Here is a 111,430-nt window from a genome sequence, read left to right on the forward strand (position 1 = left end):
CAGCTGTGCGAGGGATCAAAGTTATAGGGTCAAGTGAATAAGAGCATGTGGTGGATGCCTTGGCGATGATAGGCGACGAAGGACGTGATAGCCTGCGATAAGCTTCGGGGAGCTGGCAAATTAGCTTTGATCCGGAGATTTCCGAATGGGGAAACCCACCGAAAGGTATCGTTATCTGAATACATAGGGTAACGAGGCGAACCGGGTGAACTGAAACATCTCAGTAGCTCGAGGAAAAGACATCAACCGAGATTCCGAAAGTAGTGGCGAGCGAAATCGGAGAAGCCTGCAAGTGATAGCACAAGACTTAACGGAACGCTCTGGAAAGGGTGGCCATAGCGGGTGATAGCCCCGTACGTGAAAAGACCTGTGTGGTACTGAGCTTGCGAAAAGTAGGGCGGGACACGAGAAATCCTGTCTGAAGATGGGGGGACCATCCTCCAAGGCTAAATACTCATCATCGACCGATAGTGAACAAGTACCGTGAGGGAAAGGCGAAAAGAACCCCGGGAGGGGAGTGAAATAGATCCTGAAACCGCATGCTTACAAAAAGTCGGAGCCCGCAAGGGTGACGGCGTACCTTTTGTATAATGGGTCAGCGACTTACATTCAGTGGCAAGCTTAACCGAATAGGGAAGGCGTAGGGAAACCGAGTCCGAACAGGGCGATTCAGTCGCTGGGTGTAGACCCGAAACCAAGTGATCTATCCATGGCCAGGATGAAGGTGCCGTAACAGGTACTGGAGGTCCGAACCGACTAGTGTTGCAAAACTAGCGGATGAGCTGTGGATAGGGGTGAAAGGCTAAACAAACTTGGAAATAGCTGGTTCTCTCCGAAAACTATTTAGGTAGTGCCTCAAGTATTACCGTCGGGGGTAGAGCACTGTTTTGGCTAGGGGGTCATGGCGACTTACCAAACCAAGGCAAACTCCGAATACCGACGAGTACAGCTTGGGAGACAGAGCACCGGGTGCTAACGTCCGGACTCAAGAGGGAAACAACCCAGACCGCCAGCTAAGGTCCCTAAAATTGGCTAAGTGGGAAACGAAGTGGGAAGGCTAAAACAGTCAGGATGTTGGCTTAGAAGCAGCCATCATTTAAAGAAAGCGTAATAGCTCACTGATCGAGTCGTCCTGCGCGGAAGATGTAACGGGGCTAAGCCAGTTACCGAAGCTGCGGATGCACAGCAATGTGCGTGGTAGGAGAGCGTTCTGTAAGCCTGTGAAGGTGTCTTGTAAAGGATGCTGGAGGTATCAGAAGTGCGAATGCTGACATGAGTAGCGTTAAAGGGGGTGAAAAGCCCCCTCGCCGTAAGCGCAAGGTTTCCTACGCAACGTTCATCGGCGTAGGGTGAGTCGGCCCCTAAGGCGAGGCAGAGATGCGTAGCTGATGGGAAACAGGTCAATATTCCTGTACCGATTACAAGTGCGATGTGGGGACGGATCTTAATAGGTTATCCGGGTGTTGGATGTCCCGGTTTAGGCAGAAGTAGGCGATGGGTAGGCAAATCCGCCCGTCATATACCGAGGCTGCCGATCGAGCGAGCTTGCTCGCGAAGTAACTGAACGAGGTCCCAGGAAAAGCCACTAAGCTTCAGCTTGTAATTGACCGTACCGCAAACCGACACTGGTGCGCGAGATGAGTATTCTAAGGCGCTTGAGAGAACTCAGGAGAAGGAACTCGGCAAATTGACACCGTAACTTCGGAAGAAGGTGTGCCCTATTAGCGTGTAGTGAACAACGAAGCGTGAATGGGTTGCAAAAAATAGGTGGCTGCGACTGTTTATTAAAAACACAGCACTCTGCAAACACGAAAGTGGACGTATAGGGTGTGACGCCTGCCCGGTGCTGGAAGATTAATTGATGGGGTGCAAGCTCTTGATCGAAGTCCCAGTAAACGGCGGCCGTAACTATAACGGTCCTAAGGTAGCGAAATTCCTTGTCGGGTAAGTTCCGACCTGCACGAATGGCGTAACGATGGCCACACTGTCTCCTCCTGAGACTCAGCGAAGTTGAAATGTTTGTGATGATGCAATCTCCCCGCGGAAAGACGGAAAGACCCCATGAACCTTTACTGTAGCTTTGTATTGGACTTTGAACAGATCTGTGTAGGATAGGTGGGAGGCTTTGAAGCCCGGTCGCTAGATCGGGTGGAGCCGACGTTGAAATACCACCCTGGTGTGTTTGAGGTTCTAACCTAGGTCCATCATCTGGATCGGGGACAGTGCATGGTAGGCAGTTTGACTGGGGCGGTCTCCTCCCAAAGTGTAACGGAGGAGTTCGAAGGTACGCTAGGTACGGTCGGACATCGTGCTAATAGTGCAATGGCATAAGCGTGCTTAACTGCGAGACTGACAAGTCGAGCAGATGCGAAAGCAGGACATAGTGATCCGGTGGTTCTGTATGGAAGGGCCATCGCTCAACGGATAAAAGGTACTCTGGGGATAACAGGCTGATACCGCCCAAGAGTTCATATCGACGGCGGTGTTTGGCACCTCGATGTCGGCTCATCTCATCCTGGGGCTGTAGCCGGTCCCAAGGGTATGGCTGTTCGCCATTTAAAGAGGTACGTGAGCTGGGTTTAAAACGTCGTGAGACAGTTTGGTCCCTATCTTCCGTGGGCGCTGCAGATTTGAGGAAGCCTGCTCCTAGTACGAGAGGACCGGAGTGGACGCACCTCTGGTGTACCGGTTGTCACGCCAGTGGCATTGCCGGGTAGCTAAGTGCGGAAGAGATAACCGCTGAAAGCATCTAAGCGGGAAACTCGTTCCAAGATGAGATCTGCCGGGGCCTTGAGCCCCCTAAAGAGTCGTTCAAGACCAGGACGTTGATAGGTCGGGTGTGGAAGCGCAGCAATGCGTTAAGCTAACCGATACTAATTGCTCGTGCGGCTTGACCCTATAACTTTGATTCAATATCAAAGTGTCCCAAGTGACATGCAAATGCAACATGTGAACAACACATGCATATGCCACTCGTGGATGCAATCAAAATACACGCTGATCGACACTGCCAAACACAGTGTCAGACTCTATGAATTCGCCCGGCTGCGGTGTCGCAGCCAGGCAACCCTTTATGCCTGACGACCATAGCGAGGTGGTACCACTCCTTCCCATCCCGAACAGGACAGTGAAACGCCTTTGCGCCGATGATAGTGCGGATTCCCGTGTGAAAGTAGGTCATCGTCAGGCTACTAATAGCCCAACAATCCCCCGCCTTCCTCAAAAAGGGCGGGGGATTTGTTTTTGTGGCTCCGATTTATTGGGGGTCTGTTTCTCAAAGGTTGATCACAAGGTCTCCCGATCGCGCCGCTGCGTTCACCACAACGAGTTTGTCGACCAGCGTGTGAAGTGACAGATCCAGGGCCGGGTATCGGCTTTTGACGACGCCGAAGTAGGGCGTCGTTTCATACCACGCGCTCAACGACTGGAGCGGGACCGTCTGGTGCTCCAGCAGGTGGAACTTGACCAGCACCTTTGCAGCGTACTCCGCATGTTTGTCGGGCTTGGTGACGAATTGAGCCAGTCGCTGTTCGGCGCGGTGCAACGCGGCGGTCACGTCGGTGAACGGCCTTCCATGGCCCGGGATGACCCATCTCGGTTCCAGCGACCGGATGACAGCCAGCGTGGCCTGAACCTCGGCGAAGGCATCCACCCCCTCCAGCTCAGGAAAGACGACCCCAAAGCCGTTTTCCCACAGCGCGTCGCCAGCGATGAGAACACGGGCGTCGGGTTGGTACAGCAGTACTGCGTGCGGGTCGTGTCCGGGTGCAGCCAGTACATCCCAGGTGGCGGGGCCAAGCCGAACGGTGGTGCCTGGTTTCAGTACCTGCGTGTATTCGAATGGCGGGCACCGTTGTCCCGTCGGTTCGTAGGTCAGCGCCACGGGATCCCACGGGATGACACTGCCGGCTTGGCCCGGAGGAATCAGGATCTCCATTTCCGGGTACCTTCGGGCGAGTTCTGCGTTGCCACCGCAATGGTCGCTGTGGAGGTGCGTGTTGATGACCCCCGTCAGTGCTTGATCCCCGAGCACCTGCTCGATCAGGCCTGCGGTCTGTTCGGCATGGATGCAATAGCCGGTGTCCACCACCCAGGCATGTTGCTCGTCACGGATGACGGTGCAGTTGGACGAAAGCCAGCCGCGTTCAAGAACCGTGATGCCCAGGGCATCGAGGGCAGATGGATGCAAAGTGTCCATGGCGGAAAACTAAGGGTGGCCTCAAGTGCGACGCGCCGTCCATATCCGATCCAGCTCGGCTGCGGTTCCAGCGTCTGCGGTGGAGTAAAGCCTGTTCAGCCAGTCGGATTCCCTGGCGTGGATGGCTTCCATGAGCACCCGTGGCCGGGCCATGGAAGCGAAGGCGTCGAATCCCGCCTCCAGAAACTGTTGCAGCGCATCGAGTCCGGCTGCTCTGGCGGGTCCCCGCATGAGGCGCAGCGCCGTGCGCAGGCTCTTCTTTCGGGTCAGATGCTCCAGTTCGGTCCCCATGGCACTCACGACCATGAGTTGCCGATCCCGATCCTCGCGTGATCCGGCCGCATGCCAGGACGCCACATAGCGCTGCCCCTGCGTCAGATCCGGCGACAAGCCATTCCAGGCCACCGCCATGTCGTGATCGAGGTGCTCGGTCAAGGCGTGCAATTCCACCAGATCGACCGCCAGTTCGGCCACCGCCGCAGGAAACAGGCGCTCAAGGCCCCCCGCAATGCGGGCGAACTGCTGGTCCCGCTGGCTGAAGTCACGCACACCGTAGAGTTCGCCCAAAAAGAAACGGGCAGCGGCCGCATACTCGGCGTGGACGAGGAAGTCGGCGTAGGTGTGTTCGAACCGGGCCGCCTGCAGCCGCTTGATCGTCTGCACCGCCGACACCGTCCCGGCGCTGGCAGCCGTCGACCGCAAGGCCTCGACGCCGCGCAGATGCCGTCGAATGCGTTCAGCAGGACTGGATGGGTTCGGCACAGACATGAACGATTCCTTCAAGCCAGGGAGCATAACGACATGAGCCGTGTCGCGTGGATGGAGCGTGTCACCGTGGTGGTGACCGTGGGGCTGAGCGCCGGTCTGGCACTGTGGTGGATGTCGACACATCCGACGCTGGCCTGGGCCGCCGCGTTCGCCTGGGCCTGGTTGCCCGCCGTGGTGATGGCACTGGGTTCCTGGACGGCCGCGCACGTCATTGCGCGGCGGTCGCCAGCGGACACGGCGTCGTGGAAGGAGTGGCTGGTGGCATGGTGGCGCGAATGGCGCTCATACCTCGCGGTGTTCATGTGGCGTCAGCCGTTTCGCTGGCGGGCTGACCCCGACCCGATGCCGCCACCGGACAGGCCGGTGGTGGTGCTGGTCCACGGCTATGTCTGCAACCGGGGGCTGTGGCTGCCCTGGATGAAGGCATTGCGCGACCGTGGATGGACCTGGCGTTCGGTCAACCTTGAACCGGTGTTCGGGAGCATCGACGACATGGTGGCGGTGTTCGACCCGGTCATGCAGCAGGCCCTGGCCACCGGGCAGCCGGTGATGGTGGTGGCCCACAGCATGGGCGGTCTGGTGACCCGCCGCTGGCTCGCACGGCAGCAGCGCTGGCCAGAAGGCCTCAAGGGCTGCGTCACCATCGGATCCCCGCATCACGGCACCTGGGTGGCACGCTGGGCCAACAGCCTGGCCGGGCGGCAGATGCGCGAGGACAGCGAGTGGCTGCAGGCCCTGCGCTCGCGGGAACGGACCGAGGACGCGACGCGCTTCCTGTGCTGGCGATCGCTCACCGATCACGTCGTGTTTCCGCCGGCCAATGCGATGCTGGCCGGCGCAGACAACCGCCTGCTGCGCTCGGCCGGTCATGTGGACCTGGCGTTTCAGCCGGTGGTGATGAGCGAATCGCTGGCCTGGATGGCGTCGGCGCTCAGCTCACCGGCAGAACGCACCCGTTCGTAGATCGGCGCAAAGTCGGCTGCGGTCATGTCGAACAGTTGCTCGAAGCTGTCGATCACGAAATACGTGGCCTGAAAATCGTCGATCTTGTAGCGGGTGCGCATGCAGCGCTCCAGGTCCAGGGCGATCCGGCGCGGCTGTGGGCTTCGCACGCTGTGCACCAGTTCGCCGGCCGAGCTCAGGATGCCGGCGCCATAGGCCCTCAGGCCGTCGGTTTGCCGGATCAGGCCGAACTCGATGGTGTACCAGTACAGCCGGGACAGCAGCTCGCCCGCGCCCAGCGCATGGGCCCGCAGACCGCCCTGGCCATAGCGCTGCACATAGTCGGCAAACACCGGGTCGAACAGCAGCGGCACGTGGCCGAACAGGTCGTGGAACACGTCGGGCTCGACGATGTAATCGAACTCCTCGGGCCGACGGATCCAGTCGGTCACCGGGAAGCGGCGGTGGGCCAGCAGCTCGAAGAATGCCTTTTCCGGGATGAGGCCGGGCACGGCGACGATTTCCCAGCCGGTGGCCACCCGCAGCCGGCGGTTGACGTCGTCGAAACGCGGGATGCCTTGGTCGGCGCCGAGCGCCGGCAGCGCTTCGATGAAGGCGTGTGCCGCATGGCCGGGCAGCAGGGCGCACTGGCGCGCCAGCAGGCGCCGGAAGGTGTCGTGGTCCTGCGCGGTGTACTGCGACCAGTCCTGTTCGCAGGTGTAGTCGTCCCGGGCGCGGCGGTAGTCGCCGCGCGGCGGGCGGGTGCTGGCGCCATACACCACAGGTTCGACGGCCATGGTGACGCCCTCAGGTGGTCAGCACGCCGCGGCGCATCTGGTCGAGCTCCATGGTCTCGAACAGGGCCTTGAAGTTGCCCTCGCCGAAACCCTGGTTGCCCTTGCGCTGGATGAACTCGAAGAAGATCGGGCCGAGCTGGTTCTCGCTGAAGATCTGCAGCAGCAGCTCGTCCGGGCGGCCATCGACCAGGATGTTGCGCTGCTTGAGCGCCTCGATGTCCTCCTGCAGGCCGGGGATGCGCTTGGGCAGCAGCTCGTAGTAGGTCTCGCTGGTGTTCAGCAGCTTCACGCCCGCCATCTGCAGGGCATCGACCGTCTCATACAGGTTGGTCGAGCCCATGGCGATGTGCTGGATGCCCTCGCCCTGGTAGCGGTCCAGGTATTCCTGGATCTGGCCGGCCTTCTCGTTGCCTTCTTCGTTGATGGGAATGCGGATCTTGCCGCAGGGGCTGGTCATGGCCTTGCTCTTCACGCCGGTGGCCTGGCCCTCGATGTCGAAGTAACGCACCTCGCGGAAGTTGAACAGCCGCTCGTAGAAGCCGGCCCATTCGGCCATGCGGCCGCGGTGCACGTTGTGGGTGAGGTGGTCGATGTAGGTCAGGCCATGACCGACCGGGTTGAGCTGCTCGCCCGAACCCGGCTGCAGCGGCTCGAAGTCGACGTCGAAGAAACCGATGTTGCCGATGTCGCCGGTGCGTGCACCGTTCTTGCCGCGCCAGCGGTCGATGAAATAGATGATGGAGTCGCCGATGCCCTTGATGGCCGGGATGTTGAGTTCACCCGGGCCCGCCTGACCGGCATAGCCCCAGGCGCCCAGCGAGATGGCGCGCTCGTAGGCCGCCTTGGCGTCCGCCACCCGGAAGGCGATGGCGCACACGCTGGGGCCGTGCAGGCGGGCAAAGCGCTGTGCAAAGCTGTCCGGCTCGGCGTTGATGATGAAGTTGATCTCGCCCTGGCGGTACAGCGTCACCGCCTTGTGACGGTGGCGGGCGATGGCCTTGAAGCCCATGCGTTCGAACAGGGCGCCCATGGCGGCCGGATCGGGTGCCGCGTATTCGATGAATTCAAAACCGTCGGTGCCCATGGGGTTGTCCCAAGGGTGGGCCAGGGTGCTGGTGTCGGGGCGTGCGTTCATGGTGTCTCCATGGGGTGGTGGCCGCACTGTAGAGGCCGGACGGCACACGAATCCGGCGTTCTCTGCCATCATTCGCCGATTCAACGCATGAAAGCTGCAATCTGATGAGTACAGGCGCACTCGACAAGCTGGATCGGGGCATCCTGCGCATGCTGCAGCAGGATGGCCGCGCCACCTACGACCAGATCGCCGACACCGTGGGCCTCTCGCCCAGCGCGGTGCTGCGGCGGGTGCGGCGGCTGGAAGAATCGGGGGTGATCGCGCGGTATGTGGCCCTGGTGCAACCCGAAGCCGTCGGCCTGGGCCTGACCGCCTATGTGAACGTGCGGCTCGAAAAACACGCCGGTGGCGCCAAGCGCAACCCCATGGACGAATTCCGCGCCAGCGTGCTGGCCTGGCCCGAGGTGGTGGAGTGCGCCGCGCTCACCGGCGAGATGGACTTCCAGCTCCGGCTGGTGGTGGCCGACATGGCGGCCTATGCGCGCTTCATGATGGACACCCTGCTCAAGCACCCCAGCGTGCAGGACTGCAAGACCAGTTTCGTGATGGAGCGGGTCAAGAGCACGACCGCGCTGCCGCTGTGACCACGGCGCTGTGCAATGCCACACGGCTGTGAGACAGTGGGACCGATCGTCGGCACGCCTCCCTACTTTGAATCAGGGTTAACCCGTACATTTGCCCCATGACTTCCAGCAACCGTGCCCCCAGGACCTCGTCGGTGGTGCCCATCCGCTCGCTTGGCCGCGACCACCTGGGCGACATCGAGTCGCACCTGCTGGCCCTGGAGCCGCATGACCGTTACCTGCGCTTCGGCTACGCCGCCAACGACGAGCAGATCCGCCGTTATGTAGCCCAGCTCAACTTCGAGCGCGACGAGCTCTTCGGCATCTTCAACCGCAAGCTGCAGCTCATCGCCATGGCGCACCTGGCCTTCTCGGTCGATCCCCAGCTGACCACCTGTGCCGAGTTCGGCGTGTCGGTGTCCAAGGCGGCGCGGGGCCGCGGATACGGCGGGCGGCTGTTCGAGCGCGCGGCCATCAAGGCGCGCAACGAGGGTGTGAGCCAGCTGTTCATCCACGCGCTGTCGGAAAACACCGCCATGCTCAAGATCGCGCGCAAGGCCGGCGCCGTGATCGAGCGGGCCGGCTCCGAGTCCGAAGCCCACCTGTGGCTGCCCCCGGCCGATTTCGATTCCCGGGTCACCGAGCTGGTCGACGAGCAGGTGGCCCTGACCGATTACCACCTCAAGTCCCAGGCGCGCCAGTTCTGGAGCGTGCTCTCGGTGCTGCAGGATATCCGCCAGGGCGTGCGCGAAGCCCGCGAACGGGCCCGCTCCTGATCCGGCGACCCCGCCGGTGAATGCGGTGGCGGCCACCCCTGGCCATGGCCGCATGGGGTATTCTTGCTCCCTGTATCAACCACCCGATCCCTTCAGTGGCCGACCAACCCCCCAGTAGCGGGCCGCAGCGAAGCCTGCGGCACGTGGACAAGCGAGGTTTCCTGCAGAAACTCGCCGAGTTCATCCACCCCGGACCCGACTCCAAGGATGAACTGATCGAAACCCTCGCCGACGCCGAGGACAACGACATCATCAATGCCGAATCGCGGGTCATGCTCGAAGGCGTGATCCGCATCGCCGACATGACCGCGGGCGACGTCATGGTGGCAGCGCCCCGCATGGACGTGCTCGACATCGACGCCCCCTTCGACGAGCTGCTGCACCTGGTCATCGACACCGGCCACTCGCGCTTTCCGGTGTTCGACGGCGAGCGCGAGAACATCATCGGCATCCTGCTGGCCAAGGACCTGCTCAAGCTGCAGCGCGCGCCCGAGCTCAACATCCGCGCCTTGCTCCGCCCGGCCACCTTCGTGCCCGAGAGCAAGGGCCTGAACGACCTGCTGCGCGAGTTCCGGGGCAACCGCAACCACCTGGCCATCGTCATCGACGAGTTCGGTCGGGTGGCCGGCCTCATCACCATCGAGGACGTGCTGGAAGAGATCGTCGGCGAGATCGAGGACGAGTTCGATGTGGCCGAGGACGACGGCGACATCTTTGCCCTGGCCGACAGCACCTGGCGGGTCAGCGGCGACACGCCGATCGAGCGCATCAACGAGTCCTTCGGTCTGCAGCTGCCCGAGGACGATTTCGACACCATCGGCGGGCTGATCGCCCACACCATGGGCCACGTGCCCAAGCGCGGCGAGCAGCACGAGCTGCACGGACTGCGCTTCGTCGTGCTGCACACCAAGGGCGGCGCGGTGAAATGGTTCAAGGTCATGCCGATCCCGACCGAACCCTGATCCTCCCTGTCACGCCGCATGCGCAGCCTCTTCGATTCCCTGCACACGCCATCGAGCTTCAATCCGATGAGCCGCAGACCGCCGGGGCGGGGCGGACGCAGCGGCGGCAGCCTGTGGTTCCTGGTCTGCGTGGCGGCCGGTCTGCTGCAGGCGTTCTCGATCGCATGGCCCTGGGCCGACTGGACGTTGCCGGGCACCACGCCCGGACAGCCCGCCGGGGTGTGGCAGATCGTGTCGCTGGCACTGCTGGTGCTGGCCCTGCAGTTCTCGGGTCGGGTGGGCCAGTCGGTCTGGCGCGGCTGGGTGTTTGGCACCGCGTGGCTGTGCGGCACCTTCTGGTGGCTCTTCGTTTCCATGAACACCTACGGCGGCATGCCGGCCTGGATGGCGGTGCTGGCGGTCGGTGCCCTGGGGGGGGCGCTGGCCCTGTACTACGCGGTGGCCGCCGGTGTGCTGGCCGCCCTGGCGCCGGTCTCGCGGGCCGGGCAGGCCTTCATGTTTGCGGCGCTGTGGACCCTGGCCGAGCTGGCCCGGGGCAAGCTGTTCACCGGTTTCCCGTGGGGCGCCGGCGGCTATGCCCATGTCGATCTGATGCCGTTCTGGGCACCGCTGGTGGGCGTGTACGGCATGGGCTTCGTGGCCGCCTTGCTGGCCTATGTGCTGGCGTCGGTGGTGTCGGGTGCGTGGCGCACCCTGGCGGCCTGGCTGCTGTCGCCGGTGAGCCGGCCGCCGCGCACCGGCGCGCCGGGCTCCCGCATCCCCCAGCCGGCCGCCCGGGTGCAGCCGCGCTGGCCCTGGCTGGGCGCCACCTGGGCCGACGGCATCCGCAACGGGCTGCTGGTGCTGCTGGTGGCGGGGTTGCTGTCCACCCTGGGTCCCAGCCCGGCCTGGCGCCCGCCGGCGACCGGCACCACCGCTGCCGGCGAGCTGCAGGTCTGGCTGCTGCAAGGCAACATCCCGCAGGACCAGAAGTTCCAGCCCGGCACCGGCCTGGCGCAGGCCCTGTCGTGGTACCCGCAGCAGATCACCCAGGCGGCGGCCCGGCGCGCCGATCAGCCCTTGCTGGTGGTCGCGCCGGAGACGGCGCTGCCCTTGCTGCCGTCCCAGCTGGGGGACGGCTTCTGGTCGCCGCTGATGGCCGCGCTGGGCGCGCAACCAGGTGCCGGCGCCGCCGCCGCGCTGGTGGGACTGCCACTGGGGGATGCCCAGGGCTACACCAACTCGGCCTGGGGCATCAGCCCTGCAGCCGCCCGTGCCGCCGGCGGCCGACCCGCCGATGCCGGCCCCTTGCTCTACCGCTACGACAAGCACCACCTGGTGCCCTTCGGCGAATTCGTGCCGCCCCTGTTCCGCTGGTTCACCGACCTCATGAACATCCCGCTGGGCGACTTCCTGCGGGGGCCGTTGCCGCAGGTGCCGTGGTCCTGGGCCGGGCAGCGGCTGGCGGCCAACATCTGCTACGAGGACCTGTTCGGCGAGGAGATCGCCGCCGGCTTCCGCGACCCGGCCACTGCGCCCACGGTGCTGGTCAACCTCAGCAACATCGCCTGGTTCGGCGATACGGTGGCCATCGACCAGCACCTGCAGATCTCGCGCCTGCGGGCCCTGGAGCTGGGCCGGCCCGTGCTGCGGGCCACCAACACCGGCGCCACGGCGGTCATCGACCACACCGGCGCGGTGACGGCCCTGCTGCCCCGGCTGGAGCGCGGCCGGCTGGAGGCCACGGTGCAGGGGCGTGAAGGCCTGACTCCGTTTGCGCGCTGGGCCGGCACCTGGGGTCTGATGCCCCTGGGCATGCTGTGCGGCGCGCTGGTGCTGGTGCTGGGAGCGTTGCGCCACCTGGGGCGACGCGGTGGCCGCACCCGCCGCCGCTGAGCGGGCCCCCGGCCCGTAAAATCGGGCGTTTGTGCGGCGCACGGCCGCGCTCCCCCGATTCCACCCAGCAGCGCGGCACAGACCGCGTGCCCGCCATGTTGACCTTCCAGCAAATCATCCTGAAGTTGCAGTCCTACTGGGACGCCCAGGGCTGCGCCCTGCTCCAGCCCTACGACATGGAAGTGGGCGCCGGCACCAGCCACACCGCCACCTTCCTGCGCGCCATCGGCCCGGAGCCCTGGAAGGCCGCGTACGTGCAGCCCAGCCGCCGCCCCAAGGACGGCCGTTACGGCGAGAACCCGAACCGGCTGCAGCACTACTACCAGTACCAGGTGGTGCTCAAGCCGGCGCCGGCCAACATCCTCGAGCTCTACCTGGGCAGCCTGGAGGCCCTGGGCTTCGACCTGAAGAAGAACGACATCCGCTTCGTGGAAGACGACTGGGAGAACCCCACGCTGGGCGCCTGGGGTCTGGGCTGGGAGGTCTGGCTCAACGGCATGGAGGTGACCCAGTTCACCTACTTCCAGCAGGTCGGCGGCATCGACTGCAAGCCCGCCACCGGCGAGATCACCTACGGCCTGGAGCGCCTGGCCATGTACCTGCAGGGCGTGGACAACGTCTACAACCTCAAGTGGACCGACACCATGAGCTACGGCGACGTCTACCTGCAGAACGAGAAGGAGCAGTCGGCCTACAACTTCGAGCACTCCGACGCCGACTTCCTGTTCACCGCCTTCGGTGCCCACGAGAAGCAGGCAAAGTACCTGATGGAGCAGCAGCTCGCGCTGCCGGCCTACGAGCAGGTGCTCAAGTGCGCCCACAGCTTCAACCTGCTGGATGCACGCGGCGCCATCAGCGTGACCGAGCGCGCCGCCTACATCGGCCGCATCCGCAACCTGGCCCGCAGCGTGGCCCAGAGCTACTACGAGAGCCGCGAGCGCCTGGGCTTCCCCATGGCCCCGCGCGAGTGGGTCGAGCAGATGCCGAAAAAAGCCGCCTGAAAAAGAAGAACAACGATGACCGCACAGAACCTGCTCGTCGAGCTGTTTGTCGAAGAACTCCCGCCCAAGGCCCTGAAGAAGCTGGGCGATGCCTTTGCCCAGGTGCTGGCCCAGCGGCTGGTGTCCCAGGGCCTGGCCCCGCAGGACGCGGTGGTCACGCCGTTTGCGTCGCCGCGCCGGCTGGCCGCGCACATCACCGGCGTGCTGGCCAGGGCCGCCGACCGCGCCGTGTCGCAAAAGCTCATGCCGGTGGCCGTGGGCCTGGACGCCTCGGGTCAGCCCACGCCCGCCCTGCTCAAGCGCCTGGGCGCGCTGGGCGCCGATGCGTCGGCCGTGGCCGGCCTGCGCCGCGCGCCCGACGGCAAGGCCGAGGCCCTGTTCTTCGACAGCGTGGCCCCGGGCGTCGATCTGGCCGCGGGCCTGCAGTCTGCGCTGGACGACGCACTCGCCCAGCTGCCCATTCCCAAGGTCATGACCTACCAGCTCGAATCGGGCTGCGATCTGCCGGGCTGGACCAGCGTGCAGTTCGTGCGCCCGGCCCATGGCCTGGTGGCCCTGCACGGCAGCAGCGTGGTGCCGGTGAAGGCCCTGGGCCTGCAGGCCGGCAACGCCACCCACGGCCACCGCTTTGAAGCGCGCATCGACCCGGTGCCGCTGCCGTCCGCCGACGCCTATGCCGACACGCTGGCGGCCGACGGCGCGGTGATTGCCTCCTTTGCCGAGCGCCGCGCCGAGATCCAGCGCCAGCTGGCCGCCGCCGCCGAGCGTGTGGGCGGGGGCTGCCGCCCGATCGAGGACGACGCCCTGCTGGACGAGGTGACCGCCCTGGTCGAGCGCCCCAACGTGCTGGTGTGCGAGTTCGAGCGCCAGTTCCTGGAGGTGCCGCAGGAGTGCCTGATCCTCACCATGAAGGCCAACCAGAAGTACTTCCCGCTGCTGGATGCGCAGGGCCGGCTGACGCACCGCTTCCTGGTGGTGAGCAACATCCGCCCGGACGATGCCAGCGCAGTCGTCGGCGGCAACGAGCGCGTGGTGCGCCCGCGCCTGGCCGACGCCAAGTTCTTCTTCGACCAGGACCGCAAGAAGACGCTGCAAAGCCGCGTCGAGGGCCTGGGCAAGGTGGTCTATCACAACAAGCTGGGCACGCAGGGCGAGCGCATGGAACGCGTGCGCGCCATTGCGCGCAGCATCGGCCAGCAGCTGGGGGGTGACCTCCTGGCCAAGCAGGCCGACACCGCCGCCCAGCTCGCCAAGACCGACCTGCTCACCGACATGGTGGGCGAGTTCCCCGAGCTGCAGGGCATCATGGGCGGCTACTACGCGCGCCACGACGGCCTGACCGAAGACATCGCCTTCGCCATCGAAGACCACTACCGCCCGCGCTTTGCCGGCGACGAGCTGCCGCGCAACCCGGTGGGCCTGGTGGTGGCCCTGGCCGACAAGCTGGAAACGCTGGTCGGCATGTTCGGCATCGGCAACCTGCCCACCGGCGACAAGGACCCGTTCGCCCTGCGCCGCCACGCCCTGGGCGTGATCCGCATGCTCACCGAGCGCGATCTGCCGCTGGACCTGACCGGTCTCGTCCGCGCCGCCGTGCCGGCCTTCGGCAGCCTGATCACCGACCCCACGGAAGCCCTGACCGACTTCATGTTCGACCGCCTGGCCGGCAGCCTGCGTGAACAGGCCTACAGCGCCCAGGAAGTGGACGCCGTGCTGGCCCTGCGCCCCGCGCGCCTGGGCGATGTGGCCCGGCGCCTGCAGGCGGTGCGCAGCTTTGCCGCGCTGCCCGAGGCCGCTGCCCTGGCGGCGGCCAACAAGCGCATCGGCAACATCCTCAAGAAGTCCGACGGCGTGGGGGCCTCTGTGAATGCTGCCCTGCTGGCCGAGCCGGCCGAGCAGGCGCTGGCGGCCGCCATCGGTGCCACGGTGCCCGGTGCCGACGCCCGCTTCGAGCAGGGCGACTACACCGCCAGCCTGCAGGCCCTGGCGGCGCTGCGTGCGCCGGTGGACGCCTTCTTCGACGGCGTGATGGTCAATGCCGACGACCCGGCCCTCAAGGCCAACCGGCTGGCCTTGCTGCAGCAGCTGCACACCGCCATGAACCGCGTGGCCGATCTGGCCCGACTGGCCGCATGACATGAAGCTGCTCATCCTCGACCGCGACGGCACGCTCAACCGCAGCCGCGACGACAAGGTGGCGTCGCCGGACGAGTGGGAGCCCATGCCCGGCGCGCTCGAGGCGGTGGCCCGGCTCAACCACGGCGGCTGGCGCGTGGTGCTGGCCACCAACCAGTCCGGCATCGGCCGCGGCCTGTTCGACATGGCCTCGCTCAATGCGGTGCATGCCCGCATGCAGCGCGAGCTCTCGGCGGTGGGCGGGCGTGTGGAGGCGGTGTTCCTCTGTCCGCATGCGCCAGAGGACAACTGCGACTGCCGCAAGCCGCGCCCCGGCCTGTTCCGCCAGATCGGTCGCCGCTTCGGCGTGCCGCTGGCCGAGGTGCCGGCCGCCGGCAACACGCTGCGGCACGTGACGGCTGCGGCCGCTGCGGGCTGCCCGGCCCACCTGCTGCTCACTGGCCCCCTGGCGGGGCTGGCGAGTGCCGAGGTGCAGGCCCTGCCCGACCTGCCGCCGGGCACCCGGGTGCATGCCGACCTGGCCGCCTTTGCCGACTGGCTGCTGTCCCAACCCACCGTTTCCAAGACCCCCGCATGATCCTGTTCCACGCCCTCCGCTCGGTCCTGCACCTGCTGTTCATGGCCGTGACCGTGGTGCCGTGGGCGCTGGCGGTGCTGATCGCCGCGCCCTTCCTCAACAGCACGCAGATCTACTGGATGTGTGTGGGCTGGCTGCGCCTGGCGGTGCGCAGCGGCGAGCTGATGCTGGGCATCCGCAACCGCATCAGCGGTTTCGAGAACCTGCCGGTGGGCAGCACGGCGCCGGCCATCCTGCTGCTCAAGCACCAGTCGACCTGGGAAACCTTCTGCATGCCCACGCTCATGCCGCACCCGCTGGCCTATGTGTTCAAGAAGGAGCTGCTGTACGTGCCCTTCTTCGGCTGGGCCATGGCGAAGATGGACATGATCCACATCGACCGCAGCAAGCGCGCCCAGGCCTTCAACAAGGTGGTGCAGCAAGGGCAGCGGCTGCTCGACCAGGGCACCTGGGTGATCATGTTCCCCGAGGGCACGCGCATACCCCGTGGCGAGCAGGGCACTTACAAGACCGGCGGCACCCGGCTGGCCGTGGCCACCGGCGCGCCGGTGATCCCGATCGCCGTCACCTCGGCCAGGTGCTGGCCGCGCAAGGCGCTCATCAAACGGCCGGGCGTGGTGGACTTCTCGATCGGCAAGCCCATTCCCAGCGAGGGCCGCGAAGCCGACGAGCTGATGCGCGAGGTGGAGGCCTGGATCGAGGCCGAGATGCGCCGCCTCGACCCCGAGGCCTACGCCGGGCGTTGAGCGGCAGGACGCAGATCGCCATGCAGCGCTTCCTCCAGCTGGCGCTCGATTTCCTCGGCGGGCCCGACCCGCTGCCACCGCCGGCGCGACCGCTGCCCGCGGCCGACGCACCGCCGGCCGTGCCGATGGACGAGGTGTTCCAGCCCGCCACCTGGCACCACCCGCGGGCCAACCGCCAGATCCGCCTGCGCCAGTGCCAGGTGGCCTACGAGTTCAAGCGCGCCAAGCGCCGCACCATCGGCCTGAGCGTCGGCCCGGACGGGCTGACCGTGAGCGCGCCGCGCTGGACCCCGGTGGCCGAGGTCGAGGCCCTGCTGCACGACCGCGCCGGCTGGGTGCTGGAGAAGCTGCAGGCCGCGCGCGAGCGCCGCAGCACGCTCGACCAGGCCCGCATCGGCTGGGCCGACGGCGCCGGGTTCGAGGTGCTGGGCCAGCCGGTGCGCCTGCTGCTCGATCCCACCCATGCCTATGGCAGCCGGGGCTCGCGCCACGCGCAGTTCGAGCCCTCGGCCGTGCCGGGTGAACCGGCGGTGCTGCGCCTGGGGCTGCCGCACCAAGCCACCGAGGCCCAGATCCGCGATGCTGCCCAGGCCTGGCTGATGCGCCGGGCCGAGGCGGTGTTCACCGAGCGGCTGCAGCACTTTGCGCCGCAGCTCGGCGTGCAGTGGAGCCGCCTGCGCCTGTCGAGTGCCGGCACGCGCTGGGGCAGCGCCACCGCCGACGGCACCATCCGCCTGAACTGGCGGCTGATCTTCCTGTCGATGGAGATGGTGGACTATGTGGTGGTGCACGAGCTCAGCCACCTGCGCCACATGGACCACAGCCCGCGCTTCTGGGACGTGGTGGCCAGCGTCATGCCCGACCACCGCGAACGGCGTCAGGCGCTGCGTCAGGTGGCCGTGCCGCCGGACGCCTGAGCCTTTTCGGTTGCGTCCACGGTGGCATCCACCGCAGCGAACCGCCACACCCCGTCGTCGCCCCGCTGCCGTTGCAGCTGTCCGCCGTGCCACAGCCGGTTCAGGTGGGCCACGGCCTCGCCCATGGCAAAGGTGGTCTGGTGCAGGTCGAGCGTGCGCGGGAACAGCACCGGCAGGATGTCGGCCGCGCTGTGCGGCCGGGTGCGGCAGGCGTCCAGCACCTCCTGCAGGCGGTCGCGGTGGTGGTCGTGCAGCTGGTGGATGCGTTCGTGCAGGCCGGTGAAAGGCCGACCGTGCGAGGGCAGCACCAGCGCCTTAGTCGGCAGCGCCCGGAACTTGTCGATGGAGTGCAGGAAGAGCTTGAGCGCATCGGCCTCGGGCTCCTGGTCGTACACGCTCACATTGGTGGAGATGCGCGGCAGCACCATGTCGCCGCTGATGAGCACGCCCAGTGCCTCGCACCACAGCGCCATGTGTTCCGGTGCATGGCCGTAGCCGCTGATGCAGCGCCAGGCATGGCCACCGATGGTGACTTCCAGCCCGTCCATGAGGCGCGCAAAGCTGGCCGGCACCGCCGGCACCAGGCCCGGGAAATAGCTGGAGCGCTGGCGGATCTTCGCCTGCGCCTCGGGGTCGGTCAGGCCGTGCGAACCGAAGAAGACCGCAGCGGCCTCCGCACCGAAACCCCCGATGCCGCCCGAGCCGATGCGGGCCACGGCGTGGTCGGTGGCCGAAATCCACAGCCGGCACTCGTGCTGCGGTGTGGACCAGCGCTCGCACAGCCAGTGGGCCAGGCCGATGTGGTCCGGGTGCATGTGGGTCACCACCACCCGCAGCACCGGCAGGCCCTGCAGCTCGTGCTCGAACACCGACATCCATTGCGCGCGCGACTCGGGCCTGTCGATGCAGCAGTCCACCACGGTCCAGCCGTCGATGCCGTCCAGCTGGTCGCGCAGCAGCCACAGGTTGATGTGGTCCAGCGCAAACGGCAGGGCCATGCGCACCCAGCGCACGCCGGGGGCCACCTCCAGCGAGCGCCCGGGCTCGGGCAGGGCGTCGCCCAGGGGGTAGTGCAGGCGGGCTTCCAGCGCGTTGCGTGACGGGTTCATGGCGTGGGTATTGGATTAAGATGCGGCCGGTCTGACGTTGACGTAAACGTCAATCGGCCGCCGCATTCTAGGCACCGCCCCATCCCGCGACTGTCTGCAACCCGACACCCACCCCGGACCATGGCCACCAACCCGACCTTCACCATCAGCGATCTGGCGCGCGAGTTCGACCTCACCACGCGCGCCATCCGCTTCTACGAGGACATGGGGCTGCTGCAGCCGCAGCGTGAAGGGCCGGGTGGCCGCAACCGGGTCTACAGCGCGCGCGACCGCACCCGCCTCAAGCTCACGCTGCGGGCCAAGCGCCTGGGCCTGTCGCTGACCGAGGCGCGCGAGATCATCGACATGTACGACAGCCCGCGCGACACCGGGCCGCAGCTGCGCAAGTTCCTGGCGGTGCTGGCCGACCACCGCCGCCAGCTCGAGGAGCAGCTGGCCGACCTCATGGCCAACCTGGACGAGGTGAAGGTGCACGAGAAGGAAGCCCGGGCGCTGCTGGCCAAGGTCGAGAAAAAAACCGCCTGATCAGGCGCCTTCGCCATCCGGCCGGTGCCACACCGCCTGGCCCTGGCTGGCATCGTTGATGCGGGTCACCAGTGCCGCCGCCGCGGCCTGCGGCACCGAAAAATCCAGCGTCACCGCCTGCCCGTGCGCCACCTCGCCCAGCGTGGCGCCCTGTGCCGCCAGTTCGCGCCGCAGCCAGCCCTCCAGTGCGTAGGGCACGGTGCAGCACAGGCCCTGGAACACGGTGCGCGGCACCTTCTCGGCTTTCAGCAGGGCCTGGGCCACGCTGTCGGTGTAGGCCCGCACCAGCCCGCCGGCGCCCAGCAGGATGCCGCCGTAGTAGCGCACCACGGTGGCCAGCACGCCGTCCAGGTCCTGGTGGCGCAGCACTTCCAGCATGGGCCGGCCAGCGGTGCCGCCGGGCTCGCCGTCGTCGTTGGCCGCCGAATGCCCGCCGGCCATGAGGGCCCAGCACACATGGGTGGCGGTCGGGTGCTCGGCCCGCACGGCGGCCACCCGCTGCAGCGCCTGCACCCGGTCCGCCACCGGCTCCACGCAGCCCAGGAAACGGCTCTTGCGGATGAGCAGCTCGCTGGTGACGGGGGCGGACAGGCTGTAGGGCATGGGGCGGGCGGGCAGGGGGCTGCAGCATACCCAAGGGCGGGATGGTCCCGGGGGCTTCTTCATTGACGTTTACGTAAACGTCAAACTAGAATCCGGCGGTTCTTTCAGCCCTCCCACTCCCCTCCAGCGCCATGCCCCCTACCGACTTTGTCGTGCGCTCGCGCGACTTCGAGCGCCGTGTGCGCGACAGCTTTGCCCGCCAGGGCGTCATGGGCACGCTGGGCGCCACGCTGCAGCGGGTGGAGCCGGGCGAGGTGGAGATCGCGCTCGACTGGGCGCCCGGCCTCACGCAGCAGCATGGCTTCCTGCATGCCGGCGTGGTGTCCACCGTGCTGGATTCGGCCTGCGGCTATGCCGGCTTCACGCTGATGGAGCCCGAGGCGGCGGTGCTGACCATCGAGTTCAAGGTGAATCTGCTGGCGCCGGCACGCGGTCAGCGTTTCCGCATGGTCGGGCGGGTGCTCAAGCCCGGCCGCACCATCACCGTGACCGAAGGCCAGGCCTTTGCCATCGACCAGGGCCGCGAGAAACTCGTGGCCACCATGAACGCCACGCTCATGGCCATCACCGGCCGTGACGACGTGCAGGGCTGACGCCCCATCCCTTTTTCCTTCGGAGACTGTTCCCATGACCCAGCTGCCCGGCCTCAACTTCATGCTCGGCGACGACATCGACGCACTGCGCGACGCGGTGCGCGACTTTGCCCAGGCCGAGATCGCGCCCCGTGCGGCCGAGATCGACCGCACCGACCAGTTCCCCATGGACCTGTGGCGCAAGATGGGCGAGCTCGGCGTGCTGGGCATCACCGTGCCCGAGCAGTACGGCGGTGCCAACATGGGCTACCTGGCCCACATGATCGCCATGGAAGAGATCAGCCGCGCCTCGGCCTCGGTGGGCCTGAGCTACGGCGCGCACAGCAACCTGTGCGTCAACCAGATCAAGCGCAACGGCACCGACGCGCAGCGCCAGAAGTACCTGCCCAAGCTCATCACCGGCGAGCACGTGGGTGCCCTGGCCATGAGCGAGCCGGGCGCCGGCAGCGACGTCATCAGCATGAAGCTGCGCGCCGACGACAAGGGCGGCTACTACGTGCTCAACGGCAGCAAGATGTGGATCACCAACGGCCCGGATGCCGACACCCTGGTGGTCTATGCCAAGACCGAACCCGAGATGGGCGCCCGTGGCGTGACCGCCTTCCTGATCGAGAAGGGCATGAAGGGCTTCTCGGTGGCACAGAAGCTCGACAAGCTGGGCATGCGCGGCAGCCACACCGGCGAGCTGGTGTTCCAGAACGTCGAGGTGCCGGCCGAGAACATCCTGGGCGGCCTCAACAACGGCGCCAAGGTGCTCATGAGCGGCCTGGACTACGAGCGCGCCGTGCTGGCCGCCGGCCCCATCGGCATCATGCAGGCGGTCATGGACAACGTGATCCCCTACATCCACGACCGCAAGCAGTTCGGCCAGAGCATCGGCGAGTTCCAGCTCATCCAGGGCAAGGTGGCCGACATGTACACCGTGCTGCAGGCCGCGCGCGCCTTCTGCTACCAGATCGGCAAGAACCTCGATGCGCTGGGTGCCGAGCATGTGCGCCAGGTGCGCAAGGACTGCGCCAGCGTCATCCTGTGGTGTGCCGAAGAGGCCACGAAGATGGCCGGCAACGGCGTGCAGATCTTCGGTGGCAACGGCTACATCAACGAGTACCCGCTGGGCCGCCTGTGGCGCGACGCCAAGCTGTACGAGATCGGTGCCGGCACCAGCGAGATCCGCCGCATGCTGATCGGCCGCGAGCTGTTCAACGAGACGATGTGAGTCAGGTCGGACGAAGACCGCTCGACGACAATCGCCGCATGGACACCCACCTTCAAGACCTGTTCGACCACAACCGCGCCTGGGCGGCGCAGATGGTCGCGGAGAAGCCCAACTTCTTCACCGACCTGCTGGCCCAGCAGAGCCCGCGTTACATGTGGATCGGGTGCTCCGACAGCCGCGTGCCCGCCAACCAGATCACTGGCCTGGCCCCGGGCGAGGTGTTCGTGCACCGCAACGTGGCCAACGTGGTGGTGCCGACCGACCTGAACTGCCTCTCGACCATCCAGTACGCGGTGGACATGCTCAAGGTCGAGCACCTGATGGTGGTGGGCCACTACGGCTGCGGTGGCGTGCAGGCCGCGCTGCACGATTCGCGCGTGGGCCTGGCCGACAACTGGCTGCGCCACATCAAGGACGTGCGCGACCGCCACGCCCCGCTGCTGGAGCGCCTGCCCGCCGAGGTACGGCACGACGCCCTGTGCGAGCTCAACGTGATCGAGCAGGTCATGAACGTGGTGCAGACCACGGTGCTGCAGGACGCCTGGACGCGGGGCCAGAAGATCACGCTGCACGGCTGGGTGTACGGCCTGCGCGACGGCCTGCTGCACGACCTGCTGCTCACCGTCAACGGCACCGCCGGGCTGGAGGCCGCCTACCGCGCGGCCGTGGCCGCCGTGGCCAGCCGCCGCGGCCTCTGACCCTCGACAGGAGACCGGCCATGTTCCCGCAGCAACTCGATTCCCGGCTCGCCTACGACATTGCCAAGGCCATGATGGACGGTTTCAACCGCCATTACCGGCTGTTCCGCACCGAGTCGGCCCGGGCCAAGCACCGCTTCGAGACGCGCGACTGGCGCGGCCAGCAGCGCGCCCAGCGCGAACGCATCGAGTTCTACGACCTGCGGGTCATGGAATGCGTGCGCCGGCTGATCAAGGAGTTCGATGCCGGCGACCAGCCCATGGACGTGTGGGAGCAGGTCAAGCTGCACTACATCGGGCTGCTGGTGAACCACCACCAGCCCGAGCTGGCCGAGACCTTCTTCAACTCGGTCACCACCAAGATCCTGCAGCGGGCCTACTTCCAGAACGATTTCATCTTCGTGCGGCCGGCGGTCTCCACCGAGTACATCGAGAACGAGGAACCGACCGCCCGCCCCACCTACCGCTGCTACTACCCCACGGCCGAGACCATGGAAGCCGAGGTGCTGCGGCTGATCCAGGACTTCGGCCTGACGGTGCCCTTCGACGACATCGAGCGCGACGCCCGCCTGGTGCTCACCGCCATGAAGCGGCACTTCGACCATGTGAAGCTGCGCGCCAACTTCCAGTTCCAGGTGCTCTCCGGCCTGTTCTTCCGCAACAAGGGCGCCTACATCGTCGGCAAGATCATCAACGGCTTCCAGGAAGTGCCGTTCGCGCTGCCGGTGCTGCACAACCGCGACGACAAGCTGGTGATCGACGCCGCCCTGTTCGGCGAGGACGACCTGCTGATCCTGTTCAGCTTTGCGCGGGCCTACTTCATGGTCGACATGGAGATCCCCAGCGCCTATGTGCAGTTTTTGCGCAGCATGATGCCGCGCAAGCCGCGCGCCGAGTTCTACAACGCGCTCGGTCTGGCCAAGCAGGGCAAGACGCTGTTCTACCGCGACTTCCTCTTCCACATGCGGCACAGCACCGACAAGTTCCGCATTGCGCCCGGCATCAAGGGCATGGTGATGCTGGTGTTCGACCTGCCGAGCTTTCCGTTCGTGTTCAAGGTCATCAAGGACTACTACCCGCCGCAGAAGGACACCACGCGCGAGCAGATCCGCGACAAGTACCTGCTGGTCAAGCAGCACGACCGCGTGGGCCGCATGGCCGACACGCTGGAGTTCTCCGAGGTGGGTTTCCCGCGCGACCGCTTCACCGACGAGCTGATCGCCGAGATCCAGAAGTTCGCGCCCAGCCAGATCGAGATCTCCGACCGCGACGGCGACGGCACCATCGAGGTCATCCTCAAGCACGTCTACATCGAGCGGCGCATGATCCCGCTCAACATCTACCTGCAGGAAGCCTTCGATGCGCTGCAGGCCAACCCGGACGACACCCACGCCCGCAGCCAGCTGGAGCGCGCCGTGCTGGAGTACGGCAACGCCATCAAGGACCTGGTGGCGGCCAACATCTTCCCCGGTGACATGCTGTGGAAGAACTTCGGCATCACCCGCCACGGCAAGGTGGTGTTCTACGACTACGACGAGATCGAGTACATCACCGACTGCAACTTCCGCCGCGTGCCCGCGCCCCGCAACGAGGACGACGAGATGTCCGGCGAGGTCTGGTATTCGGTTGCGAAGAACGATGTCTTCCCCGAGACCTTCGGACCCTTCCTGCTGGGCAACCCGGCCGTGCGCGAGGTGTTCATGCGGCACCACGGCGACCTGCTGGACGTGACCTTCTGGCAGTCGCACAAGGAACGCATCCAGGCGGGCCATGTGCACGACGTCTTTCCCTACGAGCGCGACCGCAGATTGCGCGCGCTCTGATCCCTTCAACTGTTTCGCAAGGAGTTCTTCATGTCCGATCCCGTCGTCATCCTCGGTGCCGCCCGCACGCCCATGGGCGCTTTCCAGGGCGATTTCAGCCCGCTGGCCGCGCACGACCTGGGCGGTGCCGCCATCAAGGCCGCGGTGGAGCGCGCCGGTGTGGCGCCGGCCGAGGTGAACGAAGTGCTGTTCGGCAACTGCCTGATGGCGGGCCAGGGCCAGGCACCGGCACGCCAGGCCGCGCTCAAGGGCGGTCTGCCGCTGTCGGCCGGTGCGGTCACGCTGTCCAAGATGTGCGGCTCGGGCATGAAGGCCGCCATGCTGGCCCACGACATGCTCATGGCCGGCAGCGCCCGCGTGATGGTGGCCGGTGGCATGGAGAGCATGACCAACGCCCCCTACCTCATGCTCAAGGGCCGTGGCGGCTACCGCATGGGCCACGACCGCATCTTCGACCACATGATGCTCGACGGCCTGGAAGACGCCTACGAACCCGGCCGCAGCATGGGCACCTTCGGTGAAGACTGCGCCGCCAAATACCAGTTCACCCGCGAGCAGCAGGACGCGTTCGCCATCGCCTCGGTGCAGCGCGCCAAGGCCGCCACCGAGAGCGGTGCCTTCGCGGCCGAGATCACCCCGGTCACCGTGAAGGACCGCAGCGGCGAGCGCGTGGTGTCCATCGACGAAGGCCCGGGCAAGGTCAAGCTCGACAAGATTCCGGCGCTCAAGCCCGCCTTCAAGAAGGACGGCACCATCACCGCCGCCAGCAGCTCGTCCATCAACGACGGCGCCGCTGCCCTGGTGCTGGCCCGCGCCTCCACCGCGCAGGCGCTGGGTGCCAAGCCGCTGGCCCGCATCGTCGGCCACGCCACCCACGCGCAGGAGCCGAACTGGTTCACCACCGCCCCGGTGTTCGCCACCCAGAAGCTGCTGCAGGCCACCGGCTGGTCGGTGGCCGACGTGGACCTGTGGGAAGTGAACGAGGCCTTTGCCGTGGTGCCCATGGCCCTCATGGCCGACCTCAAGGTGCCGCACGAGCGCGTCAACGTGAACGGCGGCGCCTGTGCCCTGGGCCACCCCATCGGCGCCAGCGGTGCGCGCATCCTGGTCACGCTGATCCATGCCCTGCAGGCCCGTGGCGGCCAGCGCGGCGTGGCCACGCTGTGCATCGGCGGCGGCGAAGCCACCGCCATGGCCATCGAACTGCTCTGAACCGGACCCGCGCCATGCTGCTGACCGACGACCAGATCATGATCCGCGACGCGGTGCGCGCCTTTGCCCAGGAGCAGCTGTGGCCGAACGCCGCGAAGTGGGATCGTGAGCACCACTTTCCGGTGGAAGCCCACCGCGGCCTGGCCGAGCTGGGGGCGTATGGCATCTGCGTGCCCGAAGAGCTGGGCGGCGCCGGCCTGAACTACGTCACCCTGGCCGTGGTGCTGGAAGAGATCGCGGCCGGCGACGGCGGCACCAGCACCGCCATCAGCGTGACCAACTGCCCGGTCAATGCCATCCTCATGCGCTACGGCAATGCGCAGCAGCAGGAACAGTGGCTGCGCCCGCTGGCCCAGGGCCGGCTGCTCGGCGCCTTCTGCCTGACCGAGCCGCATGTGGGCTCCGACGCCTCGGCCCTGCGCACCACCGCCACCCGCGACGGCGACAGCTATGTCATCAACGGGGTGAAGCAGTTCATCACCAGCGGCCGGCATGGGCAGGTGGCCATCGTGATCGCGGTCACCGACAAGGCCGCCGGCAAGCGCGGCATGAGCGCCTTCATCGTGCCCACCGACACCCCCGGCTACCAGGTGGCCCGGCTGGAAGAGAAGGTGGGCCAGCACAGCAGCGACACGGCGCAGATCAACTTCGAGAACTGCCGCATCCCGGCCGAGAACCGGATCGGTGCCGAGGGCGAGGGCTACAAGATCGCGCTCTCGGCCCTGGAAGGCGGGCGCATCGGCATTGCGGCCCAGAGCATCGGCATGGCGCGCAGCGCCTTCGAGTGCGCCGTGACCTACGCCAAGCAGCGCGAGAGCTTCGGCCAGCCCATCTTCAACCACCAGGCGGTGGGTTTCCGGCTGGCCGAGATGGCCACGCAGATCGAGGCGGCGCGCTCGCTCACCCTGCACGCCGCCGCCCTGCGCGACGCCGGCCAGCCCTGCCTGAAGGAGGCCGCCATGGCCAAGCTGTTCGCCAGCGAGATGGCCGAGCGCGTGTGCAGCGATGCCATCCAGGTGCACGGCGGCTATGGGTATGTGAGCGACTTCCCGGTCGAGCGCATCTGGCGCGACGTGCGGGTCTGCCAGATCTACGAAGGCACCTCGGACGTGCAGAAGATCCTGATCCAGCGCGCCCTGGCCTGAGGGCCTGCCGCCCGGGCGGCAGGTACCATCTCGACCCATGAACATCATCATCCTCGGGGCCGGTCGCGTGGGCGAGAGCGTGGCCGAGAGCCTGGTGTCGGAGCAGAACGACATCACCATGGTCGACATGGACGCCGCCCGGCTGCGTCTGCTGGAAGACCGGCTGGACCTGCGCGGCGTGGTGGGCAACGGCATACAGCCCTCGGTGCTGAAGGAGGCCGGTGCCAAGGACGCCGACATGGTGATCGCCTGCGCCGCCAACGACGACACCAACCTGGTGGTCTGCAAGGTGGCACACGATGTGTTCAACATCCCCAGCACGATCGCCCGCCTGCGTTCGCCGGAGTTCGTCGAGGGCGACACCCTGCTGGGCAAGACCGGTTTTGCGGTCGACCATGTGATCTGCCCCGAAGCCTCGGTCACGCGCTACATCCACCAGCTCATCAGCTACCCCGAGGCCCTGCAGGTGCTGGAGTTCGCCGAGGGCCGGGCCAGCCTGATCGTGGTGCGGGCGGCCCATGGCGGCGCGCTGGTGGGCCACACCATCGGCGAGTTCCGCCAGCGTTTTCCCCAGTGCGAGATGCGTGTGGTGGCGCTCTACCGGCTCGACACCGAGATGGAGGCCCGGCCGGACACCCGCATCCTGGCCGGCGACGAGGTCTTCGTGCTGGCCGACACCCAGAAGATCCGCTACGTGCTGGGCGCCATCCACCACATCGACAAGCCGGTGCAGCGGGTCATGATCGCCGGCGGCGGCAAGGTCGGCCTGCGGCTGGCCCGCAGCCTGGCCGGGCAGTGCGAGGTGAAGATCATCGAACGCGACAAGCGCCGCTGCGAATACCTGGCCAGCCAGCTGCCGTCGAGCATGCTCATCCTGAACGGGGACGGGGCCGACGAAGACCTGCTGCTGGACGAGAACGTGGGCGAGATGGACATGTTCCTCGCGCTCACCAGCGACGACGAGGACAACATCATGTCGTCCATGCTGGCCAAGCGGCTGGGGGCCAACCGGGTGATGGCGCTGATCAACCGCCGCGCCTACGCCGACATGATGCAGGGCAGCACCATCGACATCGCCATCTCGCCGTCGCAGACCGTCATCGGCGAGCTGCTGACCCACCTGCGTCGCGGCGACGTGGCGGCGGTGCACAGCCTGCGCCGGGGTGCGGCCGAGGCCCTGGAAGGCATCGCCCGGGGCGACGCCAAGACCAGCAAGCTGGTGGGTCGCCGGGTGGAAGAGATCAAGCTGCCGCAGGGCACCCGCATCGGCGCCATCGTGCGCGGCGAGGGCCGCAAGTCGGAAGTGCTGATGCCGCACCACGACACGGTCATCGAAGCCGATGACCACATCATCATCTTCATCCCCAACAAGCGGCAGGTGCGCGAGGTGGAGAAGCTGTTCCAGGTGAGCGCCACCTTCTTCGGCTGATTCCATGTACAGCCTGCTGCCGGTCCTCTCGGTCTTCTCGCGCATCCTGCTGGCCTTTGCACCGGCCTGGCTGGTGCCGCTGGGCTGGGCCTGGTTCCTCGATGCACACCACCATGTGGCGGTGTGGGCGGGCGGCCTGGCGCTCAACCTGCTGTGCGGCCTGCTGCTGTGGCGCTGGACCCGGCGCTACCGCCGCGAGCTGCAGGCCCGCGACGGTTTCCTGCTGGTCAATCTGGTGTGGGTGGTGCTGCCGGCCTTTGCGGCCTTGCCGCTGATGTTCACCGTGCCCGACATCGACTGGGCGCGGGCCTACTTCGAGGCCATGAGCGCGCTCACCGCCACCGGGGCCACGGCGCTCTCGGGGCTGGACGACCTGCCGGTGTCGGTGAACATCTGGCGCTGCTTCCTGCAGCTGGTGGGTGGTCTGGGCATCATGCTGCTGGTGGTGGCCATCCTGCCGCTGCTGGGCCTGGGCGGCGTGCAGCTCTACAAGGCCGAGACGCCCGGCCCCATGAAGGACACCAAGTTCACCCCGCGCATTGCCGAGACCGCGCGCGGCCTGTGGGGCGTGTACGTGCTGTTCTCGGTGCTGTGCATGCTGGCCTACCGCTGGGCCGGCATGGGCTGGGCCGATGCCTTCATGCACATGTGCACCACCATGGGCCTGGGCGGGTTCTCGTCGCACGACGCCAGCTTCGGCCACTTCAACTCGCCGCAGATCGAGCTGGTGGCCACCGTCTTCATGGCGCTGGCCGGCATCAGCTTCGTGCGCTACTTCGTGGTGCTGCGCACCCGCTCGCTGCGGGTCATCACGGCCGACCGCGAGATCCGCACCTACCTCGCAGTGCTGGCGGTCTCGGTGCTGGTGGTGGGCGTGCTGCTGGCGGCGCACGGCGTGGTCGACAGCGTGCCCGAGGCCCTGCGCACCAGTGCCTTCCATGTGGTCTCGCTGGCCACCACCACCGGCTATGCCTCCACCGACTACGCGCAGTGGCCGGTGTTCGCGCCGGTGTTCATGATGTTCCTGGGCTGTTTCGCCTCGTGCGCCGGCTCCACCGGCGGCGGCATCAAGATGGTCCGCATGGTGCTGCTGATCAAGCAGGCCCGGCGCGAGCTGGTGCGCATCATCCACCCGCGTGTGGTCAACCCGGTGACGCTGGGCGGGGCCGTGATGCCCATGCCGGTCATGACCTCGGTGCTGGGCTTCATGCTGATCTACGGTGCCACCACCATGGGCCTGACCATGCTGCTGCTGTTCACCGGGCTGGACATCGTCACCGCGTTCTCGGCGGTGGTGGCCACGGTCAACAACATCGGCCCCGGCCTGGGGCTGGTGGGGCCGTCGAGCAACTTCGGCGTGCTCAACGATTTCCAGATCTGGGTGCTGACCTTCGCCATGCTGCTGGGCCGGCTGGAGCTGCTGACCGTGCTGGTGCTGTTCACAGGACATTTCTGGCGGCGTTGACGTTCGATGGCGAAGCCGCAAGCCTCCGCTGAAGCCTGCCCCTGCGGCCGTGCCGCCTGGGCCGATTGCTGCGGCCGCTACATCGGCACCGGCGTGCCGGCACCCGATGCCGAATCGCTCATGCGCTCGCGCTACAGCGCCTTCGTGCGCGGCCATGCCGAGCACCTGCGCGCCACCTGGCACCCCGACCACTGCCCGGCCGACCTCACGCCCGACCCCGCCGTGCGCTGGCTGGGTCTGGAGGTGCGTGGCCACCGCGTCACCGGACCTGATGCGGCCGAGGTCGAGTTCGTCGCCCGTTCGCGCATCCAGGGCCGCGGCCAGCGCCTGCACGAGCGCAGCCGCTTCGTGCGGCAGGACGGCCGCTGGCTGTATGTGGATGGCGACATCCTGAATTGAGGAACCTGACCATGTTCGACGCGGTGCTGTTCGACTGCGATGGCGTGCTGGTGGACAGCGAGCCCATCACCAACGGCGTGCTGCGCGAGATGCTCAATGAAGCGGGCTGGGCGCTGGACCCGGCCGAGTGCGAACGCATCTTCATCGGCAAGGCGGTGCGCGACGAACGTGCCCGCATCGAGCGCGAGACCGGCCGCCCGCTCACCGAGGACTGGATGCGCGCCTTCTACGAACGCCGCAACCAGCGCCTGCAGGCCGAACTGCAGGTGATACCCGGTGCGCTGGAGGCGGTGGCCCACCTGCATGGGCGTGTGGATGGCCGCATTGCCTGCGCCTCCGGTGCCGACAAGGCCAAGGTGGTGATGCAGCTGCAGCAGGTCGGCATGGCGCCGTACTTTGGCGAACGCATCTTCAGCGGCCACGACCTGCCGCGTTCCAAGCCCGCGCCCGATGTGTACCTGGCCGCGGCCGCCCACCTGGGCGTGGACCCGCGCCGCTGTCTGGTGATCGAGGACACCGGCACCGGCGCGCAGGCCGGTCTGGCGGCCGGCGCCACGGTGTGGGGTTACTGCCCGCATGGCCATGGCCGGGCCTTCGAGGGGCTGCCGGTGCACCGGGTGTTCCACCGCATGGACCACCTGCTGGCGTTCTGGCCGGTGGCCTGAAATATCGAGGTCGGGCGTCGGCTTCAGGCGTCGGGTGCCTCGGCCGGGCGCCGCCATTCCGAGGGGCTCTGCCCGGTCCAGGCGCGGAAGGCCCGGGCAAAGCTCTTCTCGTTGCGGAACCCGGCTGCTTCGGCCACCTGCTTGATCGGGCGCCCGGTGCGCAGCAGCAGCTCGCTGGCGCGTTGCAGCCGCACCTCGTCCTTGAGGGCCTGCAGTGAGGCGCCCTCGGACTGCAGCTGCCGGTGCAGGCTTCGCACCGAGGTGTGCAGCAGCGTGGCGAGACCCTCGGCGCTGTGGGTGTCGGCCGGGTGTTCGGCCAGCGCCTGGCGCACCCGCTGCACCAGCAGGCGGTCGCGCCGGAACGAGCGCACGGTGAGCGGCAGCGCGCGCTGCAGCAGCTGGTTCATGGCGGCCTCATTGCGCCGCATGGGCAGGTCGAGGTACTGGGCGTCAAACACCAGCGCACACAGCGGCGCCCCGAAGTGCGCCGGGGCATCGAACAGCGCGGCATAGGCGGCCACATGCGGTGGCGCGGCATAGGGAAAGTGCGCCTCGCGCAGCGCAATGCGTGAATCGGCGTACCAGCTGGCCAGCCCGTGGATGTTGCGCAGCACCGAGACCACGCACAGCTCGTCCATGGGGCCCGGCGGGCGGTGCAGCATGAGCGTGATGCGGGCCGTGTAGTCGAGTCGCTCGACCGCGAGAGTGGCGTCGGGTGCGATCAGGCCGTGGTGCCGGCACCAGCGCTTGAGCGCCAGCCCCAGCGTGGGCGCCGACAGCGAAGCACGCGCCAGCATGCCGTAGCTGCCCCAGGGCAGGGGCCGGGCGAAGCAGCCCAGCGCCTCGTCGTCGAGCTCGCGCATGGCGGCTTCCGACACCCGCTCCATCTGGGCCGCGGTGATGCGCGCCGAGGGGTCGTCAAGCCGGGCCGGGTCGATCAGGGCGGATGCCAGTGCGGCGGCAGGATCCATGCCGCGCTGCCGGTAGGCCAGCGTCATGGCCCGTACCAGCGAGATGGGCGTCAGCGCAGGACCGCGCAGCAGCGGATCGGGGGTCTCGGTCATGGTGTCGAGTGTGCTCAAGCCTGGCACGATATGCAACCTGTCTGGCAGGCCGGCCGTGTGCGGGGTGGCTATCCTCCACAATTCCGCACCCCGCATCCAGAGCGTCCGCCATGCCGATCCTGACCTCCCAGCTCAACCCCCGTTCTGCCGACTTTCAGGCCAATGCGCAGGCCATGCGCGCCGCCGTGGAGGACCTGCGCCGCCAGATCGACGCCGCCGCCCTCGGCGGTGGCGAAGTGGCCCGGGCCCGCCACACCGGGCGCGGCAAGCTGCTGCCGCGCGACCGGGTGCAGCTGCTGCTCGACCCCGGCACGCCCTTCCTCGAGCTGTCGCCGCTGGCGGCGCACGGCATGTACAACGGCGATGCGCCCTGCGCCGGCGTGATTGCCGGCATCGGCCGGGTCAGCGGGGTGGACTGCATGGTGGTCTGCAACGACGCCACGGTGAAGGGCGGCACCTACTACCCCATGACGGTGAAGAAGCACCTGCGGGCCCAGGAAGTGGCGCAGCAGAACCACCTGCCCTGCATCTACCTGGTGGACTCGGGCGGTGCCAACCTGCCCAACCAGGACGAGGTGTTTCCGGACCGCGACCACTTCGGCCGCATCTTCTACAACCAGGCCAACATGAGCGCGCAGGGCATCGCGCAGATCGCGGTGGTCATGGGCTCGTGCACCGCCGGCGGCGCCTATGTGCCCGCCATGAGCGACGAGACCATCATCGTGAAAAACCAGGGCACCATCTTCCTGGGCGGCCCGCCGCTGGTGAAGGCCGCCACCGGCGAGGTGGTGACCGCCGAAGACCTGGGCGGCGGCGATGTGCACACCCGCCTCTCCGGCGTGGCCGACCACCTGGCCCAGGACGATGCCCACGCCATTGCGCTGGCGCGCCAGATCGTCGCGTCCCTCAACCACCGCAAGGAAGTCACCGCTGCGCTGCGTGAACCGCGCGCGCCGCTGTTCGACGCCGAGGAGCTGTACGGCGTGATCCCGGTGGACACGCGCAAGCCCTTCGATGTGCGCGAGATCATTGCCCGCCTGGTCGACGGGTCGGAGTTCCATGAATTCAAGCCGCGCTTCGGCGCCACGCTGGTGTGCGGCTTTGCCTACATCGAGGGCATGCCGATCGGCATCGTGGCCAACAACGGCGTGCTGTTCTCCGAGAGCGCGCAGAAGGGCGCGCACTTCATCGAGCTGTGCTGCCAGCGCAAGGTGCCGCTGCTGTTCCTGCAGAACATCACCGGCTTCATGGTGGGCCGCAAGGTGGAGAACGAAGGCATCGCCCGCCACGGCGCCAAGATGGTCACCGCCGTGGCCACCGCCCAGGTGCCCAAGTTCACCGTGATCATCGGCGGCAGCTACGGCGCCGGCAACTACGGCATGTGCGGCCGCGCCTACAGCCCGCGCTTCTTGTGGATGTGGCCCAACGCCCGCATCAGCGTCATGGGCGGCGAGCAGGCGGCCAGCGTGCTGGCCACGGTCAAGCGCGACGGCATCGAGGCCAAGGGCGGCACCTGGAGCGCCGAGGAAGAGGCGGCCTTCAAGCAGCCGCTGCTCGACCAGTTCGCCCACCAGTCGCACCCCTACTACGCCAGCGCCCGCCTGTGGGACGACGGCGTGATCGACCCGGCCGACACCCGACGGGTGCTGGCCCTGGCCCTGTCGGCGGCCAGCAACGCCCCGATCGGCGAGCCGAAATTCGGCGTCTTCCGCATGTGAGGCAAACCATGTCCACCGTCATCGAACTCACCCGCCCCCGCCCGCACGTAGCCCATGTCTGGCTCAACCGGCCGGACGTGCGCAACGCCTTCAACGACGAGGTCATCACCACCCTGTCCGACACCTTTGCCGCGCTCGCGCGCGACCCCGACCTGCGGGTGGTGGTGCTGGGCGCGCACGGCAAGGCCTTCTGCGCCGGCGCCGACCTGAACTGGATGAAGACCATGGCCGGCTTCAACTGGGACCAGAACCGCGCCGACGCCCAGCGCCTGGCCGACATGCTGAAACTGCTGGACGACTGCCCGGTGCCGGTGGTGGGCCGCATCCAGGGCGACTGTTATGCCGGCGGCATGGGCCTGGCCGCCATCTGCGATGTGGTGGTGGCCACGCGCGGCGTCACCTTCTGCCTGTCGGAGGCGCGGCTGGGCCTGCTGCCGGCCACCATCAGCCCGTACGTGATCCGCGCCCTGGGCGCCCAGGCTTCACGCCGCTACATGACCACCGCCGAACGCTTCAGCGCCGAGCGTGCCCACGCCCTGGGCATGGTGCACGAGCTGGTCGAGCCCGAGGCGCTGGATTCGACTGTGGCCGGCATCGTGGACGCGCTGGTGGCCAACGGCCCGCAGGCGGTGCGCGCCTGCAAGCAGCTGGTGCGCGACGTGGCCGGTGCGCCGCTGGACGACGCGCTGCGCGCCGAGACGGCGCGGCGCATCGCCGACATCCGCGCCAGCGAGGAGGGCCGCGAGGGCGTGCAGTCCTTCCTGGGCAAACGCAGCCCGAACTGGATCACCCCGGCATGAATGCCGCCAGCGATCTGTCGCCCAACGCGCAGTGGCAGCAGCGCAGCCTGGCCAGCGTGTGGCACCCCTGCACCCAGATGGCGCGGGCGGTGCGCACGCCGCCGCTGGCCATTGCGCGCGGGCAGGGCGCCTGGCTGCACGACCACGAAGGCCGGCGCTACTTCGACGCCATCAGCTCCTGGTGGGTCAACCTGTTCGGCCATGCCGACCCCGCCATCAATGCCGCCATCACCGCACAGCTGGGCACCCTGCCGCATGTGATGCTGGCGGGTTGCACCCACGAGCCGGCGGTGGTTCTCGCCGAGCGCCTGTCGGCGCGCACCGGCGGTGCGCTGGGCCACTGCTCCTTCGGCAGCGACGGCGCGAGTGCGGTCGAGATCGCGCTCAAGCAGAGCTTTCACAGCTGGCGCAACCGGGGCCGCGCCGACAAGCGCCACTTCGTGTGCCTGCGCCACAGCTACCACGGCGAGACCATCGGCGCGCTGGCCGTGACCGACGTGGCCGTGTTCCGCGATGCCTACGACCCGCTGCTCATGCGCGCCCACACGGTGGACGCGCCCGACAGCCGCCTGAACAACGAGGCCGCCGCCCTGCAGGCCATCGAGGACTGCCTGGCCGCCCATGCCGACAGCGTGGCGGCGGTCATCGTGGAGCCGCTGGTGCAGGGTGCCGCCGGCATGGTCATGCACTCGCCCGACTACCTGCGTGCGCTGCGCGCTTTGTGCCGGCGCCACCATGTGCACCTGATCGCCGACGAGATCGCGGTGGGTTGCGGCCGCACCGGGCGCTTTTTTGCGTGGCAGCACACCGAGCCCGCCAGCGCCGCCGACTGGCCCGACTTCATCCTGCTGTCCAAGGGCATCACCGGCGGCACCCTGCCGCTCTCGCTGGTGCTCACCACCGACGACGTCTTCCAGGCCTTCTGGTCCGAGGACACCACGCGCGGTTTCCTGCATTCGCATTCCTACACCGGCAACCCGGCGGCCTGCGCGGCGGCCCTGGCCGTGCTGGACCGCTTCGACGCCGGCCAGGAAGCGCAGAACGCGCTGCAGGCGCAGTGGCTGGCCGAGGCCTTTGCCCCGCTGGGCCAGGACGACCGGGTGCGCCACCTGCGCCAGCGCGGCACCATCCTGGCCTTTGACGTGCCGGGTGCCGCCGACGGTTTTGCCGAACGCTTCCACCTGGCCGCCCGCGCGCACGAACTGCTGATCCGCCCCATCGGTCGCAGCGTGTACCTCATGCCGCCTTATCTGATCGACCCGCCCACCGCCGCCTGGCTGGCCGAGGCCGTCACCCGGACCCTGAACGATGTGGTTTGACCATTTCCGCGCCACCCGCGAACAGCTGGCCGCGCAAGACCTGTTGCGGCAGCTGCGTGTGGCCCATGGCGGCACCGCACCGCGCCAGCCGGTGGCCAGCGCCGGCGGTGCCGTGCGCGAACTGCTCATGTTCTGCAGCAACGATTACCTGGGCCTGGCCGCCCACCCGGCGCTGGCCGAGGCGCTGTGCGAGGGCGTACGCCGCTGGGGTGGCGGCTCGGGCGCCTCGCCGCTGGTGAGCGGCCACAGCCAGGCGCACGAGGCGGTGGCGCAGTGGCTGGGCGGTGCCTATGCGCCGCACATCCCGCAGGCCCGCGCGCTGGGCTTCTGCACCGGCTACATGGCCAACCTGGGCGTGGTCACCGCACTGGGCGAGGCCGGCGTGGAGCTGTTCTGCGATGCGCTCAACCACGCCTCGCTCATCGATGGTGCGCGGCTGGCCCGCGCGCAGGTCACGGTCTGGCCGCATGGCGATGTGGCCGCGCTCGAAGCCCGGCTGCGGGCCAGCAGCGCGCCGCGCAAGCTCATCGTCACCGACGGCGTGTTCAGCATGGACGGCGACATCGCGCCGCTGCCCGCGCTGCTGGCACTGGCCGAGGCCTTCGATGCACTGCTGCTGGTGGACGATGCCCACGGCCTGGGCGTGCTGGGGCAGCAGGGCCTGGGTTGCATCGAACATTTCGGGCTGAGCAGCCCGCGGCTGGTGCTGGTGGGCACGCTGGGCAAGTCGGCCGGGCTGGCCGGCGCCTTCGTGGTGGCCCACCAGGCCGTCACCGACCACCTGCTGCAGAAGGCCCGCAACTACATCTTCTCGACCGCCTCGCCGCCGGCCATCGAGCACGCGCTGCTCACCGCGCTGGCCCTGCTGGCCGGACCGGAAGGCCAGCACCGCCGGCATGCCCTTGCAGCGCGCTGCCGCCAACTGCGCGAAGGCCTCACCGAGCTGCTGCAAAAGCACCCCGAACTGCCCTGGCGCCTGACCGACAGCACCACCCCCATCCAGCCCCTGATCGTGGGCAGCAATGCCGAGGCCATGCGCCTGGCCGCGCGGCTGGAGCAGGCAGGCATCCGTGTGCCGGGCATCCGCCCGCCCACCGTGCCGGCCGGCACCGCCCGCCTGCGCATCACCCTGTGCGCCAGCCACACCGAGGCCGATGTGGAGCAGCTGCTGCAGGTGCTGCGCGATGCAGCCAGCGAGGCACAGATGGCAGAGCCCGAAGGAGCGGATGCATGAGCCCTTCGCCCATTGCGCTGCTGCGCGGCTGCTTCGTCACCGGCACCGACACCGAGATCGGCAAGACCTGTGTGAGCGGTGGTCTGGTGCACGCCTTTCGCCGTCAGGGCCTGCGGGCGGCGGCCATCAAGCCGCTGGCGGCCGGCCAGCAGCAGGACGCCGAGGGCCGCTGGTTCAACGACGATGTGCGCCACCTGCACGGCGCGCAGGACCTGGGCCTGAGCGAGGCCGAGGTCGGCCCCTTCCAGTGGCGCACCGCATGTGCCCCGCACATTGCGGCGGCCATCGAGGGCCGACCCATCGACCCGGCAGCGGTGCGCGCCGCCATCCACCGCCTGGCCGCGCGCACCGAGGCCCTGGTGGTCGAGGGCGTGGGCGGTTTCCGTGTGCCGCTGGTGCCGGGCTGGGACACGGCCGATCTGGCGGTCGACCTGGCCCTGCCGGTGGTGCTGGTGGTGGGGCTGCGGCTGGGCTGCATCAACCATGCGCTGCTGACGGCCGAGGCCATCCGCGCCCGGGGCCTGCACCTGGCCGGCTGGGTCGGCAACACGCTGGATCCGGCCATGCCGCACCTGAGCGAGAACCTCGACGCCCTGCGCCAGGGTTTGCCCGCGCCCTGCTGGGGCGTGGTGCCGCGCCTGGCCGATCCCACCCCGGCGGCCGTGGCCGCCCACCTGAACCCGATGCCGGAGACCTGACATGTTCACCAAGATCCTCATTGCCAACCGCGGCGAGATCGCCTGCCGAGTGGCCGCCACCGCGCGCCGCCTGGGCATCCGCACCGTGGCCGTGCACTCGGACGCCGACGCCTCGTCGCGCCACGTGGCCCTGTGCGACGAAGCGGTTTCGCTGGGCGGCAACACGCCGCAGGAAAGCTACCTGCGCTGGGAGGCCATCCTGGCCGCCGCGCAGGCCACCGGCGCGCAGGCCATCCACCCCGGCTACGGCTTCCTGAGCGAGAACGAGGCCTTTGCCGACGCCTGCGTGGCGGCCGGGCTGGTGTTCATCGGCCCGCCGTCCTCGGCCATCCAGGCCATGGGGCTGAAGGCCGAATCCAAGCGGCTGATGGAAGCGGCCGGTGTGCCGCTGGTGCCGGGCTACCACGGCGCCGACCAGAACCCGGCCCTGCTGCGCGCCGAGGCGCAGCGCATCGGCTACCCGGTGCTCATCAAGGCCAGTGCCGGCGGCGGCGGCAAGGGCATGCGCGTGGTCGAGCGCGACGAAGACTTCGACGCCGCACTGGCCTCCTGCCAGCGCGAGGCCCGCAGCAGTTTCGGCAGCGACGCGGTGCTGGTGGAGCGGTATGTGCAGCGCCCGCGGCACATCGAGATCCAGGTGTTCGGCGACACGCACGGCCAGATCGTGCACCTGTTCGAGCGCGACTGTTCGGTGCAGCGCCGTCACCAGAAGGTGCTGGAAGAAGCGCCCGCCCCCGGCATGACGCCGGCCCTGCGCGAACGCATGGGGCAAGCCGCCGTGGCCGCAGCCAAGGCGGTGAACTACGTGGGCGCCGGCACGGTGGAGTTCATCGTGGAAGGGCTGGAAGGACAGGGGAGCGACGACAGCCGCGCCCGCTTCTACTTCATGGAAATGAACACCCGCCTGCAGGTGGAGCACCCGGTCACCGAGGCCATCACCGGCCAGGACCTGGTGGAGTGGCAGCTGCGCGTGGCCGCCGGCCAGCCGTTGCCGCTGCGCCAGGACCAGCTGACCATGCAGGGCCACGCCATCGAGGCCCGCATTTGCGCCGAGAACCCGGACAACCAGTTCCTGCCGGCCACCGGCACGCTGGCGGTCTACCGCAAGCCGGCCCATGCCGCCTTCGAGCGCGCGCCGGTGCGCTTCGACGACGGCGTTCGCGAGGGCGATGCCATCAGCCCCTACTACGACTCCATGATCGCCAAGCTCATCGTGCACGGCGACACGCGCGCACACGCCCTGGCCCGGCTGGACGCCGCGCTGGCCGAAACCCGCATCGTGGGGCTGCCGAACAATGTGCAGTTCCTGCGCCATGTGGTGGCCAGCCGCTCGTTTGCACAGGCCGATCTGGACACCGCGCTCATCCCGCGCGAGGCGGCGGTGCTGTTCCAGCAGGAGCGCGTGGGCGCGGCGCTGGCCGCAGCGGCAGCCGTGGTCCACCAGTTGCAGACGGAGCAGGCGCAAGAGACGGCCGACCCGTTCTCGCGCCGCGACGGTTTCCGTTCGCACGGCACGCTGGTGCGCCGCTTCGACTTCCGCCATGGCGACCAGCCCGTGGCCGCGCACCTGACCTATGCCCGCGACGGCCTGCAGCTGGCGGTGGGCGAGGGCGCCGCACAAGCGCTGTCGTGGCAGGTGCAGGCCGACGGCATCACCGAGCTGCGCTGGGGCAGCCAGCGCCTGCGGATGCAGGTGTGGCCGCAGGGCGAGGCGCTGCAGGTGTTCACGCCGCAGGGTGCCACCCGCATCGAAGTGGTTGATCCGCTCGCCCACGCCGGCGAGACGGCGGCCGAGGGCGGGCGCCTGACCGCGCCCATGCCGGGCAAGGTGCTGTCGTTTGCGGTGAAGGCCGGCGACACCGTGCGCCAGGGCCAGCCGCTGGCCGTGATGGAGGCCATGAAGATGGAACACACCATCACCGCCCCGGCCGACGGCACCGTGGCCGAGCTGCTGTACGCCCCGGGCGATCAGGTGGCCGAGGGCGCGGCCCTGCTCCAGCTGGTGACAGACTGATCGCGCCGCAGCCCGTAAGCTCGCCGCATGCGCATCACCCTCTGCCTCACCGCCAACAAACCCGAGCCGTGGCAGGCCGGCCTGCAGGCCGCGCTGCCCGGCGCACAGATCGACATCTGGAGCCCCGGCGCGCCGCTGGCCGACCATGCCGTGGTCTGGGCGCCGCCGCAGGCCTTCATCGACGAACAGACGCAGCTCAAGGCGCTGTTCAACATCGGTGCCGGGGTGGACGCGCTGCTCCAGCTGAAGCTGCCGCCGCAGCTCAAGGTGGTGCGGCTGGACGATGCCGGCATGTCGGTGCAGATGGCCGAGTACGTGTGCCACGCCGTCATCCGCCACTTCCGTGAGTTCGACGGTTACGAGGCCGACAGCCGCCAGGGCCGCTGGGGCTACCGCAAGCCGCGCAGCCGCGCCGACTTTGTGGTGGGCGTCATGGGCCTGGGCGTGCTGGGCGAACGGGTGGCCAGGGCGCTGACCACCTTCGAGTTCCCGGTGCACGGCTGGAGCCGCACGCCGCGCAGCATCGAAGGCGTGGTCTGCCACAGCGGCGAAGACCGGCTCGACACCTTCCTGTCGCAGTGCCGCGTGCTGGTGAACCTGCTGCCGCTCACCCCGCAAACCACCGACATCCTCAACCGCCGCACCCTGGGCCGCCTGCAGCCCGGCGGCTATGTGATCAACGTGGCGCGCGGCGCGCATCTGGTGGACGACGACCTGATCGCCTTGCTGGACAGCGGCCATCTGGCCGGCGCCACGCTCGATGTCTTCCGCACCGAACCCCTGCCGCCGGAGCATCCGTTCTGGCGCCATCCCGCCATCACCGTGACGCCGCACACCTCGGCCCGCACGCTGCGCGACGAGAGCATTGTCCAGATCGCCGGCAAGATCCTGCGCCTCGAGCGCGGCGAGCCGGTGGCCGGGCTGGTCGATCCGGTGCGCGGCTACTGAACCGGAGATGTCCATGCCCATTCCCGCCCGTGTGCGTCTGATCGACGTCGGCCCCCGCGACGGCCTGCAGAACGAGAAGCAGCCGGTGCCGGCCGAGGTCAAGATCGAGCTGGTGCACCGCCTGCAGGCCGCCGGCCTGGCCGAGATCGAGGTCACCAGCTATGTGAGCCCCAAGTGGGTGCCGCAGATGGCCGACAACCACGCGGTCATGAGCGGCATCCGCCGCCCGGCCGGTGTGCGCCATTCGGTGCTCACGCCCAACCTCAAGGGCTTCGAGGCCGCGCTGGCCGATGCGCCCGACGAGATCGTGGTGTTCGGTGCCGCCAGCGAAGCCTTCAGCCAGAAGAACATCAACTGCAGCATCGCCGAGAGCATCGAGCGCTTCGCGCCCGTGGTGCAGGCCGCACTCGCTGCCGGCATGGCGGTGCGGGGCGCCATGAGCTGCACCGTGGGCTGCCCGTACGAGGGCGACATTGCGCCCGAGCGCGTGGCGTATCTCGCCGGGCTGATGAAGGGCATCGGCGTTCAGCGCGTGGACGTGGCCGACACCATCGGTGTGGGCACGCCGCGCCGGGTGCAGGCGGCCATGGAAGCCGCGCTGCAGCACTACGGCATCGACGAGGTCAGCGGGCATTTCCACGACACCTACGGCCAGGCCCTGGCCAACACCCTGGCGGCGCTGGAGATGGGCGTGTGGAACTTCCAGGCCTCGGTGGCGGGGCTGGGCGGCTGCCCGTATGCCAGGGGCGCCACCGGCAACGTGGCCAGCGAAGATCTGGTCTTCATGCTGCACGGCATGGGCATCGAGACCGGCATCGATCTGGACGCGCTGGTGGACGCCGGTGCCTGGATCAGTGAACAACTCGGCCGCCCCACCGCCTCGCGCGTGGGCCGCGCGCTGCTGGCCCGCCGGGCCGCCTGAAGGAGACCGCCATGGAATGGCAGGTGTGGATCGCTTACTTCGTGGCCTCGTGGGCCATTGCGCTGTCGCCCGGCTCGGGCGCGGTGCTGTCCATGACGCACGGCCTGGCCTATGGCGTGCGCGGCGCCAGCGCCACCATCCTGGGCCTGCAGGCCGGCCTGGCGGTGATCCTGCTGGTGGCCGGAGCCGGCGTGGGCGCGCTGCTGGTGGCTTCGGCCACCGCCTTCACCGTGGTCAAGGTGGTGGGTGCGGCCTACCTCATGTGGCTGGGCTGGCGGCAGTGGCGGGCGCCGGTGGAGGCGTCGGCGGCCAACACGGCGTCGGATCAGACCGCGCCCATGGGTGCGGCCGCCTCCACTGGCCTGCCACCGGTGCGCCAGCGCCTGGCCATCGGCTTCTTCACCAACGTCACCAACCCCAAGGGCATCGTGTTCATGGTGGCCGTGCTGCCCCAGTTCATCGACCCGGCGCGCCCGCTGTGGCTGCAGCTGCTGGTGCTGCTGGTCACCACCATCGGCGTGGACCTGATCGTCATGCACGGCTACGCCTTCCTGGCCTCGCGCGCCCAGCGCTGGCTGGCCACGGCCCGCGCCCGCCGGGCGCAGAACCGGGTGTTCGGCGGGCTGCTGATGGCCATGGGGGCGAGCCTGTTTCTGGTCAAGCGGGGGGCATAGGTCCCTGCTGGGGTGGCCCGGGCAGGCGAGGGCTCCGTGTGTGCAGGCTTGCGTGTTGATCCCTTCTTTTGTATATTCAATATTCGCAAATCGCGAATATTGAATATATGCAGCTCAAGCCCCAAGATTTCCTGGTGGCCCTCAAGCTCGTCGCTTGGGGTGATCAGCGCTGGACGTATGCCCGGCTGGCGCAGGAGCTGGGGTTGAGCACATCAGAGGCGCATGGCGCCGTCAGGCGGGCGGTGGAGGCGGGGCTGCTGTTGCCCAATCGCGTGGCGCCGGTGCCTGTCGACAGCCAGGGCGCGGCGTCGTTGCAGGAGCCTTCGGGTATTTACCGCGTGACGCGCAACCGTGTCCGCCGAGCACCGGCTGATTCGTCAGAGGGGGACGTCTCCGCCGACAACCCGGTGCGCGTGCACGCCCAGAACCTGGCGGAATTCGCGCTGCATGGCGCGAAGTACGCGTTTCCAGGCGTTCGCATGCCGTTGGCCGTGGGCGTGCCCACCAGTCACAGCGCACCGGCTTTTGCCGGGGTGTTTGCACCCGGCAGCACCGATTTCGTCTGGCCCCACCCCAACGGCTCGGTGCGGGGCATCGGGGTGGAGCCGCTGCACCCCGCTGTGCCGTTTGCCGCCATGCAGGACCCCACGCTGTACGAGCTGCTGGCCCTGTTCGATGCGTTGCGCGTGGGCAAGGCGCGGGAGCGGAACATGGCCATGGAGCGGCTGCGCTCCTTGATCGATCCGAGTGCTCCAGCACCCGCCAGGAAGGCACTCCGTGGCTGACCCGAACGTCGCACTCCTGGTTGCCATGGCACGGGCCATGGGGCCGCTGTGCGAGCAGGTCGTGTTCGTGGGTGGCTGTGCCACCGGCTTGCTGATCGATCAACCCCAGTTGATGGATGTGCGACCCACCGAAGACGTGGACGCCATCGTCGAAGTGGCGTCCCTGGCCGGTTACCACCAGCTGGCGGCCCAACTGTCGGAGCGTGGCTTCCGCCAGACCATGGAAGACAACACCCCGCCATTCCGCTGGTACTGGAACCGCATGCAGCTGGACCTGGTGCCGCTGGACGAAAAGGTGCTGGGCTTCGCCAACCCGTGGTACCGCGACGGCTACGACGCGTCGGTCGTGGCTGAACCGGAGGCCGGCATGGCGCTGAAACATCTGTCAGCGCCGTACTTTCTGGCCACCAAGTTCGAAGCATTCAAAGATCGTGGCAAGAACGACGTGTTCATGAGTCACGATCTCGAAGACATCCTGACGGTGGTGGAAGGACGATCGACGCTGATCGCGGAAGTCGCTGCAGCGCCGGATGACGTGCGGCGGCACATCGCCCGCTCGGTCGCCGGTCTGCTGGTGCTGCCGCCGTTCGCCAATGCCTTGCCCGGCCTGTTGAATGACCCTGCACAGGAAAATCATGTCCGCATGCGGCTACAACGCATGGCCCAATACGTCTGATCCCATGAGCACCCTCACCCCCACCAACCCCTCCACCACCGCCGCCGTGCAGCGCGTCACCGATGCCCTGGCCGCCCTGGGCCATGCGCACGCGCCGGTCATGCTGGACGACGCTGCCCGCACCGCGCAGCAGGCGGCCGATGCCCTGGGCGTGGCCCTGGGGCAGATTGCCAAGAGCATCATCTTCCGCCGCAAGAGCGACGACCGTTCGGTGCTGGTGGTCACCTCCGGCGACCGCCGTGTGGACGAGAAAAAGGTGCAGGCTCTGGTCTGCCCCGAGGGCACGAAGCTGGGCCGCGCCGATGCCGACTTCGTGAAGGCGCGCACCGGGTTCTCGATCGGCGGCGTGTCGCCGCTGGCGCATGCCGAGCCGCCGGTGGTGCTGATCGACCGCGAGTTGTTCCGCTTCGACCGCGTGTGGGCGGCCGCAGGCCATCCGCATGCCGTGTTCCCGCTCACCCCGCAGGAGCTGGAGCGCTACACCGGCGCCCCGGTGGCCGACGTGACGCAGGAGGCCGCATGACCCGCGCCGTGACCTTGCAAGCAGCACGCCAGCGCCAGCCCGGCGTGGTCGCACCGTCGCCCTGCATATCGGTCTGTCGGCTCGACGACGGCAACACCCATTGCGTGGGCTGCCACCGCACGCTGGCCGAGATCGGGGCATGGGCGCGCCTGGACGACGAGGCCAAGCTGGCCGTATGGCGCGACATCGAGGCCCGCCAGGGGATCACGCCATGAAGGACATCCACTTCTTCTACGACCCCATCTCGCCCTACGCGCACCTGGCCTTCCTGGCGCTGCCCCAGGCGCTGGTCGGGCACAGCGTGGCGGTGCACTACCGGCCCATCCTGTTTGCCGGTCTGCTCAAGGCCCATGGCCAGCTCGGCCCGGCCGAGATCGCGCCCAAGCGCGACTGGACCTACCGCCAGGTGCAATGGCTGGCCCATGCCCATGGCCTGCCGCTGCAGATGCCGGCGGCCCATCCCTTCAACCCGCTGGCCGTGCTGCGTCTGGGCCTCGCGGCTGCGCTGCCCGATGCCCCGGGCGAGACCAGCCGCTGGGTCACGGCGCAGCTGTTCGCGCACGTGTGGCAGTCGGGAGGGGCCGACGCCACCGACCCGGCCCGCCTGCAGGCGCTGGAAGACACGCTCAAGGCCCATGTGGCCGAGTGCGGCCGCCCCTGGCAGGACCCGCAGGGCGATGCGGTGCGCCAGCAGCTGCGCGCCAACACCGAAGCGGCCTTGGCCCTCGGCCTGTTCGGCGTGCCGTCGGTGGTGGTGGATGACCGGGTGTTCTGGGGCTTCGATGCCCTGCCCATGGTGTCGGCCTGGCTCGCGGGCGATGACTGGTTCGCCCCCGGCGGCGCCTGGGACACAGCGGCCGCCCTGCCGGCGGCGGTGCAGCGGCCGCGCTGAAGACGCCCGCGTTGCGGCTCAACCGTCCAGGGCGTCGGCCAGGCTGAGCATCTCACCGGTGCGGGCCGCCTCGTAGCCCTGCAGGCCGGCCACCCGCGCGCGGAACGCGGTGGACCGCAGCACCGCCAGCACCGGCTTGAGTTCGTCGCGCTCCAGCGCGTCGGCCGGCAGCGCAAAGAAGTAGCGCTCCTTGAGCAGCGGAATGAAGTGCAGGCCGAAGCGGTGCGCGGCGGTCTGCACGCCCATGCCCACATCGGCCATGCCGCTGGCCACGAAGGCGGCCACGGCGGCGTGGGTGAGCTCGGTGCTGTCGTAGCCGCTCACCTGTCGGGGCGCGATGCCGTGGCGCTGCAACAGCAGGTCGGTCAGCACCCGGGTGCCCGAGCCTTCGGGCCGGTTGACGAAGCGCAGGTCGCTGCGCGCCAGATCGGCCACGCCCCGCACGCCCAGCGGGTTGCCCGCCGCCACGAACAGGCCCTGTGTGCGCACCGCCAGGTGCACCAGCCGGTGCTGGTGGCGGTCGAGCCAGGGCGCGTAGCGCGCGGCGGCAGCCGCCTGGAACTCGCCCAGCGGCAGGTGGAAGCCGGCCAGTTCGCAGTCGCCCTGGGCGAGTGCGGCCACGGCTTCCAGGCTGTTGCGGTAGCGCACCTCCACCCGCACCGCGCGGGCCGCCAGCTGTTCGCGCAGCGCGGCCACCGCAAAGCCGTGGCTGGCGTGCAGGCGCGGCACGGCGCGGCGGCGGCGCTGCACCCGGCCGAGCTCGCCTTCCACCTCGGCGGCCAGCGTCTCCAGCAGGGGCTGCAGGCGGGCGGCGATGCGCGCATCGGCCCACACCAGACGCTGCGCCAGCTCGGTCGGCACCGAGCCCTGGCCCCGGCCGCGTTCCAGCAGGGGCTGGCCCAGCACCGCCTCGGCCTGCCGCAGCAGGCCCCAGGCATGCCGGTACGACAGGCCCAGGTCGCGCCCGGCCTGCGCGATGCTGCCGCCCGCCTGTATGCCGCCCAGCAGTTGCAGCAGCAGGCCGGCATCGAGCGCCGGGCCGTCGTCGGGGCCGATCTGCCAGCGGGTGTCGAGCTGAATGCGCATGGGTCGAGTTTATGCACGGATCGACATATTTGAATCGGCCCCCGGTGCTACCCTGCGCCGCATGAGCCCGACCCCGTCCCCCGTCATCCCCATCCACCCGGTCGCCACCGACACCGGCACCGGTCGCCGCCGCCCCGGCTTCACGCCCAAGGGCCGGCAGGTGGATGCGGCCGCCCGCGCCCGCGTACTGGCGCTGTGCGAAGGGCTGGCGCCCCGGGCCGATCTGCTGATCGAGCATCTGCACCGTCTCAATGATGCCGAAGGCGCGCTGCGCCGGGGCCAGCTGGCTGCGCTGGCCGAACACCTGCGCCTGAGCCAGGTCGAGGTGTTCGAGGTGGCGAGCTTCTACCACCACTTCCGCATCGTCGACGACACCGACGCGGTGCCTGCTGTGACCGTGCGGGTGTGCAACAGCCTCTCGTGCGCCATGGCCGGTGCCGACGGCTTGCTGGCGGCCACGCAGCAGGCCCTGGACGGGCAGCCGGTGGCGGTGGAAGCCGCACCCTGCATCGGCCTGTGCCACGGCGCACCGGCCGCCTGCGTGGGCCAGCACCGCCTGCCCCATGCCACCGCCCAGGCCATTGCAGACGCTGTGACCGAAGGCCGCGTGCACGCCCTGCCGCTGCCCGCGCCGGTGCCGGGCCAGTGGCGTCAGCTGCAACGCCTGCTGGTTGGCGAGGTGACCGCCGATGCGGTGCTGGCCGAACTCAAGGCCTCGAACCTGCGCGGCCTGGGCGGCGCGGGCTTCCCGGCGTGGCGCAAGTGGGAAACGGTGCGGGCCCAGCCCGGACCCCGCATGGGCGTGGTCAACATCGACGAGGGCGAGGTCGGCACCTTCAAGGACGCCGCCGTGCTGGCCGAGGGCATTCCGCAGGTGCTGGAGGGTGTGCTGATCGCCGCCGAGGTGGTGGGCCTGGAACACGTGTGGCTGTACCTGCGCGACGAATACCACGACGCCCGCGCGCTGCTGCAGACCGAGCTGGACCGGCTCGATGCCGACCTGGCCCCGCTGCGCGCGCGCTTCCCGCACTGGACGCCACCCCGCATCGAACTGCGCCGGGGCGCCGGCGCCTACATCTGCGGCGAGGAATCGGCGCTGATCGAATCCATCGAGGGCCGGCGCGGTCTGCCGCGCCTCAAGCCCCCCATCGTGGCGCTGCACGGCGTGTTCGGCCGGCCCACGCTGGCGCACAACCTGGAGACGCTGTGGTGGGTGCCCGCCATCGTGGAACACGGCGGGGCCTGGCTGGCCGGGCAGGGCCGGCGCGGGCGCAGCGGGCTGCGTCGCTTCTCGGTGTCGGGCCGGGTGGCGCGGCCGGGCGTGCACCTGGCGCCGGCCGGCATCACGCTGCGCGAACTGATCGACGAGCACTGCGGCGGCATGGCGCCGGGCCACACGCTCAAGGCCTGGCTGCCGGGTGGTGCCTCGGGCGGCATCCTGCCGGCCTCGCTGGCCGATGTGCCGCTGGACTTCGACACCCTGGCCGAACACGGCGCCTTCGTGGGCTCCATGGCGGTGGTGGTGCTGGGCCACACCGACAGCGTGCGCGACGCCGCGCTCAACCTCATGCGCTTCTTCGAGCACGAATCCTGCGGTCAGTGCACACCCTGCCGCGCCGGCACCACCCGCGCGGTGGAACTCATGCAGGCCCCGGTGTGGGATGTGGAGGTGCTGGGCGAACTCTCGGCCGTGATGCGGGACGCCAGCATCTGCGGCCTGGGCCAGGCCGCGCCCAACCCCATGGACAGCGTGCTGCGCTTCTTTCCTGAGGAAGCCGGCCTGAACACGGGTCTGCCCGGGAGCGCCGCATGAACCCGATCAGCTTCACCCTGGACGGTCATGCCGTCACCGCGCAACCCGGCGAAAGCCTGCTCGATGTGGCGCAACGCTGCGGCACCGAACTGCCCCATCTGTGCCACACCGACGGCCTGCGCAGCCCGGGCAACTGCCGCGCCTGCGTGGTGGAAGTGCAGGGCGAACGCGTGCTGGCGCCCTCGTGCTGCCGCGCCCCGGCCGAGGGCATGGTGGTGCACACCGGCTCCGAGCGTGCCACCCGCGCCCGCCGCACCGTGCTGGAACTGTTGCTGGCCGATGCGCCGGCCACCACCACGCTCAAGCACGACAGCGAACTCGCTGCCTGGGCCGACCACGCCGGCGCCCGGCCCGACCGCTTCCCGGCCCGTGCGCCGGTGGGCCACGACACCTCGCACCCGGCGATGGCGGTCAACCTCGACGCCTGCATCCAGTGCACCCGCTGCATCCGCGCCTGCCGCGAGGAGCAGGGCAACGATGTGCTGGGCCTGGCCTTCCGGGGCGGCCATGCGCAGATCGTGTTCGACCAGGCCGACCCCATGGGCCAGAGCACCTGCGTGGCCTGCGGCGAATGCGTGCAGGCCTGCCCCACCGGCGCCATCGCCCCGGCGCACGGCGTGTTCTCCAGGCCGGCGCAGCAGCAGGTGGATTCGGTCTGCCCGTTCTGTGGCGTGGGCTGCCAGCTCACCTACCACGTGAGCGACGACCGCATCCAGCACGTGGCGGGTGCGCAAGGCCCGGCCAACGAGGGGCGTTTGTGTGTGAAGGGCCGCTTCGGTTTCGACTACGCCCACAGCCCCGAGCGCCTGACGGTGCCGCTGATCCGCAAGCCCGGCGTGCCCAAGGACCCGGTGGACGTGCGCCGGCGCGACTGGCGCAAGCTGTTCCGCGAAGCCACCTGGGACGAGGCGCTGGACGCCGCTGCCGCCGGCCTGCGGCGCGCGCGCGACGCACAGCCCGCCACCGGCCGCAACGCTGCCGTGGCCGGTTTCGGATCGGCCAAGGGCACCAACGAAGAGGCCTACCTGTTCCAGAAGCTGATCCGCAGCGCCTTTGCCACCCACAACGTCGACCACTGCACCCGCCTGTGCCATGCCTCCAGCGTGGCCGCGCTGATGGAGGGCCTGGGCTCGGCCGTGGTCACCAACCCGCTGCGCGATGTGCAGCACGCCGACTTCGTGCTGCTGATCGGCGCCAACCCGGCGCAGAACCACCCGGTGGGCGCGAGCTGGATCAAGAACGCGGTCAGGCGCGGCACCCGGCTGGTGCTGGCCGACCCGCGCCGCACCGAGCTGGCCCGCCATGCCCACACGCACCTGGCCTTCCACCCCGGCACCGACGTGGCCCTGCTCAATGCGATGCTGCACGTCATCATTGAAGAGGGCCTGACCGACCCGGCCTACATTGCCGCCCACACGCTCGACTTCGAGCAGCTGCGCGCCCACGTGGCCGACTTCCCGCCCGAGGCCATGGCACCGGTCTGCGGCATCCCGGCCGACACCCTGCGCGAGGTGGCCCGCGCTTATGCCCAGGCCCGCAACAGCATGATCCTGTGGGGCATGGGCGTGAGCCAGCACACCCACGGCACCGACAACGCCCGTTGCCTGATCGCGCTGGCCCTGGTCACCGGCCACATCGGCCGGCCCGGCACCGGCCTGCATCCGCTGCGCGGCCAGAACAATGTGCAGGGCGCCAGCGACGCCGGCCTCATTCCCATGGTGCTGCCCGACTACCACCGGGTCAGCGACGCGGCCTCGCGCGCACAGGCTGAGCGCCTGTGGGGCCTGGCCCCGGGCAGCCTGGGCAGCGAGCCGGGGCTGACTGTGGTGGAAATCATCGACGCCGCACACGCGGGCCGCATCAAGGCCATGCTGATCCAGGGCGAGAACCCGGCCATGAGCGACCCCGACGCCACCCATGCCCGCGAGGCCCTGGCCGGGCTGGACCACCTGGTGGTGCAGGACATCTTCCTCACCGAGACCGCGGCCCTGGCCGACGTGGTGCTGCCCGCCACCGCCTGGCCCGAGAAGACCGGCAGCGTCACCAACACCGACCGCTGCGTGCAGCTCGGCCGCAAGGCGGTGCCGTCGCCCGGCCAGGCGCGGGCCGATGCGTGGATCACCGAACAGCTCGCGCTGCGGCTCGGCCTGCACTGGGGCTACGGCATCGCACCCGACGGCACGGCCACGGCGGATGCACGCCAGGGCATCGGCGCGGTGTTCGAGGAAATGCGCTCGCTCATGCCCAGCATCGCCGGCCTGTCGTGGGCCCGGCTGCAGCGCGAGGGCGCGGTCACCTACCCGGTGAGCGACGAGGCCGATCCCGGCCACCCGGTGGTGTTCACCGACGGCTTCCCCACGCCCAGCGGCCGCGCCACCCTGGTGCCGGCCGAGCTGCGGGCACCGGCGGAACAGCCCGACGCCGAATTCCCGCTGGTGCTCATCACCGGGCGCCAGCTGGAGCACTGGCACACCGGCAGCATGACCCGCCGCGCCACCGTGCTGGACGCCCTGGAGCCGGCCCCGGTGGTCAGCCTGCACCCCGACACCGCCGCCCGCCTGGGCCTGGGCGCGGGCGATGCTGCCCAGGTGCGGTCGCGCCGCGGCAGCGTGCAGCTGCCGGTGCGGCTGGACGCCGGCATGCCGGCCGATGCGGCCTTCATTCCCTTCGCCTATGCCGAGGCGGCGGCCAACCTGCTGACCAACCCGGCACTCGACCCGGTGGGCAAGATCGCCGAGCTCAAGTACTGCGCCGTGGCGGTGCGGCCGGCCACCGTGCCGGCCTGAAAGGCGCACGGCGGCGTGGGGTCGGGCGGGCCTCCCTAGAATGGTCCGCCCTTGCCCCTGGAGCCGCACCATGTCCGATGAACGCCCCGTGTCCGACCCCGCCGCCGCCGAACCCCTGCCGGGCGACGAGGGCACCGGGCTGATCCGCATCCGGGGGGCGCGCCAGCACAACCTCAAGAACCTCGATCTGGACATCCGCACCGGTGAACTCACCGTGGTGACCGGGCCCAGCGGCTCGGGCAAGTCCAGCCTGGTGTTCGACACCCTGTTCGCCGAAGGCCAGCGGCGCTACGTGGAGACCTTCAGCGCTTACGCACGGCAGTTCCTGGACCGCATGGACAAGCCGGCGGTGGACCGGGTGGAAGGCGTGCCGCCGGCCATTGCCATCGACCAGACCAACCCGGTGCGCAGCTCGCGCTCCACCGTGGGCACCATGACCGAGCTGAACGACCACCTCAAGCTGCTCATGGCCCGGGGTGCGGCGCTGTTCGACCGGGATACCGCACTGCCGGTGCGGCACGACACGCCCGAGACCATCCTGGCCGAGCTGCAGCGCCGGGTGGCCAGCGCCGAGGCCGGGACCGACCCGCGTCTGGTCGTCACCTTCCCGGTGGAGCTGCCGGCCAACACCAGCGCCGAGGAAGTGGAACAGTGGTTGTCGGCCAGTGGCTACACCCGGGTGCAGGCCGAACGCGTGGTGCAGCGCGGCGAGGCCTCGGTCAAGCTGCTCGACGTGGTGGCCGACCGCTTCCGCCTGGGCAATGCCGAACCCGCCCGTGTGATGGAGGCCATCGAGACCGGCCTGAAACGCGGCAGCGGCCAGCTCACGGTGCATGTGGCGCCCGCCGAGGGCGAAGAACGCATCTGGAAATTCAGCACCGGTCTGCACTGCCCGGAGAGCGACATCCGCTATGCCGACCCGGCGCCGTCCATGTTCTCGTTCAACTCGCCGGCCGGCGCCTGCGAGGCCTGCCGCGGCTTCGGCCGGGTGATCGGGGTGGACTACGGCCTGGTCATCCCCAACGACAAGCTCACGCTGCGCTCGGGCGCCATCAAGGTGTTCCAGACCCCGGCCTGGAAGGAATGCCAGGACGACCTGATGCGCCACGCCGAGGCCAGCGGCATTCCGCGCGACACCCCCTGGGCCAAGCTGACGCCGGAGCAGCAGCACTGGGTGAAGCACGGCTCGCCGCAGTGGAACGGCAAGTGGAACCAGCACTGGTACGGCGTGGACCGGTTCTTCGAGTACCTGGAGAGCAAGGCCTACAAGATGCACATCCGGGTGCTGCTGTCCAAGTACCGCAGCTACACCGAATGCCCGAGCTGCAGCGGGGCGCGGCTGAAGACCGAGAGCCTGCTGTGGCGCATCGGCTCCAAGGCGCAGGCCGATGCGGTGCTGCCGCCCGAGAAGCGGTTCATGCCGAACGGGGTGCAGTGGTCGAGGGCGCAGCTGGAGGCGTTGCCGGGCTTGTGCCTGCACGACCTGATGTTGTTGCCGCTGTCGTCGTTGCGGGGGTTCTTTGCTTCGTTGGCCGAGACCGCGTCGGGGGCGGGTGCCCCGGGCTCCTCATACGGCGCGCCCAAATCGTCGCCCGGGGCACCCGCCCCCGACGCTCATGGGGCGGCGCCGAACGTCATCTCTCGAAGCCATATGACCGGCGAACAGCAGGCCCTGAACCTCCTGTTCACCGAGATCAACACCCGCCTGCGCTACCTCTGCGAGGTCGGCATCGGTTACCTCACGCTCGATCGTCAGAGCCGCACCCTCAGCGGCGGCGAGGTGCAGCGCATCAACCTCACCACTGCCCTGGGCACCTCGCTGGTCAACACCCTGTTCGTGCTGGACGAGCCCAGCATCGGCCTGCACCCGCGCGACATGGCCCGCATCAATGATGCGATGCTGCGCCTGCGCGATGCCGGCAACACGCTGGTCGTGGTCGAGCACGACCCGGCTGTGATGCTGGCCGCCGACCGCCTGATCGACATGGGCCCTGGCCCCGGTGAGCGCGGCGGGCAGATCGTGTTCGACGGCACACCGCACGCCATCCGCAGCGCCGACACCCTCACCGGTGCCTACCTGGGTGGCCGCAAGACCATCGGCATGGGCTTCAAGCGGGCGGTGACCGACAGCACGCCGCGCCTCATCCTGGAAGGCGCGCGCGAGCACAACCTGCAGAACGTGTCGGTGGAGATTCCGCTGCAACGCCTGGTGGTGGTGACCGGTGTGTCGGGTTCCGGCAAGTCCAGCCTGGTGCAGGACGTGCTGGCCCCCGCGCTCATGCGGCACTTCGGCCAGTCCACCGAAACCCCGGGCGCGCACGACCGCCTGCTGGGCGCCGAGCAGCTGGGCGATGTGGTGTTCGTCGACCAGTCGCCCATCGGCAAGACGGCGCGTTCCAACCCGGTGAGCTATGTGGGCGCGTGGGACGCCATCCGCGCCCTGTTCGCCGATGCGCCGCTGGCCCGCCAGCGCAGCTACACGCCGGCCAAGTTCAGCTTCAACAGCGGCGACGGGCGCTGCCCCACCTGCGGCGGCTCCGGCTTCGAGCATGTGGAGATGCAGTTCCTGAGCGACGTGTACCTGCGCTGCCCGGACTGTGACGGCCGCCGTTACCGGCCCGAGATCCTGGAAGTCACCATCACCCGCGACGGCCACAGCATGAACGTGGCCGACGTGCTGGAGCTCACCGTGAGCGAGGCCGCACAGCGCTTTGCCGGCGACCGCGAGGTCATCCGTGCGCTGCAGCCCATCGTGGATGTGGGCCTGGAATACGTGCGGCTGGGTCAGCCGGTGCCCACGCTATCGGGCGGCGAGGCGCAGCGCCTCAAGCTCGCCGGCTTCCTGGCCGAGGCCGCCAAGTCGGCCAGTGCGAGCCGCCAGCCGCTCTCGCGCAAGGGCACGCTGTTCCTGTTCGACGAGCCCACCACCGGCCTGCACTTCGACGACATCGCCAAGCTCATGCGCAGCCTGCGCAAGCTGCTGGACGCCGGCCATTCGCTGGTCGTGATCGAGCACAACCTGGACGTGATCCGCGCCGCCGACTGGCTGATCGATCTGGGTCCCGAGGGCGGTTCGGGCGGCGGCCTGATCGTGGCGGAAGGCCCGCCGGAAGAGGTGCGTCTGCACCCCACCAGCCACACCGCCCAGGCCCTGCGCGAATACGCCGAGGCCATGGACGGCGCCGCCCTGGCGGCCGAACCTGCGCCGCGCCTGCGCCCGGCGGTGGCCGAGCATGCCGATGCCATCCGCATCGTCAATGCCAAGGAACACAACCTCAAGAGCCTGAGCGTGGACATACCGCGCGGCAAGTTCAACGTCATCTCCGGCGTCAGCGGATCGGGCAAGAGCACGCTGGCCTTCGACATCCTGTTCAACGAAGGCCAGCGGCGCTACCTGGAGAGCCTCAATGCCTACGCCCGCAGCATCGTGCAGCCGGCCGGCCGGCCCGAGGTGGACGCGGTGTACGGCATCCCGCCCACCGTGGCCATCGAGCAGCGGCTCTCGCGCGGCGGCCGCAAGTCCACCGTGGGCACCACCACCGAGGTCTGGCACTTCCTGCGCCTGCTGTACGTGAAGCTGGGCACCCAGCACTGCGTGCACGACGGCGCGGCCGTCATGCCGCAAAGCCCGGACAGCATTGCAGCCGCCATCCTGCGCCGCTACGCCGGCCAGCACATCGGCCTGCTGGCACCGCTGGTGGTCAACCGCAAGGGTGTGTACACCGAGCTGGCCGACTGGGCCCGCCCGCGTGGCCACACCCACCTGCGGGTGGACGGCGAGTTCCTGCCCACCACCGGCTTCCCGCGCATCGACCGTTTCAAGGAACACACCATCGAACTGCCGGTGGCCGACTTCGTGGTCGACCCGGCGCAGGAGGCCGTGCTGCGCGACGCCATTGCGCGCACCCTGGAACTGGGCAAGGGCACGCTGACCGTGCTGCACCCGCTGGACGAACTGGCCGGCGCGCTGCAGGCCGGCCGCAGCACGCGCGACATCGGCCGGGTGGAGAGCTTCTCCACCACCCGCGCCTGCCCCATCTGCGCCACCAGCTACCCCGAACTCGACCCGCGCCTGTTCTCCTACAACAGCAAGCACGGCTGGTGTCCGGACTGCGTGGGCACCGGCGTGCGCCTGAGCCGCGAGCAGCGCAAGGTGCTGGACGACTCGGTGCGCGACGACCGCGAGAAAGGCCGCGAACAGAGCTTTGCCGAGCCCGAGGTGGAGGACATCACCGACGAGGTCTGCCCCACCTGCGAAGGCACACGCCTGAACGCCCAGGCCCGGGCCGTGAAGTTCGGCGGCGTGGGCATCACCGAGATCGCTCGCCTGTCGGTGGGCGAGGTGCGCCAGCGCGTGCGGCAGATGATGGAGGGCGCCGTGCTGTCGGGCCGCGAGGCCGACATCGCCCGCGACCTGCTGCCCGAAATCGAAAGCCGCCTCGCCTTCCTGGAAGACGTGGGCCTGAGCTACCTCACGCTGGACCGGGGCGCGCCCTCGCTCTCCGGTGGCGAGGCCCAGCGCATCCGCCTGGCCGCGCAGCTGGGCAGCCACCTGCAGGGCGTGTGCTACGTGCTGGACGAGCCCACCATCGGCCTGCATGCCCGCGACAACCGCATCCTGCTGGACGCGCTGCACAAGCTGGGCGGGCAGGGCAACACGCTGGTGGTGGTGGAGCACGACGAAGACACCATCCGCCGGGCCGACCACATCATCGACATCGGACCCAGTGCCGGCCGGCGTGGGGGCAGGGTGGTGGCGCAGGGGTCTGTCTCCGATCTCTCTGCTTCACCGGAATCCTTGACGGGGCGGTATCTGCTGCATGCGATGAAGCATCCTCTGCAGGCTCGCCGTTTGGTGGTTTCGCTCGCCGGGGATGGGGTGGCCCCGGGCTCCTCATACGGCGAGCCCAAATCGTCGCCCGGGGCCACCACGTCCGCCGCCCCCCAGCAACAGCCCGTTGACCAGTGGATCGAAGTCAAAGGCGCGAACCTCCACAACCTCCAGAACGTCGACGCCAAAGTCCCCCTGCGCCGCCTGGTGGTGGTCACCGGCGTCTCCGGCTCCGGCAAATCCACCCTCGCCCGCGACGTGCTGCTCACCAACGTTGCCGCCGCCGTCACCGCCCGCAGCACCGCCGCCGGCCGCAAGGCATGGGACGCGGGCGAACGCCCGGCCTGGGTCGGCTGCCAGCGCGTGCTCGGCACCGAACCGGTGGACCGCGTGCTGGAAGTGGACCAGACCCCCGTCGGCAAGACCCCGCGCAGCTGCCCCGCCACCTACATCGGCTTCTGGGACACGGTGCGCAAACTGTTCGCCGACACGCTGGAAGCCAAGGCCCGCGGCTACGGGCCGGGGCGGTTCTCGTTCAACACCGGCGCCGGCCGCTGCCCCACCTGCGAAGGCCAGGGCATGCGCACCATCGAGATGAGCTTCCTGCCCGACGTGAAGGTGCCCTGCGAGACCTGCCGTGGGGCGCGCTTCAACGTCGAGACCCTGGCCGTGACCTGGCGCGGCAAGAGCGTGGGCGATGTGCTGCAGATGGCGGTGGACGAGGCGGTGGAGTTTTTCGCCAGCATGCCGGCCATCAGCCACCCGCTGCAGCTGCTCAAGGACGTGGGCCTGGGCTACCTCACGCTGGGTCAGCCCAGCCCCACCTTGAGTGGCGGCGAGGCGCAGCGCATCAAGCTGGTGACCGAACTCTCCAAGGTGCGCGACGAGGTGGGCCGCCGGGGCCAGAAGGCGCCGCACACGCTGTACGTGCTGGACGAACCCACGGTCGGTCTGCACATGGCCGATGTGGAAAAACTCATCCGTGTGCTGCACCGGCTGGTGGATGGCGGCCACAGTGTGGTCGTCATCGAACACGACCTCGACGTCATGGCCGAAGCCGACTGGATCATCGACCTCGGCCCCGAGGGCGGGTCGGGCGGCGGCCGTATCGTGGCGGCGGCATCGCCGGACGAGGTGGTGCGGCTGGACACCCACACCGGCCGCGTGCTGGGGCCGGTGCTGGCGCGGGGGTGATCACGCCCGCTGCCCGGGGCCTCAGCGCCCCGGCAGCGGCAGCGCCGTCTTGTAGCGCACCTGTTTGAGGGTGAAGCTGGAGCGGATCTTCTCGATCTCCGGGATGGGCGCCAGCCGGTCCAGGATGAAGCGTTCCAGCGCGGCCATGTCGGCCACCACCACGCGGATCAGGTAGTCGGAATCGCCGGTCATGAGGTAGCACTCCATCACCTCTTCGTGGTCGGCAATGCCGGCCTCGAAGCGGGCCAGGGCTTCCTTGCTCTGGGTCTTGAGGCTGATGTTGATGAACACGCTCAGGCCCAGCCCCAGGCGGGCCGGGTCCACCAGGGCCACATAGCGGCGGATCAGGCCCGACTGCTCCATGGCCTTGACCCGGGCCAGGCAGGGCGAGGGCGACAGACCGACCCGCCGCGCCAGCTCCACGTTGGAGAGCGAGCCGTCGTGCTGGAGCTCGTGCAGGATGCGGCGGTCGATCGGGTCCATGGCGGTTTGTGCTTTCTGATTCTGTTATGGCAGCATTTTGTGCCACAAGGCCGCCCAACGGCAGGCATTTTGGCAGCACATGCGGGGCGCTTGTCCGTACAGTGAGCCGCCATGAACGCCCCATCCGCCCTCCCCCCCGAAATCACCTCCACCATCGACGCCGACCCGCAGGAAACCGCGGAGTGGCACGAGGCCTTTCTGGCCCTGCTGCAGCAGGCCGGCCCGGCCCGCGCGCGGCAGCTGCTGGACGGCCTGGCGGGGCTGGCGGCGCACCAGGGCGTGGGCTGGAAGCCCAGCCTGAACACGCCCTACGTCAACACCATCCCGGCCGACCGCCAGCCGCCCTTCCCGGGCGATCTGGCCATCGAGGAACGGCTGGCCTCGCTCATGCGCTGGAACGCGCTGGCCATGGTGGTGCGGGCCAACACGGCCTACGGCGAACTGGGCGGGCACATTGCCAGCTACGCGAGCGCGGCCGACCTGTTCGAGACCGGTTTCCACCATTTCTTCCGCGCCGGCCGGCAGGGCGATCTGGTGTTCTTCCAGCCGCACAGCGCACCGGGCGTGTACGCGCGGGCCTATCTGGAAGGCCGCCTGACCGAGGCCGACCTGCTGCACTACCGGCAGGAGATCACGGCTGGTGCCAGCGGCGCGCGCGGCCTCTCCAGCTACCCGCACCCCTGGCTCATGCCGGACTTCTGGCAGTTCCCCACCGGCTCCATGGGCCTGGGCCCCATCAGCTCCATCTACCACGCGCGTTTCATGCGCTACCTGGCCCACCGGGGTCTGCAGGACACGGCAGGCCGCACCGTGTGGGGAGTGTTCGGCGACGGCGAGATGGACGAACCCGAGAGCATGAGCGCGCTCACCCTGGCCGCCCGCGAGAAGCTCGACAACCTGGTGTGGGTGGTCAACTGCAACCTGCAGCGGCTCGATGGCCCGGTGCGCGGCAACGGCCGCATCATCGACGAACTGGAGCGCCTGTTCGCTGGCGCCGGCTGGAACGTCATCAAGCTGGTCTGGGGCAGCGACTGGGACGGCCTGTTCGCGCGCGACCACAGCGGCGCGTTGCTGCGTGCGCTGGGCGACACGGTGGACGGTCAGATGCAGACCTTTGCCGCGAAGGACGGCCGCTTCAACCGTGACCACTTCTTCGGCCAGAACCCCGAGCTGGCGGCGCTCGCCCAGGGCATGACCGACGAGCAGATCGACCGCCTCAAACGCGGCGGGCACGACCTGGTCAAGATCCATGCCGCCTATGCCGCTGCTGCCGCGCACCGGGGCCAGCCCACGGTCATCCTGGCCCACACCAAGAAGGGCTACGGCATGGGCAGCGCCGGCCAGGGCAAGATGACCACGCACAGCCAGAAGAAGCTCGACGGCGACGAACTCATCGAATTCCGCAACCGCTTCAACCTGCCACTGTCCGATGAGCAGGCGCGTGGCCTGAGCTTCTACCGCCCGGCCGACGACAGCCCCGAGATGCGCTACCTGCGCGAACGCCGGGCCGCTCTGGGTGGCGCCATGCCCCGGCGCGAGACCGCCTGCGACGCCGTGCCCGTGCCCGCCATCGACCGCTACGCCAGCTTCGCGCTGCAGGCCGGCGGCAAGGAGATGAGCACCACCATGGCTTTCGTGCGCATGCTGGGCAACCTGCTCAAGGACCCGGTGCTGGGACCGCGCGTGGTGCCCATCGTGGCCGACGAGGCACGCACCTTCGGCATGGCCAACCTGTTCAAGCAGGTCGGCATCTACAGCAGCGTGGGCCAGCGCTACGCGCCGGAAGACATCGGCTCGGTGCTGAGCTACCGCGAGGCGCTGGACGGGCAGATCCTGGAAGAGGGCATCAGCGAGGCCGGGGCCATCGCCAGCTGGACGGCGGCAGCCACCAGCTACAGCGTGCACGGCCTGGCCATGCTGCCGTTCTACATCTACTACTCCATGTTCGGTTTCCAGCGCGTGGGCGATGCCATCTGGGCCGCCGCCGACCAGCGCGCCCGCGGCTTCCTGCTGGGCGCCACCTCGGGCCGCACCACGCTGGGCGGCGAAGGCCTGCAGCACCAGGACGGCAGCAGCCACCTGGTCGCGGCCACCATCCCCAACTGCCGCGCCTGGGACCCGGCCTTTGCCGGTGAACTCGCGGTCATCCTGGACGCCGGCATGCGCGAGATGCTGGTGGAGCAGCGCGATGTCTTCCACTACATCACGCTCATGAACGAGAACGTGCCCATGCCGGATCTGCCCGATGGCGCGGCCGAGGGCGTGCTGCGCGGCGCCTACCGCTTCGCGCGGTACGGCGAGGGCCTGCCGCAGCGCGTGGTGCTGCTGGCTTCCGGCGCCATGGTGGGCGAGGCCATCCAGGCCGCACAGATCCTGGAAGGGCAGGGTGTGGGGGCCGATGTGATCAGCGTCACCAGCTGGAGCGAACTGGCCCGCGACGGCCAGCGCTGTGACGACCAGGGCGGCACGCCGTGGATCGCGCAGCTGCTGCAGGATTCACCCGGCCCCATCGTCATGGCCAGCGACTATGTGCGGGCCCTGCCCGACAGCATCCGGGCCTGGCTGCCGGCGGGGCGCCGCTGCACCACCCTGGGCACCGACGGCTTCGGCCGCAGCGACACGCGGGCTGCGCTGCGCTCCTTCTTCCGGGTGGATGCCGCCCACATCGCCGAGGCGGCGCGGCGCGGTTAAGCTGCCGGCCGTGCGAACGGTCGTCATCCACATCCACCCCGATGCGCCGCCCAAGCCGGCGCTGGGCCAGCCCTGCAACGGCTGCGGCCTGTGCTGCCTGGCCGAGCCGTGCCCGGTGGGCATGGTGGTCTCGCGCAAGCGCAGCGGCGCCTGCGATGCACTGCGCTGGCAAGCCGATGTGGCGCAGTACCGCTGCGGCCTGCTGACCGACACGGCTGGTGTGCTCGGCCCGCGCTGGGCCTGGGCTGCGCCGCTGCTGCGGCGGCTGGCGCGGCGCTGGATTTCGGCCGGCAGCGGCTGCGACGCCGATCTGGAGCGCAGCCCGGCTTGAGACGGCGTGAGGCGGCGGGTCAGCGCAGCAGCAGCGTCACCACGCCCGCCGTCAGCGCCAGCACCGCCCAGATCAGCATGCGCGAGCGCAGGCGCAGCTTGTTCACCGCATCCACCAGCCGGGCGTTCTGCTCGGCCAGCTCGGTCACCATCTGCGCGGTCTGCTGCTGCACGGCGGCCTGCTGATCGATGAGCTGGCGGGCCTCGATCAGGCGGTTGCGCAGTTCACCCAGGCTGGGCGGCTCGCCGTTCGGGTCCAGGGGTGGGCCGGGCGGGACCACCGGCGCGGGCGTGGCGCTCTGGCGCTCCATCAGCTTGCGGGCGGCGTTCAGCACCTTGGGCGCGTGTTCGATCACGTCGCCCCAGGGGATGTATTTCAGCGCAGCGATCCAGGGCAGGGCCATGTGACTCCTTTCAGTCGGTGGGCGATGGAGTGGCGCGGGGCGCACCGGGTTCCCGCAGCAGCCACACGCCCAACGCCGCCACCGCCAGCAGCAGGGCCGGGAAGCCCAGGCTGGGGGCCCACTGCAGCGCGGCCGCACCCAGCACCGGGGCCAGCACGCCGCCCAGGGTGTAGCTCAGCACCAGCACGGCGGTGCTGTTGACCAGGGTGATGCCTTCCTCGCGCGAGCCGATGTCGATCATGGCCAGGGTGTACAGGCAGCCGCCGGCACCGCCCCACACAAAGGCCACCGGCGCGGCCAGCCAGGGTGTGCCGGCCACGAAGGGAATGGCCACGGTGGCGCCCAGCGTGATCCAGGCACACACCCGCATGAGCGTATGGCGCGCCTGGGCCTCGTTGCCCCAGCGCTGCTGCGGGTGGTGGCCCATGCGGTCGGCCAGCAGGCCGGCGGGCAGCATCATCACGGCGCTGCCCAGGCCGCTGGCCGACACCAGCAGCGCGGCCAGCGTGGCGCCCAGGCCCAGCGCCAGCCCGTACAGCGGCAGGATGGCGGTCAGGCCGCTCTCGAAGAAGCCGCCCACGAAACCCACCGCCATCACCATCGGGTGCGCCAGCACCGCGTGCCACACGCCACCCAGGCCCACGCGGGCCTCGTGCGCGTCGGCGGCCGGTGGCAGCGGCGGGATGATCAGGCTCCACACCAGGCCGGCGGCCATGAAGGCCAGCGCGGTCCAGATGGCGGCGTCGTTCTGCGGCCCGACCCAGGCCAGCAGGGCCGGGCCGACGACGAAGGTCACGCCCACCATGGTCTCGAACAGGCCCACATAGCGCCCCCGCTGGCCCGGCGGCGAGAACTCGGCCACCACCGCCTCGGCCAGCACCCAGCGCAGGCCCGAGGCCATGCCGGCGGCCAGCTTGAGCACGAACCACACGCCCAGCAGCGGCGAGAGCGCAAAGCCGGCGGTGGCCACGGTGGGGATGAGGGCGGCCAGCCACAGCGTGGGCCGCCGGCCCAGCCGCCGCGTCACGGCCGATGCAAAGGGCGTCATGAGGAACACGCCCAGCCAGCCGGTGGCGGCGAACACCCCGGCCAGGGCGGTGGACACGCCGTCGTCCTTGAGCCGCAGGATCAGCAGCGGCGTGAGCATGAAGTAGCCCACCAGTTCCAGAAAGGTGCTGCCGAAGATGGCCAGCAGGCCCAGGCGGGCCTGGGGCGGCGGCGGGCTGCCGGCGGGTGTGCGTGTGATGGGGGTGGTCTGCATGGAGCGCGGCAGTTTCTCACAGGGACATCCCACTGCCATGGACGGGAACGGGGCCTGCCCGCTACAATTGGAGGCTTCCGAGGAGCGTTGCAGCGTTCCCCCCATGCAGCAGCATGGCGCGGGGCGTGAGGCTCGGACTGTTCTGCAACGACGCTCATCCACAGGCTGTGCGATGGGCTTTTTTTTCGCCCGGCCGGTGGCTCAACCCCTCAATCCGGAGCGAAAACATGAATGCACGACTGAACACCGCCGTCAACGCCGACTGCGTCATTGCCGACATCGGCCTGGCCGACTGGGGCCGCAAAGAGATCAAGATCGCCGAGACCGAAATGCCGGGTCTCATGGCCATCCGCGAAGAGTTCGCCGCCAGCCAGCCGCTCAAGGGCGCTCGCATCACCGGCTCGCTGCACATGACCATCCAGACCGCCGTGCTGATCGAGACCTTGCAGGCGCTGGGCGCCCAGGTCCGCTGGGCCTCGTGCAACATCTTCTCCACCCAGGACCACGCCGCTGCCGCCATAGCCGCCAACGGCACCCCGGTGTTCGCCATCAAGGGCGAGACCCTGGCCGACTACTGGGACTACACCCACCGCATCTTTGAATTCGGCGCTGCCGGCACCCCGGGCGAAGGCCCCAACATGATCCTGGACGACGGCGGCGACGCCACGCTGCTGATGCACCTGGGTCAGCGCGCCGAGAAGGACGCCTCCATCCTGAACAACCCGCAGAGCGAAGAAGAGACCTGCCTGTTCAACTCGATCAAGGCCAAGCTGGCCCAGGACCCGACCTGGTACACCCGCAAGGCCGCCGAGATCATCGGCGTGACCGAAGAGACCACCACCGGCGTGCTGCGCCTGAACGAGATGTCGGCCAAGGGCACGCTGCAGTTCCGCGCCATCAACGTCAACGACAGCGTCACCAAGAGCAAGTTCGACAACCTCTACGGCTGCCGCGAGTCGCTGGTGGACTCCATCAAGCGCGCCACCGACGTGATGATCGCCGGCAAGGTCGCCGTGGTGGCCGGCTACGGTGACGTGGGCAAGGGTTCTGCCCAGGCCCTGCGCGCCCTGAGCGCCCAGGTGTGGGTGACCGAGATCGACCCCATCAACGCCCTGCAGGCCGCCATGGAGGGCTTCAAGGTCGTGACCATGGAATACGCCGCCGACAAGGCCGACATCTTCGTGTCCGCCACCGGCAACAAGAACGTCATCCGCTACGAGCACATGGCCGTCATGAAGGACGAGGCCATCGTCTGCAACATCGGTCACTTCGACAACGAGATCGATGTGGCCAGCCTCGAGAAGCTGCAGTGGGACGAGATCAAGCCGCAGGTCGATCACGTCATCTTCCCGGACGGCAAGAAGATCACCCTGCTGGCCAAGGGCCGTCTGGTGAACCTGGGCTGCGCCACCGGCCACCCCAGCTTCGTGATGTCGAGCTCCTTCGCCAACCAGACCATCGCCCAGATCGAGCTGTTCACCAAGAAGGAGCAGTACGAGAACGGCAAGGTCTATGTGCTGCCCAAGCACCTGGACGAGAAGGTCGCCCGCCTGCACCTGAAAAAGGTCGGCGCCATGCTGACCGAGCTGACCGACGAGCAGGCCGCCTACATCGGCGTGAAGAAGGAAGGCCCGTACAAGGCCAACACCTACCGTTACTGATCGCCTGCCGACTTGCGGGTCGATCAGCTCTTGGTGGAGCGTGCGCTGGCGGCCTCGCGGTCGCAGGCGCAGCGCCTGGTGGCGGCCGGCGTTCGCTGGCGCCTGCCGGGTGGCACCTGGCGCACCGCCGGCAAGAACGGCGAGGACGTGCCCGAGGCGGCCGAGCTGGAGCTAGTGGACAGCGCCGAGACGCGTTTCGTCTCGCGCGGTGGCCTCAAGCTCGAGGGCGCGCTGAACCAGGTGGGCCTGTCGGTGGCCGGACTGCGCTGCCTCGATGTGGGGCAGAGCAGCGGTGGCTTCACCGACTGCCTGCTGCAGCGCGGTGCCGCCCAGGTGGTGGGTGTGGACGTGGGTTCCGGGCAGCTGCACCCGACGCTGCGCAGCGATGCGCGCGTGGTGTGCATCGAGCACCTCAATGCCCGTGACCTGACCCTGGCCGCCGTGGGCGCGCCGCCGCTGTTCGACCTGCTGGTGGGCGACCTGTCGTTCATCTCGCAGACGCTGGTCTGGCCGGCGCTGGTGCCCCTGATGGCACCGGGCGGTCATGGCCTGGTGCTGGTCAAGCCGCAGTTCGAGCTGCAGCCCGAGCACATCGGCAAGGGCGGGCTGGTGCGCAGCGCCGGCAGCTACCCGCTGGTGCGCCAGCGCATCGAGGAAGCGCTGCAGGCCCTGGGGCTGCAGGTGCTGGATTACTTCGACAGCCCGATCACCGGGGGTGACGGCAACCGCGAATTTTTTGTCTTTGTCAGGAGGCCTCTGTGAGCCTGCCCATCAGCCTTGAATTCTTTCCGCCCAAGACGCCCGAGGGCGCCGAGAAACTGCGCGGCGTGCGCCAGCAGCTCTATGGCCTGAAGCCCGAGTTCTGCTCGGTCACCTACGGCGCCGGCGGTTCCACCCAGGAGGGCACCTTCAGCACGGTGCGCGAGATCCTGGCCGAGGGCGTGGACGCGGCTTCGCACTTCTCGTGCATCGGCGCCACCCGCGCTTCGGTGCGCGAACAGCTGGCCGCGCTCAAGGCCATGGGTGTGAAGCGCCTGGTGGCGCTGCGCGGCGATCTGCCCAGCGGGTATGGCGCCGGTGGCGAGTTCCAGTACGCCAGCGACCTGGTGGCCTTCATCCGTGCCGAGACGGGATCGGACTTCCACATCGAGGTGGCCGCCTACCCCGAGGTGCATCCCCAGGCCCGTTCGCCCGAGTCCGACCTGCAGGCCTTTGCGGCCAAGGTCAAGGCCGGTGCCGACTCGGCCATCACCCAGTACTTCTACAACTCCGACGCCTACTTCCGCTTCGTCGACGACGCCTACAAGCTGGGTGCCGACGTGCCGGTGGTGCCGGGCATCATGCCCATCACCAGCTCGACGCAGCTGATGCGCTTCTCGGACGCCTGCGGCGCCGAGATCCCGCGCTGGATCCGGCTGCGGCTGCAGGCCTTCGGCGACGACACCGCGTCCATCCGGGCCTTCGGCCTGGACGTGGTGACCGATCTGTGCGACCAGTTGCGCAACGGCGGCGTGCCGGCCATCCACTTCTACACCATGAACCAGAGCGCGGCCACGCTGGAGATCGCCCACCGCCTGCAACCGCTCTGAGGCCGGCCATGCGAACGCTGCGCCGCCTCCGCTGGCTGATCCTGGTGCCGGTCCTGTGGCTGGCGGCCTGTGCCACGCGCGCGCCGGAGCCGGTGGCGGTGCCGCCGACGGGGCCAGGCACCGAGCGCACCGATCCGCGGGAGATCGAGCGCGGCATCGCTTCGTGGTACGGCGAGGGCTTTCAGGGCCGCAAGACCGCCAGCGGTGACATCTTCGACGCCAACGCCCTGACCGCCGCGCACCGCACGCTGCCCTTCGGCACCCTGGTGCGGGTGCGCAACCCGGCCAACGGCCAGGAGGTGGTGGTGCGCATCAATGACCGCGGCCCGCACATCGGTGGTCGCGTCATCGACATGAGCCGCGCGGCGGCTGCGCGCATCGGTCTGCTGCGCGCCGGTGTGGCGCCGGTGGTACTGCTGCGCGAGTGAAGTTTGACCTGCGTCAAACCGGCCGCATGCCCGGCCGGCAGGGCGCAGACGGTTTGATGCAGCGCAACAAACCGTGCTGATCAGCGGCCTGTAATGGATCGCGGGAATGTTCCCGGACCCTTCCATTCACAGCCATGAAACGCTCTTCCCTCGCCCTGGCCGCTGCGCTGATCTCCACCCTCACCCTGGCCGGCGGCGCGGCCCATGCCCAGGACTTCAAGGCCGGCGACCTGCTGGTCCGCGCCCGTGCGGTGCACCTGGATTCCTCCAACAAGGACAGCACCGGTCTGGGCCTGACCATCGACAACAAGACGCTGCCGGAAGTCGACTTCTCGTACTTCTTCACGCCCAACATCGCGGCCGAACTGGTGCTCACCGTGCCGCAGAAGCAGACTGTGTCGTCCAACGGCACCGCCATCGGCACGCTCAAGCACCTGCCGCCCACGCTCACGCTGCAGTACCACTTCAACACCGCCAGCGGCATCAAGCCCTATGTGGGTGCCGGCGTGAACTACACGCGCTTCAGCTCGGTGAACTTGTTGAACGGCGGTGCGACCATCGACCGCAACAGCTGGGGCGGCGCACTGCAGGTGGGCGTGGACATTCCCCTGTCCAAGGACCTGTACCTGAACTTCGATGTGAAGAAGGTCTACATCCAGACCGACGTGTTCACCGGTGCCACCCGCGCTGGCAGCTTCAAGATCGACCCGGTGCTGGTCGGCGTGGGCCTGGGCTGGCGCTTCTGACGTCCAGAGGGGCGGACGGCGGGCGCCTCAGCGCTCGTCGTAGCTCACCACCACCCGGTCGGTGGTGGGCCGGGCCTGGCAGCTGAGCACGAAGCCCTGCTCGGCTTCCCAGGGCTCCAGGGTGAAGTTCTTGTCCATCACCACCGCGCCCTCCATCACCTTGGCGCGGCAGGTGCAGCACACGCCGCCGCGGCAGGACCACGGCAGGTCCAGCCCGGCGTCGAGTGCCACGTCCAGCACATGCTCGTCGGGCTCCATGCGCAGCTCGTGGGCCTTGCCGTCCAGCACCACCGTGAGTGCCACACGGCCCGTGCCGTCGGCTGCATGGGCTTCGCGCCGCACGCGGGGTGCGGGCGCGGCGCCGCTGCTGAAGCGTTCGGTGTGGATGCGTTCGGGCTTCACGCCCGCGCCACGCAGCGCGGTCTCGGTGGCGTCGATCATGGCCTCGGGGCCGCAGATGAAGACCTCGTCCAGGCTGGGCACCGGCAGCAGGGTGTCGAGCAGGGCACGCACCTTGTCGCCATCGATGCGGCCTTCGAGCAGCGGCACTTCCTGCGCCTGGCGCGAGAGCACATGCACCAGGGTCAGGCGGTCGCGGTATTGGTCCTTGAGGTCCTGCAGGGTCTCGTTGAACATCACGCTGCCCATGCGGCGGTTGCCGTAGACCAGGGTGAACTTGGCCTGGGGCGATTCTTCGAGCGTGCTGTGCAGGATGGACAGGATGGGCGTGATGCCCGAGCCGGCGGCAAAGCCCACGCGGTGCAGGGCGCGCGGGCGCTGCACCGTGAAGCGCCCGTCCGGCGGCATGGCCTGCAGCGTCATGCCGGCCTGCAGCGACCGCGCCGCCCAGTTCGAGAACACGCCGCCTTCCACCGCCCGGATGCCCAGGGTGAGTTCGCCGCGCTCGCGGTACTGGCTGCGCGGGCTGCTGATGGAGTAGCTGCGGCGCACGTCCTGGCCGTCGATGGTGGCGCGCACGGTGAGGAACTGACCCGGCTCGAAGGCGAAGGTCTCGCGCAGTTCGGGCGGCACCGACAGGGTGATGGCCACCGCCTCGCCGGCTTCGGGCTGCACGCGCGCGATGCGCAGGTCGTGGAACCGCAGGGCGGTGGGGGCTGTGGCGGTGGAGGCTGCACTCATGCGGTCACCCGGTCTCAGTAGGGTTTGAAATAGTCGAACGGCTCCAGGCAGTCCAGACAGCGGTAGAGCGCCTTGCAGGCGGTGGAGCCAAACGGCGAGGTCTCGGTGGTGCGGGTCGAGCCGCACTGCGGGCAGGCAATGGCCGGGGCGCTGCCCGGCGGCGGTGCAAAACGGATCACGTTGGCGTGGCCGGTGGGCGTGGCAGGCGTGGCACCGCACTGGGGCGGCGCAATGCCGTAGGCGCGCAGCTTCTCGCGCGCGGCCGGTGCCATCCAGTCGGTGGTCCAGGCGGGGGAGAGCCGTGTCACCACGCGGGCCTGCAGCCCGGCACCCGCGAGGGCGGCGCGCACGTCGTCCTCGATCTGGCCCATGGCCGGGCAACCGCTGTAGGTGGGCGTGATGACCACCTCGGCCATGCCGTCGGCGGCGCGGCGCACCTCGCGCAGGATGCCCAGCTCGCGCAGGCTCACCACCGGAATCTCGGGGTCGGTGAGCGGCTCCAGCACCGCCCACAGTGGCGCCAGGCTGTCGTCGTGCGCCATGGACACGGCGTTCACCAGACGGCGTCCGGATGGGCGCGGGCCAGGCTCTGCATCTCGGCCAGCAGGTAGCCCATGTGCTCGGAGTGCACGCCGCGCTTGCCGGTGGGCACGAAGCCGCCATCCGCCGGGCGCTGCAGCGTGGCCTGGGCCAGCGCGGCATCCACCGTGGCGTTCCAGGCGTCGCGCAGGCTGGCCAGGGCCACGCCGGTGCCCGAGGCCACAGCCTGCGCCTCGGCCTCGCTGGTCACCCAGAACTCCTGGCAGAAGGGCAGCAGGTGGTTGAGTGCGGCCTGGGTGCGTGCATGCGATTCGTCGGTGCCGTCACCCAGCCGCACCAGCCAGTCGCCGGCATGGCGCTGGTGGTAACGCGCTTCCTTGAGCGACTTGGCGGCAATGCCGGCGAGCTGCGCATCGGCGCTGTCCTGCAGCGCGGTCCACAGCGGCACGGTGAGCGCGCTGAACAGGAAGTTGCGCACCACGGTGGTGGCGAAGTCGCGGTCGGTGCGGGCCGGGCCGGCCAGCGGGCCGTGGTGCGGCAGCTCGGCCAGCGTGTGGTTGCGGAACTCGGGCGTGTCGCGGAAATAGGCCAGCGTGTCTTCGGTCACCACGCCACCATGGCGCGCGCCCTGCAGGTGGGCAAAGCGGGCCTGCTCGGTTGCATCGGCCTCGATGCAGGCCGCCGCGTGCTGGTAGAGCAGGCGGGCCAGACCCAGGTGGTCCAGGCTGTGGTTGGCCAGCGCCAGGTCTTCTTCCAGGATGGGGCCGTGGCCGCACCATTCGGCGTTGCGCTGGCCCAGCACCAGGGCGTCGTCGGCCAGCTGCAGCAGGTAGTCGACCGGCGCGGTGCGGATGGCGACTTCGGCGGTGGTGGTGGCCTCCATCACATGTGCCCCACGCGCTCGGGGATCTCGTAGAAGGTGGGGTGGCGGTACACCTTGTCGGCCGACGGGTCGAAGAAGCTGTCCTTGCTGTCGGGCTCGCTGGCCACGATGCTGGCCGAGGGCACCACCCAGATGCTCACGCCTTCCTGGCGGCGGGTGTACACGTCACGCGCCATCTGCAGCGCGTGGCGGGCGTCGCTGGCGTGCAGGCTGCCGCAGTGCTTGTGTTCGAGGCCCTGCTTGCTGCGCACGAAGACTTCCCACAGCGGCCATTCCTTCATGGCCGGGGCATTGGATGGGGTGCTCATGCGGCCTCCTGGTGCTGACGTTGTTCCTGCTTGCGGGCATGGGCCAGGGCGGCTTCGCGCACCCAGGCACCGTCTTCCCAGGCCTTCACCCGGGTGGCCAGGCGCTCCTGGTTGCACGGGCCGTGGCCGTTGACCACCTGCCAGAACTCGTCCCAGTCGATGGCGCCGAAGTCGTGGTGGCCGCGCTCGGCGTTCCACTTCAGGTCGGGGTCGGGCAGGGTCACGCCCAGCACCTCGGCCTGCGGCACGGTGGCATCCACGAACTTCTGGCGCAGGTCGTCGTTGCTGATGCGCTTGATGCCCCAGCGCATGCCCTGCACGCTGTTGGGGCTGTCGGTGTCCGGCGGGCCGAACATGGCCAGGCACTTCCACCACCAGCGGTTCACTGCGTCCTGCACCATGGCCTTCTGCTCGGGCGTGCCCTGCATCATGGTCAGCAGGGCTTCGTAGCCCTGGCGCTGGTGGAAGCTCTCTTCCTTGCACACGCGGATCATGGCCCGCGCGTACGGGCCGTAGCTGCAGCGACACAGCGGGATCTGGTTCATGATCGCCGCGCCGTCCACCAGCCAGCCGATCACCCCCACGTCGGCCCAGGTCAGGGTGGGGTAGTTGAAGATGGAGCTGTACTTGGCGCGGCCGCTGTGCAGCGCGTCGAACATCTGGTCGCGGCTGGTGCCCAGGGTCTCGGCGGCGCTGTACAGGTACAGACCGTGTCCGCCTTCGTCCTGCACCTTGGCCACCAGGATGGTCTTGCGCTTGAGGCTGGGCGCGCGGCTGATCCAGTTGCCCTCGGGCAGCATGCCCACGATCTCGGAATGCGCGTGCTGGCTGATCTGGCGCACCAGCGTCTTGCGGTAGGCCTCGGGCATCCAGTCGCGGGGTTCGATCTTGCCGTCGGCATCGATGACGGCATCGAAACGCGCCTGCAGCTCGGCATCGACCGGTTTCTCCGCCGCTGGCACTGCCTGCAGCGTGGGGGATCCGCCGTCGGGCACATTGAACGACTGGGTGTACATGGCTGTCTCCTCAGGGTGGTCGGCCCGCCATCGGTGCCGGTTGGGGCGTAGTATAGCGAGTTAGCCAACCGGTCGGTCGGTTAATTTCAATGCCCGTCCGGCACGGTCGGATGAACCCCCTGCCGGCGCCAGGGGGGTGGCGTCCGGCGCACCATGCGGTCATGCGCTGCTTTGCCTTGCTCCGTCCCCTCCCCTGGTTGCTGTGCGCATGCCTGGCCGGGCCCGCCGCGCAGGCCGACACCCGCGCCGGCGGCGAGCCGACACCCGCCGACCGCTGCGATCTGCCGGCCTTCCGCGCCAGCCTGCTGCAGGCCGTCAACCAGGCCCGGGCCGAGCCCCGGTCGTGCGGCAGCCAGTCCATGCCGGCGGCGGCGCCGCTGCGATGGGAACGCCGCTTGTTTGCTGCCGCCCGCGGGCACTCGGCCGACATGGCGCGGCTGGATTACATGTCGCACACCGGGCGCGACGGCCGATCGGTGGCCCAGCGGGTGCTGGCCCAGGGCTACCCCTGGTCGGTGGTGGGCGAGAACCTGGCGGCCGGACCGCAGACCGTGGAGGAGGTGGTGGATGGCTGGCTGGCCAGCCCGGGCCACTGCGTCAACCTGATGAAGCGCGACTTTGCCGAGGTGGCGGTGGCCTGCGTGCAGCGCGAGGGCACCACCTGGGGCCGCTACTGGACCATGGTGCTGGGCCGGGAATGAGGCCGGGAATGAGGCCGGGAATGAGGCCGGGGTTGAAGCCGGTTCAGCCGGCCGACTCCAGCGTCTGACCCTGTCCCCGGCCGCGACCCAGCATGTTCAGCAGCACCGGCAGCGCCTCCTGCAGCTGGGCCTTCAGGGTGTAGGGCGGGTTGATCACGAACATGCCGCTGGCGGTGAGGCCGGGCCGGTCGTCCGGGCCATGGCTGGGGTCCTGGCCGATCGCCAGGGTGGCATGCAGCCAGGGCCGCTGCGACTGGTTGGCCAGCGTGCGCAGGCGTCTGGGCAGGTCGTGGGCTTCCGGCCGGGGGATCACCGGATACCAGACCAGGTAGCAGCCCGTGGGAAACCGCTTGAGGCTTTCCTGTATGCAGGCGCTCACTTTGTGGTAATCGCTCTTGATCTCGTAACTCGGGTCGATCAGCACCATGGCACGGCGCGAACCGCCCGGTCCCGGGGGCGGGGGCAGCAGCGGGCGCAGCGCGGCAAAACCGTCTTCCCGGTGCACGCTGACCGTGCGGCCGGCCTCGAGCTGCGCAATGTTGGCTGACAGTGTTCGGCTGTCGGTGGGGTGCAGCTCGTACAGGCGCAGCCGGTCGCGCGAGGCGGCGCGCAGGGTGCTGTGCACCACGAAGGGTGAGCCGGGATAGACCCGCAGCTGGCCCGAGGGGTTGAAGCCGGCGATCAGGTCGAGGTAGTCGTCCACCGCCGCCGCGCTGGCAGCCGGCTGGCCGCTGGCCGGGCGCAGGGCGCCCATGAGCTTGACGATGCCGTCGCGCGCCTCGTCGCCCTTGTCGGTGAAATCGCTGTCGAGCCGGTACAGGCCGGCGCCGGCGTGGGTGTCGATCAGGGTGAGCCCGGCCTCCTTGTGCATCAGGTGGCGCAGGGTGGCCAGCAGGACGACGTGTTTGAGCACGTCGGCATGGTTGCCGGCGTGGAAGGCGTGGCGGTAACTGAACATCGGTCGATGGTAGCGCCACAAATTGCCTTGCTGGCCGCAATTTCGTACAATGGAGGGCTTCGCAGCGATCTGCTGGCTCCGCGGCGAAGCATTCCAACCCCACCTAAGAGGGTCCCGTCAGAGGACCACCGACCGTGGAAAAGAGCCGCCAAACCCTCGTAACAGAGCAAGACTCATGACCAAAACGTTCAGCGCCAAACCCGCTGACGTGAAGCACGAGTGGTTTGTGATTGACGCGACCGACAAGGTCCTCGGACGAGTTGCCAGTGAAGTGGCTCTCCGACTGCGCGGCAAGCACAAGGCCATCTACACGCCTCACGTCGATACCGGTGACTACATCGTCATCATCAACGCAGCCAAACTCCGCGTCACGGGCAACAAGTCCCTGGACAAGGTGTACTACCGCCACTCGGGCTTCCCGGGCGGCATCTATGGCACCAACTTCCGCGACATGCAGGCCAAGCACCCCGGCCGCGCGCTCGAGAAGGCCGTCAAGGGCATGCTGCCCAAGGGTCCTCTGGGCTACGCCATGATCAAGAAGCTCAAGGTGTACGGCGGTGCAGAGCACCCGCACACCGCCCAACAGCCGCAAGTGCTGGACATCTGAAGGAGCCTTGAATGATTGGTGAATGGAACAATGGCACCGGCCGTCGCAAATCCAGCGTCGCCCGCGTGTTTCTGAAAAAAGGCACCGGCAAGATCACGATCAATGGCAAGGACATCCAGGCCTACTTCGGCCGCGAGACCTCCATCATGATCGCCAAGCAGCCCCTGCTGCTGACCAACCACGCCGAGACCTTCGACGTGCAGGTCAACGTGCACGGTGGTGGTGAATCCGGCCAGGCCGGCGCCGTGCGCCACGGCATCACCCGCGCCCTGATCGACTACGACGCAGCGCTCAAGCCGCAGCTGTCGCAAGCCGGTTACGTCACCCGCGATGCCCGCGAGGTCGAGCGTAAAAAGGTGGGTCTGCGTTCGGCACGCCGTCGCAAGCAGTTCAGCAAGCGCTGATCGGCATGTCCCCGCAAAAACCGCCCGCAAGTCGCACTTGGGGCGGTTTTTGCATTTCGGGCCTGCATTTTCTTACCTAGGTTGGAAAGCGTTGCATGGGACTGCGACTCCTGCGCCGTCGACTCGCTGCCAGCACACCGCGCATGTCGGTGCGCAGCAGCATGCCCTGGCCCTTGCGCTGGCTGGCTGCAGCGACGGTCCTGGGCTTCTCGGCGGCCGTGGCCCTGTGGGCGTTCGAGTTCGGCAAGGACATCGCCGGTCTGGACCGCCACGCGCAGGAAGAGCTGCAGCAGCTGCGCCGCGAGGTGGTGCGCCTGCGGGAAGACCTGGACGCCGCGCGGTCGGTCAGCAGCGCCGCCGACAGCCTGATCACCACCGAGCGTGTGGCCCAGCAGCAGCTGCAGCAGCAGTTGCGCGCGCTGGAGGCGGAAAACCAGTCGCTGCGCGCCGACCTCGGTTTCTTCGAACGCCTGCTGCCGGCGCAGAACGGCCAGGCGCTCGACATCCGTGGCCTGCATGCCGAACCCGCCGATGCCGGACAGTGGCGCTGGCAGGTGCTGGTCATACAGCCCGGCCGGCAGGCGCCCGATTTCCAAGGCACGCTGGAAGTGACCCTGACCGGCACCCTGGCCGGACAGCCGTGGACCCTGTCGGCCCCGGTGCGCCAGCCGGTGTCGATTCGCCGTTACCTGCGCCAGGAAGGCATCATTCCGGTGCCGCCCCAGGTGTCGGTGCGGTCGGTGACCGCCCGGGTGCTGCAGGGAGCCACCGTTCGCTCCACGCAGACTTTCGCGCTATAGCACGGCATCATCGCCGGCCCATCACACGAGAGGAGTCCTCATGTTCGGCAAGAAGAACCCACCCCCCATCAAGAGCCTGATCGCCAACGGCACCCGGATCGAAGGCGACGTCACGTTCAGCGAGGGCCTGCGGGTCGACGGTGCCGTGGTGGGGCACATCAAGGCGGCCGAGGGCAAGGTGAGCATCCTGGTGGTCAGCGAGGTGGCCGAGGTCACCGGCCGCATCGAGGCCGATCACGTCATCATCAACGGACATGTGAAGGGGCCGGTCGTGGCCCACGGCCTGCTGGAGCTGCAGCCCAAGGCCTGCATCGAGGGCGATGTGTCCTACAAGGCGCTGGAGATGCACCAGGGCGCCACCATCAGCGGCCAGCTCAAGCCCTTGTCCGGCGAAAACCGCGAAAAGCCCACACTGCTGTTGGCGGCAAATGGCCAGTGAGGCGATTTCCCGAGCAATCTGATTTAGTATTCCGTATCGCCGGCCATACCGTGCCCGGCTCCGTTTGACAGAGGATCTCCATGAGTGCCGTTGCCGAGAACATCCAGACCGAGATGCCCGCCCCGCTGGTCTTCACCGACAGTGCCGCCGCCAAGGTGGCCGAACTGGTGGCCGAAGAGGGCAACCCCGACCTCAAACTGCGCGTGTTCGTCCAGGGTGGTGGCTGCTCCGGCTTCCAGTACGGCTTCACCTTCGACGAGGTGGTCAACGAAGACGACACCACCATGACCAAGAACGGTGTGTCCCTGCTGATCGACGCCATGAGCTACCAGTACCTGGTGGGCGCCGAGATCGACTACAAGGAAGACCTCGAAGGCGCGCAGTTCGTCATCAAGAACCCGAACGCCACCACCACCTGCGGCTGCGGTTCGAGCTTCAGCGTCTGATCGACGGTTCCGTCCGGACCCACAAAAAAAGGAGCCCGAGGGCTCCTTTTTTCATGGGGCGCCGCCGTGTCGGGCGGCTCGTCATCACTGGGCGTTGGCCTGCTGCAGGCCGGCGGCCGCTTCCAGGGTGATGCGCTGCTGCTGGGCCACGGCCTCGAAGGCAGGGCGCAGTTCGGCCGGCAGGCGGATGGCTTCGCTCTGGCGGGCGATCACCAGCGGATCGCGGTGCTGTCCGTTGTCGCGGAACTCGAAGTGCAGGTGCGGGCCGGTGGACACACCGGTGGAACCCACGGCGCCGATGCGTTCGCCCTGATCCACCCGCTGACCCTGGCGCACGAAGATGCGGCTCAGGTGGGCATAGACCGTGACCTGGTTGTTGCGGTGGCGAACCTCGATCACGTTGCCGTAGCCGCGCTGCACGCCGGCGAACTGGACGGTGCCGTCACCCACGGTGCGAACCGGGGTGCCGGTGGGAGCGGCGTAGTCCACACCCATGTGGGCCTTCTGCTGACCGGTGACCGGGTGGAAGCGCATGCCGTAGCCGCTGCTCACACGGGAGAACTCCAGCGGCGAGGACAGGTAGAAGCGGCGGGCGCTCTCGCCGGCGAAGTTGTAGTAGCCGCCCTTGTGGCCCGGGGCTTCGAACCAGACGGCGTCGTACGCGCGGCCGCCGTTGATGAATTCGGCGCTCAGCACGCGGCCCACGGTCATGGGCTCGCCGTCGGCCTCCAGGCTCTCGTACACCACGGTGAAGCGGTCGCCCTGGCGCAGGTCGCGGCGGAAATCGATGTCGCTGGAGAACATCTCGGCCAGCTGGATGGCCACGCTGTCGGGGATGCCGGCGGCGTCGGTGGCGGCAAACAGCGAGGAGCGGATGGTGCCGCTGCCCAGACGGGCCGATGCGGTCAGGGTGCCGGTCTCCAGCCGGGACTTCAGACCCTCCGGCGTGGCTTCCACCACCAGCCGCTGGAAGGTCTTGCCGTCGGCGTTCGCCCAGCGGGCGGTCAGGCGTTGCAGTTCCTGGCGCTCGTTGGCCTCGGCATGCACCAGACGGCCGCTGCGGCCGACGATCTGACGGATGTGGGGGTCGGTGCGCAGCCGGGCCACGGCCGCAGGATCGTTGATGCCCAGCCGCGCCAGCAGGCTCTGCAGGGTGTCGTCGCTGCGGGTGCTGTCGGTGCGGTAGAGCACCCAGGGGGTGCTGGCGGCGGGCAGGATCTCGATGCGGGCACCTTCGGTGCCGGTGTCGAGGGCCTCGACCACCTGGCGCACCGGCAGCTCTGAGGCGTCCGGGGCCAGCGGTGCAATGCCGAAGGCGGTGACGCCGGTGCCGAGCAGCAGCGCACCGATGCCGGCCATGATGCGGCGGGGGTGGCGGGCGATGCTGTTCTGGAGGGAGGCCACCTGGGCCGCCCATGGGGAGTAGGACGAAGACTTCAAAACCTGTTTTCCGGTTGTGGCTGGTCTGACAGGGGAGCAGCGCGCAACATCATGAGTGGCGGGCGGCCCGAGAGTTCACGGCGGCACGGGTGGCCGGGTGCGATTTCCGGGAGTGCAAGAAGCACGCCAACTAGAATCCGTCGGTCCGCGCGGGCAGTATAGCCAGCCAGCCGGTACGCACATCGGAACTAACGCGTATGAGCCCCACACCTCCTGAAACCATAAGTACTCAAACGACGGCGCCCATCGGCCACGAGATGACCGATGGCGTCCGGGAGGCCCTGGCCGTCACCCTGCGCGGCTGCGAAGAACTGATCCCGCAGGCCGACTGGGTACAGAAATTGTCACGTGCCGAGCGCACCGGACAAGCTTTGCGCATCAAGCTGGGGCTGGACCCCACGGCGCCCGACATCCACATCGGCCACACCGTGGTGCTCAACAAGATGCGCCAGCTGCAGAACCTGGGGCACCAGGTCATCTTCCTGATCGGCGATTTCACGTCGCTCATCGGCGATCCGTCGGGGCGCAACAGCACCCGTCCGCCGCTGACCCAGGAGCAGATCAAGGCCAACGCCGAGACCTACTACCGCCAGGCCAGCCTGGTGCTGGACCCGGCCCGCACCGAGATCCGCTACAACAGCGAATGGAGCCTGCCGCTGGGCTCCATGGGCATGATCCAGCTGGCCGCCAAGTACACCGTGGCCCGCATGATGGAGCGCAACGATTTCCACCAGCGCTTTTCCGCCGGCACACCCATCAGCGTGCACGAGTTCCTCTACCCGCTGATGCAGGGCTACGACTCGGTGGCGCTCAAGGCCGATCTGGAGCTGGGCGGCACCGACCAGAAGTTCAACCTGCTCATGGGTCGCCACCTGCAGGCCGAATACGGCCAGGAGCCGCAGTGCATCCTGACCATGCCGCTGCTCGAAGGCCTGGACGGTGTGGACAAGATGTCCAAGTCCAAGGGCAACTACATCGGCATCACCGAAGACCCCAACACCATGTTCGCCAAGGTGCTGTCGATCTCCGACACGCTGATGTGGCGCTGGTACACGCTGCTGTCGTTCCGCTCCATGGCCGAGATCGAGGCACTCAAGAAGGAAGTCGAGGGCGGGCGCAACCCCAAGGACGCCAAGGTGATGCTGGCCAAGGAGATCACCGCGCGCTTCCACAGCGCTGCCGCCGCCGACGCGGCCGAGCAGGATTTCATCAACCGCAGCAAGGGCGGCGTGCCGGACGAGATTCCCGAGGTGAGCCTGTCGGGTGTGCCTATGGGTATCGCTGCGCTGCTGAAAGCGGCCGGGCTGGCGCCCTCGTCGAGCGAGGCCAACCGCCTCATCGACGGCAACGGCGTGCGCATCGACGGCACCGTCATCAGCGACAAGGGCCTCAAGCTCGACGCCGGCACCTACGTGGTGCAGGTCGGCAAACGCAAGTTCGCGCGCGTCACGCTGGGCTGACGCCATGGTGGCACTCGCCTGGCTCACCCCGAAACGCCTGCTGATGGCGTCGGTGGTGGTGGCGATCGTCACCATCGTCCTCAAGACGCTGGCCTGGTACGTCACCGACTCGGTCGGCCTGCTGTCCGACGCCATGGAGTCGCTGGTCAATCTGGCCAGCGCCATCTTCGGGCTGGTCATGGTGACCATCGCCACCCGGCCGGCCGACGAGGACCACCCTTACGGCCACCACAAGGCCGAGTACTTCTCGTCCGGCTTCGAGGGCGTGCTCATCATCGCGGCGGCGCTCGGCATCATCTGGGCGGCAGGCCATCGCATCTTCGATCCGCAACCCATCGAGCAGCTGGGCTGGGGCCTGGCGCTGTCGATCGGCAGTTCGGCCCTCAATGGGCTGCTGGCCTGGGTGATGTTCCGGGCCGCGCGGGAGCACCGTTCGATTGCGCTGGAGGCCGATGCCCGCCATCTGGTGTCGGACGTCTGGACCTCGGCCGGTGTGGTGGTGGGCCTGGTGCTGGTGCACCTGAGCGGCTGGCTGTGGCTGGATGCGCTGGTGGCCATCGGTGTGGCGCTGAACATCCTGCGCGAAGGTTTTCATCTGATGTGGCGTTCGGCCCAGGGCCTGATGGACGAAGCCCTGGATGCCGACACCCGCGCCCTGATCGACCGGACCCTGGCGGCGTTTGCCGCCGAGCATGCCCAGGACGCGCCCATGCGCTTCGACCATGTGAGCACCCGCAAGTCGGCCCAGCGCAGCTTTGTGGACCTGCACATGCACGTGCCGGCCGAATGCACCCTGGGCCATGCGGCCGAGCTGCGCAACCGGCTGGAGCGAACGCTGATGCAGGCGGTGCCGGGACTGCGCGCCACCATCCAGCTGCTGCCCACCGACGTGGAAGCCCACTTTGACGACCCCAAGGACCTGGTGTGATTGCCCTGCTGCAACGCGTGGCCGAGGCCCGGGTCGACATCGCCGGTGAAACCGTGGGGCGCATCGACCACGGCCTGCTGGTGCTGGTGTGCGCCGAACCGGACGACACGCCGGCCTTGGGCGAGAAGCTGCTCGCCAAGATCCTGAAGTTGCGCATCTTCAACGACGAGGCCGGCAAGATGAACCGCAGCCTGCAGGACGTGCAGGGCGGCCTGCTGGTGGTGAGCCAGTTCACGCTGGCCGCCGACACCCGGGGCGGCAACCGGCCCGGTTTCACGGGCGCAGCGCCGCCGGCCCTGGGCCGCGAGCTCTACGACGCGTTCGTGGCGGCGGCCCGTGCCGCGCACCCGGTGGTGCAGACCGGCCGTTTCGGTGCGGACATGCAGGTGCACCTGGTCAACGACGGACCGGTCACCATTCCCATGCGCATGACGGCCTGAGCCGGCCGCAGCGACCTCAGCGGTAAGGGTTCTTCACGCCCAGCCCGGCCAGGATCTCGACCTCGCGGGCTTCCATGGCCTCGGCGTCGGCCTCGCTGGTCTCGTGGTCCCAGCCCTGGGCATGCAGGGTGCCGTGTACCAGCAGGTGGGCATAGTGATCGGCCAGCGGCTTGCGCAGCTGCTTTGCCTCGGCCGCCACCACCGGTGCACACAGCACCAGGTCGGCCATGACCATGGGCTCGGTGGCGTAGTCGAAGGTCAGCACGTTGGTGGCGTAGTCCTTGCCCCGGTAGTCGCGGTTCAGGGCCTGGCCTTCTTCGGCATCGACGATGCGCACCGTGATCTCGGCGTCGGCCTCCAGCGCATGGCGGATGCAGCGCACCACCTTGTGGCGGGGCAGCGCGGCGCGATGCGGGGCTGCGTCGGCGAGGTCGCTGAACTGCAGCGACAGAGAGAGTTGGGGCAGGGCCATCAGCGGTAGGCGGGCAGGGCCCGGCAATCGGTCAGCAGGGTCTGTTCGCGGGCGGTGTCGCTGGCTTCCATGAAGCGCAGGCTGCCTTCGTCGCCCTTGGTGTGCCAGCGCAGGCTGTGCTGTTCGTCCAGGGCGATGTAGCGCGCCCCCGAAGCAGCGGGCCGGTTCTGCATCAGCGTGGTGCGGCCGTCGAAGTGCAGGCTGGCGAACGATCGGCCGTCCTGCAGGTTGAGGTAGACCACATCCAGCAGCGCACCGCCGCTGCAGCGGTAACGCACCGTGCGGCTGCTGAAACGATCGCCTTCGATCAGGGCCGGCGACGGCAGCCCGGCGTCTGCGGGCGCAGGCTTGAGGGCCGGTGCCTGCGCGCAGCCGGTCAGGGCGGTGAGGGACAGCACGGTGGCCAGCAGGCCGGCATGCCAGGACAGGGCGGTCATGGGGGCTCCTTCAGGCGGCGGTGCGGCGGGTGCGGCGAACCGGCAGGGCGTCCTCGGGGCCGGCCGTGCGGGCGTCGTAGGCGTCGACGATGCGGGCCACCAGCGGGTGGCGCACCACGTCGGCGCTGGAGAGGCGGGAGAAGGCCACGCCCTGCACCCGCTTGAGCACGCGTTCGGCGTCGATCAGGCCGCTGAGCTGGGTGCGCGGCAGGTCGATCTGGCTCACGTCGCCGGTGACCACCGCCTTGCTGCCGAAGCCGATGCGGGTGAGGAACATCTTCATCTGTTCCGGCGTGGTGTTCTGCGCTTCGTCCAGGATGACGAAGGCGTGGTTGAGCGTGCGCCCGCGCATGAAGGCCAGCGGGGCGATCTCGATCTGCTGGCGCTCGAAGGCCTTCTGCACCTTGTCATGGCCCATCAGGTCGTACAGCGCGTCGTACAGCGGGCGCAGGTAGGGGTCGACCTTCTGGCCCAGGTCGCCGGGCAGGAAGCCCAGCTTTTCGCCGGCTTCCACGGCCGGACGGGTCAGCACGATGCGCTGCACCGCGCTGCGCTCCAGGGCATCCACGGCGCAGGCCACGGCCAGGTAGGTCTTGCCGGTGCCGGCCGGGCCGATGCCGAAGGTGATGTCGTGTGTGGCCATGTTCTCCAGGTAGCGCGCCTGGTTGGGCGTGCGGCCCTTGATCTCGCCGCGCCGCGTCTGCATGGCCAGGGCACCGTCACCCGGTTCGGCCAGCGCGGTGTCGCCGCTGAGCATGAGCTGCACCTGCTCGGCCGGTATGGGCTTGCGGGCCATCTCGTAGAGCGCCTGCAGCGCTTCCATGGCCTGCTCGGCCCGGGCCTTGGGGCCTTCGATGCGGAACTGCTCGAAGCGGTGCGCCACCTTGACCTGCAGCGCCGCCTCGATGGAGCGGATGTGCGCGTCCAGCGGACCGCACAGGTTGGCCATGCGGGCGTTGTCCGGCGGGCTGAAGGTGTGTCTGAGAATCAAGCTGATAATTCCGGGGCAAAACAGGAGCCCCGATGATAGGCAAGTTGACCGGCCAGCTGCTGGAGAAGAACCCGCCCCAGATCCTGGTGGACTGCCATGGCGTGGGCTACGAAGTGGACGTGCCCATGAGCACCTTCTACCAGCTGCCCGCCACCGGCCAGACCGTCTCGCTGCTGACCCACTTCGTGGTGCGCGAGGACGCCCAGATCCTCTACGGCTTTGCCACTGCGTCCGAGCGTGAAGCCTTCCGCCAGCTCATCCGCATCAGCGGCGTGGGGCCGCGCACGGCGCTGTCGGTGCTCTCGGGCCTGAGCGTCACCGAACTGGCCCAGGCCGTGACCGCGCAGGAGGCCGGCCGCATCGTCAAGGTGCCCGGCATCGGCAAGAAGACGGCCGAGCGCCTGCTGCTCGAACTCAAGGGCAAGCTGGGCGCCGACCTGCCGGCCCTGGGGGCCGCCAGTGCCGTGGGCGACGCGGCCGCCGACATCCAGCAGGCCCTCATGGCCCTGGGCTACAACGAGAAGGACGCCACTGCCGCGCTCAAGGCCCTGCCGGCCGGGGTGGGCGTGGCTGACGGCATCAAGCTGGCGCTCAAGGCGCTGGCCCGCTGAGCATGAGCATCCAGACCGACGACTTTGCCCCGGCGCCCCGGGTGGTGTCGGCCACCCCGGCCTCGCCCAAGGAAGAGGCCATCGAGCGCGCCCTGCGCCCCAAGCTGCTGGACGAATACGTGGGCCAGCAGAAGGTGCGCGAGCAGCTGGAGATCTTCATCGGTGCCGCGCGCAAGCGCAGCGAGGCACTCGACCACGTGCTGCTGTTCGGCCCGCCGGGGCTGGGCAAGACCACGCTCTCGCACATCATTGCCCAGGAGCTGGGGGTGAACCTGCGCCAGACCAGCGGGCCGGTGCTGGAAAAGCCGCGCGACCTGGCCGCGCTGCTGACCAACCTGGAGCCCAACGATGTGCTGTTCATCGACGAGATCCACCGCCTGAGCCCGGTGGTGGAGGAGATCCTCTACCCCGCGCTGGAGGACTACCAGATCGACATCATGATCGGCGAGGGCCCGGCCGCGCGCAGCATCAAGCTCGACCTGCAGCCCTTCACCCTGGTGGGCGCCACCACCCGCGCCGGCATGCTGACCAACCCGCTGCGCGACCGTTTCGGCATCGTGGCGCGGCTGGAGTTCTACACACCCGACGAGCTCTCGCGCATCGTGCAGCGCAGCGCCCGGCTGCTGAACGCACCCATGGACGAGGCCGGCGGCTTCGAGATCGCCCGCCGTTCGCGCGGCACGCCCCGCATCGCCAACCGGCTGCTGCGCCGGGTGCGCGACTACGCCGACGTCAAGGGCAGCGGCACCATCACCCACGACATCGCGCAACGGGCGCTGTCCATGCTGGATGTCGATCCGCAGGGCTTCGACCTGATGGACCGCAAGCTGCTGGAGGCGGTCATCCACCGCTTCGATGGCGGCCCGGTGGGGCTGGACAACATCGCGGCCAGCATCGGCGAGGAGCGCGACACCATCGAGGACGTGATCGAGCCCTACCTCATCCAGCAGGGCTACCTGCAGCGCACCCCGCGCGGACGTACCGCCACCCTGGCGGCCTACCGGCATCTGGGCGTGAGCCCGCCGCGCACCGAAGGCGGGCTGTTTCCGCCCGAGACCTGAACCACGGTTGCCATGTCGTCGCGCCCGGCCACCTTGCCTCCGCAGGACAACGCCACCACGGCGCTGTACCGCGCTGCACTGGGGCCGGTGGGGGCGCCGTATTACCTCAGGGTGTTCGGCCGCTTCGACGAGGTCGGTCTGCCCGGGCCGGCGTGGAACACCATGGCGGCCTGCTTCACCCTGGGCTGGCTGATCTACCGCCGGTTGTGGGGCGCAGCCTTTTCGTATGCGGTGTTGCTGCTGGCGTTGGGTGCGGCCCTGTGGTTCGAGGTCGGCCCCTGGACCGCCTGGTCGGCCGAACTGCGCTGGTCGGCCGCGCTCGGGCTGGTGGCGGTGTTTTGGCTGCTGCCGGGCTTTTACGCCAACGTGCTGCTGCATGGCGAGCTGCGGCGCCGCATGACCGAAGCGGTGCGTCAGGCCGCCACGGTGCAGCAGGCCCGCGAGCAGCTGGCGGCCCAGGCCAGCGGTCCGGGGCTGCTGGGTCTGCTGGTGTTCCTGTACCTGGTGCTGGGCTCGGCCGCTGCCGGGTGGTGGTGGCAGCAGAGCCGGGGCCGGCCGATGCCGCCGGTGGCGCCGGTGGTGTCCGCACCCGTGGTGGCGGAGCCTGCCCCGGCGGCCGTGGTCGCCCCGCCCGCCGTCACGGCACCGCCAGCGGCCGTTCCTGAGCCTGATCCGGTCAAGGCCGAACCCGTCAAGGCCGAGCCTGTGAATGCCGAGCCGGCGAAGCCGGAGGCGGGCGATGCCATCCGGGTCCGGGTGCACGGCCACGGGGTGGCGGTCGGCATGTTTGCCGATCCGGCCAATGCCCGGCGGGCCGAAGCCCGCCTGCGCGACGCGGGCCTGCCGGTACTGGTGGACCCGGTGGAGTCCTCACGCGGGACGCTGACACGGGTGCGGGTCGGTCCGCTGGACGACCGTGCAGCCGCCGATGCGGCGGCGCGGCAGATCCGCGCCCTCGGGCTGGACGCCAGGGTCTACGGACCCTGAGCCGGCATCAGCCCAGGGCGCCCCGCGCATCCACCGCCAGCACCCGCTCCACATGGCCTCGGTGCAGGCCGCCGCGCACACCCAGCATCACATCGTGCAGGTTCACCGTGGGGTCGCAATGCCCGGGGATGAGCCAGACCGTCTCGCCCAGACCGGGCAGGGCGCCGCCGGGCTGCACCGGCCGCAGGATGCCGTGTTCGTCGCCGCCGTTGGCAAAGTCCAGCCCGGCCGGGTGTGCCACCCGGGGCAGGCCGCTGTCGATGGCATGGCTCTTGTGGCCGGCATCCACCACGGCGCGGTCGGCGCTGCGGCTCATCACCTGCGACCGGATGAAGAGCGCGTGCTCGAACACCGGCGCGCCCGGCAGCGGCTGGTTGGCCGCGTAGTCGGCGTCCATGAACAGGTAGGAGCCGGGCTGTATCTCGCCCCACTGGCGGCTGTCGGCTTCCAGCAGGAAGCTGCCGCTGCCGGCACCCGTGACCAGGGGCACCGCGATGCCTTGGCGTGCCAGGGCCTCGCGCGTGGTCTGCACCGCCTGTGCCGCATGGGCAATCGCAGCGCTGCGTTCGGCGGGGTCGCGCAGGTGTTGTGCCTTCCCGTGGTACGCCTGCAGGCCGGCAAAGCGCAGCACCGCATGCGACTGCACCTGGGCGGCCAGCGCGGCGGCAGCGTCGCCAGGAGCCACGCCGCAGCGGTTCTGGCCGGCATCGATCTCCACGAACACATCCAGGGCACCCGGCGTCTGCACACCCGCCACCGCCAGCGCGGCAGCCAGGCGCTCGATGCCTTCGGTGCTGTCCACCGCGATGGCCCAGCGCACTGCCGGCCGCGTGGCCACGGCCTGGGCCAGCCGCTGCAGCTTGGCGCGGTCGATCACCTGGTTGCTGATGTAGAGGTCGTTCACGCCGCCGGCCGCCAGGGCCAGGGCTTCGTCGATCTTCTGCACGCACACGCCCACCGCACCGTGGGCCATCTGCAGCCGGGCGAGTTCGGCGCACTTGTGCATCTTGGCGTGGGGCCGCAGCCGCAGGCCGCGTTCGGCCGCGAAGGCGGCCATGCGCTGCAGGTTGCGCTCCATGGCGTCCAGGTCGATCACCAGGGCCGGCGTGTCGATGTCGGCCACACTGCCGCCCACCAGGGCCTGCGCACGCTGCAGCCGCAGGTCGCGGGCGGATTCAGACATGCTGCTCGTCCAGGCTGTCGGTCTGCAGGTGGCGCACATCGGCCCAGCCCACCAGCCCCAGGCCCTCGGGCGACCACAGCAGCCGGTTGACGGCGGTGTTGGGCAGGGCCCAGCTGCGCGGCGCCTGGATGTCGAGCCGGGTGGCGGCGCGGTACAGCACGTCCAGAACGCCACCGTGCACCACCATCAGCACCTGTTCGCCCGGGTGGCGGGCGGCCAGATCGTCCACGGCGGCCAGCACCCGTTCGCGCAGCTGCAGCAGGGTCTCGCCACCGGGCGGGGCGAAGTCGGGCATGCGTTTGCGCCAGGCCAGCGTTTCGGCCGGGAAGCGCAGCTCCAGCTCGTCCCAGGTGTGGCCTTCAAAGCGGCCAAAACCGCGTTCCCGCAGGCCCATGTGGATGTGCACCGGCATGTCGCGCCGGTGGGCCACGGCCTCGGCGGTTTCGCGGGCGCGTTTCAGGTCGCTGGCATAGACGGCCGCGAGCGGCTCGTCGCGCAGGGCCTCGGCCAGGCGTTCGGCCTGCCAGCGGCCGTGTTCATTGAGTTCGATGTCGGTGTGACCCTGGATGCGGGTGATGCGGTTCCAGGCGGTCTCTCCGTGGCGCACGGCCAGGATGCGGGTGGCTTCCAAAGGGGGTCTCCTCGGCACCCTGTCGGCACCGGTGGCCGAACTGTAGCGGCTGCACGCCGCACTGGAGGCTCAGCGGGGCACTTCGATGTCGACCCGGCGCCGGCCTTCGGGGGCGCTCGGGAATCCCTGGAGGGCCGCGTCCAGCATGGCCTGCCAGAGCGACTCGGTGCCGTTCCAGCGCCCGTCGTGGGCCGCGCTGGTCTCATACACCACCTGCCCGTTGGCGGCATTGCGCACCAGCACCGTCACCCGGCGCTGGTAGTAGGGCGACTCCAGCCGGGGAAACACCGGTCCGTAGAAGCCGGGGCCGTAAAAGCCGGGGCCGTAGGGGTGGCCCCAGCGCGGCCCGAACGGGCTGTAAAAGCCGTCGTAGGGGCTCTCCCAGGGTGCCCGCGGCAGCTGCACCACCAGGGCATTGACCTCCACCGACCAGGGCGCCCGCACGTTGCCGGCCGACGGCGTCCAGCCCGCCCGCGCCAGCGACTGGGCGGTCAGCCGCTCCAGCATGTCCTGGCTGGCACCGGCACGACCGCCTTCCTGCGAGGGCGTGCGTTCGAAGCGGAACACCTGGGGTGCCTGGGGGATGCCGTTGCCCCGCTCGCTCCAGCGCGGATGGCTCTGCACCTCGTTGTCCACCAGCATCACGCTGGCGCAGCCGCTCAACAGCAGCGAGCCGCCCAGCAGGGCCGCAGCGCCGAGTCGGCGCAGTCCGGAGGCGGTGAAGCAGAGGGTCATGGCAGCAAGGGCTCAGTCGGCAGCGATCGGTATGACCGGCCGGGCCGGGGCCGGGTTCCCGGGATCGATGGCGGGTGTGGGCATCTCGGTGTCGAAGGCCTTGTCGCCGTCGGGATCGGGCACGCCGGTGGCTTCGAGTGTGCCGAACGGGAACAGCTGCCGGTCCATCAGGTGGCTGGGCACCACGTTCTGCAGCGAGTTGAACATGTTCTCCAGCCGACCCGGGAAGCGCGCGTCCCACTCGCGCAGCAGATTGCCCACCTGCTTGCGCTGCAGGTTTTCCTGGCTGCCGCACAGGGTGCAGGGAATGATGGGGAACTGCCGGATCTCGGCCCAGCGGATCAGGTCCTTCTCGGCCACGTAGGCCATGGGCCGGATCACCACATGGCGACCGTCGTCGCTCACCAGCTTGGGCGGCATGCCCTTGAGCTTGGCGCCGAAGAACATGTTGAGCAGCAGCGTCTGCAGGATGTCGTCGCGGTGGTGGCCCAGGGCGATGCGGTTGCAGCCCAGCTCGTCGGCCACCCGGTACAGGATGCCCCGGCGCAGGCGGCTGCACAGGCTGCACAGCGTCTTGCCTTCGGGGATCACGCGCTTGACGATGGAGTAGGTGTCCTGGTTCTCGATGTGGAACTTCACACCCAGCTTCGACAGGTACTCGGGCAGCACGTGCTCGGGAAAGCCGGGCTGCTTCTGGTCGAGGTTGACCGCGATCAGCTCGAAGCTGACCGGCGCGCGCTGCTGCAGCTTGAGCAGGATGTCGAGCATGCCGTAGCTGTCCTTGCCACCCGAGAGGCAGACCATCACGCGGTCGCCCTCGCCGATCATGTTGTAGTCGGTGATGGCGCGGCCGACCTCGCGGCACAGGCGCTTTTCGAGCTTGTGGTTTTCCAGGGATTCGTTCATGGCAGGGTCCTTGAGGTGCGCATGCGGTGGGTCAGGGCTGGCGCCATTCTTCGCCGGGCAGGATGCGCTTCATGAAGCCATCGAACATCGGCACGGTGAAGGCGGTGTCGCCGTGGGTGGGGCTCCACACCATGCCTTTGGCGATCAGGGTGGCCCGGGTGGGCGCCAGCGACGACACCTTTTCGCCCAGGCATGCCGCGATGTCGCCCGACCGGTGCGGCCCGGCGCCCAGCTCGGCCATGGCCCGCAGGTAGCGGCGCTCTTTTGGGGTGCACCGTTCGAAGCGCACCCGAAAGAAGCTGTGGTCCAGCGAGGCCATGGCGCTGGCACTGGCCTTGTGCAGGTCGGCGGCCTCGATGGGGCTGCCATCGGCCGCCAGCCAGGCTTCGCTGCCCCAGGTCTGCAGGAAGTAGGCGTAGCCCTGGCTGCGCTCCAGGATTTCGTCCAGCGCCTGCGCCGTGATGCGCACCCCTTCGCCCAACAGCGGCTTCTCGATGGCCTGCCGGGCCGCCTCAGGTGGCAGGGCGCCGATCTCGGGGAAGTCGAAAAGGCGTTCCGCATACGACTTGGCATTGCCCATCTGGCCGCGCAGCTGCGGCAGCCCGGCGCCCACCAGCACCACGGGCAGCTGGCGCTGCGAGATGCGGTGCAGTGCCGTGATGAGGGCGGCCAGTTCAGGCTCCCCGACGTACTGCAGCTCGTCGATGAACAGGGCCAGGGCCGTGCCACCGGCCTTGGCGGCCAGGCCCGCCTGCTCCATCAGGGCCTGCAGGTCATGTTCCAGGTCGCCGTTGTCGGCCAGACCCGGTTCGGGCTCGTAATCCAGGCCGACTTCGATGTCGTTGTAGGTGAGCTTGAGCTTGCCCACGAAGCCGGCCAGTGCCCGCAGACCACGCACGGCATAGGCCTTGGCTGCTTCCGTCTGGCTCAATCGCAGCAGGGCTTGCCGCAGCTGTGGTGCCAGCATGGCCGGGAGTGAACGCCCCTCGGGGGCTTCCAGCCGGATGGTGTGGATGCCGGAGGCCTCGGCGTCGTCGCGCACCCGGTCGAGCAGTACCGTCTTGCCCACGCCCCGCAGGCCGATCAGGATGGCGCTGCGCGCCGGGCGCCCCAACCGGGACCGCTCCAGCGCCACCCGCAGGTTCTCGCGCAGCAGGTCGCGCCCGGCCAGTTCCGGGGGAGGTGCGCCGGCGCCCGGGGCGAAGGGGTTGGAGACGGGGTTCATATCAAGCGATGTTTTAGAAGTTATTGAATTTTAATAACTTGCCTAAACTTGCTTGATTCCATCCGTCGGGCCCGTCCTGGGTTCACCACTGTCCGCTTTCCATGCGGATGGCCACTTCGCAGTCGTCGAAGATCTCGAGCTTGGCGATCTTCACGCGCACGCCGATCACGCCGGGCAGCTGCATCAGCCGCCGCGCCAGCTTGCCGATCAGGCTCTCGAGCAGGTTCACATGCTCGGCGGTGCACTCGTCGATGATGATCTGGCGCACCTTGCGGTAGTCCAGCACATGGGTGATGTCGTCGTCGTGCGGCAGCAGGGGCTGGGTGCCCTGGTTGAGCTCGGCGTCCACCTGGATGGGCTGCGGGCTGACTTTCTCGTGGTCGAGGATGCCCAGGTTGGCGTTGAAGCGCAGCCCGGTGAGCGTGAGGATCTGGGTGCCGGCGTGGGTGTGGTTCATGCTGCCTCCTGCGGGCGCAACCGGAACACCTCCACCCCCACCGCCTCGCAGTCGGGGTAGACGTCGGGCTTGCAGGTGGACAGGCGCACGGCCGCCACACCCGGGTTCTGCAGCAGCCGGTCCACCAGCTCGTCCACCAGGGTTTCCTGCAGGCCGATATGGCCACGGGCGATGCGCTGAGCCACCACCTCGCGGACGAAGTCGTAGTCCACCACCTCGTCGATGCGGTCGCCCTTGGGCGTGGACTGCGCCAGCGGCACATACAGCTCGACGTCGATCCACAGGCGCTGCGGCGCGGTCTTCTCGAAGTCGTGGATGCCGATCTGCACCATCACCTCGTGGCGGCGCAGGAACAGCTTGCGGCAGTTCAGCAGCAGGGCATTGAGGTCAGCGGTCAAGGGGCTTCTCCTGCATGAGTTCTTCCACCACGAACATCACGTCGCGCTCCAGCGGCACCAGGTGCTGGCCACTGTCCACATTGACCGTGGTGCCGGTGATGCCGGTGTGGCTGGCCAGGAACACGCAGGTCTGCGCCACCTGGGCCGGATCGGTCGGGCGACGCAACAGGTTGACGCGGCTGGCGCGTTCGAAGTTCTCGGGCTGCTGCGGACCGCTCAGGTACATCAGGCCCGGGGCCACCGCGTTCACCCGCACGCCCGGCGCCAGGGCCTGGGCCTGCAGCGCCACCGAGCGCTCCAGCGCCAGCTTGGACACGGTGTACGAGAAGTAGTCGCGGTTGAGGTTGTGCACCTTCTGGTCCAGCACATGCAGCACACAGGCGTCGGGCAGGCCGTGGCGTTGCTGCATGCGGGCCAGCTCGCGGCCGAGCAGCAGCGGGGCGATCAGGTTCACTTCCAGCTGCAGCCGCGCCATGGCGGGGTCGAAGTCGATCCCGGTGTCTGGCTCGAAGGTGGACGCGTTGTTCACCACCGCCCGCAGCGGGCCACCGTGCTGTTCGATGTGGGCCATCATGGCTTCCACCTGCGCGCTGTCGGCCAGGTCGGCGCGCACCGTGTCGATGCGGGCACCGGTCTGCCGCAGCTCGGCCGCCAGGGCCGACGCCGCTTCGGCCGAGCGGCTGTAGTGGCACCACACCTGCCACCCGGCCCGCGCGAAGGCGTGCACCAGCTCGGCGCCCAGGCGCAGCGAACCGCCGGTGATCAGGACCGCGCCGGGGTGCGCGGATCCGGGAGTAGGGGGATTCATGGGGGACAATCGGCGGGTGCCACCCGCTGCCGTGAACGAACCCTCCAGTGTAACGACCGCCCTTCTGGCGCGCCTGCGCCAGGCCATCGGCGAGGCCGGCGGCTGGCTGCCCTTCGACCGCTACATGGCCATCGCGTTGTACGAGCCCGGGCTGGGCTACTACGCCAACACCGCGCCCAAGTTCGGCCACCTGCCGCAGTCCGGCAGCGACTTCGTCACCGCGCCCGAACTCACCCCCTTGTTCGGTCACACCCTGGCCCGCCAGGTGCAGCAGGCCCTGCAGGCCACCGGCACCGACGCGGTGTGGGAGTTCGGCGCCGGCTCCGGTGCGCTGGCGCTGCAGCTGCTGGACGCCCTGGATGCGCTGGGCTGCGCACCCAGCCGCTACACCATCGTCGACCTCTCCGGCAGCCTGCGTGAACGGCAGGCCGCCACGCTGTCGGCCCATGCCCACCGGGTGCGCTGGGTGTCGGAACTGCCCGGCACCATCGAGGGCGTGGTGGTGGGCAACGAGGTGCTGGACGCCATGCCGGTGCGGCTGCTGCACCGCCTGGGCGGTGTGTGGCACGAGCGCGGCGTGGTGCTGGATGCCGACGGCCAGCTCGCCTGGTCCGACCGCGCCACCGACGCCCGCCCGCCACTGGCCATCGACGGCCCGCACGATGTCCTGACCGAAATCCACCCCCAGGCCGAAGCCTTCGTGCGCACCCTGGGCGACCGGCTGAGGCGGGGCGCCGCCTTCCTCTTCGACTACGGCTTCCCCGAGGCCGAGTACTACCACCCGCAGCGCCACATGGGCACGCTGGTGTGCCACCGGGCCCACCGCAGCGACAGCGACCCCCTGGCCGATCCGGGGCAGAAAGACATCACCGCGCACGTCAATTTCACCGGCATTGCGCTGGCGGCGCAGGACGCCGGCCTGTCGGTGCTGGGCTACACCAGCCAGGGCCGCTTTCTGCTGAACGCCGGCCTGCTGGACCTGGCCCGCGATGCCGGCGTGCGCGAGAACGCGCTCATGCAGAAGCTGGTGCTCGAACACGAGATGGGCGAGCTGTTCAAGGTGATTGCGCTGGCGCCGGCGGCGTCGGCCGAGGGCTGGGTGCCGCTGGGCTTTGCCTCCGGCGACCGCACCCACCGACTCTGAGGACCGGCCATGATCCGCTGGATGATCGTCATCTTCCTGGCCCTGCTGCTGATCAGCTGGGCCACGCCGCTGCTGCAGAAGATGGGTCTGGGCCGGTTGCCGGGCGATCTGCGCTTCCGCGCCTTCGGCCGCGACTGGTTCCTGCCGTTCGCCTCCACCGTGCTGCTGAGCTTCATCGCCAGCCTGGTGGGTTATCTGATCTGACCGGTTCAGTCGTCCTGCAAGGTCCAGCGAAAACCGCAGCGCTTGCAGCACACCGGCACCATGCCTGGCCGATGGTGACCGGGATCGTCCTGCAGGCGCAGCTGTCCGTAGGCCTGGCAGTTGGTGCAGTTGGCCTGGTTGGCCACTTCCTCGGCATGCATCAGCAAGAAGATGTAGCGGCGCAGCGCCCACAGCGCAATGGCGCCGCTCACCACCACGAACACCACATCCATCAGCTTGTCGGCCAGGCTGCCGCCCTGGAAGGCCTCGAAGCTGGCCAGCATGGCCACCGCCGCCAGGATGGCCAGCGTCATGTGCGCGTGGCTGGACAGCAGCTCACGCTCGTACCACTTGCGAAAACCCAGGCGCCGGATGCCGTCGGCCAGCGGGTGGTTGAGCAGATTGCGTTGCGGCATGCGGCCTCCTGATCGAGCCGCTCATGCTCTCACAGCGCCTGCAAGGCGTCCACGCGTGCCTGATGGATCCGCTCGCCTATGCGCGGTCCGCTGAGTCCGTCGGCCATGGCGGCAGCCGCCACCACCGAGGTGTCCACCGCCAGCACGGCCTTCAGGGCGGCCGCCAGACGTTGCGCCTGCGGGTAGTCCCGTTCTTCGTGTCCGAGCCGGCCACGGGCATCGCATTCGCAGGCCAGCAGGGCCTGTGCAAAACGCTCGGGCTTGCGGATGGCGTCGCAGCGCTCCAGCAGCCGCAAGGTGGCCGCGGGCGACAGGCCGCCGCTGCCATGGATATGCCCGTGCTCCCGGGCCACCACGTCGGCCAGCTCCTGGCAGGCCAGCGGCACCCGCAGGCGTTGCCCCACATCCTTGAGCAGCCGTGCGCTGCGGGCTTCGTGGCCGATGTGGCGCGGCCATTCGGCCGGTGGCGTGGTGCCTTTGCCCAGGTCGTGCCCCAGGCAGGCATAGCGCACCGGCAGCGGCGCCTGCAGGCGTGCGGCCATGTCCAGCACCATCATCAGGTGCACGCCGGTGTCCACTTCGGGATGGTGCTCGGCCCGTTGCGGCACGCCCCACAGCCGGTCCACCTCGGGCAGCAGCCGCGCCAGGGCGCCGCAATCGCGCAGCACGGTCAGCATGCGGCTGGGGCGCTGCTCCATCAGACCCCGGGCGATCTCCTGCCACACCCGCTCGGGCACCAGGTGGTCCACTTCACCGTCGGTCACCATCTGCCGCATCAGCTCGAGGGTTTCGGGCGCCACCGAAAAGTCGGGGAAACGGGCCGCAAAGCGGGCCAGGCGCAGGATGCGCACCGGGTCTTCGGCAAAGGCGGCGGTCACGTGACGCAGCACGCGGTCCTGCAGGTCGCGTGCGCCGCCGTAGGGGTCGATCAGCGGCCCTTGTGCCGGTGCATCGGCGTGGTCCTGCGGCACCGCCATGGCATTGATGGTGAGGTCTCGCCGGGCCAGATCGTCTTCCAGCGTGACCCCCGGATCGGCGTGGAAGGCGAAGCCGTGGTAGCCCGGCGCGGTCTTGCGTTCGGTGCGGGCCAGGGCGTATTCCTCCCGGGTCTGCGGGTGCAGGAAGACCGGGAAGTCGCGCCCCACCGGCAGGAAGCCGGCATCGTTCATGGCCTGGGGTGTGGCGCCCACCACCACCCAGTCGCGGTCGCTGTGCGAGACCGCACCCGCCGAACGCGCCATGAGCGCATCGCGCACCGCACCGCCGACCAGGTAGATCTGCATGGGGTCGATCGATCAGCCGCGGCCCAGACGGTAGGGCTCTTCGAAGTCCAGGAAGTCGCCCTCGGCCAGGGCATCGTCGATCCAGGCCTTGACCCCGGGCAGCGCCGCCACCCGGTCCACATAGGACTGGATGTCGGCCGGCACCGGCAGGCCGTAGGTGCGGATGCGCATGCAGACCGGTGCGAAGTAGGCGTCGGCGATGGTGAAGTGGCCGAACAGCAGCGAGCCTGCCGGCTGCGCTGCCAGAAGCTCACCCCACAGGCCGCACAGCCGGGCCAGGTCGGCGCGCACGCCCGGCCGGTCGCGCCAGATCAGGCGACCCACGTCGGGCAGGTGGGCTTCGATGTTCATGGGGCAGGCGCTGCGCAGGGCCGAGAAGCCGCTGTGCATCTCGGCGCAGACGCTGCGGGCCCGCGCGCGGGCACGGGCATCGGCCGGCCAGAGCTGGCGGTCGGGGAAGCGTTCGGCCGCGTATTCCGCAATCGCCAGCGTGTCCCAGACCGCAAAGCCGTCGTCGACCAGCACCGGCACCTTGCCGACCGGGCTGATCGCCTTGAGCTTCTGCTTGAAGCCGGATCCGGCTTCGAAGGAATCGAAGCGGACCATGACCTCCTCGAAGGGGATGCCCGCCTGCCGGAGCATCACCCAGGGCCGCATGGACCAGGAGGAGTAGTTCTTGTTGCCGATGTAGAGCTGCAGCGCCATGACGGGGATCCTTCCACACCACCCCGGTGTGAGGCCCCGATGTTAGGCGTCCGCCGGACCGGGGAGGCTCAGGCGTATTTTTCGAGGATGCGGGTGGAGCGTTCGACGTCCCGCACCGCCGAGGACTCGGCCACCGTGCTGGCAATGGCTTCGAGCATGTCGCAGGCCATCATGCGGTAGAAGGCCTTGTCCATGGCCTTGCGCACCGCGGCCATCTGCTGGGCCACCTCTTCGCAGTTGCGGCCTTCCAGGATCATCTGGATGAGGCCACCGACCTGGCCGTCGATGCGCTTGAGCCGGTTGATGACGTCGCGTTGGGCTTCGGTGAGGTTGGGGATGCCGGATTTGGTGGATGGAAGCGACATGGTCATTGCCCTTTAGGTAAAAGGTATTCATTCAATACCCGAGGGGAGTGTGCCAAAAAATCGATCCATGTAACCCGAAGTGATTAATCAGGCGACTGGCGGCAGGGTTCCGAGTGGGGTATGGCCCCACGCGACCGCCACGTCAGCGGGGTGGCTGCCGACGGTAGTCGAGCAGGGCGTCCCGGCCACCCCGGTGGCCCAGGTAGCGCGGCGCCACCGCTTCGATGGCGGCCGGCGTGATGCCCAGCGCCGGCAGGCCGGGCAGGCGGCCGTCGGCCACGTTGTCCACCGTCATGGCGGCCAGGTTGTCGCGGCTCATCAGCGGCTCGCCGGGCGCCAGCTCCATCAGCCGGGCCTGGACCTGCGCCACGAAGCCCGGCAGCGGAATCACCGGGCGCTGCCGGCTGCCCAGGCGGCCGGCCAGCTGCACCAGCTGGGCCAGTGTCAGCACGTCGGGCCCTGCGGCGTCGTAGGTCTGGCCGATGCTGTCGCGGCCATGCCGGGCCGGGTCCAGCGAGGCGGCCACCGCTTCGGCCACGTCTTCCACCCAGACCGGCTGGAAGCGGGCGCCGGCACTGGCCAGCGGCACGAAGGGCAGCACCGACTGCATCTGCGCGAACAGGTTGAGGAAGCGGTCGCCCTGGCCGTAGATCACGCTCGGGCGCAGGATGGTCAGGTCCAGGCCGGACTCGCGCAGCAGGGCCTCGCCCCGCGCCTTGCTGCGCTGGTACAGCGAGGGGCCCTCCGCCGACACGCCCAGGGCACTCACGTGCACCAGGCGCTGCACACCGGCGGTCTTCATGGCCGCCGCCAGCTGGCGCGGCAGGGCCACATGGGCCTGTTCGAAGGCCGCTTCGCTGCCATGCAGGATGGCCACCAGGTGCACCACCGCGTCGTGGCCCGGCAGCAGGCGCTCCAGCGCGCCGGGCTGGTGGATGTCGGCTTCCAGCACGGTGACACGGGGCAGGTGCTGCACCGCCGCCGCCTTGGCCATGCGGCGCGTGGGCACGGTGATGTGCCAGCCCAGGCGGTGCAGTTTTTCGCAGACGTGGCGACCGACAAAGCCGGTGCCCCCGGTGATCAGGACTTTTTTCATGGCAGACAAGCTTCAGGGGAGGTCGGTATTGGGCGGGGGAGCCGACGTACTGCGTGGCCCCACGGTGCCCAGCCGCTGCCGCAGCGACTGCGGCTGGCCGCTGAGCAGCGCGGCGTACAGCGTGGTGTTGGACAGCACCCGCTTGACGTAGTCGCGGGTCTCTTCGAAGGGGATGGTCTCGGCCCACACCTCGCCCGGCAGCACCGGGCCTTCGCGCCAGGCGCGTGCCCGGCCGGGGCCGGCGTTGTAGGCCGCGGCGGCCAGCGGCATGGAGCCTTCGAAGTCGTCCAGCGCGAACTTGAGGTAGGCGGTGCCGATCTGGATGTTGGTGTCGCGCTCGTTGATCTGGGCCGGCCGGAAATCGCTCAGGCCGATGCGCCGTGCGGTCCAGCGGGCGGTGGCGGGCATGACCTGCATCAGGCCGGCGGCACCCACGCCGGAACGGGCGTCGGTGACGAAGCGGCTTTCCTGGCGGATGAGGCCGTACACATAGCCCGGCTCCAGCCCGATCTCCCGGGTGCGGCCCAGCACCGCGTCGCGGAACGGCGTGGGGTACCGCAGCGCCATGTCGATCTGCGAGCGGTTGCGCAGGCTGGTGTGGATGCAGCGGTCCCACAGCTGTTCGCGGCAGGCCAGCGTGGCAGCGGCCAGCAGTTCGCGCTCGGTCATGCCGCCCGGCGTGTGCAGGGCGATGCTGTAGTTCCATTCACGGTTGGCTTCGCTGCGCAGGCCCAGCCGGTAGGCGGCCAGGGCGCGGCGGATGCCGGGGTCGCGGGTGATGTCGCTCAGCTCGGCCGCCGTGGGCGGGGGTGGCGGGGGCGGCAGGCTGACCTTCAGGCCCAGTGCCTCCAGCGCCAGCTGCTCGTAAAAGCCGTGGGGCGAGGCGATGCCGGCCAGCAGCTGCCGGGCCTGCAGCACCTCGGGCGCGGGCGAGGCGCCCACCACGGCGGTGCCGGGCGGCACGGCCGGGGCGCTGGCATCCGGCACGCCGGCGGCCGATTCCAGGCCGGCCTGGGCCAGCAGGGCACGCGCCTTCCAGTACACCCAGGCCGGGTCGGACTGCTGGGCCGGCCCCATGGCGTCCACCGCTTCGCGCACCATGCTCCAGCGTCCGGCGCGCAGACCGGCCCGCACCTTCCAGGCCAGGTGGTCGTCGGCCATGCCGCGTTCGCTGCCGCGGGCAAAGTAGTCCACCGCCTGCGGCATGAACTTCTGCGCGGCGCGCTTGCCGATCACGCCCCAGAGCCAGTCGCGCTCGTCACGGGTGAGCTGGGTGCGCCAGCGCAGGTGGTCCACCTCGGCGGCCGCAGCGGCCGGGTCGTTGCTGGCCAGCCGGATGATGGCCAGCGTGACCAGTTCCTTGGTGAAGGTGCGGAACGCGGTGAGCTTGCCGTCGAGGTAGCGCTGCGGCTCGGCGGCAATGGTGTCCAGCCGCGCTGCCCATTCCGGGTTCAGCAGGGCCACGGCCTGGCTGGCCGCCCGGGTCTTGCCGGTCTCCATCATCAGGCGGGCCCGCATCCACACCGCCTTCACGTCCAGATGCCCGCTCTGCAGCAGCGCTTCGGCGGCGGTGGCGCAGCCGGTGTCCTGGTCCTTCTGGGCCAGCCATTCCACCTGCACCCGGGCTGCGGCCTGGGCGGGCTCCACACGGCCGGCCACAGCGTCCAGCATGAGGCCGTAGCACCGCACCTGGCGGTCGTCGTTCATGCGAAAGCGCGGGCGCTCCAGCTCGAAATCGGCCCAGTTGCGCTGCCGGCCGAGCAGCAGCAGCCAGTCGTTGCGCAGCCGGTCTTCCCAGTAGGTGCCGGCCATGGCGTCCAGCGCAGCGCGGATGTCGGCCGCCGGTGCCGATTCGAGCCGCGCGCGCATCTCCCAGTAGCGCGCCAGCGGCTCCAGCACATGGCCCTGGACCTTGGGCAGCGACTGGCCCAGCTGCGCGGTGCGGCCCAGCCGGAAGGCGTCGCGCATGTCCAGCAGGGCGGTGTCGCCCGGGGCAGCTGCGGGGGCCTGGGCCAGCACGCCGAAGGGGGTCAGGGCGGCGGCCAGCAGCCCCGCCATAATGGGCCGGCGCCACGCCCCGGCCGAGATCGATGGAATCACGAAAGACATCGCCCCGATTATGGATACCAAACCCCCAGAGAGTTCCCCTGTGGCTGCCCGCAAGATGGCCTGGCGCAAGTCCCTGGTGGAGAAGCGCCAGAACCTGGCCGACCGGGCCTGGCGCAACGACCTGCTGCAGCGCGTGATGCGTGTGTGGCTGATCCACCGGCCCGACACGGTGATCGGGGCCTACTGGCCCATCAAGGGGGAGTTCGATCCGCTGCCGGCGCTGTTCCGCTGGCAGGAAGCCGGGCTGGAGGAGGACGCGGCCAGCGCCGCCCGCCAGCGCCGCATCGGCCTGCCGGTGGTGAACAAGGTGGACAAGACGCTGACCTTCCACACCTGGTACCCCGGCTGCCCCATGGAGGAAGACGCCTACGGCATTCCCAAGCCCAAGGACACCGAGGTGGTGGTGCCCACGCTCATCTTCGTGCCCTGCGTGGGTCATGGCCCGGGCGGCTACCGGCTGGGTTATGGCGGCGGCTTCTACGACCGCACCCTGGCCGCCCTGCAGCCCAAGCCCTTCACCGTGGGCCTGGGCTACGACTTCGGCTACCTGCCCGACCTGGAGCCCGAGCCCCACGACCAGCCACTGGACGCCATCCTGTGCGACACCGGCGTGGCCTGGCCGGTGCGCTGAACGGATCGATCAGAAGCTCGGGACGCTCGGGACGCTCGCGATGCTCAGCCGGGCTTGCTGCAGACTCTCGCGAATCTTGCCGCCTGCCCACGAACCAGGCTGGTGATGCGCCAGCTGTCCCTGCAGTTGCGACATGCATGTCGACAGCTCTGCGGTGTAACGGATCAGATCCTGCTGGATCGCCGGACTGGCCAGATGGCTGTCGCTGGCGTAGATCTCCACCGTGATGGACAGGTGGTAGGCCTTGTTCAGCAGCTCATGAAGGTGGACGCCACGCAGCTCCGGGTCCGATGGAGGCTGCACCTGAGGTGGGGTTTCAGACACCGTTCCGACCCTGGGGGAGTAGGTGGGCGTGGTACTGACGCTGGACGATTCGATCTCGGGGCGGGGTGACCGATCCGGCGACGACGAACCGGATCGGGTGGGCGGGAGGGTTTGCTGACCAGGTGATGAAATCATGATGGCTTATTCCGTCTGGATTGGAAAAGCCTGTTGGTGTCTTTCATGCAGCCAGCCGATCCGGTGAGCGGACAGCTGGTCACACCCGATCGGGGTTGGCGTGGGCCTCGGTGATGCGCTGCTCATGCCGCACCAGCCACAGCCCGCTGCCGATGATGATGGCCGCGCCCAGCCAGGTGTGGGCCTCCGGCAGGGCCTGCCAGATGAACCAGTCCAGCATCACGCCCCAGGCCAGGGCGCTGTATTCGAACGGCGCCACGGCCGAGGCCTGACCGTGCCGGAAGGCCTCGGTGATGGCCAGCTGACCGCCGAAGCCGGTGATGGCCAGGGCCAGCAGCAGCGGCAGATCGGCGCGGGCGATGGCCTGCCAGTGCGGCGCGGCCAGGGTGGTGGCAGCCAGTGACAGCAGCAGCGTCATCCACAGCACCATGCCTTCGCTGCTGTCGGTGCGGCTGGCCAGCCGGCCCACCACGGCCGAGATGGCGTAGCACAGCGCCGCCCCCAGCACCGCCAGCCCGCCGGCGGTGACCAGACCGGCCTGCAGGTCCTGGCCGCTGGGCCGCAGCGCCACCAGCACACCGGCAAAGCCCACCGCCACCGCCACCCAGTGCACCCACGGCACCCGCTCGCCCAGCACCGGCACTGACAGCACCGTGATCAGCAGCGGCGCAACAAAGAACAGGGTGTAGGCGGCGGACAGCGGCAGGTCGCGCACACCCAGGGTGAAGAGCGACAGCATGGCCACGCTGAGGGCCCCGCGCAGCAGGTGCAGTGACCAGCGGGCCGGCTTGATGCGGCCCCAGGCGCCGTTCCAGGTGATCCAGGCCAGCACCAGCGGCAGGCAGGTCAGCCCCCTCAGGGCGGCGATCTGCATGACCGGGTAGCGCGCGGCCAGGGTCTTGAGCACCGCGTCCATCAACGCAAAGAAACCCACGGCCACCAGCATGGCGACGATGCTGCGCAGGTTGCTGGAGGAGCGGCTGGGGGACATGGCGGGACTCTCGGCAAAAGCGGTCGAGTGTGCACCAGCGTGGGGCGCGCATCGGTTCCGCCCGGTCTCAGTCGATCAGGTCCACCGTGTCGGGGTCGGGGGTGTCGCCGATGGCCTCACGCGTGGCGGCGGCCTGCAGCAGCAGCCAGTCGCAGAAGGCCTGCACCTCGGGCCGGCGGGTGCGTTGCGGGCCGGTGACCAGCCAGTACGCCAGTGGCGAGTCCATGCGGCAGGCCGGCAGCGGCTCCACCAGCGCGCCGCTGGCCAGGCTCTCGGCCACCAGCGGCAGGCGGGCCATGGCCACGCCCTGGCCGGTGAGTGCGGCCTGCACGATCTGGTGGGCGTAGTTGAAGTAGAGCCAGCGCTGGGGCTGCAGGGCCGACGCGGCGGGCCGCCGGCCGGCGCTGCCCCGTCGCGGCGGCGTGATCTGGCCGTGCGTGTCGAGCCAGCGTTGCCATGTGAGCCATTCGAGGTGCCGGGTGCGGTGGGCGTCACCGGCTTCGATGAGTGCCACGCCCGCCAGATCGGCCGGGGTGCGGATGGGGTGCGTCTGCAGCAGCCAGGGGCTGGCCACCGGGGTGAGCTGCTCGCCGAACAGCCGCACTGCGTTGGGCGGCGCGTTCTCGGGCGCACCGTAGCGCAGGGCCAGGTCCACGTCGGCGGTGGCCAGGTCGACGGTGTTGTCGGTGGCGTCGATGCGGATGTCGATGTCCGGGTGTTCCCGCTGGAAGTGCTCCAGCCGGGGAATGAGCCACATGGAGGCGAACGAGGCCCAGGTGGTGATGGCCACGCCGCGACGGCCCGCGCCCTGGCGGATCTGCCGCACCGCGCTGTCGATGCGGTCGAGTGCCGGATCGACCGCCCGCAGCAGCTGGGCGCCGGCCCCGGTGAGCTGCACCGAGCGGGTGTGGCGCAGGAAGAGCGGTGCGCCGATTTCGTCCTCCAGCGCCTGGATCTGGCGGCTGACCGCGCTCTGGGTGAGCGACAGCTCGTCGGCCGCGGCCCGGAAGTTGAGCAGCCGGGCCACCGCCTCGAAGGCGCGGAACTGGCCGACGGAGACGGGGCGGGAGCGGCTGGTGGGCGGCATGGGGGTGTGGGCAGATTGATGCAGAAAGCGAATGGATTATGGCCGGCGTTTTCATTGGACCAAAGCCCTGCTGCGCAGCAACATCTGCATCAACAAAGAGGCGTTCCGATCCGGTCAACCGCAGGAGTCCATCATGTCCATTCATGCATCTGCAGAATCTTTCAGCGCCGCTCCGCTGTGGCAGCTCGGGGCGGGTGGCGCCGCCAGCCTGCGGCCTTCGGCGCCCAGCCGGCTGGCCGTGCGCGAAGGCCGGGCCTGGGTCACCTGGGGCGACGGCAGCGACCGCGTGGTCTGCGCCGGCGACGGGGTGGACGTGCCGGCCGGTGCGCATGTGGTGGTGGAGGCCTGGCCCTGCGGCGGGGGCGTGCTGCGCTTTGCCCTGGCCGCCGCCTGACGGCCGGCCCCCGGGGCGGGGGCCGCTGGCAGAATGCCCCGCATGGCCCGCCCCAAGTCCCCCACCCACGACCTCAAGCGCGACGAGATCCTCAACCTGGCGGCGCAGTGCTTCGCGAACCGCAGCTTTCCGGCGGCCAGCATGAACGACATCGCGGCCGCCTGCGGCACCAGCAAGGCGCGGCTCTACCACTACTACGAGAGCAAGGAAGCCATCCTGTTCGACCTGCTGGACCGCTACACCCAGCGGCTGCTGGCCCTGATCGGCGAGGCCGAGGCCCACGCCCAGCGCCAGAACCTGAGCGAACGCGACGCCCTGCATGCCCTGGTGCGGGTGTTCCTGGCGGAATACGAGACGTCGGCCACCCGCCATGTGGCCCTGGTGTCCGACACCAAGTTCCTGGGCGATGTACAGCGCGAGCTCATCCTCAACCGCCAGCGCGACGTGGTGGCCGCCTTCACCCGCTTCATCCGCCGCGCCTACCCGGACCGGGTGACGCCGGCCAACCAGACGGCCCTGACCATGATGCTGTTCGGCATGATCAACTGGACCTTCACCTGGCTGCGCCCCGGCGGGCCCATGAGCTACGCCGGCTTTGCCGAGGAGGTGGTGGCGGTGCTGGACCGGGGTCTGGCGGGTTGAGCCTCCCGGTCCTGTGATTTACTTATCCGAAACACGTTTCGTTTAAGTAAAATTCTGGCTTCCATCCAGGAGACCCCCCATGAGCAAAGCCTTCGCCTCCCAGGCCGACCTGCAGGACAAGAACATCACCTTCGAACAGCTCAGCGCGCATTGCTGGGCCTACACCGCCGAAGGCGACCCGAACTCCGGCGTGATCATCGGTGACCAGTACATCCTGGTGAGCGATGCCACCGCCACCCCGGCCATGGCGCAGGACCTGATCCGCCGCATCCGCCAGGTCAGCGACAAGCCCATCAAGTACGTGCTGCTCACCCACTACCACGCGGTGCGCGTGCTGGGCGCCAGCGCCTTCAAGGCCGAGGGCGCGACCGAGGTGATCGCCAGCCGTGGCACCCACGACCTGATCGTGGAGCGTGGCGCGCAGGACATGCAGAGCGAGATGGAGCGCTTCCCGCGCCTGTTCCGGGGCGCCGATTCGGTGCCCGGCCTGACCTGGCCCACGATGGTGATCGGGGACGGCACGCCTGGCCGCCAGGGCAGCCTCACCCTCGATCTGGGCGGCGTGAAGGTCGAGATCTGGCACCCGGGCGCCGGCCACACCAAGGGCGACACCATTGCCTGGGTCGAGTCCGAGAAGGTGCTGTTCAGCGGCGATCTGGTCGAGTTCGAGGCCGGCGTCTACACCGGGGACGCGCAGCTGGAGGAGTGGCCCGCCACGCTGGAGGCGCTGCGGGCGCTGGGCGCCGAGGCCATCGTCCCCGGCCGGGGCGAGGCCATGAAGGGCAACGCCGACGTCAACAAGGCACTCGACTACACCGCCCGCTGGGTCACCACGCTGTTCCAGGCCGCCCGCGAAGCCGCTGCTGCCGGTATGGACCTGAAGGCCGCCATGGCCCACACCCGCCAGAAGATGGACCCGGTGTTCGGCCATGTGTTCATCTACGAGCACTGCCTGCCCTTCGACGTGAGCCGCGCCTACGACGAGGCCCGCGGCATCAAGCACCCGCGCATCTGGACCGCCGAGCGCGACCAGGAAATGTGGGCCTCGCTGCAGGCCTGACCGGCCTCGCTACCATGCGGGGTCCATGAGCACCCCGCCACTCCACCACGCCTTCACCGACTGGGCCGTCGTCACCGTCTTCGGCGTGGTGTACCTGGGCATGTTCCTGGGGGGCCTGCCCCGGCTCCGGCTGGACCGCACCGGCGTGGCCCTGCTGGGTGCGATCGCCATGATGGCCATCACCGGCATGACGGTGAACGAGGCCGCCTCGGCCCTGGACGTGACCACCCTGCTGCTGCTGTTCGCCTTCATGGTGATCTCGGCGCAGATGCGCCTGGGCGGCTTCTATGCGGCCGTCACCCTCAAGGTGGGCGCCATGCCGCTGTCGCGCCCGGCCCTGCTGGCCGCCCTCATTCTGGTGGCCGGCGTGCTGTCGGCGGTGTTCTCCAACGATGTCATCTGCCTGGCCATGACGCCGGTGGTGCTGCGGCTGTGCCTGCAGCGGGGTCTGCCGCCGGTGCCGTTTCTGGTGGGTCTGGCCTGTGCGGCCAACATCGGCTCGGCCGCCACGCTCATCGGCAACCCGCAGAACATGCTGATCGGCTCGGTGCTGTCGCTGCACTTCGCCGATTACGCCGCCCGTGCCCTGGCACCGGTGGCCGGTGGCCTGCTGGTGCTGTGGGTGTGGCTGGCCTGGGGGCCGGCGACCTCGCGCCACGACCCGCTGCCGCCGCCTTCGGTGGCCGTCGAAGAAGACCCGCCCTTCGATGCCTGGCAGACCACCAAGGGACTGACCGTGGTGGGCGTGCTGATGGTGCTGTTCCTGTTCACCGACGCGCCGCATGCGGTGCTGGCGCTGGTGGGGGCGGCCCTGCTGCTGCTCAGCCGCAAGCTGGCGTCGTCCGAGGTGATTGGCCTGGTGGACTGGTCGCTGCTGGTGCTGTTCATGGGCCTGTTCGTGGTCAACCATGCCTTCGAGACCACCGGCCTGGCGGCAGAAGCCGTGCAGTGGATGGCCGCGCGCGGCGTGGTGCTGCACGAGCCCGGCACGCTCATGGTGGCCGGCGTGCTGCTGTCCAACCTGGTGTCCAACGTGCCGGCGGTGATGCTGCTGCTGCCGCACCTGCAGGACCATGCCTCCACCGCCGGCGTGCAGCTGGCGCTGGTCACCACCTTCGCCGGCAACCTGCTGCTGGTGGGCTCGATCGCCAACCTGATCGTGGCCGATCTGGCGCGTCAGCAGGGTGTGCACATCGGCTGGCGCGAACACGCCCGAATCGGTGTGCCGGTGACGTTGCTGTCGCTCGGTCTGGTCTGGATCGCGCTGCGCTGACGCGGCGCCTCAGCCCGGGTTGGCCAGCGTCCGCAGGTCGGCTTCGTACTGCTTGAGCGTGGTCACCGCCCGCTGCCGCTGTGCCGGCGTGGTGCTGTTGTGCAGCAGGGCGATCTGCCGGCAGCCGTGCTGGATGGAGGCCTGCAGATAGGCGTTGTAGCCCGGAGTGGGCGAGTCGGTGAACCGGTTCATGTGCGCCTGGATGCGCTGGCGTGCCGTGCTCGGGTCGGCCTGGGCCTGCCGGAGGGTCTGCTGCAGGTCGGCCTGGCGGGCCAGCCGCTCCTGCTGGGTGCGGGGCGCGTCGAAGGGCGAGGCCGCCAGTTGCTGGCGCAGCAGCTGGCGCTGGGCATCGCTGAGGCGGCCATAGAAGGTCTCGATGCGGTCCTGTGCGCGTTCGGTGCGGCGGTCCAGCACCTTGTCCGGGGAGGGCTTGATGAAGTCGTCCTCGAACTCCCGGTTGCTCTTGGCTTGCTGGCGGGCCAGGTGCTCCAGCTGGGCAGGCGAGAGCGTGAGGGCCAGGCGGGTCAAGGGCGCCACGGCCTGAGCGGCGCCGCGTTCCAGGCTGTCGCGCACCCGTGCGAACTGCGTGCAGACCTGCTCGGCGCTGACATCGTCGGGTGCCAGCCGCTGCCAGTCGCGCAGCAGCTCGGCCAGGCGGGGCAGCTCTTCGCTGCGGTGCCAGGCAAAGAAGGCATCCAGGTCGGCGCGCACCTGGGCGGTCTGGCGGCTGTCCAGGTCCACATAGCCGTCCACCCACCAGTAGCTCAGGCTGGGCGCCTGGTGGTAGACCACCCGCAGGGCGGTGCAGCCTGCCAGCACCAGAGCGGCGCCCAGCAGCGCCAGGCGCCCCAGGTGGCGGGCCATAATCCGGCGCATTCCGCCGCCGGCCCGAGCGTGGGCCGCGTGTTCGGCAGCATGAAGGACAGACATGAGCGCAGCGTTGGATGTGGTGGTGATGGCGGCGGGCAAGGGCACGCGCATGAAGAGCAGGCGTCCCAAAGTGTTGCACCGTCTGGCCGGCCGTGCGCTGGCCCAGCATGTGATCGACTGCGCCGCGCGGTTATCGGCCCGCAGCGTGGTGGTCATCACCGGCCACGGGGCCGACGAGGTCGAGGCCGGACTGAGCGCACCCGCCGGCACGCCCTTGCGCTTTGTGCGCCAGGAGCCGCAGCTGGGCACCGGCCACGCGGTGCAGCAGGCCGCGCCCGTGCTGCCGGACGACGGCGTGACCCTGGTGCTCTCGGGCGATGTGCCGCTGACCCAGGCCGACACCCTGCAGGCCCTGCTGCAGGCCTGCGACGGTCAGCGCCTGGCCCTGCTCACGCTCGATCTGCCCGACCCCACCGGCTATGGCCGCATCGTGCGCACCGCCTCGGACGAGGTGCAGGCCATCGTCGAGCACAAGGACGCCACCGAGGCCCAGCGCGCCATCGGCGAGATCTACAGCGGCATCATGGCCGTGCCCACGCGGCTGCTGCGCGGCTGGCTGGCCCGGCTGGACAACCGCAATGCCCAGGCCGAGTACTACCTGACCGACGTGGTGAAGTTCGCCGTGGCCGACGGCCTGAGCGTGGTGGCGCACCGCATCACGGACGCGGTGCAGGTGGCCGGCGTCAACAGCCCGCAGCAGCTGGCCGAGCTGGAGCGGGCGTACCAGCAGCGCCATGCCCAGTCCCTCATGGTGCAGGGTGTGCGCCTGGCCGACCCGGCCCGGCTGGATGTGCGCGGCGAGCTGGTGTGTGGCCAGGACGTGGAGATCGACGTCAACTGTGTGTTCGAAGGCCGCGTGGTGCTGGGCGACGGCGTGCGCATCGGTGCGAACTGCGTGATCGCGAACGCCGTCATCGACGCCGGCGCGGTGATCCATCCGTTCACCCACATCGACGGCGAGAAGGCCGGCGTGCACGTGGGTTCGGGCGCGCTGGTGGGCCCGTTTGCGCGGCTGCGCCCGGGCGCCCGGCTCGGGTCCGAGGTGCACATCGGCAACTTCGTGGAAGTGAAGAACAGCACCCTGGCCGCCGGGGCCAAGGCCAACCACCTGGCCTACCTGGGGGATGCCACCGTGGGCGAGCGGGTCAACTACGGTGCAGGCAGCATCACCGCCAACTACGACGGCGCCAACAAGCACCGCACCGTCATCGAGGCCGATGTGCATGTGGGCAGCAACTGCGTGCTGGTGGCGCCGGTCACCATCGGCGCGGGCGGCACGGTGGGCGCGGGCTCCACCATCACCAAGGACACGCCGGCGGGTGCCCTGTCGGTGGCGCGCGGCAAGCCGGTGACGATTGCCGGCTGGCAGCGCCCGGTCAAGCAGAAGCGCTGATCAGCGCGGCTGGCCGCCCTGGCCCGGGGCGGCGCTGCTGCGCGAGCGCGGGCGGCGCGGCGCCAGATCGTCGTCCAGCCCCATGAGGTTGGACAGGCCCATGATTTCGGATTCGCGGAAGCCGGTGTTGCCGTACTGGTGGTCAAAGCCGGAGAGCTGGCTTTCCAGTTCACGCATCACGCTGTCGCGCTCGTTCTCGGTCTTGACCGGCTGCTTGGGCTTGGGCAGCTCGGCCAGGTTGAGCTGGGCACGGAAGTCGGCCGGCGAAGGCATGCGGTGGATGCCGTTCTTGAGCAGCACGAAGCGCACGCCCGCCGTGCGCAGGATGCGGTTCTTCTCGCGCACCCGCTCGGCCCGGGCCTCGGCATTGCTCAGGTGGTACTGCTCCACGTCGAACGCAAAACTGGGCTTGCCGTCGACGCCGCACACCACGAAGTCCGCGCTCTGGCCGTCCAGCCGCTCCAGGGCGCGCTCCTTGTTGCCGGCCCGGCGCACCGACAGCATGTGCTTGAGCGGCACCTGCGGCAGCACCACATGGCCAGGGAAGGTGTCCTGCAGGTAGTCCAGCATGGCCACCTGTTCCACCGAGAGCACGCGCTCGGGGCTGTAGCGGTCGTCCCGGCCCTGGTCGCCCTGGCGGAAGTACCGCACATAGAGCCAGCCGCACAGAACCAGCAGCACCGCCGCGATGCCGATTCCGGTCCACATCATGTCCATCAAGGCCTCCTGAAGCCCTGGCGCGGGCTTTTGTCGTTGAGCGGCGATTCTAGGAAAACTGTTACAGGTTGTGTCGTGCCTGCAAGCCAAACGAACTAACAAAACGCAACCGCTGTGCGGTTTGTATCAAACCCTGGGGGGTAGGGTGAGTCAACGGTATGCAACCGGCGATCAGCGGCTGAGCGGCAGGCGGGGGTCGAACTTGGAGCGGCGCGTGCTGAAGAACGCCTTGACGTTGCGCACGTTGGCGTCGCTGGTGAACAGCCGCTGGGCCAGGGCCAGGTAGGCCTGCATGTCGGCACAGTGCACCACCAGAACGAAGTCCGGCCCGGGGCTGACCCGGTAGCACTGCTGCACCGCCGGATCGGGGGCCACGCGGGCCTCGAAGGCGTCCAGCAGCTCGGCGCCCTGGCGCTCCAGGGTGATCTCCACGATGGCGGTCAGGCCGTGGCCCAGCAGGGCGGCCAGCCGCTCCGGCCGCAGGATGGCCACCACCCGCTCGATCAGGCCCAGCTGGTGCAGCCGGCGCACCCGCCGCAGGCTGGTGGGCGCCGACAGGTGGGCGGCGGCGGCCAGGTCCTGGTTGCTGCGGCCGGCATCGTCCTGCAGCAGCTCCAGCAGGCGCCGATCGGCGTCGTCGATGGATGGATATTCCGTTTCAGGCTGATTCATGAACAAAAACTTCACTCACTCGGATTGGTGGAATTTTGAATCAATGAATATGAAATTTCGAACATTTATTTCTTGGTGTCGTGCGTAGCATCCCGCCATTCGCATTCAACAGGAGCGTTTCATGTGCGGCATCGTGGCGGGGGTTTCGGGGCGCGACATCGTGCCGGTGCTGGTGCAGGGTCTGCAGCGGCTGGAGTACCGGGGGTATGACTCCTGCGGTGTGGCGGTGCATGCCGGCGGCCTCAAGCGGGCCCGCAGCACGGCCCGTGTGGCCGAGCTGGTGCAGCAGGTGCAGACCGAACAGATCGGCAGCGGCACCGGCATCGCCCACACCCGCTGGGCCACCCACGGTGCACCGGCGGTGCACAACGCCCACCCGCACTTCAGCCACGGCCCGGGGCAGAACTCCACCAGCGGCGTGGCCGGCCGCGTGGCCCTGGTGCACAACGGCATCATCGAGAACCATGACGAGTTGCGCGCCGCGCTGCAGGCCAAGGGCTACCAGTTCGAAAGCCAGACCGACACCGAGGTCATTGCCCACCTGATCGATTCGCTCTACGAGGGCGACGTGTTCGCCGCTTTGCAGGCTGCCGTGGCCCAGCTGCACGGTGCCTACGCGCTGGCCGTGTTCCACAAGGACGAGCCGCACCGCGTGGTGGGTGCCCGCGCCGGTTCACCGCTGGTGCTGGGCGTGGGCCAGGAAGCCGGACAGGGTGGCCATGAGCATTTCCTGGCCAGCGACGCCATGGCCCTGGCCGGCGTGACCGACCAGATCGTCTACCTCGAAGAGGGCGACCGGGTCGACCTGCAGCTGGGCCGCTACTGGGTGCTGGACGCCCAGGGCCGCTCGCTGGACGCCTCGCAGCGCCCGGTGCGCACCGTGAACGCCCACAGCGGCGCGGCCGAGCTGGGGCCCTACCGCCACTACATGCAGAAAGAGATCTTCGAGCAGCCGCGTGCGATTGCCGACACGCTCGAAGGCGTGGAGGGCATCACCGCCGACCTGTTCGGCGACCAGGCCCACCGCACCTTCCAGGGCGTCGACCGCGTGCTCATCCTGGCCTGCGGCACCAGCTACTACAGCGGCTGCGCCGCCAAGTACTGGCTGGAAGAAATCGCCCGCATCCCCACCCAGGTGGAGGTGGCCAGCGAATACCGCTACCGCACCAGCGTGCCCGACCCGCGCACCCTGGTGGTCACCATCAGCCAGAGCGGCGAGACGGCGGACACCCTGGCCGCCCTGCGCCATGCCCAGAGCCTGGGCATGCGGCACACCCTGACCATCTGCAACGTGGCCACCTCGGCCATGGTGCGGGAGTGCGCCATGGCCTACGTGACGCGCGCCGGTGTGGAGATCGGCGTGGCCTCCACCAAGGCCTTCACCACCCAGCTCGCCGGGTTGTTCCTGCTCACGCTGGCGCTGGCCCAGGTGCGCGGCCACCTGACCCCCGCGCAGGAGGCCGAGCACCTCAAAGCCATGCGCCACCTGCCGGTGGCCCTGCAGGCGGTGCTGGCGCTGGAGCCGCAGGTCATCAGCTGGGCCGAGGACTTTGCCCGCATGGACAACGCGCTGTTCCTGGGCCGGGGGCTGCACTACCCCATCGCCCTGGAAGGGGCGCTGAAGCTCAAGGAGATCAGCTACATCCACGCCGAGGCCTACCCGGCCGGCGAGCTCAAGCACGGCCCGCTGGCCCTGGTGACCGCCGCCATGCCCGTGGTCACCGTGGCCCCCAACGACGCCCTGCTGGAAAAGCTCAAGAGCAACATGCAGGAGGTGCGCGCGCGCGGTGGCGTGCTGTACGTGCTGGCCGACGCCGACACGCGGATCGCCAGCAGCGAGGGCATCCATGTCATCCGCATGCCCGAGCACTACGGCGCCTTGAGCCCGCTGCTGCACGTGGTGCCGCTGCAGCTGCTGGCCTACCACACGGCCCTGGCCAAGGGCACGGACGTGGACAAGCCGAGGAACCTGGCGAAGAGCGTGACGGTGGAGTGAGCGGGGGCCGGGCAGTTTCAGGTGAACCTGAAAAATGAGGTCTGTCGGAAAAAAATAGCTCTGTCGGAAACGAGGCCTGAATTTGTAATTAGATGCAACTGATTGGTTACATGTGTTCCGGAGTTGGCGAGAAGCCTCCAGATCCCTCACAGTGGATCGGCTGTAGGTGATTTATAAGTCGCGACGGCACTTGAAAGCCTGTACTGCAGCGGGTCCGGACCTTCGACGACCCAATGCCGATGGATTGGTCCATAACAGCTACAGGGGCTCGCAATACCTCTCCATTTGCTACGCTGAGCGGCTGACCGAAGCCCGCACCCAGCCCTCAGTGGGCAGCCGTGGCGACAGCTACGACAACGCGCTGGCCGAGAGTATCAACGGCCTGTACAAGGCTGAACTGATTCACCGCCGGCACTCCTGGAAGCCCAGGGAAGCCGTAGAACTGGCCACCCTGCAATGGGTGCACTGGTTCAATCACACCCGACTGCTCACGCCGATTGGGGGCATCCCTCCAGCAGAGGCTGAGGCAAACTACTGGCGGCAACGCGCCAGCGAGGCCGCGCAGGGGGCCTCAACTTAAACCAGCCAGCCTCCACGATTCCCGGGGCGGTTCATAGCGCCATCCCGGTTCCGGCCCCTGGGCTCAAACGTTAGCCAACTTATGCCGCACGTCTTCCGCCTACACCGCGAGAGCCTGAAACGAAAGTTTGCGGTGTACGTTGTGGTGGCCAAGTCAGCCGCAGACACGTATCTCTACGTCGGGAAGACAGGCGACAACCGAGAGGGCTGTAATCCGCTCATCTCGCGCTGCGGCAATCACTTCTCCTACAACGAGATCCATAGCCAGGTCAGAAACAAGATCCCTGATCACGAGTCCCGCGACTACACGTACGTCTTCGAGCATTTCGATGACTATCACGCAGACGAAGCAGCCCGTAGAGTCAGTATTGATCGAATCAACGAAATGGAGCGTTGGCTGAACCAGGAAGTCCAGACGCTTGTTGCAAAGAAGAATGACTTGAAGTTGCTGAACGAGTATCGCGGCCAGTCTCACGTCGCTCGACTCGAGAGGGCAAAGCGGGCCGGTTTCCGAACTGCAGCAGCTAAGGCCAAGATTGATTCGCTCATTGCCGCAGTCGAGGCCGAAGTTGGCTAACCCTTCGCTCGAGCTGATACGTACCGGCATGGAATTTGGCTCGCTTCTGGGATAAGTCCATCATCCGTTCAACGGGCCAAGCGCCAAACCGGCGCTCGCGCCTCAGCTCAAACGATAGGCATCTCAATTGACACCACCTCTGCACTACGTCCTCGATACGAACGCTGTCGTTCAGTCGCCCGAGATTCTTGCCTCGGCCCGGCGCCTGAAGTTACTCATTCCAAAAGCTGTATTAGGTGAACTGACTGCAAGAGGGCGAGAACACATTCGTAGTGTGGTCGGAACCCTGATCAATGACGCGCTCAACGCGGGAGCGCAGATTGTCGAAGCTCCCCCGCATCTTCAGAATGAGCTGATCGCGTCCGACCGCCACGCCCAGCGTCTTTCGGGTGCAGACTTTGACGTCGCGCGTACAGCCATAGGCTTTGCCGAACGCGGAATGCCTGTTTGCGTTGTGACGCTGGATCGAGCGCTCAGTACGTTCTTACAGTCCCGATCCATTCGCTCCATCACTCCCAGCGAATTCCTCAAAGAGCAAGAGACTCAGTCATCGGATCCAGTATTGCTCTCGTCGGCGCGCTCCATTAGCAGCCAACAGAAGCGCTACATGGTGTTGAGTGCTCTGCTTGGTGCCAGCGTGTCCCTTGGAGCGACCGCTGCGTATTCCAACGCGGCGCTACTCCTGAGCACGATCTCTGTCTGGGGAACCGTATCCGCCCTTCTTGTGCTCGGTGTCGGTCTCTTCTGGTATCGCCAGAGATACCGCCTTTCTTACGGAGTCTTCGAGTTCCTTGTGGGCGTGATGATGTCAATCTACGTATTCCTCCCGAAGTTTGACTACAGCACCCTTGGCGTTGCCCATGGGCTACAGGTACTCGCGGGCCTGTATGTAATGGTTCGCGGACTGGATAACGTCGGCAATGGGCTTCAAGGCACAAAGCTGGAGGCGGCGTGGAATCGATTGTTTGGTCGAAGCTAGAGATGCCTGACCCTTCGCTGGAGCGGGACCTCCGCCGGCATGGCAATCGGCCCCTCAGCTCGAACGTTGAACGACCGCATCCCCATTTGAAGACCGACCGCCTCTGGCTGATTCAAGCCGACCAGATGCCCAGATTCGCCACTGCAAAGCAGTCCTCCAGAGTCTCGCCTCAGTCGGAGCTGTTGGGTGCGGGCCAACCACCTGTTGATGGCCGGGAACAGTTCTTGGCCGCACTGGTTGAGCGCACAATGCCGGTTGAATGGCTAGAGCGTACTTCGTGCAGGGAGCCTCTATCCGGCACACAACTCCTCGTTTTAGCCTCGATATTGCGACAGCGCCAAATCTCGACAGCCGTCAGAAGCCTTGCATGTCAAAGCAGTACAAGCTTACCGGCCCGCTCGCGCAGAAGCGCGCTCCCAGCGACGCAGGTTGTGCGGAGAAGGACGCTGCTCGCCTTGGGCGCGACAAACG

109 protein-coding genes, 2 rRNA genes, 1 pseudogene and 1 riboswitch are annotated in these 111,430 nt (G+C 68.7%); of the genes and pseudogenes, 71 read left to right on the plus strand and 41 right to left on the minus strand.

Features of this window, described 5'->3' with window-relative positions; genetic code table 11:
• Positions 1-27: 27 nt before the first annotated feature.
• Positions 28-2,898: ribosomal RNA gene (locus WD026_RS15355) — 23S ribosomal RNA — on the plus strand.
• Between the two features lie 178 nt (positions 2,899-3,076).
• A 5S ribosomal RNA gene (gene rrf / locus WD026_RS15360) occupies positions 3,077-3,189 on the plus strand.
• Positions 3,190-3,274: 85 nt separating this feature from the next.
• Here rrf and WD026_RS15365 read toward each other — a convergent pair.
• On the minus strand, positions 3,275-4,198 hold the full coding sequence (locus WD026_RS15365; protein WP_425724527.1) for an MBL fold metallo-hydrolase: 924 nt from the start codon (positions 4,196-4,198) through the stop codon (positions 3,275-3,277).
• Positions 4,199-4,219: 21 nt separating this feature from the next.
• Positions 4,220-4,981, minus strand: a complete 762-nt coding sequence (locus WD026_RS15370; RefSeq protein WP_425724528.1) for an FFLEELY motif protein — start codon at positions 4,979-4,981, stop codon at positions 4,220-4,222.
• 18 nt (positions 4,982-4,999) lie between these two features.
• Here WD026_RS15370 and WD026_RS15375 point away from each other — a divergent pair, with 18 nt between their 5' ends.
• Positions 5,000-5,929 (plus strand): esterase/lipase family protein, encoded by a 930-nt coding sequence (locus WD026_RS15375; protein ID WP_425724529.1) that lies wholly within the window; start codon positions 5,000-5,002, stop codon positions 5,927-5,929.
• Here WD026_RS15375 and phhA read toward each other — a convergent pair.
• Together phhA and hppD are read right to left on the minus strand one after the other, a co-directional pair.
• Complete coding sequence (phhA, locus tag WD026_RS15380; RefSeq protein WP_425724530.1) at positions 5,851-6,705, minus strand: phenylalanine 4-monooxygenase; 855 nt, start codon at positions 6,703-6,705, stop codon at positions 5,851-5,853. The two genes, WD026_RS15375 and phhA, sit on opposite strands and share 79 nt — an antisense overlap.
• Before the next feature lie 10 nt (positions 6,706-6,715).
• Positions 6,716-7,840 (minus strand): 4-hydroxyphenylpyruvate dioxygenase, encoded by a 1,125-nt coding sequence (gene hppD / locus WD026_RS15385; protein ID WP_425724531.1) that lies wholly within the window; start codon positions 7,838-7,840, stop codon positions 6,716-6,718.
• 104 nt (positions 7,841-7,944) lie between these two features.
• Here hppD and WD026_RS15390 point away from each other — a divergent pair, with 104 nt between their 5' ends.
• The 9 genes from WD026_RS15390 to WD026_RS15430 all read left to right on the plus strand — a co-directional run bounded on the left by WD026_RS15390 (position 7,945) and on the right by WD026_RS15430 (position 17,393).
• Positions 7,945-8,424, plus strand: a complete 480-nt coding sequence (locus WD026_RS15390; protein ID WP_425724532.1) for an Lrp/AsnC family transcriptional regulator — start codon at positions 7,945-7,947, stop codon at positions 8,422-8,424.
• Between the two features lie 98 nt (positions 8,425-8,522).
• Positions 8,523-9,179, plus strand: coding sequence for a GNAT family N-acetyltransferase (locus WD026_RS15395; RefSeq protein ID WP_425724533.1), 657 nt, complete (start codon positions 8,523-8,525; stop codon positions 9,177-9,179).
• A gap of 95 nt (positions 9,180-9,274) precedes the next feature.
• The gene (locus WD026_RS15400) at positions 9,275-10,141 is read left to right on the plus strand and encodes an HlyC/CorC family transporter (RefSeq protein WP_425724534.1); all 867 of its coding nucleotides are present in this window, start codon (positions 9,275-9,277) and stop codon (positions 10,139-10,141) included.
• A 66-nt stretch (positions 10,142-10,207) separates the two neighbouring features.
• A complete protein-coding gene (gene lnt, locus WD026_RS15405; RefSeq protein WP_425724535.1) occupies positions 10,208-12,016 on the plus strand; it encodes an apolipoprotein N-acyltransferase in 1,809 nt (602 codons plus the stop codon).
• 95 nt (positions 12,017-12,111) lie between these two features.
• Positions 12,112-13,017: a glycine--tRNA ligase subunit alpha gene (gene glyQ / locus WD026_RS15410; protein WP_425724638.1), complete on the plus strand. Its 906-nt coding sequence runs from the start codon at positions 12,112-12,114 to the stop codon at positions 13,015-13,017.
• Between the two features lie 15 nt (positions 13,018-13,032).
• Positions 13,033-15,153 (plus strand): glycine--tRNA ligase subunit beta, encoded by a 2,121-nt coding sequence (gene glyS / locus WD026_RS15415; protein WP_425724536.1) that lies wholly within the window; start codon positions 13,033-13,035, stop codon positions 15,151-15,153.
• A 1-nt stretch (position 15,154) separates the two neighbouring features.
• A complete protein-coding gene (gene gmhB / locus WD026_RS15420; RefSeq protein WP_425724537.1) occupies positions 15,155-15,730 on the plus strand; it encodes a D-glycero-beta-D-manno-heptose 1,7-bisphosphate 7-phosphatase in 576 nt (191 codons plus the stop codon).
• Positions 15,727-16,476: a lysophospholipid acyltransferase family protein gene (locus WD026_RS15425; protein ID WP_425724538.1), complete on the plus strand. Its 750-nt coding sequence runs from the start codon at positions 15,727-15,729 to the stop codon at positions 16,474-16,476. The genes gmhB and WD026_RS15425 overlap by 4 nt, the downstream gene beginning before the upstream one ends.
• Before the next feature lie 20 nt (positions 16,477-16,496).
• On the plus strand, positions 16,497-17,393 hold the full coding sequence (locus WD026_RS15430) for a M48 family metallopeptidase (RefSeq protein ID WP_425724539.1): 897 nt from the start codon (positions 16,497-16,499) through the stop codon (positions 17,391-17,393).
• Here WD026_RS15430 and WD026_RS15435 read toward each other — a convergent pair.
• Entirely contained in the window at positions 17,366-18,502 is a 1,137-nt protein-coding gene (locus WD026_RS15435) for an MBL fold metallo-hydrolase (protein ID WP_425724540.1), read from the minus strand. The genes WD026_RS15430 and WD026_RS15435 overlap by 28 nt on opposite strands.
• 120 nt (positions 18,503-18,622) lie before the next feature.
• Here WD026_RS15435 and WD026_RS15440 point away from each other — a divergent pair, with 120 nt between their 5' ends.
• A complete protein-coding gene (locus WD026_RS15440) occupies positions 18,623-19,027 on the plus strand; it encodes a MerR family transcriptional regulator (protein ID WP_425724541.1) in 405 nt (134 codons plus the stop codon).
• On the opposite strand, the gene WD026_RS15445 is transcribed toward WD026_RS15440, so the two are convergent.
• Entirely contained in the window at positions 19,028-19,630 is a 603-nt protein-coding gene (locus WD026_RS15445) for an IMPACT family protein (RefSeq protein WP_425724542.1), read from the minus strand.
• A 131-nt stretch (positions 19,631-19,761) separates the two neighbouring features.
• On the opposite strand from WD026_RS15445, the gene WD026_RS15450 reads away from it, so the two are divergent.
• From WD026_RS15450 to WD026_RS15495, 10 genes are read left to right on the plus strand one after another with little or no spacing between them, the layout of a single operon-like run.
• Positions 19,762-20,223: a PaaI family thioesterase gene (locus WD026_RS15450; protein WP_425724543.1), complete on the plus strand. Its 462-nt coding sequence runs from the start codon at positions 19,762-19,764 to the stop codon at positions 20,221-20,223.
• A 34-nt stretch (positions 20,224-20,257) separates the two neighbouring features.
• Positions 20,258-21,439: an isovaleryl-CoA dehydrogenase gene (locus WD026_RS15455; protein ID WP_425724544.1), complete on the plus strand. Its 1,182-nt coding sequence runs from the start codon at positions 20,258-20,260 to the stop codon at positions 21,437-21,439.
• A gap of 38 nt (positions 21,440-21,477) precedes the next feature.
• Positions 21,478-22,137 carry a carbonate dehydratase gene (gene can / locus WD026_RS15460; protein ID WP_425724545.1) on the plus strand — a complete coding sequence of 220 codons (660 nt, stop codon included), beginning with the start codon at positions 21,478-21,480 and terminating at the stop codon, positions 22,135-22,137.
• A gap of 20 nt (positions 22,138-22,157) precedes the next feature.
• Entirely contained in the window at positions 22,158-23,960 is a 1,803-nt protein-coding gene (gene aceK / locus WD026_RS15465; RefSeq protein ID WP_425724546.1) for a bifunctional isocitrate dehydrogenase kinase/phosphatase, read from the plus strand.
• Positions 23,961-23,990: 30 nt separating this feature from the next.
• Positions 23,991-25,172 (plus strand): acetyl-CoA C-acyltransferase, encoded by a 1,182-nt coding sequence (locus WD026_RS15470; protein WP_425724547.1) that lies wholly within the window; start codon positions 23,991-23,993, stop codon positions 25,170-25,172.
• 14 nt (positions 25,173-25,186) lie between these two features.
• Positions 25,187-26,317, plus strand: coding sequence for an acyl-CoA dehydrogenase family protein (locus tag WD026_RS15475; RefSeq protein ID WP_425724548.1), 1,131 nt, complete (start codon positions 25,187-25,189; stop codon positions 26,315-26,317).
• A gap of 37 nt (positions 26,318-26,354) precedes the next feature.
• Positions 26,355-27,746, plus strand: coding sequence for a Trk system potassium transporter TrkA (gene trkA / locus WD026_RS15480; RefSeq protein ID WP_425724549.1), 1,392 nt, complete (start codon positions 26,355-26,357; stop codon positions 27,744-27,746).
• A 4-nt stretch (positions 27,747-27,750) separates the two neighbouring features.
• Complete coding sequence (locus WD026_RS15485; protein ID WP_425724550.1) at positions 27,751-29,211, plus strand: TrkH family potassium uptake protein; 1,461 nt, start codon at positions 27,751-27,753, stop codon at positions 29,209-29,211.
• Positions 29,212-29,217: 6 nt separating this feature from the next.
• Positions 29,218-29,610, plus strand: a complete 393-nt coding sequence (locus WD026_RS15490; protein WP_425724551.1) for a YchJ family protein — start codon at positions 29,218-29,220, stop codon at positions 29,608-29,610.
• An 11-nt stretch (positions 29,611-29,621) separates the two neighbouring features.
• Positions 29,622-30,275 (plus strand): HAD family hydrolase, encoded by a 654-nt coding sequence (locus WD026_RS15495; RefSeq protein WP_425724552.1) that lies wholly within the window; start codon positions 29,622-29,624, stop codon positions 30,273-30,275.
• 23 nt (positions 30,276-30,298) lie between these two features.
• Here WD026_RS15495 and WD026_RS15500 read toward each other — a convergent pair whose 3' ends face one another.
• Positions 30,299-31,339 carry an AraC family transcriptional regulator gene (locus tag WD026_RS15500; protein ID WP_425724553.1) on the minus strand — a complete coding sequence of 347 codons (1,041 nt, stop codon included), beginning with the start codon at positions 31,337-31,339 and terminating at the stop codon, positions 30,299-30,301.
• Between the two features lie 110 nt (positions 31,340-31,449).
• Here WD026_RS15500 and WD026_RS15505 point away from each other — a divergent pair, with 110 nt between their 5' ends.
• The 14 genes from WD026_RS15505 (at position 31,450) to WD026_RS15570 (ending at position 44,542) form a co-directional block, all read left to right on the plus strand.
• Complete coding sequence (locus WD026_RS15505) at positions 31,450-33,057, plus strand: carboxyl transferase domain-containing protein (RefSeq protein WP_425724554.1); 1,608 nt, start codon at positions 31,450-31,452, stop codon at positions 33,055-33,057.
• Between the two features lie 8 nt (positions 33,058-33,065).
• The gene (locus WD026_RS15510) at positions 33,066-33,857 is read left to right on the plus strand and encodes an enoyl-CoA hydratase/isomerase family protein (protein ID WP_425724555.1); all 792 of its coding nucleotides are present in this window, start codon (positions 33,066-33,068) and stop codon (positions 33,855-33,857) included.
• Complete coding sequence (gene bioA / locus WD026_RS15515) at positions 33,854-35,176, plus strand: adenosylmethionine--8-amino-7-oxononanoate transaminase (protein WP_425724556.1); 1,323 nt, start codon at positions 33,854-33,856, stop codon at positions 35,174-35,176. Before WD026_RS15510 ends, bioA begins: the two co-directional genes overlap by 4 nt.
• Positions 35,166-36,410, plus strand: coding sequence for an 8-amino-7-oxononanoate synthase (locus WD026_RS15520; protein ID WP_425724557.1), 1,245 nt, complete (start codon positions 35,166-35,168; stop codon positions 36,408-36,410). The genes bioA and WD026_RS15520 overlap by 11 nt, the downstream gene beginning before the upstream one ends.
• Positions 36,407-37,108: a dethiobiotin synthase gene (gene bioD / locus WD026_RS15525; protein ID WP_425724558.1), complete on the plus strand. Its 702-nt coding sequence runs from the start codon at positions 36,407-36,409 to the stop codon at positions 37,106-37,108. Before WD026_RS15520 ends, bioD begins: the two co-directional genes overlap by 4 nt.
• Position 37,109: 1 nt before the next feature.
• Positions 37,110-39,122, plus strand: a complete 2,013-nt coding sequence (locus tag WD026_RS15530; protein WP_425724559.1) for a biotin carboxylase N-terminal domain-containing protein — start codon at positions 37,110-37,112, stop codon at positions 39,120-39,122.
• A gap of 27 nt (positions 39,123-39,149) precedes the next feature.
• Positions 39,150-40,070, plus strand: a complete 921-nt coding sequence (locus tag WD026_RS15535; RefSeq protein ID WP_425724560.1) for a 2-hydroxyacid dehydrogenase — start codon at positions 39,150-39,152, stop codon at positions 40,068-40,070.
• A gap of 13 nt (positions 40,071-40,083) precedes the next feature.
• A complete protein-coding gene (locus WD026_RS15540; protein ID WP_425724561.1) occupies positions 40,084-40,992 on the plus strand; it encodes a hydroxymethylglutaryl-CoA lyase in 909 nt (302 codons plus the stop codon).
• An 11-nt stretch (positions 40,993-41,003) separates the two neighbouring features.
• Complete coding sequence (locus tag WD026_RS15545) at positions 41,004-41,666, plus strand: LysE family transporter (protein ID WP_425724562.1); 663 nt, start codon at positions 41,004-41,006, stop codon at positions 41,664-41,666.
• Between the two features lie 107 nt (positions 41,667-41,773).
• Positions 41,774-42,451, plus strand: a complete 678-nt coding sequence (locus WD026_RS15550; protein WP_425724563.1) for a hypothetical protein — start codon at positions 41,774-41,776, stop codon at positions 42,449-42,451.
• Positions 42,444-43,127 carry a hypothetical protein gene (locus tag WD026_RS15555; protein WP_425724564.1) on the plus strand — a complete coding sequence of 228 codons (684 nt, stop codon included), beginning with the start codon at positions 42,444-42,446 and terminating at the stop codon, positions 43,125-43,127. Before WD026_RS15550 ends, WD026_RS15555 begins: the two co-directional genes overlap by 8 nt.
• Positions 43,128-43,131: 4 nt before the next feature.
• On the plus strand, positions 43,132-43,650 hold the full coding sequence (locus WD026_RS15560) for a YbaK/EbsC family protein (protein ID WP_425724565.1): 519 nt from the start codon (positions 43,132-43,134) through the stop codon (positions 43,648-43,650).
• A complete protein-coding gene (locus WD026_RS15565) occupies positions 43,647-43,865 on the plus strand; it encodes a DUF1289 domain-containing protein (protein ID WP_425724566.1) in 219 nt (72 codons plus the stop codon). The genes WD026_RS15560 and WD026_RS15565 overlap by 4 nt, the downstream gene beginning before the upstream one ends.
• Positions 43,862-44,542: a 2-hydroxychromene-2-carboxylate isomerase gene (locus WD026_RS15570; protein WP_425724567.1), complete on the plus strand. Its 681-nt coding sequence runs from the start codon at positions 43,862-43,864 to the stop codon at positions 44,540-44,542. Before WD026_RS15565 ends, WD026_RS15570 begins: the two co-directional genes overlap by 4 nt.
• Positions 44,543-44,560: 18 nt before the next feature.
• Here the strand turns inward: WD026_RS15570 and WD026_RS15575 are convergent, their stop codons facing one another.
• Entirely contained in the window at positions 44,561-45,628 is a 1,068-nt protein-coding gene (locus WD026_RS15575) for a substrate-binding domain-containing protein (protein WP_425724568.1), read from the minus strand.
• 61 nt (positions 45,629-45,689) lie between these two features.
• On the opposite strand from WD026_RS15575, the gene WD026_RS15580 reads away from it, so the two are divergent.
• The 3 genes from WD026_RS15580 to uvrA all read left to right on the plus strand — a co-directional run bounded on the left by WD026_RS15580 (position 45,690) and on the right by uvrA (position 56,252).
• Entirely contained in the window at positions 45,690-47,441 is a 1,752-nt protein-coding gene (locus tag WD026_RS15580) for an NADH-ubiquinone oxidoreductase-F iron-sulfur binding region domain-containing protein (RefSeq protein ID WP_425724569.1), read from the plus strand.
• Positions 47,438-50,227, plus strand: coding sequence for a formate dehydrogenase subunit alpha (gene fdhF, locus WD026_RS15585; RefSeq protein ID WP_425724570.1), 2,790 nt, complete (start codon positions 47,438-47,440; stop codon positions 50,225-50,227). Before WD026_RS15580 ends, fdhF begins: the two co-directional genes overlap by 4 nt.
• Positions 50,228-50,297: 70 nt before the next feature.
• A complete protein-coding gene (gene uvrA, locus WD026_RS15590) occupies positions 50,298-56,252 on the plus strand; it encodes an excinuclease ABC subunit UvrA (RefSeq protein ID WP_425724571.1) in 5,955 nt (1,984 codons plus the stop codon).
• A gap of 21 nt (positions 56,253-56,273) precedes the next feature.
• On the opposite strand, the gene WD026_RS15595 is transcribed toward uvrA, so the two are convergent.
• Positions 56,274-56,735, minus strand: a complete 462-nt coding sequence (locus tag WD026_RS15595; RefSeq protein WP_086121707.1) for an Lrp/AsnC family transcriptional regulator — start codon at positions 56,733-56,735, stop codon at positions 56,274-56,276.
• Positions 56,736-56,846: 111 nt separating this feature from the next.
• On the opposite strand from WD026_RS15595, the gene mdeB reads away from it, so the two are divergent.
• Both mdeB and WD026_RS15605 read left to right on the plus strand, forming a co-directional pair.
• Complete coding sequence (gene mdeB / locus WD026_RS15600; protein WP_425724572.1) at positions 56,847-59,426, plus strand: alpha-ketoglutarate dehydrogenase; 2,580 nt, start codon at positions 56,847-56,849, stop codon at positions 59,424-59,426.
• Positions 59,389-59,757, plus strand: a complete 369-nt coding sequence (locus tag WD026_RS15605; protein WP_425724573.1) for a hypothetical protein — start codon at positions 59,389-59,391, stop codon at positions 59,755-59,757. The genes mdeB and WD026_RS15605 overlap by 38 nt, the downstream gene beginning before the upstream one ends.
• A 19-nt stretch (positions 59,758-59,776) precedes the next feature.
• Here WD026_RS15605 and WD026_RS15610 read toward each other — a convergent pair whose 3' ends face one another.
• Positions 59,777-60,160: a hypothetical protein gene (locus WD026_RS15610; protein WP_425724574.1), complete on the minus strand. Its 384-nt coding sequence runs from the start codon at positions 60,158-60,160 to the stop codon at positions 59,777-59,779.
• A 10-nt stretch (positions 60,161-60,170) separates the two neighbouring features.
• Positions 60,171-61,421: an MFS transporter gene (locus WD026_RS15615; RefSeq protein WP_425724575.1), complete on the minus strand. Its 1,251-nt coding sequence runs from the start codon at positions 61,419-61,421 to the stop codon at positions 60,171-60,173.
• Between the two features lie 73 nt (positions 61,422-61,494).
• Positions 61,495-61,584, plus strand: a riboswitch (S-adenosyl-L-homocysteine riboswitch).
• Positions 61,585-61,648: 64 nt separating this feature from the next.
• Between WD026_RS15615 and ahcY the strand changes: the two genes are divergently transcribed.
• The 5 genes from ahcY to WD026_RS15640 all read left to right on the plus strand — a co-directional run bounded on the left by ahcY (position 61,649) and on the right by WD026_RS15640 (position 65,845).
• On the plus strand, positions 61,649-63,082 hold the full coding sequence (gene ahcY, locus WD026_RS15620) for an adenosylhomocysteinase (RefSeq protein WP_425724576.1): 1,434 nt from the start codon (positions 61,649-61,651) through the stop codon (positions 63,080-63,082).
• Positions 63,083-63,094: 12 nt separating this feature from the next.
• A complete protein-coding gene (locus WD026_RS15625) occupies positions 63,095-63,844 on the plus strand; it encodes a TlyA family RNA methyltransferase (RefSeq protein ID WP_425724577.1) in 750 nt (249 codons plus the stop codon).
• On the plus strand, positions 63,841-64,671 hold the full coding sequence (metF, locus tag WD026_RS15630) for a methylenetetrahydrofolate reductase [NAD(P)H] (protein WP_425724578.1): 831 nt from the start codon (positions 63,841-63,843) through the stop codon (positions 64,669-64,671). The genes WD026_RS15625 and metF overlap by 4 nt, the downstream gene beginning before the upstream one ends.
• Positions 64,672-64,679: 8 nt before the next feature.
• Positions 64,680-65,099 carry a septal ring lytic transglycosylase RlpA family protein gene (locus tag WD026_RS15635; RefSeq protein ID WP_425724579.1) on the plus strand — a complete coding sequence of 140 codons (420 nt, stop codon included), beginning with the start codon at positions 64,680-64,682 and terminating at the stop codon, positions 65,097-65,099.
• Between the two features lie 134 nt (positions 65,100-65,233).
• Entirely contained in the window at positions 65,234-65,845 is a 612-nt protein-coding gene (locus WD026_RS15640; RefSeq protein ID WP_425724580.1) for an OmpW/AlkL family protein, read from the plus strand.
• Between the two features lie 27 nt (positions 65,846-65,872).
• On the opposite strand, the gene paaE is transcribed toward WD026_RS15640, so the two are convergent.
• From paaE to paaA, 5 genes are read right to left on the minus strand one after another with little or no spacing between them, the layout of a single operon-like run.
• A complete protein-coding gene (paaE, locus tag WD026_RS15645; RefSeq protein ID WP_425724581.1) occupies positions 65,873-66,985 on the minus strand; it encodes a 1,2-phenylacetyl-CoA epoxidase subunit PaaE in 1,113 nt (370 codons plus the stop codon).
• A gap of 14 nt (positions 66,986-66,999) precedes the next feature.
• Positions 67,000-67,527: a 1,2-phenylacetyl-CoA epoxidase subunit PaaD gene (paaD, locus tag WD026_RS15650; RefSeq protein WP_425724639.1), complete on the minus strand. Its 528-nt coding sequence runs from the start codon at positions 67,525-67,527 to the stop codon at positions 67,000-67,002.
• Positions 67,528-67,538: 11 nt separating this feature from the next.
• Complete coding sequence (gene paaC, locus WD026_RS15655) at positions 67,539-68,378, minus strand: 1,2-phenylacetyl-CoA epoxidase subunit PaaC (RefSeq protein ID WP_425724640.1); 840 nt, start codon at positions 68,376-68,378, stop codon at positions 67,539-67,541.
• A 29-nt stretch (positions 68,379-68,407) separates the two neighbouring features.
• On the minus strand, positions 68,408-68,716 hold the full coding sequence (gene paaB / locus WD026_RS15660) for a 1,2-phenylacetyl-CoA epoxidase subunit PaaB (protein WP_425724582.1): 309 nt from the start codon (positions 68,714-68,716) through the stop codon (positions 68,408-68,410).
• The gene (gene paaA / locus WD026_RS15665; protein ID WP_425724583.1) at positions 68,713-69,732 is read right to left on the minus strand and encodes a 1,2-phenylacetyl-CoA epoxidase subunit PaaA; all 1,020 of its coding nucleotides are present in this window, start codon (positions 69,730-69,732) and stop codon (positions 68,713-68,715) included. The genes paaB and paaA overlap by 4 nt, the downstream gene beginning before the upstream one ends.
• Before the next feature lie 176 nt (positions 69,733-69,908).
• Between paaA and WD026_RS15670 the strand changes: the two genes are divergently transcribed.
• Positions 69,909-70,433, plus strand: coding sequence for a CAP domain-containing protein (locus WD026_RS15670; RefSeq protein ID WP_425724584.1), 525 nt, complete (start codon positions 69,909-69,911; stop codon positions 70,431-70,433).
• A 43-nt stretch (positions 70,434-70,476) separates the two neighbouring features.
• Here WD026_RS15670 and WD026_RS15675 read toward each other — a convergent pair whose 3' ends face one another.
• A complete protein-coding gene (locus WD026_RS15675; protein WP_425724585.1) occupies positions 70,477-71,391 on the minus strand; it encodes a 23S rRNA (adenine(2030)-N(6))-methyltransferase RlmJ in 915 nt (304 codons plus the stop codon).
• A 175-nt stretch (positions 71,392-71,566) separates the two neighbouring features.
• Here WD026_RS15675 and rplM point away from each other — a divergent pair, with 175 nt between their 5' ends.
• The 5 genes from rplM (at position 71,567) to erpA (ending at position 74,087) form a co-directional block, all read left to right on the plus strand.
• Complete coding sequence (gene rplM, locus WD026_RS15680) at positions 71,567-71,998, plus strand: 50S ribosomal protein L13 (protein WP_425724586.1); 432 nt, start codon at positions 71,567-71,569, stop codon at positions 71,996-71,998.
• A gap of 11 nt (positions 71,999-72,009) precedes the next feature.
• On the plus strand, positions 72,010-72,402 hold the full coding sequence (rpsI, locus tag WD026_RS15685) for a 30S ribosomal protein S9 (RefSeq protein WP_086121455.1): 393 nt from the start codon (positions 72,010-72,012) through the stop codon (positions 72,400-72,402).
• A gap of 95 nt (positions 72,403-72,497) precedes the next feature.
• Entirely contained in the window at positions 72,498-73,202 is a 705-nt protein-coding gene (locus WD026_RS15690) for a DUF6776 family protein (protein ID WP_425724587.1), read from the plus strand.
• A gap of 40 nt (positions 73,203-73,242) precedes the next feature.
• Entirely contained in the window at positions 73,243-73,641 is a 399-nt protein-coding gene (locus tag WD026_RS15695) for a bactofilin family protein (RefSeq protein ID WP_425724588.1), read from the plus strand.
• Between the two features lie 80 nt (positions 73,642-73,721).
• Complete coding sequence (erpA, locus tag WD026_RS15700; protein WP_425724589.1) at positions 73,722-74,087, plus strand: iron-sulfur cluster insertion protein ErpA; 366 nt, start codon at positions 73,722-73,724, stop codon at positions 74,085-74,087.
• A gap of 84 nt (positions 74,088-74,171) precedes the next feature.
• On the opposite strand, the gene WD026_RS15705 is transcribed toward erpA, so the two are convergent.
• Positions 74,172-75,527: a peptidoglycan DD-metalloendopeptidase family protein gene (locus WD026_RS15705; protein ID WP_425724590.1), complete on the minus strand. Its 1,356-nt coding sequence runs from the start codon at positions 75,525-75,527 to the stop codon at positions 74,172-74,174.
• Between the two features lie 257 nt (positions 75,528-75,784).
• Between WD026_RS15705 and tyrS the strand changes: the two genes are divergently transcribed.
• Genes tyrS through dtd form a run of 3 tightly spaced genes read left to right on the plus strand, consistent with a single transcriptional unit; the run spans position 75,785 to position 78,355 of the window.
• Positions 75,785-76,987 (plus strand): tyrosine--tRNA ligase, encoded by a 1,203-nt coding sequence (gene tyrS / locus WD026_RS15710; protein WP_425724591.1) that lies wholly within the window; start codon positions 75,785-75,787, stop codon positions 76,985-76,987.
• A 4-nt stretch (positions 76,988-76,991) separates the two neighbouring features.
• The gene (locus WD026_RS15715; protein ID WP_425724592.1) at positions 76,992-77,915 is read left to right on the plus strand and encodes a cation diffusion facilitator family transporter; all 924 of its coding nucleotides are present in this window, start codon (positions 76,992-76,994) and stop codon (positions 77,913-77,915) included.
• A complete protein-coding gene (gene dtd / locus WD026_RS15720) occupies positions 77,912-78,355 on the plus strand; it encodes a D-aminoacyl-tRNA deacylase (protein ID WP_425724593.1) in 444 nt (147 codons plus the stop codon). Before WD026_RS15715 ends, dtd begins: the two co-directional genes overlap by 4 nt.
• Positions 78,356-78,371: 16 nt before the next feature.
• Here dtd and ybeY read toward each other — a convergent pair whose 3' ends face one another.
• From ybeY to WD026_RS15735, 3 genes are read right to left on the minus strand one after another with little or no spacing between them, the layout of a single operon-like run.
• Positions 78,372-78,827 carry an rRNA maturation RNase YbeY gene (ybeY, locus tag WD026_RS15725; protein WP_425724594.1) on the minus strand — a complete coding sequence of 152 codons (456 nt, stop codon included), beginning with the start codon at positions 78,825-78,827 and terminating at the stop codon, positions 78,372-78,374.
• Positions 78,827-79,264 (minus strand): MliC family protein, encoded by a 438-nt coding sequence (locus tag WD026_RS15730; RefSeq protein WP_425724595.1) that lies wholly within the window; start codon positions 79,262-79,264, stop codon positions 78,827-78,829. The genes ybeY and WD026_RS15730 overlap by 1 nt, the downstream gene beginning before the upstream one ends.
• A 10-nt stretch (positions 79,265-79,274) precedes the next feature.
• Positions 79,275-80,255, minus strand: coding sequence for a PhoH family protein (locus WD026_RS15735; protein WP_425724596.1), 981 nt, complete (start codon positions 80,253-80,255; stop codon positions 79,275-79,277).
• Positions 80,256-80,287: 32 nt separating this feature from the next.
• Here WD026_RS15735 and ruvA point away from each other — a divergent pair, with 32 nt between their 5' ends.
• From ruvA to WD026_RS15750, 3 genes are read left to right on the plus strand one after another with little or no spacing between them, the layout of a single operon-like run.
• Positions 80,288-80,866 (plus strand): Holliday junction branch migration protein RuvA, encoded by a 579-nt coding sequence (ruvA, locus tag WD026_RS15740; protein ID WP_425724597.1) that lies wholly within the window; start codon positions 80,288-80,290, stop codon positions 80,864-80,866.
• 2 nt (positions 80,867-80,868) lie between these two features.
• Positions 80,869-81,927: a Holliday junction branch migration DNA helicase RuvB gene (ruvB, locus tag WD026_RS15745; protein WP_425724598.1), complete on the plus strand. Its 1,059-nt coding sequence runs from the start codon at positions 80,869-80,871 to the stop codon at positions 81,925-81,927.
• Between the two features lie 12 nt (positions 81,928-81,939).
• Entirely contained in the window at positions 81,940-82,914 is a 975-nt protein-coding gene (locus tag WD026_RS15750) for an SPOR domain-containing protein (RefSeq protein ID WP_425724599.1), read from the plus strand.
• A 7-nt stretch (positions 82,915-82,921) separates the two neighbouring features.
• Here the strand turns inward: WD026_RS15750 and WD026_RS15755 are convergent, their stop codons facing one another.
• From WD026_RS15755 to WD026_RS15790, 8 genes are all read right to left on the minus strand, one after another.
• Positions 82,922-84,097, minus strand: coding sequence for a DSD1 family PLP-dependent enzyme (locus tag WD026_RS15755; RefSeq protein WP_425724600.1), 1,176 nt, complete (start codon positions 84,095-84,097; stop codon positions 82,922-82,924).
• Positions 84,090-84,728: a histidine phosphatase family protein gene (locus tag WD026_RS15760; RefSeq protein ID WP_425724601.1), complete on the minus strand. Its 639-nt coding sequence runs from the start codon at positions 84,726-84,728 to the stop codon at positions 84,090-84,092. Before WD026_RS15760 ends, WD026_RS15755 begins: the two co-directional genes overlap by 8 nt.
• Before the next feature lie 69 nt (positions 84,729-84,797).
• Positions 84,798-85,463, minus strand: a complete 666-nt coding sequence (locus WD026_RS15765) for a DUF4136 domain-containing protein (RefSeq protein WP_425724602.1) — start codon at positions 85,461-85,463, stop codon at positions 84,798-84,800.
• Between the two features lie 12 nt (positions 85,464-85,475).
• A complete protein-coding gene (ttcA, locus tag WD026_RS15770; protein WP_425724603.1) occupies positions 85,476-86,369 on the minus strand; it encodes a tRNA 2-thiocytidine(32) synthetase TtcA in 894 nt (297 codons plus the stop codon).
• A 31-nt stretch (positions 86,370-86,400) separates the two neighbouring features.
• Positions 86,401-87,594, minus strand: a complete 1,194-nt coding sequence (locus WD026_RS15775) for an ATP-binding protein (protein ID WP_425724604.1) — start codon at positions 87,592-87,594, stop codon at positions 86,401-86,403.
• Between the two features lie 82 nt (positions 87,595-87,676).
• The gene (locus tag WD026_RS15780; protein WP_425724605.1) at positions 87,677-88,051 is read right to left on the minus strand and encodes a dihydroneopterin aldolase; all 375 of its coding nucleotides are present in this window, start codon (positions 88,049-88,051) and stop codon (positions 87,677-87,679) included.
• Positions 88,048-88,449 (minus strand): dihydroneopterin aldolase, encoded by a 402-nt coding sequence (locus tag WD026_RS15785; RefSeq protein ID WP_425724606.1) that lies wholly within the window; start codon positions 88,447-88,449, stop codon positions 88,048-88,050. The genes WD026_RS15780 and WD026_RS15785 overlap by 4 nt, the downstream gene beginning before the upstream one ends.
• The gene (locus tag WD026_RS15790) at positions 88,439-89,257 is read right to left on the minus strand and encodes an SDR family oxidoreductase (RefSeq protein ID WP_425724607.1); all 819 of its coding nucleotides are present in this window, start codon (positions 89,255-89,257) and stop codon (positions 88,439-88,441) included. The genes WD026_RS15785 and WD026_RS15790 overlap by 11 nt, the downstream gene beginning before the upstream one ends.
• Between WD026_RS15790 and WD026_RS15795 the strand changes: the two genes are divergently transcribed.
• Together WD026_RS15795 and WD026_RS15800 are read left to right on the plus strand one after the other, a co-directional pair.
• Positions 89,256-90,401 carry a class I SAM-dependent methyltransferase gene (locus tag WD026_RS15795; protein WP_425724608.1) on the plus strand — a complete coding sequence of 382 codons (1,146 nt, stop codon included), beginning with the start codon at positions 89,256-89,258 and terminating at the stop codon, positions 90,399-90,401. The two genes, WD026_RS15790 and WD026_RS15795, sit on opposite strands and share 2 nt — an antisense overlap.
• 9 nt (positions 90,402-90,410) lie before the next feature.
• Positions 90,411-90,605 carry a DUF2905 domain-containing protein gene (locus WD026_RS15800; protein ID WP_425724609.1) on the plus strand — a complete coding sequence of 65 codons (195 nt, stop codon included), beginning with the start codon at positions 90,411-90,413 and terminating at the stop codon, positions 90,603-90,605.
• A 5-nt stretch (positions 90,606-90,610) separates the two neighbouring features.
• Here the strand turns inward: WD026_RS15800 and WD026_RS15805 are convergent, their stop codons facing one another.
• From WD026_RS15805 to WD026_RS15830, 6 genes are all read right to left on the minus strand, one after another.
• A complete protein-coding gene (locus WD026_RS15805) occupies positions 90,611-91,021 on the minus strand; it encodes a hypothetical protein (protein WP_425724610.1) in 411 nt (136 codons plus the stop codon).
• A 29-nt stretch (positions 91,022-91,050) separates the two neighbouring features.
• The gene (locus WD026_RS15810) at positions 91,051-92,304 is read right to left on the minus strand and encodes a multifunctional CCA addition/repair protein (RefSeq protein ID WP_425724611.1); all 1,254 of its coding nucleotides are present in this window, start codon (positions 92,302-92,304) and stop codon (positions 91,051-91,053) included.
• A gap of 12 nt (positions 92,305-92,316) precedes the next feature.
• A complete protein-coding gene (locus WD026_RS15815) occupies positions 92,317-93,009 on the minus strand; it encodes a glutathione S-transferase family protein (RefSeq protein WP_425724612.1) in 693 nt (230 codons plus the stop codon).
• Between the two features lie 68 nt (positions 93,010-93,077).
• Positions 93,078-93,374, minus strand: coding sequence for a metal-sensitive transcriptional regulator (locus WD026_RS15820; protein ID WP_425724613.1), 297 nt, complete (start codon positions 93,372-93,374; stop codon positions 93,078-93,080).
• 142 nt (positions 93,375-93,516) lie between these two features.
• On the minus strand, positions 93,517-94,470 hold the full coding sequence (locus WD026_RS15825; RefSeq protein WP_425724614.1) for a complex I NDUFA9 subunit family protein: 954 nt from the start codon (positions 94,468-94,470) through the stop codon (positions 93,517-93,519).
• Positions 94,471-94,482: 12 nt separating this feature from the next.
• Positions 94,483-96,579: a transglycosylase SLT domain-containing protein gene (locus WD026_RS15830; protein WP_425724615.1), complete on the minus strand. Its 2,097-nt coding sequence runs from the start codon at positions 96,577-96,579 to the stop codon at positions 94,483-94,485.
• A gap of 10 nt (positions 96,580-96,589) precedes the next feature.
• Between WD026_RS15830 and WD026_RS15835 the strand changes: the two genes are divergently transcribed.
• Positions 96,590-97,210 carry a 5-formyltetrahydrofolate cyclo-ligase gene (locus tag WD026_RS15835; RefSeq protein WP_425724616.1) on the plus strand — a complete coding sequence of 207 codons (621 nt, stop codon included), beginning with the start codon at positions 96,590-96,592 and terminating at the stop codon, positions 97,208-97,210.
• A gap of 9 nt (positions 97,211-97,219) precedes the next feature.
• Here WD026_RS15835 and WD026_RS15840 read toward each other — a convergent pair whose 3' ends face one another.
• From WD026_RS15840 to WD026_RS15850, 3 genes are all read right to left on the minus strand, one after another.
• Complete coding sequence (locus WD026_RS15840; RefSeq protein ID WP_425724617.1) at positions 97,220-97,534, minus strand: hypothetical protein; 315 nt, start codon at positions 97,532-97,534, stop codon at positions 97,220-97,222.
• 214 nt (positions 97,535-97,748) lie between these two features.
• Positions 97,749-98,660 (minus strand): DMT family transporter, encoded by a 912-nt coding sequence (locus tag WD026_RS15845; protein ID WP_425724618.1) that lies wholly within the window; start codon positions 98,658-98,660, stop codon positions 97,749-97,751.
• Between the two features lie 67 nt (positions 98,661-98,727).
• Positions 98,728-99,747, minus strand: coding sequence for a LysR substrate-binding domain-containing protein (locus WD026_RS15850; protein ID WP_425724619.1), 1,020 nt, complete (start codon positions 99,745-99,747; stop codon positions 98,728-98,730).
• Between the two features lie 133 nt (positions 99,748-99,880).
• On the opposite strand from WD026_RS15850, the gene WD026_RS15855 reads away from it, so the two are divergent.
• The 4 genes from WD026_RS15855 to WD026_RS15870 all read left to right on the plus strand — a co-directional run bounded on the left by WD026_RS15855 (position 99,881) and on the right by WD026_RS15870 (position 103,116).
• Positions 99,881-100,141, plus strand: a complete 261-nt coding sequence (locus WD026_RS15855) for a DUF2917 domain-containing protein (RefSeq protein WP_425724620.1) — start codon at positions 99,881-99,883, stop codon at positions 100,139-100,141.
• 42 nt (positions 100,142-100,183) lie between these two features.
• Positions 100,184-100,783, plus strand: a complete 600-nt coding sequence (locus WD026_RS15860) for a TetR/AcrR family transcriptional regulator (protein ID WP_425724621.1) — start codon at positions 100,184-100,186, stop codon at positions 100,781-100,783.
• Positions 100,784-100,862: 79 nt separating this feature from the next.
• A complete protein-coding gene (locus tag WD026_RS15865) occupies positions 100,863-101,843 on the plus strand; it encodes an MBL fold metallo-hydrolase (protein ID WP_425724622.1) in 981 nt (326 codons plus the stop codon).
• A gap of 25 nt (positions 101,844-101,868) precedes the next feature.
• Positions 101,869-103,116 (plus strand): SLC13 family permease, encoded by a 1,248-nt coding sequence (locus tag WD026_RS15870; RefSeq protein WP_425724623.1) that lies wholly within the window; start codon positions 101,869-101,871, stop codon positions 103,114-103,116.
• A 9-nt stretch (positions 103,117-103,125) separates the two neighbouring features.
• Here the strand turns inward: WD026_RS15870 and WD026_RS15875 are convergent, their stop codons facing one another.
• Complete coding sequence (locus WD026_RS15875; protein WP_425724624.1) at positions 103,126-103,980, minus strand: DUF6279 family lipoprotein; 855 nt, start codon at positions 103,978-103,980, stop codon at positions 103,126-103,128.
• A gap of 64 nt (positions 103,981-104,044) precedes the next feature.
• On the opposite strand from WD026_RS15875, the gene glmU reads away from it, so the two are divergent.
• Entirely contained in the window at positions 104,045-105,439 is a 1,395-nt protein-coding gene (gene glmU, locus WD026_RS15880; protein ID WP_425724625.1) for a bifunctional UDP-N-acetylglucosamine diphosphorylase/glucosamine-1-phosphate N-acetyltransferase GlmU, read from the plus strand.
• On the opposite strand, the gene WD026_RS15885 is transcribed toward glmU, so the two are convergent.
• Positions 105,440-106,150 (minus strand): DUF2726 domain-containing protein, encoded by a 711-nt coding sequence (locus tag WD026_RS15885; protein ID WP_425724626.1) that lies wholly within the window; start codon positions 106,148-106,150, stop codon positions 105,440-105,442. It abuts the gene before it with no gap.
• Between the two features lie 177 nt (positions 106,151-106,327).
• Positions 106,328-106,828, minus strand: coding sequence for an Lrp/AsnC family transcriptional regulator (locus WD026_RS15890; protein ID WP_425724627.1), 501 nt, complete (start codon positions 106,826-106,828; stop codon positions 106,328-106,330).
• 121 nt (positions 106,829-106,949) lie between these two features.
• Between WD026_RS15890 and glmS the strand changes: the two genes are divergently transcribed.
• The 4 genes and pseudogenes from glmS (at position 106,950) to WD026_RS15910 (ending at position 110,959) form a co-directional block, all read left to right on the plus strand.
• Positions 106,950-108,824 carry a glutamine--fructose-6-phosphate transaminase (isomerizing) gene (glmS, locus tag WD026_RS15895; RefSeq protein ID WP_425724628.1) on the plus strand — a complete coding sequence of 625 codons (1,875 nt, stop codon included), beginning with the start codon at positions 106,950-106,952 and terminating at the stop codon, positions 108,822-108,824.
• Positions 108,825-109,047: 223 nt separating this feature from the next.
• A pseudogene (locus WD026_RS15900) lies at positions 109,048-109,404 on the plus strand (integrase core domain-containing protein); the annotation flags it as partial.
• 81 nt (positions 109,405-109,485) lie between these two features.
• A complete protein-coding gene (locus WD026_RS15905; RefSeq protein WP_425724629.1) occupies positions 109,486-109,980 on the plus strand; it encodes a hypothetical protein in 495 nt (164 codons plus the stop codon).
• A gap of 127 nt (positions 109,981-110,107) precedes the next feature.
• Positions 110,108-110,959 carry a PIN domain-containing protein gene (locus tag WD026_RS15910; protein ID WP_425724630.1) on the plus strand — a complete coding sequence of 284 codons (852 nt, stop codon included), beginning with the start codon at positions 110,108-110,110 and terminating at the stop codon, positions 110,957-110,959.
• Positions 110,960-111,430: the final 471 nt, after the last annotated feature.

This window comes from Hydrogenophaga sp. R2 (assembly GCF_049843595.1).
Lineage (GTDB): Bacteria > Pseudomonadota > Gammaproteobacteria > Burkholderiales > Burkholderiaceae_C > Hydrogenophaga.

Bases quoted from the DNA above. Each gene is read 5' to 3' on its own strand.
- WD026_RS15475 (WP_425724548.1), top strand. From the start codon at position 25,187: ATGCTGCTGACCGACGACCAGATCATGATCCGCGACGCGGTGCGCGCC.
- WD026_RS15795 (WP_425724608.1), top strand. From the start codon at position 89,256: ATGGGGGACAATCGGCGGGTGCCACCCGCTGCCGTGAACGAACCCTCC.
- WD026_RS15375 (WP_425724529.1), top strand. From the start codon at position 5,000: ATGAGCCGTGTCGCGTGGATGGAGCGTGTCACCGTGGTGGTGACCGTG.
- WD026_RS15610 (WP_425724574.1), bottom strand. From the start codon at position 60,160: ATGGCCCTGCCCTGGATCGCTGCGCTGAAATACATCCCCTGGGGCGAC.
- WD026_RS15500 (WP_425724553.1), bottom strand. From the start codon at position 31,339: ATGACCGAGACCCCCGATCCGCTGCTGCGCGGTCCTGCGCTGACGCCC.
- fdhF (WP_425724570.1), top strand. From the start codon at position 47,438: ATGAACCCGATCAGCTTCACCCTGGACGGTCATGCCGTCACCGCGCAA.
- mdeB (WP_425724572.1), top strand. From the start codon at position 56,847: ATGAACGCCCCATCCGCCCTCCCCCCCGAAATCACCTCCACCATCGAC.
- WD026_RS15580 (WP_425724569.1), top strand. From the start codon at position 45,690: ATGAGCCCGACCCCGTCCCCCGTCATCCCCATCCACCCGGTCGCCACC.
- WD026_RS15485 (WP_425724550.1), top strand. From the start codon at position 27,751: ATGTACAGCCTGCTGCCGGTCCTCTCGGTCTTCTCGCGCATCCTGCTG.
- WD026_RS15825 (WP_425724614.1), bottom strand. From the start codon at position 94,470: ATGAAAAAAGTCCTGATCACCGGGGGCACCGGCTTTGTCGGTCGCCAC.
- erpA (WP_425724589.1), top strand. From the start codon at position 73,722: ATGAGTGCCGTTGCCGAGAACATCCAGACCGAGATGCCCGCCCCGCTG.
- WD026_RS15615 (WP_425724575.1), bottom strand. From the start codon at position 61,421: ATGCAGACCACCCCCATCACACGCACACCCGCCGGCAGCCCGCCGCCG.
- WD026_RS15695 (WP_425724588.1), top strand. From the start codon at position 73,243: ATGTTCGGCAAGAAGAACCCACCCCCCATCAAGAGCCTGATCGCCAAC.
- WD026_RS15875 (WP_425724624.1), bottom strand. From the start codon at position 103,980: ATGGCCCGCCACCTGGGGCGCCTGGCGCTGCTGGGCGCCGCTCTGGTG.
- WD026_RS15855 (WP_425724620.1), top strand. From the start codon at position 99,881: ATGTCCATTCATGCATCTGCAGAATCTTTCAGCGCCGCTCCGCTGTGG.
- WD026_RS15450 (WP_425724543.1), top strand. From the start codon at position 19,762: ATGCCCCCTACCGACTTTGTCGTGCGCTCGCGCGACTTCGAGCGCCGT.
- WD026_RS15730 (WP_425724595.1), bottom strand. From the start codon at position 79,264: ATGACCGCCCTGTCCTGGCATGCCGGCCTGCTGGCCACCGTGCTGTCC.
- WD026_RS15860 (WP_425724621.1), top strand. From the start codon at position 100,184: ATGGCCCGCCCCAAGTCCCCCACCCACGACCTCAAGCGCGACGAGATC.
- WD026_RS15885 (WP_425724626.1), bottom strand. From the start codon at position 106,150: ATGATGTGGACCGGAATCGGCATCGCGGCGGTGCTGCTGGTTCTGTGC.
- WD026_RS15890 (WP_425724627.1), bottom strand. From the start codon at position 106,828: ATGAATCAGCCTGAAACGGAATATCCATCCATCGACGACGCCGATCGG.
- WD026_RS15570 (WP_425724567.1), top strand. From the start codon at position 43,862: ATGAAGGACATCCACTTCTTCTACGACCCCATCTCGCCCTACGCGCAC.
- WD026_RS15765 (WP_425724602.1), bottom strand. From the start codon at position 85,463: ATGACCCTCTGCTTCACCGCCTCCGGACTGCGCCGACTCGGCGCTGCG.
- WD026_RS15495 (WP_425724552.1), top strand. From the start codon at position 29,622: ATGTTCGACGCGGTGCTGTTCGACTGCGATGGCGTGCTGGTGGACAGC.
- WD026_RS15530 (WP_425724559.1), top strand. From the start codon at position 37,110: ATGTTCACCAAGATCCTCATTGCCAACCGCGGCGAGATCGCCTGCCGA.
- WD026_RS15430 (WP_425724539.1), top strand. From the start codon at position 16,497: ATGCAGCGCTTCCTCCAGCTGGCGCTCGATTTCCTCGGCGGGCCCGAC.
- aceK (WP_425724546.1), top strand. From the start codon at position 22,158: ATGTTCCCGCAGCAACTCGATTCCCGGCTCGCCTACGACATTGCCAAG.
- WD026_RS15690 (WP_425724587.1), top strand. From the start codon at position 72,498: ATGGGACTGCGACTCCTGCGCCGTCGACTCGCTGCCAGCACACCGCGC.
- gmhB (WP_425724537.1), top strand. From the start codon at position 15,155: ATGAAGCTGCTCATCCTCGACCGCGACGGCACGCTCAACCGCAGCCGC.
- WD026_RS15540 (WP_425724561.1), top strand. From the start codon at position 40,084: ATGCCCATTCCCGCCCGTGTGCGTCTGATCGACGTCGGCCCCCGCGAC.
- phhA (WP_425724530.1), bottom strand. From the start codon at position 6,705: ATGGCCGTCGAACCTGTGGTGTATGGCGCCAGCACCCGCCCGCCGCGC.
- WD026_RS15470 (WP_425724547.1), top strand. From the start codon at position 23,991: ATGTCCGATCCCGTCGTCATCCTCGGTGCCGCCCGCACGCCCATGGGC.
- WD026_RS15365 (WP_425724527.1), bottom strand. From the start codon at position 4,198: ATGGACACTTTGCATCCATCTGCCCTCGATGCCCTGGGCATCACGGTT.
- WD026_RS15750 (WP_425724599.1), top strand. From the start codon at position 81,940: ATGTCGTCGCGCCCGGCCACCTTGCCTCCGCAGGACAACGCCACCACG.
- glmS (WP_425724628.1), top strand. From the start codon at position 106,950: ATGTGCGGCATCGTGGCGGGGGTTTCGGGGCGCGACATCGTGCCGGTG.
- WD026_RS15715 (WP_425724592.1), top strand. From the start codon at position 76,992: ATGGTGGCACTCGCCTGGCTCACCCCGAAACGCCTGCTGATGGCGTCG.
- WD026_RS15635 (WP_425724579.1), top strand. From the start codon at position 64,680: ATGCGAACGCTGCGCCGCCTCCGCTGGCTGATCCTGGTGCCGGTCCTG.
- WD026_RS15850 (WP_425724619.1), bottom strand. From the start codon at position 99,747: ATGCCGCCCACCAGCCGCTCCCGCCCCGTCTCCGTCGGCCAGTTCCGC.
- ruvA (WP_425724597.1), top strand. From the start codon at position 80,288: ATGATAGGCAAGTTGACCGGCCAGCTGCTGGAGAAGAACCCGCCCCAG.
- WD026_RS15505 (WP_425724554.1), top strand. From the start codon at position 31,450: ATGCCGATCCTGACCTCCCAGCTCAACCCCCGTTCTGCCGACTTTCAG.
- ruvB (WP_425724598.1), top strand. From the start codon at position 80,869: ATGAGCATCCAGACCGACGACTTTGCCCCGGCGCCCCGGGTGGTGTCG.
- WD026_RS15390 (WP_425724532.1), top strand. From the start codon at position 7,945: ATGAGTACAGGCGCACTCGACAAGCTGGATCGGGGCATCCTGCGCATG.
- WD026_RS15835 (WP_425724616.1), top strand. From the start codon at position 96,590: ATGGATACCAAACCCCCAGAGAGTTCCCCTGTGGCTGCCCGCAAGATG.
- ttcA (WP_425724603.1), bottom strand. From the start codon at position 86,369: ATGAACGAATCCCTGGAAAACCACAAGCTCGAAAAGCGCCTGTGCCGC.
- WD026_RS15440 (WP_425724541.1), top strand. From the start codon at position 18,623: ATGGCCACCAACCCGACCTTCACCATCAGCGATCTGGCGCGCGAGTTC.
- WD026_RS15435 (WP_425724540.1), bottom strand. From the start codon at position 18,502: ATGAACCCGTCACGCAACGCGCTGGAAGCCCGCCTGCACTACCCCCTG.
- bioD (WP_425724558.1), top strand. From the start codon at position 36,407: ATGAGCCCTTCGCCCATTGCGCTGCTGCGCGGCTGCTTCGTCACCGGC.
- glmU (WP_425724625.1), top strand. From the start codon at position 104,045: ATGAGCGCAGCGTTGGATGTGGTGGTGATGGCGGCGGGCAAGGGCACG.
- WD026_RS15425 (WP_425724538.1), top strand. From the start codon at position 15,727: ATGATCCTGTTCCACGCCCTCCGCTCGGTCCTGCACCTGCTGTTCATG.
- WD026_RS15815 (WP_425724612.1), bottom strand. From the start codon at position 93,009: ATGGCGCTGCAGCTCTACATCGGCAACAAGAACTACTCCTCCTGGTCC.
- WD026_RS15675 (WP_425724585.1), bottom strand. From the start codon at position 71,391: ATGTTCAGTTACCGCCACGCCTTCCACGCCGGCAACCATGCCGACGTG.
- ybeY (WP_425724594.1), bottom strand. From the start codon at position 78,827: ATGGCCCTGCCCCAACTCTCTCTGTCGCTGCAGTTCAGCGACCTCGCC.
- WD026_RS15755 (WP_425724600.1), bottom strand. From the start codon at position 84,097: ATGTCTGAATCCGCCCGCGACCTGCGGCTGCAGCGTGCGCAGGCCCTG.
- ahcY (WP_425724576.1), top strand. From the start codon at position 61,649: ATGAATGCACGACTGAACACCGCCGTCAACGCCGACTGCGTCATTGCC.
- WD026_RS15520 (WP_425724557.1), top strand. From the start codon at position 35,166: ATGTGGTTTGACCATTTCCGCGCCACCCGCGAACAGCTGGCCGCGCAA.
- WD026_RS15800 (WP_425724609.1), top strand. From the start codon at position 90,411: ATGATCCGCTGGATGATCGTCATCTTCCTGGCCCTGCTGCTGATCAGC.
- rpsI (WP_086121455.1), top strand. From the start codon at position 72,010: ATGATTGGTGAATGGAACAATGGCACCGGCCGTCGCAAATCCAGCGTC.
- WD026_RS15870 (WP_425724623.1), top strand. From the start codon at position 101,869: ATGAGCACCCCGCCACTCCACCACGCCTTCACCGACTGGGCCGTCGTC.
- WD026_RS15775 (WP_425724604.1), bottom strand. From the start codon at position 87,594: ATGAACCCCGTCTCCAACCCCTTCGCCCCGGGCGCCGGCGCACCTCCC.
- lnt (WP_425724535.1), top strand. From the start codon at position 10,208: ATGAGCCGCAGACCGCCGGGGCGGGGCGGACGCAGCGGCGGCAGCCTG.
- WD026_RS15830 (WP_425724615.1), bottom strand. From the start codon at position 96,579: ATGTCTTTCGTGATTCCATCGATCTCGGCCGGGGCGTGGCGCCGGCCC.
- paaD (WP_425724639.1), bottom strand. From the start codon at position 67,527: ATGGCGCACGACGACAGCCTGGCGCCACTGTGGGCGGTGCTGGAGCCG.
- WD026_RS15805 (WP_425724610.1), bottom strand. From the start codon at position 91,021: ATGCCGCAACGCAATCTGCTCAACCACCCGCTGGCCGACGGCATCCGG.
- WD026_RS15490 (WP_425724551.1), top strand. From the start codon at position 29,218: ATGGCGAAGCCGCAAGCCTCCGCTGAAGCCTGCCCCTGCGGCCGTGCC.
- WD026_RS15510 (WP_425724555.1), top strand. From the start codon at position 33,066: ATGTCCACCGTCATCGAACTCACCCGCCCCCGCCCGCACGTAGCCCAT.
- tyrS (WP_425724591.1), top strand. From the start codon at position 75,785: ATGACCGATGGCGTCCGGGAGGCCCTGGCCGTCACCCTGCGCGGCTGC.
- WD026_RS15455 (WP_425724544.1), top strand. From the start codon at position 20,258: ATGACCCAGCTGCCCGGCCTCAACTTCATGCTCGGCGACGACATCGAC.
- WD026_RS15595 (WP_086121707.1), bottom strand. From the start codon at position 56,735: ATGGACCCGATCGACCGCCGCATCCTGCACGAGCTCCAGCACGACGGC.
- hppD (WP_425724531.1), bottom strand. From the start codon at position 7,840: ATGAACGCACGCCCCGACACCAGCACCCTGGCCCACCCTTGGGACAAC.
- WD026_RS15790 (WP_425724607.1), bottom strand. From the start codon at position 89,257: ATGAATCCCCCTACTCCCGGATCCGCGCACCCCGGCGCGGTCCTGATC.
- WD026_RS15395 (WP_425724533.1), top strand. From the start codon at position 8,523: ATGACTTCCAGCAACCGTGCCCCCAGGACCTCGTCGGTGGTGCCCATC.
- WD026_RS15560 (WP_425724565.1), top strand. From the start codon at position 43,132: ATGAGCACCCTCACCCCCACCAACCCCTCCACCACCGCCGCCGTGCAG.
- WD026_RS15845 (WP_425724618.1), bottom strand. From the start codon at position 98,660: ATGTCCCCCAGCCGCTCCTCCAGCAACCTGCGCAGCATCGTCGCCATG.
- WD026_RS15810 (WP_425724611.1), bottom strand. From the start codon at position 92,304: ATGCAGATCTACCTGGTCGGCGGTGCGGTGCGCGATGCGCTCATGGCG.
- can (WP_425724545.1), top strand. From the start codon at position 21,478: ATGGACACCCACCTTCAAGACCTGTTCGACCACAACCGCGCCTGGGCG.
- WD026_RS15865 (WP_425724622.1), top strand. From the start codon at position 100,863: ATGAGCAAAGCCTTCGCCTCCCAGGCCGACCTGCAGGACAAGAACATC.
- WD026_RS15565 (WP_425724566.1), top strand. From the start codon at position 43,647: ATGACCCGCGCCGTGACCTTGCAAGCAGCACGCCAGCGCCAGCCCGGC.
- WD026_RS15640 (WP_425724580.1), top strand. From the start codon at position 65,234: ATGAAACGCTCTTCCCTCGCCCTGGCCGCTGCGCTGATCTCCACCCTC.
- paaB (WP_425724582.1), bottom strand. From the start codon at position 68,716: ATGAGCACCCCATCCAATGCCCCGGCCATGAAGGAATGGCCGCTGTGG.
- glyS (WP_425724536.1), top strand. From the start codon at position 13,033: ATGACCGCACAGAACCTGCTCGTCGAGCTGTTTGTCGAAGAACTCCCG.
- WD026_RS15445 (WP_425724542.1), bottom strand. From the start codon at position 19,630: ATGCCCTACAGCCTGTCCGCCCCCGTCACCAGCGAGCTGCTCATCCGC.
- uvrA (WP_425724571.1), top strand. From the start codon at position 50,298: ATGTCCGATGAACGCCCCGTGTCCGACCCCGCCGCCGCCGAACCCCTG.
- WD026_RS15575 (WP_425724568.1), bottom strand. From the start codon at position 45,628: ATGCGCATTCAGCTCGACACCCGCTGGCAGATCGGCCCCGACGACGGC.
- WD026_RS15905 (WP_425724629.1), top strand. From the start codon at position 109,486: ATGCCGCACGTCTTCCGCCTACACCGCGAGAGCCTGAAACGAAAGTTT.
- WD026_RS15535 (WP_425724560.1), top strand. From the start codon at position 39,150: ATGCGCATCACCCTCTGCCTCACCGCCAACAAACCCGAGCCGTGGCAG.
- glyQ (WP_425724638.1), top strand. From the start codon at position 12,112: ATGTTGACCTTCCAGCAAATCATCCTGAAGTTGCAGTCCTACTGGGAC.
- paaE (WP_425724581.1), bottom strand. From the start codon at position 66,985: ATGAGTGCAGCCTCCACCGCCACAGCCCCCACCGCCCTGCGGTTCCAC.
- trkA (WP_425724549.1), top strand. From the start codon at position 26,355: ATGAACATCATCATCCTCGGGGCCGGTCGCGTGGGCGAGAGCGTGGCC.
- WD026_RS15550 (WP_425724563.1), top strand. From the start codon at position 41,774: ATGCAGCTCAAGCCCCAAGATTTCCTGGTGGCCCTCAAGCTCGTCGCT.
- WD026_RS15780 (WP_425724605.1), bottom strand. From the start codon at position 88,051: ATGAACCACACCCACGCCGGCACCCAGATCCTCACGCTCACCGGGCTG.
- bioA (WP_425724556.1), top strand. From the start codon at position 33,854: ATGAATGCCGCCAGCGATCTGTCGCCCAACGCGCAGTGGCAGCAGCGC.
- WD026_RS15605 (WP_425724573.1), top strand. From the start codon at position 59,389: ATGCCGCCCACATCGCCGAGGCGGCGCGGCGCGGTTAAGCTGCCGGCC.
- rplM (WP_425724586.1), top strand. From the start codon at position 71,567: ATGACCAAAACGTTCAGCGCCAAACCCGCTGACGTGAAGCACGAGTGG.
- paaA (WP_425724583.1), bottom strand. From the start codon at position 69,732: ATGTACACCCAGTCGTTCAATGTGCCCGACGGCGGATCCCCCACGCTG.
- WD026_RS15545 (WP_425724562.1), top strand. From the start codon at position 41,004: ATGGAATGGCAGGTGTGGATCGCTTACTTCGTGGCCTCGTGGGCCATT.
- WD026_RS15820 (WP_425724613.1), bottom strand. From the start codon at position 93,374: ATGTCGCTTCCATCCACCAAATCCGGCATCCCCAACCTCACCGAAGCC.